At 54.3% G+C, this 113,361-nt stretch carries 114 protein-coding genes and 3 pseudogenes (1 of these 117 only partly in view); 67 read left to right on the forward strand and 50 right to left on the reverse strand.

All coding sequences use genetic code 11. The annotated features are described in order from the left end of the window. The 8 genes and pseudogenes from RBH20_RS20075 to RBH20_RS20110 form a co-directional block, all read right to left on the reverse strand. A pseudogene (locus RBH20_RS20075) lies at positions 1–276 on the reverse strand (relaxase); the annotation flags it as partial. Beyond that, complete coding sequence (locus RBH20_RS20080; RefSeq protein WP_306712032.1) at positions 273–746, reverse strand: hypothetical protein; 474 nt, start codon at positions 744–746, stop codon at positions 273–275. The pseudogene RBH20_RS20075 and the gene RBH20_RS20080, both read right to left, overlap by 4 nt. Beyond that, positions 743–1,120, reverse strand: a complete 378-nt coding sequence (locus RBH20_RS20085) for a hypothetical protein (RefSeq protein ID WP_306712034.1) — start codon at positions 1,118–1,120, stop codon at positions 743–745. Before RBH20_RS20085 ends, RBH20_RS20080 begins: the two co-directional genes overlap by 4 nt. Further along, positions 1,113–4,379, reverse strand: coding sequence for a VirB4 family type IV secretion system protein (locus RBH20_RS20090; protein WP_306712036.1), 3,267 nt, complete (start codon positions 4,377–4,379; stop codon positions 1,113–1,115). Before RBH20_RS20090 ends, RBH20_RS20085 begins: the two co-directional genes overlap by 8 nt. After that, a complete protein-coding gene (locus RBH20_RS20095) occupies positions 4,379–6,058 on the reverse strand; it encodes a hypothetical protein (protein ID WP_306712038.1) in 1,680 nt (559 codons plus the stop codon). The genes RBH20_RS20090 and RBH20_RS20095 overlap by 1 nt, the downstream gene beginning before the upstream one ends. 2 nt (positions 6,059–6,060) lie before the next feature. Beyond that, positions 6,061–6,897 carry a hypothetical protein gene (locus RBH20_RS20100; RefSeq protein WP_306712040.1) on the reverse strand — a complete coding sequence of 279 codons (837 nt, stop codon included), beginning with the start codon at positions 6,895–6,897 and terminating at the stop codon, positions 6,061–6,063. Then, a complete protein-coding gene (locus RBH20_RS20105) occupies positions 6,894–8,981 on the reverse strand; it encodes a hypothetical protein (protein ID WP_306712042.1) in 2,088 nt (695 codons plus the stop codon). The genes RBH20_RS20100 and RBH20_RS20105 overlap by 4 nt, the downstream gene beginning before the upstream one ends. 7 nt (positions 8,982–8,988) lie before the next feature. Then, positions 8,989–9,444: a hypothetical protein gene (locus tag RBH20_RS20110; protein WP_306712044.1), complete on the reverse strand. Its 456-nt coding sequence runs from the start codon at positions 9,442–9,444 to the stop codon at positions 8,989–8,991. A gap of 1,047 nt (positions 9,445–10,491) precedes the next feature. Between RBH20_RS20110 and RBH20_RS20115 the strand changes: the two genes are divergently transcribed. Continuing rightward, positions 10,492–11,622: a hypothetical protein gene (locus tag RBH20_RS20115; RefSeq protein WP_306712045.1), complete on the forward strand. Its 1,131-nt coding sequence runs from the start codon at positions 10,492–10,494 to the stop codon at positions 11,620–11,622. A gap of 135 nt (positions 11,623–11,757) precedes the next feature. Here the strand turns inward: RBH20_RS20115 and RBH20_RS21430 are convergent, their stop codons facing one another. The 9 genes from RBH20_RS21430 to RBH20_RS20165 form a co-directional block, all read right to left on the reverse strand. Further along, the gene (locus tag RBH20_RS21430) at positions 11,758–12,291 is read right to left on the reverse strand and encodes a hypothetical protein (RefSeq protein WP_058997938.1); all 534 of its coding nucleotides are present in this window, start codon (positions 12,289–12,291) and stop codon (positions 11,758–11,760) included. A 542-nt stretch (positions 12,292–12,833) separates the two neighbouring features. Next, the gene (locus tag RBH20_RS20130; protein ID WP_306712047.1) at positions 12,834–13,157 is read right to left on the reverse strand and encodes a hypothetical protein; all 324 of its coding nucleotides are present in this window, start codon (positions 13,155–13,157) and stop codon (positions 12,834–12,836) included. Between the two features lie 23 nt (positions 13,158–13,180). After that, positions 13,181–14,404: an IS701 family transposase gene (locus tag RBH20_RS20135; protein ID WP_306712049.1), complete on the reverse strand. Its 1,224-nt coding sequence runs from the start codon at positions 14,402–14,404 to the stop codon at positions 13,181–13,183. A gap of 231 nt (positions 14,405–14,635) precedes the next feature. Further along, complete coding sequence (locus RBH20_RS20140; protein ID WP_306712051.1) at positions 14,636–16,393, reverse strand: site-specific DNA-methyltransferase; 1,758 nt, start codon at positions 16,391–16,393, stop codon at positions 14,636–14,638. A gap of 589 nt (positions 16,394–16,982) precedes the next feature. Continuing rightward, the gene (locus RBH20_RS20145; protein ID WP_306712053.1) at positions 16,983–18,998 is read right to left on the reverse strand and encodes a DNA gyrase C-terminal beta-propeller domain-containing protein; all 2,016 of its coding nucleotides are present in this window, start codon (positions 18,996–18,998) and stop codon (positions 16,983–16,985) included. Then, positions 18,991–19,470 carry a hypothetical protein gene (locus RBH20_RS20150; RefSeq protein WP_306712055.1) on the reverse strand — a complete coding sequence of 160 codons (480 nt, stop codon included), beginning with the start codon at positions 19,468–19,470 and terminating at the stop codon, positions 18,991–18,993. Before RBH20_RS20150 ends, RBH20_RS20145 begins: the two co-directional genes overlap by 8 nt. Before the next feature lie 211 nt (positions 19,471–19,681). Next, the gene (locus RBH20_RS20155) at positions 19,682–20,125 is read right to left on the reverse strand and encodes a hypothetical protein (protein ID WP_306712057.1); all 444 of its coding nucleotides are present in this window, start codon (positions 20,123–20,125) and stop codon (positions 19,682–19,684) included. Further along, on the reverse strand, positions 20,122–22,116 hold the full coding sequence (locus tag RBH20_RS20160) for an AAA family ATPase (RefSeq protein ID WP_306712058.1): 1,995 nt from the start codon (positions 22,114–22,116) through the stop codon (positions 20,122–20,124). The genes RBH20_RS20155 and RBH20_RS20160 overlap by 4 nt, the downstream gene beginning before the upstream one ends. 230 nt (positions 22,117–22,346) lie before the next feature. Next, a complete protein-coding gene (locus tag RBH20_RS20165; protein ID WP_306712059.1) occupies positions 22,347–24,368 on the reverse strand; it encodes a DEAD/DEAH box helicase family protein in 2,022 nt (673 codons plus the stop codon). 302 nt (positions 24,369–24,670) lie between these two features. On the opposite strand from RBH20_RS20165, the pseudogene RBH20_RS20170 reads away from it, so the two are divergent. The 11 genes and pseudogenes from RBH20_RS20170 to RBH20_RS20215 form a co-directional block, all read left to right on the forward strand. Next, positions 24,671–24,967 (forward strand): annotated as a pseudogene (locus RBH20_RS20170) (IS5/IS1182 family transposase); the annotation flags it as partial. A gap of 353 nt (positions 24,968–25,320) precedes the next feature. Then, entirely contained in the window at positions 25,321–26,127 is an 807-nt protein-coding gene (locus tag RBH20_RS20175; RefSeq protein WP_306712061.1) for a recombinase family protein, read from the forward strand. 134 nt (positions 26,128–26,261) lie between these two features. Next, on the forward strand, positions 26,262–28,649 hold the full coding sequence (locus RBH20_RS20180) for a GAF domain-containing protein (RefSeq protein ID WP_306712063.1): 2,388 nt from the start codon (positions 26,262–26,264) through the stop codon (positions 28,647–28,649). Positions 28,650–28,809: 160 nt separating this feature from the next. After that, positions 28,810–29,169, forward strand: a complete 360-nt coding sequence (locus tag RBH20_RS20185) for a hypothetical protein (protein WP_306712065.1) — start codon at positions 28,810–28,812, stop codon at positions 29,167–29,169. 62 nt (positions 29,170–29,231) lie between these two features. Then, on the forward strand, positions 29,232–30,641 hold the full coding sequence (locus tag RBH20_RS20190; protein WP_306712067.1) for a DEAD/DEAH box helicase family protein: 1,410 nt from the start codon (positions 29,232–29,234) through the stop codon (positions 30,639–30,641). Then, a complete protein-coding gene (locus tag RBH20_RS20195) occupies positions 30,628–31,980 on the forward strand; it encodes a DUF790 family protein (protein ID WP_306712068.1) in 1,353 nt (450 codons plus the stop codon). Before RBH20_RS20190 ends, RBH20_RS20195 begins: the two co-directional genes overlap by 14 nt. Before the next feature lie 266 nt (positions 31,981–32,246). After that, positions 32,247–33,014, forward strand: coding sequence for a ParA family protein (locus RBH20_RS20200; RefSeq protein WP_121578399.1), 768 nt, complete (start codon positions 32,247–32,249; stop codon positions 33,012–33,014). After that, positions 33,011–33,403 carry a hypothetical protein gene (locus tag RBH20_RS20205; RefSeq protein ID WP_121578398.1) on the forward strand — a complete coding sequence of 131 codons (393 nt, stop codon included), beginning with the start codon at positions 33,011–33,013 and terminating at the stop codon, positions 33,401–33,403. Before RBH20_RS20200 ends, RBH20_RS20205 begins: the two co-directional genes overlap by 4 nt. A gap of 420 nt (positions 33,404–33,823) precedes the next feature. Further along, on the forward strand, positions 33,824–34,351 hold the full coding sequence (locus RBH20_RS20210; protein WP_121578397.1) for a helix-turn-helix domain-containing protein: 528 nt from the start codon (positions 33,824–33,826) through the stop codon (positions 34,349–34,351). Continuing rightward, positions 34,352–34,798 carry a hypothetical protein gene (locus tag RBH20_RS21435; protein WP_121578396.1) on the forward strand — a complete coding sequence of 149 codons (447 nt, stop codon included), beginning with the start codon at positions 34,352–34,354 and terminating at the stop codon, positions 34,796–34,798. Positions 34,799–35,001: 203 nt separating this feature from the next. Further along, positions 35,002–35,205: a hypothetical protein gene (locus RBH20_RS20215; RefSeq protein ID WP_121578395.1), complete on the forward strand. Its 204-nt coding sequence runs from the start codon at positions 35,002–35,004 to the stop codon at positions 35,203–35,205. A 2-nt stretch (positions 35,206–35,207) separates the two neighbouring features. Here the strand turns inward: RBH20_RS20215 and RBH20_RS20220 are convergent, their stop codons facing one another. Beyond that, the gene (locus RBH20_RS20220) at positions 35,208–35,921 is read right to left on the reverse strand and encodes an RPA family protein (RefSeq protein ID WP_121578394.1); all 714 of its coding nucleotides are present in this window, start codon (positions 35,919–35,921) and stop codon (positions 35,208–35,210) included. A 21-nt stretch (positions 35,922–35,942) separates the two neighbouring features. Further along, entirely contained in the window at positions 35,943–36,881 is a 939-nt protein-coding gene (locus tag RBH20_RS20225; RefSeq protein ID WP_121578393.1) for a replication factor A, read from the reverse strand. Between the two features lie 207 nt (positions 36,882–37,088). On the opposite strand from RBH20_RS20225, the gene RBH20_RS20230 reads away from it, so the two are divergent. The 6 genes from RBH20_RS20230 to RBH20_RS20255 all read left to right on the forward strand — a co-directional run bounded on the left by RBH20_RS20230 (position 37,089) and on the right by RBH20_RS20255 (position 42,000). Then, positions 37,089–38,126, forward strand: coding sequence for a hypothetical protein (locus RBH20_RS20230; protein ID WP_121578392.1), 1,038 nt, complete (start codon positions 37,089–37,091; stop codon positions 38,124–38,126). A 52-nt stretch (positions 38,127–38,178) separates the two neighbouring features. After that, entirely contained in the window at positions 38,179–39,051 is an 873-nt protein-coding gene (locus RBH20_RS20235) for a hypothetical protein (RefSeq protein ID WP_306712075.1), read from the forward strand. Between the two features lie 121 nt (positions 39,052–39,172). Beyond that, complete coding sequence (locus tag RBH20_RS20240; protein WP_306712077.1) at positions 39,173–39,436, forward strand: hypothetical protein; 264 nt, start codon at positions 39,173–39,175, stop codon at positions 39,434–39,436. A 130-nt stretch (positions 39,437–39,566) separates the two neighbouring features. Next, positions 39,567–40,115 carry a hypothetical protein gene (locus tag RBH20_RS20245; RefSeq protein ID WP_306712079.1) on the forward strand — a complete coding sequence of 183 codons (549 nt, stop codon included), beginning with the start codon at positions 39,567–39,569 and terminating at the stop codon, positions 40,113–40,115. A gap of 97 nt (positions 40,116–40,212) precedes the next feature. Beyond that, positions 40,213–41,172 carry an ArdC-like ssDNA-binding domain-containing protein gene (locus tag RBH20_RS20250; protein WP_306712081.1) on the forward strand — a complete coding sequence of 320 codons (960 nt, stop codon included), beginning with the start codon at positions 40,213–40,215 and terminating at the stop codon, positions 41,170–41,172. Positions 41,173–41,247: 75 nt separating this feature from the next. Next, entirely contained in the window at positions 41,248–42,000 is a 753-nt protein-coding gene (locus tag RBH20_RS20255; RefSeq protein ID WP_306712083.1) for a hypothetical protein, read from the forward strand. Here the strand turns inward: RBH20_RS20255 and RBH20_RS20260 are convergent. Next, the gene (locus RBH20_RS20260) at positions 41,965–42,849 is read right to left on the reverse strand and encodes an HNH endonuclease (protein WP_151147835.1); all 885 of its coding nucleotides are present in this window, start codon (positions 42,847–42,849) and stop codon (positions 41,965–41,967) included. The two genes, RBH20_RS20255 and RBH20_RS20260, sit on opposite strands and share 36 nt — an antisense overlap. Before the next feature lie 100 nt (positions 42,850–42,949). On the opposite strand from RBH20_RS20260, the gene RBH20_RS20265 reads away from it, so the two are divergent. From RBH20_RS20265 to RBH20_RS20305, 9 genes are all read left to right on the forward strand, one after another. Next, positions 42,950–43,891: a DUF6610 family protein gene (locus tag RBH20_RS20265; protein WP_306712088.1), complete on the forward strand. Its 942-nt coding sequence runs from the start codon at positions 42,950–42,952 to the stop codon at positions 43,889–43,891. A 102-nt stretch (positions 43,892–43,993) separates the two neighbouring features. After that, positions 43,994–44,794: a DUF6884 domain-containing protein gene (locus RBH20_RS20270; protein WP_306712286.1), complete on the forward strand. Its 801-nt coding sequence runs from the start codon at positions 43,994–43,996 to the stop codon at positions 44,792–44,794. Continuing rightward, complete coding sequence (locus RBH20_RS20275; protein WP_306712090.1) at positions 44,787–45,449, forward strand: hypothetical protein; 663 nt, start codon at positions 44,787–44,789, stop codon at positions 45,447–45,449. Before RBH20_RS20270 ends, RBH20_RS20275 begins: the two co-directional genes overlap by 8 nt. A gap of 679 nt (positions 45,450–46,128) precedes the next feature. After that, a complete protein-coding gene (locus RBH20_RS20280; RefSeq protein WP_008313598.1) occupies positions 46,129–47,349 on the forward strand; it encodes an orc1/cdc6 family replication initiation protein in 1,221 nt (406 codons plus the stop codon). Between the two features lie 183 nt (positions 47,350–47,532). Further along, positions 47,533–48,213 (forward strand): hypothetical protein, encoded by a 681-nt coding sequence (locus RBH20_RS20285; RefSeq protein ID WP_306712095.1) that lies wholly within the window; start codon positions 47,533–47,535, stop codon positions 48,211–48,213. 35 nt (positions 48,214–48,248) lie between these two features. Beyond that, positions 48,249–48,713: a hypothetical protein gene (locus tag RBH20_RS20290; protein ID WP_306712097.1), complete on the forward strand. Its 465-nt coding sequence runs from the start codon at positions 48,249–48,251 to the stop codon at positions 48,711–48,713. A gap of 38 nt (positions 48,714–48,751) precedes the next feature. After that, positions 48,752–49,519, forward strand: coding sequence for a hypothetical protein (locus RBH20_RS20295; protein ID WP_306712099.1), 768 nt, complete (start codon positions 48,752–48,754; stop codon positions 49,517–49,519). Next, positions 49,516–50,043, forward strand: a complete 528-nt coding sequence (locus tag RBH20_RS20300; protein WP_306712101.1) for a hypothetical protein — start codon at positions 49,516–49,518, stop codon at positions 50,041–50,043. The genes RBH20_RS20295 and RBH20_RS20300 overlap by 4 nt, the downstream gene beginning before the upstream one ends. 215 nt (positions 50,044–50,258) lie before the next feature. After that, on the forward strand, positions 50,259–53,201 hold the full coding sequence (locus tag RBH20_RS20305) for a PQQ-binding-like beta-propeller repeat protein (protein ID WP_306712103.1): 2,943 nt from the start codon (positions 50,259–50,261) through the stop codon (positions 53,199–53,201). A 121-nt stretch (positions 53,202–53,322) separates the two neighbouring features. Here RBH20_RS20305 and RBH20_RS20310 read toward each other — a convergent pair. From RBH20_RS20310 to RBH20_RS20320, 3 genes are all read right to left on the reverse strand, one after another. Beyond that, positions 53,323–54,323, reverse strand: a protein-coding gene (locus tag RBH20_RS20310; protein WP_306712105.1) for an IS630 family transposase whose coding sequence is annotated in 2 segments (ribosomal slippage) — positions 53,323–53,831 and positions 53,831–54,323 — 1,002 coding nt in all. Because the reading frame shifts where the segments join, the coding sequence is not laid out codon by codon here. Positions 54,324–54,355: 32 nt separating this feature from the next. Then, complete coding sequence (locus RBH20_RS20315; RefSeq protein ID WP_306712107.1) at positions 54,356–55,336, reverse strand: IS1595 family transposase; 981 nt, start codon at positions 55,334–55,336, stop codon at positions 54,356–54,358. A gap of 188 nt (positions 55,337–55,524) precedes the next feature. Continuing rightward, the gene (locus RBH20_RS20320; protein WP_306712109.1) at positions 55,525–56,886 is read right to left on the reverse strand and encodes a PQQ-binding-like beta-propeller repeat protein; all 1,362 of its coding nucleotides are present in this window, start codon (positions 56,884–56,886) and stop codon (positions 55,525–55,527) included. 573 nt (positions 56,887–57,459) lie between these two features. Between RBH20_RS20320 and RBH20_RS20325 the strand changes: the two genes are divergently transcribed. The 11 genes from RBH20_RS20325 to RBH20_RS20375 all read left to right on the forward strand — a co-directional run bounded on the left by RBH20_RS20325 (position 57,460) and on the right by RBH20_RS20375 (position 65,746). Continuing rightward, entirely contained in the window at positions 57,460–57,750 is a 291-nt protein-coding gene (locus RBH20_RS20325) for a hypothetical protein (RefSeq protein WP_306712110.1), read from the forward strand. Continuing rightward, entirely contained in the window at positions 57,747–58,061 is a 315-nt protein-coding gene (locus RBH20_RS20330) for a hypothetical protein (RefSeq protein WP_306712111.1), read from the forward strand. The genes RBH20_RS20325 and RBH20_RS20330 overlap by 4 nt, the downstream gene beginning before the upstream one ends. Continuing rightward, on the forward strand, positions 58,052–58,258 hold the full coding sequence (locus RBH20_RS20335) for a hypothetical protein (RefSeq protein WP_306712112.1): 207 nt from the start codon (positions 58,052–58,054) through the stop codon (positions 58,256–58,258). Before RBH20_RS20330 ends, RBH20_RS20335 begins: the two co-directional genes overlap by 10 nt. Next, the gene (locus RBH20_RS20340; RefSeq protein ID WP_306712113.1) at positions 58,255–58,494 is read left to right on the forward strand and encodes a hypothetical protein; all 240 of its coding nucleotides are present in this window, start codon (positions 58,255–58,257) and stop codon (positions 58,492–58,494) included. The genes RBH20_RS20335 and RBH20_RS20340 overlap by 4 nt, the downstream gene beginning before the upstream one ends. Before the next feature lie 58 nt (positions 58,495–58,552). Then, positions 58,553–58,918, forward strand: a complete 366-nt coding sequence (locus RBH20_RS20345) for a hypothetical protein (RefSeq protein ID WP_306712114.1) — start codon at positions 58,553–58,555, stop codon at positions 58,916–58,918. A 233-nt stretch (positions 58,919–59,151) separates the two neighbouring features. Further along, positions 59,152–59,355: a hypothetical protein gene (locus tag RBH20_RS20350; RefSeq protein ID WP_306712115.1), complete on the forward strand. Its 204-nt coding sequence runs from the start codon at positions 59,152–59,154 to the stop codon at positions 59,353–59,355. A gap of 347 nt (positions 59,356–59,702) precedes the next feature. After that, positions 59,703–60,050: a hypothetical protein gene (locus RBH20_RS20355; protein WP_306712116.1), complete on the forward strand. Its 348-nt coding sequence runs from the start codon at positions 59,703–59,705 to the stop codon at positions 60,048–60,050. 239 nt (positions 60,051–60,289) lie between these two features. Next, the gene (locus RBH20_RS20360; RefSeq protein ID WP_306712118.1) at positions 60,290–60,997 is read left to right on the forward strand and encodes a metallophosphoesterase family protein; all 708 of its coding nucleotides are present in this window, start codon (positions 60,290–60,292) and stop codon (positions 60,995–60,997) included. A 1-nt stretch (position 60,998) separates the two neighbouring features. Continuing rightward, a complete protein-coding gene (gene ppk1 / locus RBH20_RS20365) occupies positions 60,999–63,500 on the forward strand; it encodes a polyphosphate kinase 1 (RefSeq protein WP_306712120.1) in 2,502 nt (833 codons plus the stop codon). A 451-nt stretch (positions 63,501–63,951) separates the two neighbouring features. Further along, positions 63,952–64,671 carry a metallophosphoesterase family protein gene (locus tag RBH20_RS20370; RefSeq protein ID WP_306712122.1) on the forward strand — a complete coding sequence of 240 codons (720 nt, stop codon included), beginning with the start codon at positions 63,952–63,954 and terminating at the stop codon, positions 64,669–64,671. A gap of 166 nt (positions 64,672–64,837) precedes the next feature. Then, entirely contained in the window at positions 64,838–65,746 is a 909-nt protein-coding gene (locus tag RBH20_RS20375; protein ID WP_306712124.1) for a CHAD domain-containing protein, read from the forward strand. A gap of 279 nt (positions 65,747–66,025) precedes the next feature. On the opposite strand, the gene RBH20_RS20380 is transcribed toward RBH20_RS20375, so the two are convergent. After that, a complete protein-coding gene (locus RBH20_RS20380; protein ID WP_306712126.1) occupies positions 66,026–68,362 on the reverse strand; it encodes a methyl-accepting chemotaxis protein in 2,337 nt (778 codons plus the stop codon). A 244-nt stretch (positions 68,363–68,606) separates the two neighbouring features. On the opposite strand from RBH20_RS20380, the pseudogene RBH20_RS20385 reads away from it, so the two are divergent. Beyond that, positions 68,607–68,879, forward strand: a pseudogene (locus RBH20_RS20385) (IS5/IS1182 family transposase); the annotation flags it as partial. Between the two features lie 283 nt (positions 68,880–69,162). Here RBH20_RS20385 and RBH20_RS20390 read toward each other — a convergent pair. Continuing rightward, positions 69,163–70,209 carry a PAS domain-containing sensor histidine kinase gene (locus RBH20_RS20390; RefSeq protein ID WP_306712127.1) on the reverse strand — a complete coding sequence of 349 codons (1,047 nt, stop codon included), beginning with the start codon at positions 70,207–70,209 and terminating at the stop codon, positions 69,163–69,165. A 171-nt stretch (positions 70,210–70,380) separates the two neighbouring features. Between RBH20_RS20390 and RBH20_RS20395 the strand changes: the two genes are divergently transcribed. The 5 genes from RBH20_RS20395 to RBH20_RS20415 all read left to right on the forward strand — a co-directional run bounded on the left by RBH20_RS20395 (position 70,381) and on the right by RBH20_RS20415 (position 73,145). Further along, on the forward strand, positions 70,381–71,067 hold the full coding sequence (locus RBH20_RS20395; RefSeq protein ID WP_306712129.1) for a hypothetical protein: 687 nt from the start codon (positions 70,381–70,383) through the stop codon (positions 71,065–71,067). Between the two features lie 57 nt (positions 71,068–71,124). Further along, positions 71,125–72,024 (forward strand): transcription initiation factor IIB family protein, encoded by a 900-nt coding sequence (locus tag RBH20_RS20400; protein WP_306712131.1) that lies wholly within the window; start codon positions 71,125–71,127, stop codon positions 72,022–72,024. A 75-nt stretch (positions 72,025–72,099) separates the two neighbouring features. Beyond that, positions 72,100–72,486 (forward strand): hypothetical protein, encoded by a 387-nt coding sequence (locus tag RBH20_RS20405; protein WP_306712133.1) that lies wholly within the window; start codon positions 72,100–72,102, stop codon positions 72,484–72,486. Positions 72,487–72,571: 85 nt separating this feature from the next. Beyond that, positions 72,572–72,868 carry a ribbon-helix-helix domain-containing protein gene (locus RBH20_RS20410; protein WP_306712134.1) on the forward strand — a complete coding sequence of 99 codons (297 nt, stop codon included), beginning with the start codon at positions 72,572–72,574 and terminating at the stop codon, positions 72,866–72,868. Continuing rightward, entirely contained in the window at positions 72,858–73,145 is a 288-nt protein-coding gene (locus RBH20_RS20415) for a type II toxin-antitoxin system RelE/ParE family toxin (RefSeq protein ID WP_004966184.1), read from the forward strand. Before RBH20_RS20410 ends, RBH20_RS20415 begins: the two co-directional genes overlap by 11 nt. Here the strand turns inward: RBH20_RS20415 and RBH20_RS20420 are convergent. Continuing rightward, the gene (locus tag RBH20_RS20420) at positions 73,124–73,513 is read right to left on the reverse strand and encodes a hypothetical protein (protein ID WP_306712139.1); all 390 of its coding nucleotides are present in this window, start codon (positions 73,511–73,513) and stop codon (positions 73,124–73,126) included. The genes RBH20_RS20415 and RBH20_RS20420 overlap by 22 nt on opposite strands. 106 nt (positions 73,514–73,619) lie before the next feature. On the opposite strand from RBH20_RS20420, the gene RBH20_RS20425 reads away from it, so the two are divergent. The 7 genes from RBH20_RS20425 (at position 73,620) to RBH20_RS20455 (ending at position 78,414) form a co-directional block, all read left to right on the forward strand. Beyond that, a complete protein-coding gene (locus RBH20_RS20425) occupies positions 73,620–74,060 on the forward strand; it encodes a hypothetical protein (protein ID WP_306712141.1) in 441 nt (146 codons plus the stop codon). 131 nt (positions 74,061–74,191) lie between these two features. Beyond that, on the forward strand, positions 74,192–74,473 hold the full coding sequence (locus RBH20_RS20430; RefSeq protein ID WP_050007921.1) for a ribbon-helix-helix domain-containing protein: 282 nt from the start codon (positions 74,192–74,194) through the stop codon (positions 74,471–74,473). After that, the gene (locus tag RBH20_RS20435) at positions 74,466–74,750 is read left to right on the forward strand and encodes a type II toxin-antitoxin system RelE/ParE family toxin (protein WP_050007922.1); all 285 of its coding nucleotides are present in this window, start codon (positions 74,466–74,468) and stop codon (positions 74,748–74,750) included. Before RBH20_RS20430 ends, RBH20_RS20435 begins: the two co-directional genes overlap by 8 nt. Positions 74,751–74,865: 115 nt before the next feature. Continuing rightward, positions 74,866–75,690, forward strand: a complete 825-nt coding sequence (locus RBH20_RS20440; RefSeq protein ID WP_306712147.1) for an N-6 DNA methylase — start codon at positions 74,866–74,868, stop codon at positions 75,688–75,690. Between the two features lie 63 nt (positions 75,691–75,753). Further along, positions 75,754–76,017, forward strand: a complete 264-nt coding sequence (locus tag RBH20_RS20445) for a hypothetical protein (RefSeq protein WP_151147787.1) — start codon at positions 75,754–75,756, stop codon at positions 76,015–76,017. A gap of 127 nt (positions 76,018–76,144) precedes the next feature. Continuing rightward, complete coding sequence (locus RBH20_RS20450; RefSeq protein ID WP_008313475.1) at positions 76,145–76,432, forward strand: PadR family transcriptional regulator; 288 nt, start codon at positions 76,145–76,147, stop codon at positions 76,430–76,432. A gap of 785 nt (positions 76,433–77,217) precedes the next feature. Next, a complete protein-coding gene (locus tag RBH20_RS20455) occupies positions 77,218–78,414 on the forward strand; it encodes a Cdc6/Cdc18 family protein (RefSeq protein ID WP_004966346.1) in 1,197 nt (398 codons plus the stop codon). A gap of 145 nt (positions 78,415–78,559) precedes the next feature. Here the strand turns inward: RBH20_RS20455 and RBH20_RS20460 are convergent, their stop codons facing one another. Further along, complete coding sequence (locus RBH20_RS20460; RefSeq protein ID WP_306712156.1) at positions 78,560–79,582, reverse strand: tyrosine-type recombinase/integrase; 1,023 nt, start codon at positions 79,580–79,582, stop codon at positions 78,560–78,562. A gap of 353 nt (positions 79,583–79,935) precedes the next feature. On the opposite strand from RBH20_RS20460, the gene RBH20_RS20465 reads away from it, so the two are divergent. After that, positions 79,936–81,675 (forward strand): transposase, encoded by a 1,740-nt coding sequence (locus RBH20_RS20465; protein ID WP_306712288.1) that lies wholly within the window; start codon positions 79,936–79,938, stop codon positions 81,673–81,675. Between the two features lie 390 nt (positions 81,676–82,065). On the opposite strand, the gene RBH20_RS20470 is transcribed toward RBH20_RS20465, so the two are convergent. The 3 genes from RBH20_RS20470 to RBH20_RS20480 form a co-directional block, all read right to left on the reverse strand. Next, the gene (locus RBH20_RS20470; protein WP_306712158.1) at positions 82,066–83,742 is read right to left on the reverse strand and encodes a transposase; all 1,677 of its coding nucleotides are present in this window, start codon (positions 83,740–83,742) and stop codon (positions 82,066–82,068) included. A 131-nt stretch (positions 83,743–83,873) separates the two neighbouring features. Next, complete coding sequence (locus RBH20_RS20475; protein ID WP_306712160.1) at positions 83,874–84,584, reverse strand: hypothetical protein; 711 nt, start codon at positions 84,582–84,584, stop codon at positions 83,874–83,876. Positions 84,585–84,752: 168 nt separating this feature from the next. Next, positions 84,753–85,268, reverse strand: coding sequence for a hypothetical protein (locus RBH20_RS20480; protein ID WP_306712162.1), 516 nt, complete (start codon positions 85,266–85,268; stop codon positions 84,753–84,755). A gap of 307 nt (positions 85,269–85,575) precedes the next feature. On the opposite strand from RBH20_RS20480, the gene RBH20_RS20485 reads away from it, so the two are divergent. From RBH20_RS20485 to RBH20_RS20500, 4 genes are read left to right on the forward strand one after another with little or no spacing between them, the layout of a single operon-like run. Next, complete coding sequence (locus RBH20_RS20485) at positions 85,576–85,926, forward strand: hypothetical protein (RefSeq protein ID WP_306712164.1); 351 nt, start codon at positions 85,576–85,578, stop codon at positions 85,924–85,926. A 5-nt stretch (positions 85,927–85,931) separates the two neighbouring features. Next, positions 85,932–86,801, forward strand: coding sequence for an FAD:protein FMN transferase (locus RBH20_RS20490; RefSeq protein WP_306712166.1), 870 nt, complete (start codon positions 85,932–85,934; stop codon positions 86,799–86,801). Next, positions 86,785–87,072 (forward strand): hypothetical protein, encoded by a 288-nt coding sequence (locus RBH20_RS20495; RefSeq protein ID WP_306712169.1) that lies wholly within the window; start codon positions 86,785–86,787, stop codon positions 87,070–87,072. The genes RBH20_RS20490 and RBH20_RS20495 overlap by 17 nt, the downstream gene beginning before the upstream one ends. Next, the gene (locus RBH20_RS20500) at positions 87,072–87,614 is read left to right on the forward strand and encodes a hypothetical protein (protein ID WP_306712171.1); all 543 of its coding nucleotides are present in this window, start codon (positions 87,072–87,074) and stop codon (positions 87,612–87,614) included. Before RBH20_RS20495 ends, RBH20_RS20500 begins: the two co-directional genes overlap by 1 nt. On the opposite strand, the gene RBH20_RS20505 is transcribed toward RBH20_RS20500, so the two are convergent. From RBH20_RS20505 to phnG, 14 genes are all read right to left on the reverse strand, one after another. Next, positions 87,611–88,132, reverse strand: a complete 522-nt coding sequence (locus RBH20_RS20505; RefSeq protein ID WP_306712173.1) for a metalloregulator ArsR/SmtB family transcription factor — start codon at positions 88,130–88,132, stop codon at positions 87,611–87,613. The two genes, RBH20_RS20500 and RBH20_RS20505, sit on opposite strands and share 4 nt — an antisense overlap. A 3-nt stretch (positions 88,133–88,135) precedes the next feature. Continuing rightward, positions 88,136–88,423 (reverse strand): hypothetical protein, encoded by a 288-nt coding sequence (locus RBH20_RS20510; RefSeq protein WP_306712175.1) that lies wholly within the window; start codon positions 88,421–88,423, stop codon positions 88,136–88,138. Positions 88,424–88,760: 337 nt separating this feature from the next. Then, complete coding sequence (locus RBH20_RS20515) at positions 88,761–90,437, reverse strand: transposase (RefSeq protein WP_306712177.1); 1,677 nt, start codon at positions 90,435–90,437, stop codon at positions 88,761–88,763. A gap of 174 nt (positions 90,438–90,611) precedes the next feature. Further along, the gene (locus RBH20_RS20520; protein WP_306712179.1) at positions 90,612–91,184 is read right to left on the reverse strand and encodes an MFS transporter; all 573 of its coding nucleotides are present in this window, start codon (positions 91,182–91,184) and stop codon (positions 90,612–90,614) included. Positions 91,185–91,587: 403 nt separating this feature from the next. Continuing rightward, on the reverse strand, positions 91,588–92,403 hold the full coding sequence (locus RBH20_RS20525) for an IS5 family transposase (protein WP_306712181.1): 816 nt from the start codon (positions 92,401–92,403) through the stop codon (positions 91,588–91,590). Between the two features lie 16 nt (positions 92,404–92,419). Next, complete coding sequence (locus RBH20_RS20530; protein WP_306712183.1) at positions 92,420–92,923, reverse strand: MFS transporter; 504 nt, start codon at positions 92,921–92,923, stop codon at positions 92,420–92,422. A gap of 150 nt (positions 92,924–93,073) precedes the next feature. Further along, positions 93,074–93,850, reverse strand: a complete 777-nt coding sequence (locus RBH20_RS20535) for a sugar phosphate isomerase/epimerase (protein WP_306712185.1) — start codon at positions 93,848–93,850, stop codon at positions 93,074–93,076. Then, positions 93,847–95,013, reverse strand: coding sequence for an alpha-D-ribose 1-methylphosphonate 5-triphosphate diphosphatase (locus tag RBH20_RS20540; protein ID WP_306712187.1), 1,167 nt, complete (start codon positions 95,011–95,013; stop codon positions 93,847–93,849). Before RBH20_RS20540 ends, RBH20_RS20535 begins: the two co-directional genes overlap by 4 nt. Continuing rightward, positions 95,010–95,738 carry a phosphonate C-P lyase system protein PhnL gene (gene phnL / locus RBH20_RS20545; protein ID WP_306712189.1) on the reverse strand — a complete coding sequence of 243 codons (729 nt, stop codon included), beginning with the start codon at positions 95,736–95,738 and terminating at the stop codon, positions 95,010–95,012. Before phnL ends, RBH20_RS20540 begins: the two co-directional genes overlap by 4 nt. 3 nt (positions 95,739–95,741) lie before the next feature. Further along, a complete protein-coding gene (locus RBH20_RS20550; protein ID WP_306712191.1) occupies positions 95,742–96,572 on the reverse strand; it encodes an ATP-binding cassette domain-containing protein in 831 nt (276 codons plus the stop codon). Then, positions 96,569–97,576 (reverse strand): alpha-D-ribose 1-methylphosphonate 5-phosphate C-P-lyase PhnJ, encoded by a 1,008-nt coding sequence (locus RBH20_RS20555; RefSeq protein ID WP_306712194.1) that lies wholly within the window; start codon positions 97,574–97,576, stop codon positions 96,569–96,571. The genes RBH20_RS20550 and RBH20_RS20555 overlap by 4 nt, the downstream gene beginning before the upstream one ends. Beyond that, on the reverse strand, positions 97,569–98,699 hold the full coding sequence (locus RBH20_RS20560; protein ID WP_306712196.1) for a carbon-phosphorus lyase complex subunit PhnI: 1,131 nt from the start codon (positions 98,697–98,699) through the stop codon (positions 97,569–97,571). Before RBH20_RS20560 ends, RBH20_RS20555 begins: the two co-directional genes overlap by 8 nt. Position 98,700: 1 nt before the next feature. Next, positions 98,701–99,252, reverse strand: a complete 552-nt coding sequence (gene phnH / locus RBH20_RS20565) for a phosphonate C-P lyase system protein PhnH (RefSeq protein ID WP_306712198.1) — start codon at positions 99,250–99,252, stop codon at positions 98,701–98,703. Continuing rightward, complete coding sequence (phnG, locus tag RBH20_RS20570) at positions 99,249–99,692, reverse strand: phosphonate C-P lyase system protein PhnG (RefSeq protein ID WP_306712200.1); 444 nt, start codon at positions 99,690–99,692, stop codon at positions 99,249–99,251. The genes phnH and phnG overlap by 4 nt, the downstream gene beginning before the upstream one ends. 276 nt (positions 99,693–99,968) lie before the next feature. On the opposite strand from phnG, the gene RBH20_RS20575 reads away from it, so the two are divergent. The 3 genes from RBH20_RS20575 to phnE are packed head-to-tail and all read left to right on the forward strand — an operon-like array spanning position 99,969 to position 102,781. After that, the gene (locus RBH20_RS20575; protein WP_306712202.1) at positions 99,969–101,030 is read left to right on the forward strand and encodes a phosphate/phosphite/phosphonate ABC transporter substrate-binding protein; all 1,062 of its coding nucleotides are present in this window, start codon (positions 99,969–99,971) and stop codon (positions 101,028–101,030) included. A 9-nt stretch (positions 101,031–101,039) separates the two neighbouring features. Beyond that, entirely contained in the window at positions 101,040–101,819 is a 780-nt protein-coding gene (gene phnC, locus RBH20_RS20580) for a phosphonate ABC transporter ATP-binding protein (protein ID WP_306712204.1), read from the forward strand. Further along, positions 101,816–102,781 carry a phosphonate ABC transporter, permease protein PhnE gene (phnE, locus tag RBH20_RS20585; protein WP_306712205.1) on the forward strand — a complete coding sequence of 322 codons (966 nt, stop codon included), beginning with the start codon at positions 101,816–101,818 and terminating at the stop codon, positions 102,779–102,781. The genes phnC and phnE overlap by 4 nt, the downstream gene beginning before the upstream one ends. Here phnE and RBH20_RS20590 read toward each other — a convergent pair. Next, complete coding sequence (locus tag RBH20_RS20590; RefSeq protein ID WP_306712207.1) at positions 102,778–103,647, reverse strand: PhoU family transcriptional regulator; 870 nt, start codon at positions 103,645–103,647, stop codon at positions 102,778–102,780. The genes phnE and RBH20_RS20590 overlap by 4 nt on opposite strands. Positions 103,648–103,850: 203 nt before the next feature. On the opposite strand from RBH20_RS20590, the gene RBH20_RS20595 reads away from it, so the two are divergent. Continuing rightward, complete coding sequence (locus tag RBH20_RS20595; RefSeq protein ID WP_306712209.1) at positions 103,851–104,873, forward strand: phosphate uptake regulator PhoU; 1,023 nt, start codon at positions 103,851–103,853, stop codon at positions 104,871–104,873. Positions 104,874–105,405: 532 nt separating this feature from the next. On the opposite strand, the gene RBH20_RS20605 is transcribed toward RBH20_RS20595, so the two are convergent. Beyond that, on the reverse strand, positions 105,406–107,112 hold the full coding sequence (locus RBH20_RS20605; protein ID WP_306712211.1) for a transposase: 1,707 nt from the start codon (positions 107,110–107,112) through the stop codon (positions 105,406–105,408). 89 nt (positions 107,113–107,201) lie between these two features. Then, positions 107,202–107,795, reverse strand: coding sequence for a hypothetical protein (locus RBH20_RS20610; RefSeq protein WP_306712213.1), 594 nt, complete (start codon positions 107,793–107,795; stop codon positions 107,202–107,204). A gap of 416 nt (positions 107,796–108,211) precedes the next feature. Between RBH20_RS20610 and RBH20_RS20615 the strand changes: the two genes are divergently transcribed. Genes RBH20_RS20615 through RBH20_RS20630 form a run of 4 tightly spaced genes read left to right on the forward strand, consistent with a single transcriptional unit; the run spans position 108,212 to position 110,247 of the window. Further along, complete coding sequence (locus RBH20_RS20615; RefSeq protein WP_306712215.1) at positions 108,212–108,559, forward strand: hypothetical protein; 348 nt, start codon at positions 108,212–108,214, stop codon at positions 108,557–108,559. Positions 108,560–108,564: 5 nt separating this feature from the next. Further along, complete coding sequence (locus RBH20_RS20620; RefSeq protein WP_306712217.1) at positions 108,565–109,434, forward strand: FAD:protein FMN transferase; 870 nt, start codon at positions 108,565–108,567, stop codon at positions 109,432–109,434. Continuing rightward, a complete protein-coding gene (locus RBH20_RS20625; protein ID WP_306712219.1) occupies positions 109,418–109,705 on the forward strand; it encodes a thrombospondin type 3 repeat-containing protein in 288 nt (95 codons plus the stop codon). Before RBH20_RS20620 ends, RBH20_RS20625 begins: the two co-directional genes overlap by 17 nt. Next, on the forward strand, positions 109,705–110,247 hold the full coding sequence (locus RBH20_RS20630; RefSeq protein WP_306712221.1) for a hypothetical protein: 543 nt from the start codon (positions 109,705–109,707) through the stop codon (positions 110,245–110,247). The genes RBH20_RS20625 and RBH20_RS20630 overlap by 1 nt, the downstream gene beginning before the upstream one ends. Here RBH20_RS20630 and RBH20_RS20635 read toward each other — a convergent pair. Continuing rightward, complete coding sequence (locus tag RBH20_RS20635; RefSeq protein ID WP_306712223.1) at positions 110,244–110,765, reverse strand: metalloregulator ArsR/SmtB family transcription factor; 522 nt, start codon at positions 110,763–110,765, stop codon at positions 110,244–110,246. The genes RBH20_RS20630 and RBH20_RS20635 overlap by 4 nt on opposite strands. Positions 110,766–110,768: 3 nt before the next feature. After that, positions 110,769–111,056 (reverse strand): hypothetical protein, encoded by a 288-nt coding sequence (locus RBH20_RS20640; RefSeq protein WP_306712225.1) that lies wholly within the window; start codon positions 111,054–111,056, stop codon positions 110,769–110,771. 323 nt (positions 111,057–111,379) lie between these two features. Here RBH20_RS20640 and RBH20_RS20645 point away from each other — a divergent pair, with 323 nt between their 5' ends. Both RBH20_RS20645 and RBH20_RS20650 read left to right on the forward strand, forming a co-directional pair. Next, positions 111,380–112,252: a ParA family protein gene (locus tag RBH20_RS20645; protein ID WP_306712227.1), complete on the forward strand. Its 873-nt coding sequence runs from the start codon at positions 111,380–111,382 to the stop codon at positions 112,250–112,252. Then, on the forward strand, positions 112,249–112,644 hold the full coding sequence (locus tag RBH20_RS20650; protein WP_080510005.1) for a hypothetical protein: 396 nt from the start codon (positions 112,249–112,251) through the stop codon (positions 112,642–112,644). The genes RBH20_RS20645 and RBH20_RS20650 overlap by 4 nt, the downstream gene beginning before the upstream one ends. Before the next feature lie 188 nt (positions 112,645–112,832). Here RBH20_RS20650 and RBH20_RS20655 read toward each other — a convergent pair whose 3' ends face one another. After that, positions 112,833–113,159, reverse strand: a complete 327-nt coding sequence (locus RBH20_RS20655; protein WP_306712230.1) for a PadR family transcriptional regulator — start codon at positions 113,157–113,159, stop codon at positions 112,833–112,835. Between the two features lie 120 nt (positions 113,160–113,279). Between RBH20_RS20655 and RBH20_RS20660 the strand changes: the two genes are divergently transcribed. Continuing rightward, positions 113,280–113,361 carry the 5' end (the start) of a hypothetical protein gene (locus RBH20_RS20660; protein ID WP_306712232.1) on the forward strand. The gene runs 197 nt beyond the window's last position, so 82 of the gene's 279 nt are visible here — the first part of the coding sequence; its start codon is at positions 113,280–113,282; its stop codon lies off the right edge, out of view.

A 113,361-nucleotide genomic window follows, 5' to 3' on the forward strand; every position in this document is an offset into this window, starting at 1 on the left:
CTGCTGTGTAAACTCACTGTTCATGAAGTCCCGAGTGTTGGCACGGACTTCTTCTGGCGAATATTGTCCCGTTGGGTCTGGCGAGACGATCATGTGCCGCTGGAATCCGAACTCACGGCTCTTGTCGACAAACCGATTCACCTCTGAGTTAGACAGTTCTCGCCCGGCGGGGTTTCGGAGGTCGACCGTCGCGCCGACGTCCTGTTCGCGATCACGCTGAATGTAATCGACGAGGTTCCCTGCACCACCCTCCTGATAATCTGTTTTCAGCATCATGCACTCTCACCTGCCGATTCAGCAGCGGCCGAGGCATCTGACTCAGGGTTGCTTTCCTCGTCTGGTGTTTGCGATTCTATGTCTGGATCTCTCCCAACATGCTCGCCGGCAAATTTCAGCGCAAGCCGTCGCTGTTCAGCTGAGTAGTCATCTTGAAGCAGTTTCCAGATCGCGATAGTGTATGCCGTCCGGACTTTTTGGACGGTTTTTACCTCCTCCATTGTTCCAGACTCAAATTCTTCTAACAGCTCGGTCACCTCGCGTTTTGCCTCCTCCAGCAGAGCTTCGATTTTTGTGTTAGTGCTGTACCGCTGATACTGACTCTCTCCAGTCTCCCACTCGACGTAATCCTCGATAACCTCGTGTCCATACTCGGAGGTGGATGTCCCCGCGGCGTCAGCCAGCTGGTCAAACAATTTTTTGTTCTCTTCGGTCGTGTAAATCTGGAGTAGAGTGCGTCTCTCAGTCATTCCTGACCCTCCTTGTTTCGGATGGTTTCAACCTCTTCCTCTAGTTTATCTGTCGCTTCCTCCATCGCAGTAGCGCGCTTGTCTGCCGGGTACTCAGAGGCTATTAAATCCCACAGAGCGACCGAGTAGAACAGTTCCTGCTCCGTGTCAACGTTTGTTGCTTCCTCAACGTCTTCGACGACGGCATCAGCGATGTAGTCCAGTTCCGATCCAAGATTTAATTCCCCCGCACGCTGTTCCTGTAGTTCACGAGATATACGCTGTTCCGTCGCTTTCAGAATGTACTCTGAAACCCCTTCTCCCGCTTTGTTAGCCTGCTTCACGATCTCTTTTCGCTGCTCTGTACTCAGCCGAATTGTAACTTTGTCACTCATTTGAATTCTCCGTAGTGTCAAACTCCGCATCAGTCTCTGCCTCGATACCACCGTCAGCGACAACTGCTTCTGGCTGTGTCTGGTCAAGTGCTACAGACACCACGTCCACTAATTCCTCTTCGCTGAGTCCGTTGAGGACGTGTTCAGCCTTCTCCGGGGACAATCCACGATTCGCTAGCTCTTGCTCGACTGCTTTGGAATGGACGAACTCTTCGAAATCAGCAGCGCGGGAGTCGACCTCGTGAGCAACAACGTCGAGCGTATCTTCCGCGTCAGCGTCGAGGTCAATGATCTGCTTCTCTTCCCACGACGTCTTGATCGTCAGCGGGTAGTCTCCGTGTTCGTCGACGCGAACCAGTGCTTGCGAGTAGCCCTGACCGTCACCCAGTGACTCCTTGCCGGCTTCGGCGTGCTGGATGTAGGACTGCTGTTCGTCCGTCAGTCCAGCGCTTGTTGCCGTCTCGTCGCCTAGCTCTGGCTCGCGGTGATGTACTTTGATCGGGCACATTCCCGCGATTTCCTCAGCGGCTCCCTTGTCCTCGAACTCCGACAGTGTCTGAGACAGCATCACTAGCCGCAGTCCGGCGTGGCGCTGGTGGCGAGCAATCTGGTTCAGCGACTCCAAGTTCGCGTCGTCGTTGAACAGGTAGTGAGCTTCGTCGATGATGATCTCGACCTTCTGCTGCATATTCTTGGCCTGCTGGTACAGTGTCGACAACAGCAGTTGCATGATGAACGACTGCTTGCCGAGGCCACTACCAGAGCCTTCGACCTGCTGGAGATCCAGATAGACGGCCTTGCTGCTGTCGTCGATCAGCCGCAGGTCCGACTCTTTCGAGAGGTTACCGAAGGTACTCCCCGGGCGGAACGGATGCAGCGCAATCGAGAGTTCGTTTGCGTACTGCTGGATTTTCTGCTGGGAAGATTCCGTCGTCGCTCCCGGGAACATTCCCGGCTCTTCCTGGAGGCGGTCAACGACTTCGAGGAAGTCGCTCAGGTCCGGCGAGTTCTCCGGCGTATGTGTCGATGGGTCCGCTGGGTCGATATCCGATTCAGTGAATATCTTGTCGATCAGGAACGTGATCAGGCCGCTGTGCATCTCCAGATCGACATCGCGAGATTGGAGGAAGTTCTCGATCACTCCGTACACTTCGTCTTTCTTCGCTGAGACGGGCTGCATATCCGGGGATTGTTCGAGCACATGCTGAGGCGTCGGATGCATCTCACACGGGTTCAGCGGCGTCTCACCGCTGATCGTGATGGTCTTTGCATCCAGCATCTTGGCGCTGCCGTGCATATCCCCGACCGGGTCGATGTAGATCTGCTTGACGTCCGACCGCTTTTTCAGCATCCGCATCGCCCGAGCCTGCGTGCCGTGGGTCTTTCCGCCGCCGGGCATCCCAGTGACCAGCTCCGAGTGACCGGTTTCCAGTTCCCACGGGTCGATCAACAGCGAGGAATCGTTGTGGCCGTGCAGTCCGTACTCGATGCCGTCCTCCATCCGCAGGTAGTTCGACGAGAACGGGAACAGCGACCCGAGTGCTTCCCCGGTCATTGAGGAGAGTCGGTTTTGTCCGAGTTCGTTGGCCCCGATGGGCGAGACAGTCACCAGTCCTGCTTCCTGCCGGCGGGTCGTTCGCTTGACCCCGCAGTTCGACGGTGAGTCTCGCAGGAGCGTTTCGAGCCGGTTCGTTTGCTTCCGGAGGTCTTCTTCGGTCTCCGCAGTCAGCCGGATGAACGCTCCGACACGGAACAGCGACGTGTGATTGCGACGGACCATCTGCCGGATGTACTTCGCTTGGTTGACCTCCTGTTCGATATCTTCCGCTTCCAGCTCTCCTTTGTCGTTCTGTAGCATCTTCAGCGAGGAAATCCACTCTTTCATGACCGACACTGCTGTATCAGCGTCGTATGGGTCGATGTGGATTGAGACGTCGACGGCAAGGTCCGTATCCAGCAGTAGTTGCTCTAGCATTCCACTGGTCGGATGCTCGGGATACGTCTCGATCCAGAAGCACCGGGTGTACGTCTCTTGGTCGATGAGGGCGTGGTCGGCTTCCCATTCGATATCCGTCGGCGCGACCAGTGACCGATGGTTCTCTCCCGGTCTATGCAACTGGGAGACGAAGTCGGTCTCGTCGACCTCGTAGTCGGTCCCACCGACGTCGTCGGTGTCCATGCCCTCCGCAGCGTCGTGGGCTGTGGCACCCTTGCCGTGCTTGATGAGTTCCCGAGCGGAGTACGTCACCGGGGAGACGGAGGCCGCCTCTTCGTACTCCCGCTCGGTCCGGGTTTCACAGGCCCAGTAGTCCTCAGTCAAGTGCGCCAGCTCATGCGGGCTGACCGACCGACTACGACACCGGAACATATTGTTGACTGCTCTGTCGACGGTTTCGAGCCGGTCGTGGAGTTTCTTCGCCTTGAACTCCTCTCGCTCGGCGTCAGTGAGCGTGTCACTGTCGAATCGAGTGAACAGCCGCCCAATGACCGGTATCCCAGTCAGGTAATCCGCGATGGAGTCGCTGTTCATCTGGAGATCATGGATATCGTCGTCAGTGACCCAAACGACGATGTAGTACTTGCGCTGAAGCTCAGTCTCAGTCTCAACGTTGCCGCTGTCGTCGATGTAGCGGTTGACGAACTCCATCAGGACGCCCCGGAAGATCGAATGGCTCTCCGCGTCGGGGTCGTCGAGCCGGTCGACGTGTGCCTGTATGTGGGACTCGTTGTCGACCTCGGCCGTCGTGACGTGGAGTTTCGCCCGGCCAGTCAGCGATTCAGACAGGCGTGTGAGCGATGTGACGGCTTTCTCCCATTTCTCGTCATCTTGTAGCGACATATTGGCGGGCTCGACTTCGACCGCGCCGACGTACGCTCCGTCGACGCGCTCAATGCCGTGGGGCATAACCCGCTCTAATCGCGTGACCTGCCGAGTATCCTGATTCCCTTGGCCGTGAGTGTACTGACGCTTTTTGACGAGCCAGAACAGTTTGACCCGCAGCCACTCGGTCAGGCGATAGTGATCTGGCCGGACTTTGTGCAGGATGTAGAGGAACACTTCCACAACCGCTGTGAGGGCCAACGTGGGGAAGAACAGCGCTGCTGGCACGAACGGCATCCCCATCGCGATGAGGAAGCCAAACGGCGGGATGAGGAACAGGATGAGTTCCCCGAGTGTGTAGTCGCCCCAGAAGTTGGTCGAATCTCCGAGCGATTCGTGGATGATGTTCGTATTGTATTCTTCTTCTGAGTCAGCCATTAGTCATCATCCTCCTTGTGCGGCAAGCCGTCGCGGTACACATCCGGCCCTAATATATCGTCATCAGTTGCAAACACATCCCTGAGCGAGTCGTACGACTCGGACTCATCGGACTCCGTGGTCTCGGTATCGTTCTCGTCGAAGTCATCGTCGGAGAACGGCGGATCAACCTCAGACTCGTAGACCCTGGTATCGCCAGAGTTGATCTGTGTTTGGCGCTCCATCTTGGTTTGGCGCTCCATCTTCGTCTGGCGTTCACTAATCGGAGTGTCGTCACTCTCGGAGTCGCCGGACGAGCCAGACGAGCCGGACGAACCACCGTTGGTGAATCGGCTGTTGAGGGGACTTCCACCGGACCCGCTCCCGCCGCCAGAGGGTGGTGAGCCACCAGACCCGCTGCTGCCACTGCCGCCACCAGAAGGCGGAGCGGAACCGCCTGACCCACCGGAGCCACCGCCGCCGGAACCATTGTTGCCGCCACCTCCGGAGCCGTTGGGACTACTGCCGCCACCGGAGCCGGTGGGGCCGCCGCTAGAACCCCTCTTCATGCCAGCGGGGTTGGCTGCCATCTGGCGGTGGACCATTTGGGCACCCGTAGCAGCACTGCCGACACGTCCTTTTGCAGCGCCTGAGGCAGCTCGAATCGTGCCACCAGTCGCCATTGCTGCACCGGGGCCACCGACCGCGCCAGCGCCGGCCGTCGCCGCTGCACCACCAGCCGCCGCACCGATCTTGAGTGGCTTTTTGCCACCGGCGAGTGCCTGTTCGCTGACTTGGATTGCTACGCGGCTACTGCGCTGGATGAGGACCTTCTGGGATTTTGCCGCCAAGTACAGCGTCACGAGGCTGATAAACAGCGATAACTTAGAGGGAAGTCCCCAGTTTGTCGCTTCAAAGCTCATGCGGATCAAGATTGCAGGCGGAATGCCCGCAGCGAGGACTCCGGGATACGCGCCGGCGACCTGTTTCGCCAGCCCCGAGAAGCGATTCAGCGGCCAGACCTCGACCGCCCAGAACGTCGCGACCAGTGGCATCGACAGGGTCAGCAGGAAGACCAGCAGCCACCGAGTGATGAAGATGAACGCCGCCTTGAGGTAAACGTACAGTCCAACGATCATCAGAACGACGAATATCCCAAGGCTGAGTTCCGCAATTTCCTGGACTGAGCCAATTAGTGCGGCGATCTCTTCTTTCGACTGACCGGAGCGGTAAGTCGCCTCACCGATAGCGTCGAAGAATTGCGTCCCTAGTGAGGCCACTGGGAGCCAGAAGAACAGCGAAAGGAAGGCAACTCCGAGGCGACGTAGGAGTTTCTTCCGGATAACAGGGTTCATTGACCCGTACCTGAGCCCAATCATCGCCAGAACAGAAAGCTGGATGCCGAGCGCTAACCCAACGATTCCATCGAAGTAGATGCCTGAGATTAGCGAGTTCCACGGAGCATTGCTCGCAGACTCAAATGCAATGTCGACAGGGGCTGCTGAATTCGGTCCTTCAGGGGCAGGTGTCCCAACCATTGGATCGATAAGTTTCTCTAGAAACCCGTCGAGATAATCAACGATGTCCGATTTGAGTTGATCAAGGAAGCCACTGATACCAGCTGTAATTGCCGACGAGAGTTCTGCAACCACCCTCTCGGCAATCTCCTTTACGATTTCCCCAGCAATTTCCGTCTGCATTGCTATGTCTCTGTCTCCGCTGGGGTTGCAGTGATTTCTTCTGGCTCACCGGCCAGAGATCGTTTGCAGCCGCTTGTGTCGTCATATCTGATGGGCAGGCTGACTGTAACTGAGTCGCTCCAGAGAAAATTGACAGTCAGTGCTTGATCGATCTCAACTATTTCACCACTCTCATCAACTCTCCTACAATTACCTCCATGGTCTTCAAGAAGGAAATCAAATTTAACCACAGCGGTTTCGCTGGGCTTCACTGGAACGAAGCGATTGCTTTTCTCCTCACCATTCAGTAGTGTCTGAGATGCTGCATCTGTGCGTTTCCCCACGTTCCGCACAACCATCGCCAAGCTACCATCGACGAAGTCTGGATGTTCAGCCCCAGGGATAACCTCCTCAAACTCAAACGTAGTGCCCAGTTCGAGTGGGAGTTTGGTTTCGACGTCGTCACCACGGAGATAGAGCGTGTGCTGTCCCCGAGGCAGCGGTTCGTACGAGTCCTCGCCCTCTGTTAGCGAAAGGCGTGTCCGGGTTTCACCGGGGCTGAAATAGTCGCTGACGAACTCCCGACCGGACTCTGTGATGATGCTGACCGATGAGGGCTCGATCTCATCGGTCACAGCCACGTCCAGAGCCAACTGGCGGCCGTTCTCGACAATCTCAATCGACGTCTCTTCGATGTAGTCGGACTGCTCTTCTGGCGGGCCGGCGCTTCCGTCACCTCCGTCACTGCTATCAGACAGCCCGCCACTGCAGCCTGCAAGCGCGGCAAGACCCCCGCTAAGGAGTCCAAGCACTGTTCTGCGGTCGATACTGCTATTTCGTGGTATAGTCTTGTGTGTCATGAATTATACCAACCAACAAATTTGCCTCTCGTCCAGACGTCGTAGCCATACAGCGCCAGCACAGCCGGCAACACCGTCAGGAGCGTCACTACAGCGAGGTCGATGAACTCCGCAAGGTCTGGAAGATTCACTTCGTAGGCGACCCGCTCTTGGGTGTCTCGTACCGGGACAGCACGCCCCTGCTCCCACCAGATCTGAGTCGGGCGATACGTGACTATCGCCGAGGAGACTTCGCCCTGGTCGACGGTGACCGTAATCTCATCATCGCCAGCGAGTGACTGTTTGACCCGGGACTGCCCCGTTGCGACAGTAACGTTCCCTGCCGCAATCGGGAAGCCAGCCGTCGGTTCGACCCGGACCAGCAGGTCCGTCGAGTTGTCGGTCGAGTTGACGACCTCGGAGGTGATGTTGACCTCGCGGATTGGCGTCGGGTTCGTCGAGTCCGCTGGCTGTTCGATGCTGTGCCCACGGACGAGTCCGTTGATCTCGAAGTTCTCCGTCCGGAGTTGTTCCGCACTCCGAATCGTGAACCGATCCGCCGTCGTGAACGTCTCCGAACGGTTGATCCGAATCTCCGGCGGGAGCGTCGTCCTGTTGGTCGCGTTAGCGGTCGTGTTCGCCGTCGTGTTCACAGTCGCATTCGTCGGATACGTCGCTTCGAGCGATGGGACGAACCGCCAGCCGTCGGAACTCTCATTTTGGACGCGGTTGACCGTGACTGCCGGACCTTCCGTCGTCCGGACAGCGTGGGTTTCGAGTGGTCGTACTGGGGTCGTCGTGTTTTCCGACCAGTTTTTCCAGCCGGGCGGTGAGCGGGTATAGAACCGCCACTTGCTCTGGACCTCGTATCCCCCGTCGAACTGGACGCTCTGCCAGCTGCCGGGGATTACAGTCCCGATCCGATAGTCGTCGGTCGTGGCCCCTCTGCCGTTCGGGACGACGCCGGGCTCGACGACCATCTCCCGCTCGGACAGGTTCTCTACCCGGACCGTCCGTGAGTCTGTGACCGTCAGCTCGTACTCGTCAATCTCGTCATCGCCAATCTCCGAGAGATTCGTCGAGATCGTCGTGACCAACTGGAGTTCTGTGGTCCCGTTGATCTCCGTGTAGTTGAGCGTGGGCTGGGCGGCAGTGCTGTTGTCCATCGCAGTGCCGTTGGCGTACAGCGTCGTGTTCGTCGACGTGTTCAGGACTCGGAAGTCGTCCTCGAAGAACTCCGAGATGAATACTCGATAGTCGTGGATGGCACGAACGGTTCCGTTCGGACGGACCAGACGCTCCGTGGCTGACTTTTGATGGACGACCGTCGACGGCTCGATGCTGAAGAACGCGACGTAGGCGTCACGAATCCAGATGCCAGAGCGAGTATCCGTGACGTTCACTGGATACGAGGCGTTCTCGATGCCAGTCCGGAACGAGTCGTGTTCGGGCCGGTTCCACAGCGTTGTGTTCGATGGCTCGCGAGACACCATATCTCCCGTGCAAGAGGGCAGGACGGCCAGCGTACCGTTCTCAGCCCCGGCCCGGTCGGCTCGTGTGAGATTCGGATGATCGGGGTCGCCAGACCACAGCGCACGGAAGAACGTGTGGTTGTGGTTGTAGGAGCGGTTCGGAGGCACGACGCCTGCCGTCGCGTTGTCCCCGACAGAGGCATTGGCCGGCGGGTTCGAGGTGTTCTCGTAGCACGAGACTTTCGCGCTGAGGTTCTGCCTTGCTCCGAGTTCGACGGACCTGTTCACACCTGTCTGGTTCGCTGTTGACCCTCGGTCGATGGACTCGGTGCCTTCGGTTCCGTTGGCTGTTGTCCTGTTGCCTGCTGTCTCGTTGCCTGCTGGGTCTTGGACGCTGGATTCGTTGTTGTCAGTGCGATTCGTCTGTGTTCCCTCCCTACTGGAGCCATTCGGTGCGGTGGCGTTTTGTTGGAGTACCCCCACGCCACCGTGACTCGCGTCAGTGAGGGATTGTGCCGTCCCCCGCTCAATCTGAGCTGGGTTGCCACCAGCGGACGCCGGCCCCGCAGCTGCGGCTGTCGAGAGCAGCGAGCAAAGGGCCGCGATCATCAGCAGTGAGCGGAGTGGTGGCATCGTATCTTCAGAATGGGGTCACGCAGTCCGAGAAGCCGAAGCCGACGTTGTCCCCGAACTTCGTGATGAGTTCTGGAGCCACGATTGCCAGGACGACGACGCCGAGGCCGACCAGCGAGAGGATGAGGTCCCGGCGAGCCTCGTTTTGCTGGTTCGGGTTGCCAGAGGCCCGCATGTACGACAGGCCACTGCGACCGACGAACACCATCGTCGCTGGCAGGCCAAGACCAGCCAGTGCGCCAAAGACGACGTTGACGCCGTCCTCGACAGCAGTGTCACAGTAGATGTTCCCGACGTCGGTCTGGCCCATCGCCGAGCCAGCAAATAGCGTGAGGAGCAGCAGTAACTGCGTTGTCTGTCGCACGCCGGGCGTGAGCCACGCGTCAGCGAATCGCCGCTTTGCGTGCGTGTAGAGTGTTGGTTGTGTGGTCGATGCGTTCGATGCGTTGGTTTGAGTTGACATGGATGTCTCTGTTTTTGCGGTCTTGCTTGTCCACCGATTCCCCACCGGTAATCCGCTACGGATTCTATGTTGGTTTTCTTATACTATTGTTGAATTCTGTCTTGAATACGCCAGCAAATTATGACAGTGGGATTAACTAAAATCTTGTCTATCAACTTAACCTTGATCCTCTATAATACTAAGTATTATAGAGGATACTACGGACCCGTTCTGTTGCTTGATTTTTAATGTAGCACCGAGGGTGCAATCAGACCTCATATTCGGTGTCTTATCACTTATCTTATGCAGTACAAATCTAGACAATATAGACTATATAGTTGGTAAGTAAATCGAAAGTAGTACCACTTTGCTGACATGATAAGGTATATACGTCTAGTCTAGAAATTTATGTTTAAGATAAGACCTGCACCGCTGACAGCCGCAACGGACACAGGCATCCCTCAACCGGATGGGGTCAACGGATGTCTGACGCTCCTAGCGGTTTTAAGTCACCGGATGTGCAAGTCGCAGGACAGAGAAGACACTACGAGAAAGCAACTTGCCTGAGAACGGACCGGCGTTCCCAGCTCGAACCCGTTGGCGCGGGAATCGCTGGGAACGACCACGCTGTCTGTACCGGTTCCTTCTCGGCAGAATGGCTTAAGCGTTACCCACCAGCAACAGGTATCCCCAGCCATATCTGCCGCCGTCGAGAGGCGGAGGGTGCTCACTAACCAGGATGGATATGAAGCACCACGAACGAGAGCGTAGCCAGAGAGGCATACAGTCAGAACCGTTCACGAACGACCGCCGCACGCAGAATTTTATTTTTTTGCTGCGCGGCAGAATGGAGTGTCCCCCGGGGGTCCCCTGGACCCCCGAAGGCGGCCGTCAGGCCGTCTACCCGCACTGCGGTCCGTCGGCAGACGCAACCGCAGGCGGGGTGGGGGTCTGCACCCCCACCCCACCCACACACCAAGAAGGTGTGTGTGGTGTGGGTGTGAACCCCCCCGCACACACCAAGATGGTGTGTGGGTGCGGGTCCGCCCTTCGGGAGGTGGAGTCCTGATGCGGGACACCTCGAAACTAGACTGGATGGTTCCCGTAGATGAGTGGGACCAGTTCCGTCGCCACGTTGAATCCCAATTCGGGGTTGCTGAGGGCTATCTGGGCCGTGAAGCCGAACTCGCGATGAAGCAATACATCGACGCGGACGGCTATGCTCGCGTTGAAACGCTCGTTGACCGACTCGTCTCAGCCGCCGGCCGCTCTCCGGACCACGCCAGCGAAAAAATAAAATCTGATCTGTCGTCTCAGGAACCGACCCGTATCGGAATCCGCGTCGGGACGATACTCAAAGAGGAGTTTTGTGCATACGTCGACGAACACACGGACTACAACTACGGCGTCGCCCTCGCACGCGCACTGAACGTCTATCGCGATGGCGGGCGATCTCGCCGCGTAGAAGACAAACTCGACCGCGTCGTCGACGACGCCGAATCCATGCTGGGCGAACTCAACGACGACTCCGATAAGAGTCTCAACAGCGTCCAGCGCAAGACCATCGCCATCTGCCACGATGTCGGCGAGTCGTTCACCGATGCGGTCCTGAACGAGAGCATCCACAACATCGCCGCCGAGGGACCGAAAGCATCTGACCCAACGCTGGAGAAGTACCGTGACCTCGTGATCGACCGCCTCGACTACGAACGCCACCCGCACACCGAGGAGCTGTGGATCTCTCGCGACCAGGCCGAGGAGATCGCCCCCGACGAAACGCCCGCTGAGTGCCGCCGCTCGGTTGACCTACTGGATACTGACGAGATGAAGCGCCGTCTCATCTACACCGTTGGACGTCGGGCACTGGCGACGTCCTCAAAGGACGTGACGCTCCCTGAGCGAGAACTACGTCAGGAGGTGTTCGACGACGAGATTTCGAGACCAACGATGCATGAAGTGATGCAAGCAGCCGCTGAGCACTTCGGAATCGGGACCGGCAAACCAGACAGACAACAGGTGCTGCGCCTGAATCTGACCGAACTCGAAATCGACCATCCGGACATGGCTCGGACGATTCGACACTTCGCGAACGCCGACGGCGACTCGAAGCTTGCTGACAGCGGCGAGACGACGCTGGGCTCCTATGGTGGCGGCCAGCAGCCGTCGGCACTGACTGATGGAGGGACTGTCGCTGACTGACTCCCCACACTGAACCGCTCTCAGCACGCCCGCGGGCACGCCATTGTGCCGGCTGTTAGCTTCAGCTATGCCGTTCGACGGCTACCGGGAGATGAAAGCTTCTGACAACACCGTCAGATAGCTCGTCAAAGTACCTCAAGTCGTTCGAAGGTAGTCGGTGCGTGGCTCATACACCTCTCCCTTCTGCTTGAGCTTGTCAATCTCGTGTTTGGCTTCCGACTTATCCATTCCAATCCTTCTGGCATCTCGAATCACCTGCTGGACCGGTGCTCCTGCATCGAATCGATCCTCTATATCTGCAATTATCCCCTTAACGTTCTGAATCCGCTCACGCTGAGATGACTCTTCTCCAACGATATCGTCTCCAATAATGAACTGCTGTGGATGGGGCGAACCGACACCGACATCATCGCCGACAACGTCACTGACGGTCTCCATTGTTGCATCGTCATACAGGCTAACTACCAACCGCGCACCTTCCCTGTCTGCTTCTGCATCAACATTGACCTTTACTGAATCTGGCAACTCTTCCGCGAGTGTAGCTTCCAGCTCTTCCTCAGCCTGATAACTCAGTTCTTTAGCTCGGCGCTCGTGCTCAGAGCTGGTCTGCAGGTGGTCGGCGGCCTCTTCGACAAGCTCAACAGCAGAATGGGAATCGTCGTCCGACATATTCGCATAAAAATCCGCTTAGAACTTGATAATTTGCAAACCGAAGTTACCAGCTACCAGTAATTAAGTCTATCAACCGGACACGCTCTTCAGTAAACTGGCGGAACCAGGAGCATTAGCGCGATAATCACGACCAACTTCCTACTCGGCTCTGCGCGTTTATATACACTCGTCAGAACCCTCAGAATGGAGGAAGAGATGGTCTATCTCTTCCATTAGTCCGTGGAGATCACGGTTCGGCTACTCACGCACCTACGCGAACATATTGTAGAACGTCTCCTTGAGGCTGTGCTCAAGTTGCGCTCAGTAATCTATTATTAGAACACTCTTACAACTGGAAGCAAGTTGGCTATAATTGGATTGGTCTAGATAAACTGATGACTGATGACTGATAGCACGCAGGTAGTTCTCATCCACAAACCCGTCCGGGAAGTCAGACTGGACACTTATTTTCCGCTGGAAGAGCACCGTATTCAAGGGCAATTGAATGTCTCCGCCGGTAGCCTACGGGGGACTACAAGGAATCACCAAGCAGGAAGTGTTTATTCGAAAACCGATGAGTCAATCGTTTCAGAACTTACAATACTTGATTGGTGGTTATTTGCTCTAGGTTTAGATTTAACAGTGAGGACGCCAATCGGCATTCGACCTTCTAATGCCACGATCTGGCCATCCATCTCTAGAAGTTTTTCTCTATCTTTGACGCGGTGTTTTTTATCGTCACCAATTACCCTCGCCCACAGTAAATCAAAATGTTTGTGATCTAATAGAGATTTGATTATTGTTGGCTTCGCGCTGAAAATCTCGAATTCCTTGTCTTGACCATACATTGTAATAGTCGTCTCTTTCTCGTCCCCACTGAGCATAGGGTCTCTGTCAACCCTGTCACTCAGCTTTGCACGTTAGCGTCAGCAGTTGAGTGAACGAAGAGGTGGTCGATCTCTTCCATGAGGTCATCAACGCCTCGGTCATCGTTGTCTCGAACCCACGAGAGGAGGTTGTAGACGGCTTCTTTCAGGGAGTGTTCGAGGTTCGCTCGAAGCGATGACGCTTTCGAGCGAACCGTTCCCAAGGCGCTCGAGTCAGGATCAAGACGAACGAGACTGTAGGCGGCCATCAGAAGGTGCCAGTGCCGACTGGCACCTTCGTCTGTCTGCATCTCGCAGTCTCCCAAGCCGAGATCCTGCTTCGAGTCCTCGAAGAATGTCTCGATGCGCCACCGCATCCCGTAGGAGCGAATCACGTGCTCGGTCGGTGCGTCGATTTTGTTCGTGGCGAGGTACTTGACCGGATTCTCTTCGTCTTCATCGGTTTCCTTCTCGGCGATAACCAGCTTCACGTCTCCCAGTTGGGAGACGGGAAGCTTCTTCGTCCAGATATGGTAGGTGTCGTCCTCAATATCGCGCTCAACCGTGTCGATGCGCTTTGCCAGCGCATCGACGCGGAGCTCTTCACCGGTGTAAGTTACCTTGCGATTGCTCCGGAGCGGGCCGATCCAGTCCTTGCCGTAGGATTCGATGTGGTCAGGAAGGCCAGAATCGTGAGCGAACCACGAGTCGAAGAGGTAGGTGTCCGCAGGCACACCTACCTCTTCTTCGAGTTCCGTGACAATCTCACGGGCGAGATCGTACTTCGTATCGTGGTCGTCGTCTTCGTCGTCTTGTTTTTCGTAGAGGCGGAAGGTGAGGGGGTAGGCGGTTTTGTCGTCAGCGTAGAAGGCGTAGATGAGGTCTTGGCCCCAGACAGTGTCATTTTCGGCGTGATCGTAGAACTGGCCGACGCCGGGGACTTCGTCCCCGGCTTTCTCGGTGATCGTGTCGTCAAGGATGATGTAGCCATCCTTCGACCAGCGCGTTTCACCGTGTTTCTGAAGTTCTTCGAGACGTTCGTGGTTGAACTGTTGTTCGTCCCAGTCGTACTCGGTGAGGAACTTGTTGAGAGCTCGTTTTCCGCTGGCTGGAATAACTTCACGTGCGATACCCGCCACGGTCTTGTTGCTGGCCGCAACAAGACCTGTGGCGTAGGTTTTCGCGTGACGTCGTTGTGCCGGTGACAGCGAGTCAAACTCGTCGAACACGCGCGTACACGAAAGGAAGTCCGTGATCGGCATCATCCGTCTTTGCCACCGCCTACGTCACGCTACCACTTCAACGTGCAAAGCTGAGCCTGTCACTTAATTCCACGATGTATCACCAAGGCCCAATATATCATGCCATAATATGAATTTGGTGGTCTAATAACAACTCACTGATTGATTCTTGATCAAAGTTCGATCATTTGCATTGTTGAATGATTTTTCCCTAGTTTGTGGTTAGGTCGAAATAAAGTGCCATTCAGAATGCCGTCACGAGTCCTCCCAATGCGAAACGTCAAGATCAGCGCCGAATGCATCGTAGCCTAGTTCCTTGGCTACTGTAAGCGTGGTTCCGGATCCCGCAAAGGGATCAAAAACCCGCCCTGGAACAGGCTCACAATCGCAACTACAAGAGGACCAACCCACAGTTTGTCTTTGCGGAAAAGTAAATTCACGAAAGTACCCGCCAAGGACCTCTTTCGCCGCCTCAGCGTATTCTTCGATTGTTTCGTCGTTATTTCCTGCCCCATCTTGGAATTCCATCGCCTTCCCAGCATCAGAAATACCGACAGCCTGGATCGCCCGTAGATGCGTGGAATTCAAATCCGATTCAAAGAATTTCTTTATAGCACGTTGGGCCTGGTCCCGCCTTGGGCTGAGCTTATAATACTCATACTTTATTAAATGTTCCACAAGTTCGGCTTCAGAGGTTTCATTCATTAACCCACGCATATCTTTATTAGTCTGTCGACGATGCGGCGTATTGCATTTATCACAGACCGCAGGCGGGCAGCCTAGTGCAATCGCTCGCTGGACAAGCTCTCTCGGGAATGGTGCAAGGTGTCCACCAGTATTCCGGTCATGCGCTATCTCCCACACGTCTGTCGGGTTTGATCCAGTATCATAGATGTCGATGTATCCCTCGCGGTCATAGAAATAGTCATCATTTTGTACAAGATGGAAAATCCTTTCATGTCGACTAGTTAATCTATCATCCACCGGTGAAGGAACACCATTTGGCTTTGTCCAAGTGATTTCATTTCGAATGGTCCAACCACGCTTCTGCGACTCTTGGGCGAAAAGTCCAGGAACTCCCTGAAGTGACTTATTCTTAAACGTGTCTCCAATATTGAAAAACACGGATCCAGTAGGACGGAGAAAAACTTTCCATCGTTCTAATGCGTCAACAAGATTCGATACATAATCTTCGACTGCTGTTTCCTGCCCAAGTTCTATTTTTTCCCCTTCATCGGTGAAGTACTTCCGCTTCTTCCAGTATGGAGGGGACGTCAGGATCAAGTCGATACTGCTTTCATCAAGGGGAATTGGATCAGCACGCTCATGGTTGGGTGAATCAGAACCTTCGGGAACTATATACCGTGCATCGGCTTCATACACCTCCGCTGTTCGGTCTTCGGGGTCCCACATATCACTCCCCTGGAATCTACGCATTGTTTCAGTAGGTGGGGGACCAATTTCGTGCTCACGAAAAAATGCTTGAAGCGTCGTATCGATGGTTTCCAGTTTGCCTTCATCGTTCAGCAGTCGGTCCCTGATTGCAAGGTCGATTGGTTTGGGATCGTCATCTAAATCGAACTCTGGAAGAACAATTGAAGATAAATGTTCTCTGTAACTCACTTCATAGGGGAATCCAACACTCTCCTGATCCAGGTATTTTCCCAGAATTTCTGCCATTCCGGTGGCTGACCAATAATCCACCTCTCGTAGTTCGTAGTGCTTCGCAAGTTCATCATAGAGGGCGTGGGCTAATGCAGCATTTTCCATCAGGTATGTCTCTAATCTTAACACATCCTGGTTTTGTTTCGCAAGTGCGCCCCCGTCACTACTGACATCAGAATCTTGCTGGAACTGGTCAATTATTGATCCAGTATATTGGACAAATAGGTTTTCATTAAGAACGAGAGGATCAAGATGTTCCGTTAGAGTACCAGCAAACTCCTCAACCGACTCGTCAAATAAATAAAAATCTTGAAAACTTGATGGTAGGGAATACTCCTCATCAGCCATTGAGTACACTCGGGTAACCATACCACTTGAAAATTCCGACCGAGGGCCCTACAAGGATTTCCTGCAATTACCGCTTAATTGGAAGAAGTAACTGTCTTAGTATACGTTGCAAATAATTCAGTCATACTCCGAAATTCAAACTGCGCACTGTAATGCAGCCCACATTCCGCACCTCTAACCTGCTCCCCGATCAATTTTCCGTCTGTCGATTATGACAAATAATATTTGAAATTAAAAACTAACAACTGGATATGTTATATATGATGAATGAAAACGCTAAGATGGCCATAAACGACCGCAGTCGGTGTGTTCACGCCGATCTGGCTTAGCTTGGAATTACGGTTGATGTGGACAGACCGCCTGTTGAGTCGCTCATTTGCGGAATGACAATCAAAGTATGATTTCGCAAAACCGCAAGACGGAAAAATGGTGCAGTTGAGATTGAGGGGTGCGGAATATGGGATGCAGGAAGTATAACAGCAATTATTTAGAACTGTTATCGCCCGTATTTTCGATCGGTTCCGTTATCACCAGTGAGTTTTTATAAGTGTTTTCCGGAACTTCCCAAGTGCAGTTTGGGCCGTGGAGATTACGATTTCTGTAATGCTTGTACAGTGCTTGCTTCTATCACCCTATCACCTTGGTCAACATCAATCAAGATGACCCCTTTCGTGTTTCGTCCAACAGAAGAGATATCGTCGACAGGAGTGTGGATCAACTGGCCATTCTGGGTGATAATACCGACAGAATCGCTGTCTTCCACACGCTCGATTGCCATGAGAGGACCATTCCGGTCGCCTGTGTCAATATCAATCAAACCTCGCCCATATCTGGTCTGTTTGCGATACTCTCTAATTGGGGTGCGCTTGCCGTAGCCATTCCTCGTTACAGAGAGTAATTGAGCATTGGACGGATCTGAAACAACCACCATCCCTATAACCGAATCATCATCATCCAACTCGATCGACTTAATCCCCCGTGCGGATCTTCCCATGTCTCTAACTTCCTCCTCATCAAATCGTATCGCTTGGCCATTTTCAGTGGCTACGATTAAGTCAGCATCCCCCTCAGTCCAAGCAACGTCTCGAACTTCATCACTATCTTCCAACTTAGCTGCTACAATACCAGTACTAAGAATATTTTCAAATTCTGAGGTCCTCACCCGCTTCACGAATCCATGTTTCGTTACCATGGTGAGATAGTCGTGATCGGTCAGAGATATCATTGAGAGAACAGATTGGACCTGTTCGTCCTCGTCAAGTGAAACAAGATCGGAGAATTGTTGCCCTGTCTCAATTCGGTCTTGTTTTGGCATTTCGTGAGCACCGATTTCGTATACTTTTCCAGCACTGGTAAATAACAAGAGCAGATCTCTGGGATTTGCTACGAAAAGTGTGTCAATATCAGCATTCTCTTCTTCGTCATGGGCGCGCAAACCTTTCCCCCCTCTGTTCTGCAAATCGAATTCCGTAACAGGAGTTCGTTTGATCGTTCCTGCATCAGTTTGAATATAGAAATGGGGCTCCGAAGAAATAATGCCATGTCCAGAGAGTGCGCCAACAAGGGCTTCCAACCCATCTTTGGAAAACGAACCATGATCAGACTCAGTTGTCTTGACCCCTTCTATGGCCCTGTCCAGTTGAGCCCGTATTTCCTGTTTAGAATCAATCTCCTCAGAGAAGTCAGTCGGAATCAAGTCGCAGAGTATTCTCATTTCCTCTAAGCTAAATTGCCCAGGACTGTTTTCAGAATGAGTAATATCGGCAGCTTGTTCAGATATTTGCTCACGGAGGTTTTGTTTTTTCTCTTTTACAGTGATAACGCCCGTCTCTCCATGGCATGGCTTACACGGTTCTAAGAGAATTGGTTTCTCCTCACTGGAACTATACTTTTGATTGCTAAGATCCTGCCCGCAAAAGGTGCGATCCAGCTTCTGATACTTCCGATGATAGATGTTATTCTCGAACCGAATATATTCTATTCCAAGATCTGAACTAGCCTTCGGGATATCTTCGCTGTCCGGTTCTGGGACAGAAGCCTCAGAAGCCGATTTAATTTTATCAGACGAGTTGCCCTGTTGTTTTGTAGTTATTTGTTGTTTATCACTCTCGGCAGATGACGCCTCAAGTTCGGGCTGTGGAGCAATATATTCGCGTATAGAAGAATATTCATCATACTCACCGTCTTCATGCAAAATACGCAGAGTAGTGCCACTGGCATAATCCTGAACGACTTGCATACATCGTCCACAAATCTCGACCCCTCCCTCTGATTCAACAAGTAGTATATTCGTTATCGGCGATCGAGATTCAGCATACGCTTTCCAAACCGCCAATTCAAGCGCGTGAACATCATGAGATTGTCCTTTTTGCAAGAATTGTCCAGAAGCTAATTCGTGACTGTTTGTCCCGACTGCTACTGCGTATTCTTGATTAGATTCAATCGAACTAGCCAGCTCTTCCAACTCTTCCCAGTGATCCTCACCGGATTCTGCTTGCTTCGTGTTCTCTGGTAGATCCAACTGCTCTGCGGTTAGATGGCGGACCTTTTCTTTGGATCTGTGCTTATTATCGATCGAGAGCGACGGGATATCCCAATCAGTCATATTTATCAAAGGAATCTTTAGTGATATTCGAGTCACCGGTCTTATATAGGTGGGTGAAGTCCCTCCCGCCAAGTTCGTATCCAAACTCCTCTACGAAGGCTTCTACAACCGTGAAAGCGGAAGGATCGTCCGAAGTAAATGCATAATCACGGAATAAGAAAGCCGCGAGTGATTCAACAGGGATTTTTGACCCATCAGCCAATTCATGTCGGGCAAGTTTCCAATGTTCATCTGTTAAGGCCCATTTTGAATTATGACCCGACTGCTCAATCTCTGCAATCTTTAGTAGAGGGGATGTTGACCTCACTGAGGAAGGAGCGTATGTCCCTGCAACATTTTGATTGAACCACATGAGATCGATTGAGTCGGTCTCAGATTCATCGAAGGGAACAAAATAGGGTGTATCAGATTCGTCTCGTTTGATCCTAAAATAGTCATCAAAAAACTCATTGTACGGAAAGTTCAGATTCACAGTCCGCCCTTTTACCGCAGACTGCTGTTGTAGACAGAGATAGCCCGGGAACAACCGGTGAATCTGATGGCTAATAAGTCGATGTACACAATCTCGAACAGTGGTAGGATTCAGCGTGTACATGACTACGAGTCAGAGAACGGAACTAGGCAGCGCTCAATCTCACAGTTGTAGCCTGGTCTACTTCTACAACCTGTGAACTTATTTCGAATCATTGCTCTTCCCATTCTTCTTTGATTTCTAATGTCAATTCACTCAATGGATCCTCATCTTTTGGACCAAAGACTCGGTTATATACTTCCTCGACACCAGCATTCGCATACTCTTCTGCGATACGATAGACTGACCGTTGATCACGGAGAACCTGGGGATTGCGCTCCTCTTCTACAGCTACTGCCTCTATAATTGCTTGCTGGGTATCAGAAAGTCGAGAACGGCCAAAAAATGCGAGCTCATCATTTGTGGTTTGGCGCATTGCATATTTGCGCCCATACCCTACACAGAAGACGAAAATCTCGTGATTTTCAGCCTGGTATAGTGGCGAATTCTCGGATTCTTGGAGTTCCGTGAACATATCATGTTGTTCACGCTCTATATGGATGTCACGGCGCGGCTCAGTAGATTCATAGTCACTTTCCGTCTTAGTATTACTCATCGTTCAACCACCTCCGTAACACCAGCCTGGTAGTCTAAATGGTATTCATTAGCCACTTCATCCGCGATAAATGCACGAACATCCTCACTGTATTCGACGTCCGTCATCAGGAAGGTTACCTGAGTGTCCTCCAGATAGTCTGGAACATTTTGAGCAATCAGCTTTTTTGGCTCGCTTGAAATACGTCCCAATGGGGTATCGATAATGATTGGTGCGCTAAAACCCGATATCTTGGAGAGTGCTGTCATGAATGAGAGCGCAAGCACCTGACGTTCTCCAGCAGCCAAGGATCCCAAATTCTTCCGTCCATCGGCATCATATAATTTCACTTCGTATTTATCAGTCAAAACAATCTCATAATCGTCATCTTTCCAAATTAGGTCGTTGTAATACTGCTCCAGTCTCTCTTCAGTTTGTGAACGAACTTGACCTAAAATGTCTTCCTTAATGTCATTGATTTCATCCGATGCATCACTGATAAACAAGCTCTTTTCCACTAATTTTTGATTTTCTTTCTTTTGTTTAGCAGCCTCACGCCATTCCTCCCGGCGGTCGTCTATGACCTGTTCTTGAGACTCAATTTTGCCATTCAATTCTCCCAACTCTTGATTCATTTCATCAATCCTTTCGGAAATTCGTTGGCGTTGTTTTTCCAATTCAACTGCTTTTTCGTTATCTATTGTGTCTATGTCCTCGAGCTGACTTGCGATCCGAAATAGCTCTGACTCTTTTTCGTCAATCCAATCTTGTGTTTCATTGAGCTCTTTCTTATCTTCAAGCAGCTCGTTTACATACGATTCTCCTTGTGAGAGTGCCCGTTGGATTCGAAGTTTCCCAGAGATCTCGGAGTGGCCATTCGATCGAATCTCATCTTCGATACTCGTGATTTCCGCATGTGCGTCTGTACCTTCTGTGAGATCAGCCCCACAAATACAGCGCTCCTGTGAGAGAAGTCCCTCAATTAGCTCCTCACTCACTCCTTGTAAACCGTCATCTGAGGCTTCATATTCTTCTATTGCCTCAATCGCGTAGGAAATTGCGTCTGAGTTGAAAGATACTGCTCCAGCTTGAGCCAAACTACTACCGACATTTGCCCTATTCTGAGTCAGCTGGTCCTCTTTTTCCTCAACTTTTCCCTCAAGATATTCACGTCGTTGTTGCTTTTCTCGGACATCATCATCCCCACTACCAGAGAGAGAGTCATTGATAGATTGAATTTTACTCTTTGCCTCACCTATATCTTCTTTTAGGGTTTTCCGTTCGCTTTCTAATCGCTCAAGTTCCTGTTCAGCTTTTTCTTTTCGATCTTCCAAATTTGCGACATCCTCACCACTACTGGAAGTTTCTTTTTCGTAATCACGTTTGACTTCCTCAAGATGATCATCGGCCTCGTTCAATAGCTCAACATGTGAAACATCAAGGACCGCCTCTTTGACTCGGTCCGCATATCCTTCTTCAAAAAATTCGTCGAGTTGCTCACCGTCAAAAAGGAAGTATTGATGGACTCGAGTCGGGAGAATTTCATGAAGAATGTTTTCAGGTTCGGCAATTGGCTCCCAGTCATTACCACCGAATCGTTGCCGAAGTGTGAGTTCGCCCAGTGAATTTGTGTACTCAGGTTCGCCATCTGGCCCAACCGACGACTGCTTGACTGTCGTGAACGTTCGGCGAAACGCATATTTTGGTTTATCTTTCCCAAGCCTGATTTCTACGTATCCTTCCGCTGATTCCCCCGGATCTAAGGATTCAAGCTTGCGTTTAGAGATATACGGATCAGTTTCTAGTTCCGCTCCACCTCTTGAATCCGTATGAGCTTCCTCCCGGTAGAAGCACAAGGTTATAGCATTCAAAATATTCGACTTTCCAGCACCGTTTTGTCCTTCTATTACATTGATATTTTTTTCAGACGTCACCTCAAGGGGTATTTCCGTTTTGTCTTTGTACTGACGATAGTCTTTCAGGATCAGCTCAAAAATCTGTATGTTATTCATTAGTATCGGAGGCATCTACGTTGCTGTGATCATCAACTAGTGATTTGTACTCTTCCGTATATTCTCCGCGAGGGTCATCTAGGATGTTGCGTTCATGTCGAAGTACACTCTCCAGAAATGATCTCATATCCTCATCCTCGACCTCACTTAGCCGTTCCATAATAAGAGAATGTACCTCCGAGTCGTGCATGTTGTTGGTTATTATATTGCTACGTAATAATGTTCTAGTATCAGATTCCGTACGAAATCCGAAGATCCTCCAGCTTGTTCCGGGCCGAGTGCTCATTGTTAGCCGTTGAAGCGAACTCCTCAAACCTACGAATCTCCTTCTTCAGTATATTCTTCTCGGATTTCTTGATTTCTTCATCGGGGTTCTTTGTTGGGACAACTAGTAGGTCATATATTGTCGCATGATCTTTCCCTTCTGCCTGGCGTAGCACCCGACCACGCCGTTGGACAAACTGCATCGGGTTCCCACTGTTAGACATCAGAATTGCAGTCCTTGTTTCAGGCACGTCTACCCCTTCGTCTAAACATTTCATGGCCACGAGTGCCTGCCATTCACCCTTCCCAAAACGCTCTAAGAGTTCATCTCGAAGGTCATTATCTTCTTCATATGTGAACTTATGATGGATAACCCCATACTCATTCAGGATTTCCCCGACTGTATCTATTTGGTCAGGATTAGTGTAAACCAGAAGGTTCCTGACATCGGTCATGGAATCAAGGATATTCCGCAACGCATCGTACTTTCTAATTGCTGACTTTACGATAGAAGCACGCTGAGATTGCAATATCTGCTCAACTTCATCAGAAACCTCATCATCTCCGTGTGCGGCCGCTACCTTTCCCGTCATAGTTCGGTACTCCTCTAGTTCGTCTTCATCCATCTCAACAATTATCGGATGATATTCATACGGTGTGAGATATTCTGGAATCGCCTCTTCTAATGTATACTCGAAGGTAACCCCGCCAAAATAATCTATCAAAAAGTTCGTCCCTTCTTCATCATAATGTCGCTCAGGCGTTGCAGACAGGCCAATACGGGCGTTATACGATTCTAATAATCCTTGTTGTTGATGCTCAGAACCTAAGCCATGAACTTCATCTGCTATGAGGATTACATCCTCTGTCAACCCATCAATCTTCTTGCGGAAGGCCTCGCTAGATAAAGTCTTGTGTGTGGTAATTAGACATTCATACTCGGTGATTTCGAGTTTTATATCTGAAACAATCCTCGAGAGATCTTGCTTCCAGTCCCGGTTCTCTGAGCCATAGATATATTTGGGAGAGTCCAATCCAAATATTTCCATTTCTTCGTCCCATTGCCGAGCCAAATGATTCTGTGGGACAGCTATTATACACAATAGCGGAGATTCTACAGTGTCAATGTATTCTATGAGAGCAGCAAGTGCCGTGAACGTTTTACCGGTCCCAGTTGCCATCTGGAATAGCCCCTGGCAATCGTTAACAAACCATGCATCCACTGCGTCTTGCTGATACTCTCTAAGTTGTATGTTCATATCCTGATCCGGAGCTGATTGCGGTGGACTATATGGCCGATTTTCCGTATCCCGCAATTCTGCGATATCATTGGCTATGCTTTCGGGGATCGAATAGATCTCTATGTTCTCATCTTTGCCATTCCATAGCCGCTCAAACCGCTGTTCCTGTTGATCTACACCCGCCTGTTCACGATCACTGATCCAATCACAATCGATTGTATATGCTTCGTAATTCTGTAGAGATTGTTGGCTATCATTCTGTGATCCATGGAATGCAACTCGATTTTTATTCTTATCATACATGACTCCAAACTTATCATGAAAATCACCGGATAGCTTATTTGAAGGAACTGCTAATTTGATTTCTAAAAGCCCATCTGCGATCATCCAGGCAACAGCATTTCTGGTATCATATTCCAATTCATATCGGAGGTTTGAGATCGTTTTATCCAGGGATTCCTCAAATAGATGCTCACGTTTGGCTTTGTCCCCGCTTTTAAAGGCTTCCCAATCCTCTTTCTGTAATTTCGGACTTACGATCCACTCTACGGTACCGTCATTCTCAGCGAGTTCGGCAATCCCCCGAGCTGCAGATCTAACCCAATTTGAGGTGAAATACCCTACTCCACGGCGGTAGCGAATTGACCGTGATAACAAGGGGTCATAGAATTCGTCGATGAAATCGGTGGTAGATGTATCAATTACCCGAGGAAGATTGAGTTCAGTAAACGACCCAGATTCAGACATCTCTTTACTGTACTATATTTAGGTTCGTACATAAAACCTGAGCAGGCGTGGTATTTGCGGTCTGGTCTGTGAGATTCAGTTGGCCTGCTTGTTTGCGTAAGTGACGGTTTTCTGTCGTTCTGGAAAACAATCCAATCGCGGTCTCTTACTTTCAGTTTCACTCAGGACCCGTGGTTGACCCCCTTTACACCGTACCGGCTCTGTTGAAATCCTCAGAGATTTACACGTGTGCCCGGAAGTGTGACCGAATGCAGGCTCTCCCGAAGTCACGATAACTCCAGTTTGTCGAACAAGCGGTTCACTTGGCCCGGCGAACTCTCCCTCGCTACTCCTCAAAGTGCTCAAAACGACACTACATGTTACACCAGCACATCGTATTGCTCTGTCCCAAGGTGCGAAAGAATACCACGTACCGGACGCTTCTTGACGAACTTATTGAGATGCCTCAGATTCGGAGCGCTATCGACCTTGAGGAACTTCCGACGCCTTCGACGTTATGTAAGATGTTCAATCGACTCGATATGGCGGTTTGGCGTATCCTGCTCAATCTCTCGGTCGCCCTCCGTCCGACGAACAGTGTCGTCGGCATCGACGCCTCCGTGTTGACCTCGACGATGCCGAGCTCAATCAGCTGCCGAAACATCCCGCAGAACGCTGGCTGAGCTGAAGACATATCGCCAAATTAGCGCCGGCCCAGTGTAACGTTACGGTCTTTCCGCAGCTTTGCATAAGAGCGGCGGGAGATAGTGTCACATACGCTGCGGCGTTCGACCAGAAACGAAAACGAGTAGCACACCACAAGACTGTGCTGAACTCTCCCTCTGTATGCCTCAGACAATATTGTCAGTAGTTGAGAATATCAATAGGGCCGGAAAATAGCAGAAAGTTAGTGCTTTCTACTGATCCGCAAAAAGGTGGGTAGTTTAAATATTCAGCCCCCGCCGCAGGAAGTATGTCTGAAATCGGGATCTACGCCCGTGTCTCAACAACAGACCAAGACCCACAACGACAGCTTGACGAACTGCGTGCATTCGCTCAAGACACATACGATGACCCAGAGGTTCACGAATATGCAGACATCATCAGCGGGACCGAGACTGATCGCGGAGACGAGTACCAACGACTCCGCGGAGATATCGAAGCCGGGCATCTTGACACTATCATCGTCCACGAACTCTCACGACTGTCTCGACTCGGTGCCGGTGAAATCCACAAATTCCTCGAATTCTGTCTCAGTCATGAAACTGGCATTCAGGACCTGGAGGTTGGCCTCGAAATCAGCCTTGAGGATGATCTTGTCGATAGGGCGGTGAGCCAGCTTATTGCCGGTGTAATGGGTGACCTCGCACGCGTAGAGCACAAACAGAAGCTCCGTCGGATTCAGTCCGGTATTGACGCCGCGAAAGACGCTGGCCGATGGACCGGACGGCCGCCCACTGGATTCGACGTCGAAGACGGCTATCTCCGTGTTAATACCAACGAGTTCCTGACCGTTCGACGAGCGCTCGAGCGCGTCGAGCAAGGCTACACCTATCCCGAAGCGGCTGATGGAACCCCAGTCGCTGAGTCAACGCTCCGGTCTCTCCACGATGACCGTCGTGACCTCTACTTCCATGGTGAGGCTGCTGATGACCGACTCCAAGCCGCTGTACAACAACTGGAGCCACTTGAGGAACCTGACATCCCCAGTGAGACAACCATTCCAGAGCAAGAGATCCGCACTATCGTTCGCGACGAGATTCGCCGCCATCAGCAATAGGCATCAGACCGATAGCAGACAGTCCCACGCATCCGCTAATTTAACCACTGAATGGTGTCGTGTTGACATCATATATTTTCGTTTCAAGCTACATCTGAAGCAACATTCTAGTAGCTTGCAGCCATTTTGGCCCTATGGATGATGTTGTTCAGGTGTTATACGTTGAGCGAGACTTGGAGTTCGCACGTAAAACAGCTGAACAGCTTGAACAGGTGAACAATCAGCTAGAGGTCACAACTGTTCTCGGATCGGCCTCTGCATTCCAGGCGCTCAGTAATGATGGATACGACTGCATCGTCTCAGAGTATCGACTCTCGAACAGTACGGGACTTGAACTTTTTGACCAGATTCAGCGTAACTACCCTACTCTCCCATTCATTCTGTTCACTGAGCACGGGAGTGAGTCAATTGCCGGTGAGGCCGTCACTGCAGGTGTCTCTGATTATCTTCAGAAGGCAAAAACTGACCCCCAATCTGAACTGCTAGCAGATAGTATCAGTAACGTCGTCACAGCTAACGAAACTGTGATTGAGGCAACGCGAGAGCGTCGCCGGTTCGAACAGGTCCTGAAGACCGTCCCGAGTTGTGTAGTTCAACTTAATCGGGACGGTCAATTTATTTTTGCGAACGACAGAGCTGAGACAGTCCTCGGGTTAAAACAATCAGAACTAGAAGAGCGCGCGTATAACGATCCTGAATGGGATATCAAAGATCTTGACGGGAACCCGATCCCTGATCACGAATTACCATTCGCGCGTGTCCTATATGATGGTGAACAAGTTCAGGACCGACATACAATCAGGTGGCCCGATGGGAGGAAGCGTGTACTCGCTGTGAACGGTGCACCAGTCATGAATGAGGGGTCTGTGGAGAGTGTCGTTTGCTCGCTCACAGATATCACCGATCGTCATCGACGCGAGCGCCGTCTTGAGAAGCTTCACGAAGCGACTCATGACTTGTACGATGCCAAAACGAAACAAGAAGTCGCGCAGATCACCAGCGACACAGCAGACGCTATTCTTGATTTCGAGGTGAATGGTGTCCACTTCTATGATGAACAGGCAGGTGGGCTAAAACCCGTAGCTGTGTCAGACCGAACACAGCGTGTTACCGATGAGTTAGTGACTTTTGATCACGGGATTGCTTGGGAAACGTTTCAGTCTGGTGAGATCAGACAATACGACGACATCCACACCGCTGATAATCTGTACAATCCTGAGACGGAGTTCCGAAGCGGATTGTATCTCCCGCTTGGGGCATACGGTATTCTCCTTGCGAATTCAACCCAGCGTGGCGATTTCGATGATACTGATGTCTCGTTAGGGCAACTCCTTGCGGAAAATGCAAAGAGTGCGCTTGATCGTGTCGAACGAGAGCGGCGGCTTGCGCTTCTCCAAGAGCGAACAAGTGCTCTAATGCAAACTACGACCACGGCTAAGACGGTTGATCTTACTGTTGATGCCGCAGCCGAGATTCTTGGAACGAGTCTCTCTGGGTTTATTCAGGAAGACGAGCGCGAAGAAGTCTTACGCCCCCTCTCTACGACTGACGCACTCGCAGCGGAATTTAGCACGTACGATGGCTTCACATATGGTACAGATGGTGACCCCATCAGTAGCTTTCTGTGGGATGTGTACGATTCAGGCACACCAGAATATGTGGGCGACGCGAGCGACCACCCAGCGCTCCCATCAGATACCCCAGCCCGCAGTGCGTTGTTGTATCCACTGGAGTCGTACGGACTCCTCGTGTTCGCAGCTAAAACGCCAGACGCGTTTGACAGGACAGATAAGCGGTTTGGCTGGATTCTTGCTTCGACTCTTGAGACAGCGTTAGAGCGTGTCGCCCGAGAAAAACTCCTCCGTGACCGGACACAGAAGCTTACGAGACAGAACCAGCAGCTTGAGGAGTTCGCACAGACTGTCACACATGATCTCCGGAATCCACTGCAGGTTTTACGAGGGACACTTGATGGCGTTCGCAAAACGACTGATGTCAACCATCTTGACCGGGGCTATAGGGCACTTGACCGGATGGAGACACTCATTGATGATGTGCTCATGCTCGCCCAAGAGGGACAACTAATCGACGACACAGAGATAGTTTCGCTTGCATCACTCGCTGATGACTGCTGGGACGTTCTGGAGACCGCTGATGCTGAACTGATGATAAATGACGATATGGAGTTTGAGGCTGACTCAGGACGCGTCCGCCAACTTCTTGAGAATCTCTTTGCCAATGCAGTGACTCACGCTGGTACAGACGTGACAGTCACAGTTGGTACACTTACAAATGGATTCTTCGTTAGCGACGACGGACCGGGAATTGATCCAGTAGAACGTGACCAGATTTTCACTGACGGCTATACAAGCACAAGAAGCGGTACCGGATTCGGACTCTCAATCGTCAAGCAGATTGCTGACGCCCATGACTGGGATGCAACCATAGCAGAGAGCCCCAGTGGCGGAGCACAGATTGAGTTTACTGGTCTCGATGTGGCGTCGACCCAGACAGACAATTAAAATGCCTCTCCCGCGTTCTGCAAGTCGCGTATCTTTTGATAACATGCTTCTTATTAGGCCTATCCAACTCAATTTCGTCAGGACGGCGGTCTGTTGTCATTACTTGTCCTAGCACCAACTGGGGCGTAATGTTTGTGTCACAGAATGACGACAATCACGTATGGCCGAGACATATGCTCTCAGCATCCACGTCGAATCCTACGAGTTCAGCGGAGAATTCTATCTGGTTGGCGACAGATACGACACAGGTGGAGAAGTGCTGAAACACGTGGCAACCGCTCATATCTTGGCGATGAACCAACGCCCACACGCCGCCGAGTACCTGCTTGAGACGCTTCAAGAGGGCGAGAACGTGAGCAAGTCCGAGTACGAGCAGGCAGAACCAGACGTCTCCTGTGGACTCCACTTCGATGTTGACCACCAGCAGTTTCGATTCTGGGTCGGCGACTACTCCGTCGACATTGGACGACAGCCGACAAAGAGCGACCTTCGCTCAATCGCTGACGACATCCCAATGTAGTCCTCCCTATTGGTGTGCTACCCCAGCAAGGACAAGTATCCAACCTACATAGAGAGAGGTGAATGCGTCTCTCATTCGATGATGGCACGCTTTTGCTTGAAGACGCGCCTGAGGCTGTGCCGTATGCCGAATGGGATGACCGCGTCGGCGAGCATCGGGCGCAGGCACAGCACTATCGTCCTATCCGAAAGTGGGCAACCGAGTCCGATGGACAAGTGACCCTCGAAGAATCCACAGCGACTGTCGATGAGATAGAGGACGACGCTCGTGCCTACTCAGACTTCTATCTCACACCGTCTGTCGCTATCGAACCACGGGAGTACCAGCAAGACGCTCTCTCGGCGTGGCAGGACAATGGCCGACAGGGGAGTGTTATTCTTCCAACAGGGAGCGGGAAAACGTTCCTCGCTGTCCAAGCTATTGCGGATGCAGGCGTGAGTACGCTCGTGGTTGTGCCAACCATCGACCTGATGAACCAGTGGCACGCGACTCTCACCAACGCTTTCGGTGACCAGCTCCCAGACGGTGTGGGCGTTCTCGGTGGTGGCAGCCATAATATAGCGGACATCACGGTGACAACCTACGACTCTGCCTACCGCTATATCAACGAGTATGGCGATCAGTTCGGGCTTCTCGTTGTAGACGAGGTACACCACCTACCAGCGCCGACATATCAGCAGATCCCCGAGATGACGATTGCACCGTATCGACTCGGACTCACAGCTACGTACGAGCGTGCCGATGGAGCACACGAAGAATTGGAGGACTTGCTTGGAACGGTTGTCTATCGGGAAGCGGTTGATGAACTTGCTGGGGAGTATCTCAGCGAATACGAGACCATTCATCTCCAAGTCGAACTCACAGACGAGGAACGGACAACGTACGACGAGGAGTACCAGATATACCGTGACTACGTGGACAGCCACGATTTCGAGCTCTGGAAGGAGAACGGATATCAGGAGTTCCTCAAACGCACGTCGTATGACCCGCAGGGACGACGGGCGCTTATTGCCAAGCAACGGGCGGAAAACATCGCCCGTACTGCTGAAAAGAAACTGGATACCCTTGACAATCTCCTGAAGCGACACTACAACGACCGAACCATCATCTTCACAGCCAACAATGAGTTCGCGTACGAGATCTCCCAAGAGTTTGTCGTCCCCTGTATCACACACCAAACTGAGACCGACGAACGCACAGAGATCTTGGAGCGGTTTCGGACGGGCGAGTACTCGATGTTGGCTACGTCACAGGTACTGGACGAAGGTATTGACGTTCCCTCTGCAAACGTGGGTATCATTCTCTCTGGAAGTGCCTCAAAACGGCAGTATGCGCAACGGCTAGGTCGGATTCTCCGACCGACGGACGACAGGCAACCCGCCCGTCTCTACGAGATTATTGCTGAAGACACGGTGGAAACATATGTTTCTGAGCAGCGACGACAGGGGGTGGCAGCGAATGCTGACAGCTAATCTTGCACGCTCACGGACACATGAGGATACTATCACGCCGCTGTTCATTGACGCCAGCGAGCAGCAGTATCGGGAGACAGCCGAGGAACTCATTCAGATTTTTGAGGCCCATCTCGGTGAACCGAAAGGTGATCTGGAGGACACTATTGACCAACTCACCATCGCAGATACGGACTACAAAGTCGTCCAAGGACTGGCGAAACTGCTGAAAGATGAGTGTGAGTTCGAGACGGTTGCTCCAGTTGAGCCACATGAGATTCGTCAGCGATTGTTCGAGAAGGCAAATGAGTCGTATCCGATTGTTCGCCAGCCCACGCTCGGTGAGGACACGCAGAAGTTAGAAGTGTACAGTTCCGTTGCTGATGCGCTGGGTATCACACTCGAAGAGTGCCACCAGGGGATGTACGCCGACTTGGAGGAACACAAACGACTTGTTCGGTTTGGACACCGTGTTTCCGATGAATGCCAAGATGCGGCGGAGTCCTCAACCACGACTCAACTGACGGGTGATAGTGAGGAATCATATGCAGCGGATACAATTACGCCTGACTGGCTTCTCACCCGCTATAATCTCGCGTTAGCACAGGCTGTCCTCTACGATGCTACCGAGATGCGGGTGCGAGTCTGGGACTCGTTTGCGACGGTATTCAGTTACGTGAAGTTGTTCGGGTTGATGCACCGTATCTATCCAATCGACAGCAACGGCAATCGCGTGGGGAGTACCGATGCAGCAGACGGATACGAAGCTATCTTAGACGGGGCAGCGTCTCTCTTTTCGAAATCACGGAAGTATGGGATACGGATGGCGAACTTTTTGCCCGCACTGCCGTTATGTGATCGGTGGGAGATGGAGGCCGACATTCTGGATGATGGGGGTGGATCGACGACTCAAACGCTTTCATTTGCGCTTGATGACACTGACGACCTGTCTTCACACTACGCTGCGCAGAGCGACTTCGACTCTGATGTGGAACGGACACTTGCACAGAAGTGGGAGCGCGCGAACACGGATTGGGAACTCATACAAGAGGATGACGTGCTGGACTTAGGTGCGGAGGTTATGCTCCCAGACTTCGCCATCGAACATTCAGACGGCCGGCGAGTTATATTCGAGATCGTTGGCTTCTGGACACCAGAGTACCTTGCTGAGAAGTTGGCGAAGATACGCGAGGCAAACCGAGATAATCTCATTGTCGCTGTGTCTGAGCGATTAGACTGTTCGTCTGCGGATTTCGACGGGATGGACGACCGCGTGCTATGGTTCAAATCGGGGATTCACGTCTATGATGTCGTGGAGTTGGCTGAGGAATATGCCATTGAGGCTTTCTCGGCTGAGTAGGTCGGTCTGTCTCGCTTTTCCGCGCTTCCTTGCAGGTTCTTCAACGAGTTCCCGTATAGCCGCCACACTGAGAGCGCCTAAACGGCATTCTCGGCGATTTGTTTGCTTTGGCGTGCAGTGCCTCTCGGAGATCACGTCACACTCAGGGACGGTGCGTGCGTCCGCTTTCTGGAACCCATACGTCGAAGCTCGTGATTCCATGGTCCCTGTCCTATGTCTGACGTAGTTATTTGAACTCACAGACTTCACAGAACGATAGGAACGACATGACGAAACGAATCGGAATCACGAACCAGAAAGGGGGCGTGTCGAAAACGACGAACACGATCAACGTTGCCGGCGGGCTCGCCGATCGCGGCCTGGATGTCCTGGCCATCGACATGGACCCACAGGGGTATCTCACCCACCGTCTCGGTTTCAAAGAGGCGTACAAGGCTGACTCACCGAACTTCGCAGACGCTTTGAACTCGCCGTCTGACTACGATATCCGGAACCTCGTCGTCATACACGACGAATACGACTTGCTCCCCGCAAACATCGATATGTTCCACTTGGAGCAGGAACTCATCGGCTCCGGAATGCGCCCCAGGCTCCGACTCAGCGACGTTCTCGAGAGTGTCGATGATTGGGACGTCATGGTCATCGACTCCCCACCAAGTCTCGGACCGCTGAACGACAACGTTGTCCTCGCTGCGGAGAATCTTCTCGTCCCGGTCGAAGCCGACGAATCCAGTCAGCTGGCGCTGACGCACTTGCTCCGCCAACTCGATACTCTCGAAGACAACTATGGAGCCGCAATCGACATCCTCGGAGTCATCGTTTCGAACGTCAGCTACCCACTAGATAACGAGCAGCAATCCAGCATTGACTGGTACGAGGACCGGTTCGAAGGTCGTGTACCGGTATGGATCATCCGTTCCCGAGCAGCCCTGAAGCGTGCGGTAAAGAGCGGTGGGTCAGTGTTCGCTGACGACGCCGAAGATGTCGATATGGCGGCTGTGTATACCGAGATTGCTGAAGAGGTGGCGCCATGAGCGGCGACGATCTCGACGATCGTCTGTCGAGGCGCTTCGATGCTGACGGTGACGGAGACGACAATGAGTCACTGAACGATACGAAATCACAGACCGACATGAGTTCAAGTACTTCACAGAACGCACAGAAGAACAAGAAAGCACAGAACATCAAGAAAGAATGGAACGTGAGGAGCTTCTACTTAGATGATGACCTCGACGATGAGGTCACGACCACGTTCAAGCGCCTTGATCTTGCACTCTCGGAAAGCAAATCTGATGTGGATCTAAAGAAGACTCGGCACTTCTACCCGCTCCTCGTCGAGCTCGGGTTGGAGCAGGTGGACGAAATGGACGTTGAGGACATCGCGCAGCGATTGGAGGGCCACAATACTGATGGAATCGAGTGAACGCGATTCTGCAACCGGCATCTCCCTATCCCGACCCCAGGGTAGCACATAGAAAGTCACCCTTATAACTCGGCTTTGCACGTTATCGCCTTGGGATCACGATATCGAAGGGGCGCAAGAAGTGTTCTACAGGCGGAACAGGCCGAGTGTCTTGGGCCTTGTCCCCGAGGTACTTCACGCGAGATTCACAAAACAACTCATCAGGAGCGAGAAGCCATTGGGGTGGTCAACCGGGCCCCAACGGTGTTTGATCCCTGCACTACACATAATATTTTTGATGATTCAGACTGTGTCGGTCAGTATAGCGTGCCTACTGCTTGACCAACTCACCGTTCTTATGATTCCAGAGTCCCCAGAGGAGAAACGCATATATTTGATTTTTCGAAAAGATATATTGCGCTTCATATCCTATCAATACTTATGACGGAGTTTGATCCGGCACCGGAGTCAAAAGCCACCGAACCACGGTGGCAGCAGGGGGAGGATACGTTCAGTCGTGTCTACGATGTCGCTATGGGGATTACTTCACCCACCCCCGCTGCCGAGATTGCAGACGTTGCAGATTGTTCTCCGAACGCTGCGAAAAAGCATCTTGATCGACTGGCCAAAATGGGCATTATCAGCGTGAACCGTGACGGCCGACCCGTGCAGTACGAACGCAACGAGGGGTATCTAGAATGGCAAGATGCCAGCCGGATTGCCGACGAACTGACTGTCAAAGAGATCATCAACCGAGTCAGTGAGCTTGAAGAAGATCGGGCCGACTATGAAGATGAATTTGGCGCTACCGATCCAACTGCTGTGAACGTCTACGACCACGGCAGCCACGAGGCTATTCATGACCGGATGACTGCAGTCAGTGAGTGGCGCAGTGTCATTCGGGATATTCGACTGTACGAACTCGCCCGTCAGCTCGCAGAGAACGATGGGCACCTAATCTCGGCATAGATGGGGCCAGACCCAACTACTCCGAATTCAGGGTCGCCTGGTCCACCCGACCGACAGACGCTACAACTCCTGGCCCGGCATCTTCGAACTGAGACACTCATTTTCGAGACGAAATTCGACCCCGACAGCTACGAACCTCGCCTGCTTCACGCCTTAGTCGACGTGGGACAGTATCCTGAGACCGTTGTAGCGGCTCGACTCGATATTCGCTGGTTCACGACCGGAGATTTCTCGTTCCACTACGTTGAAACATACGAGGATGATAGCCGATGGGAGTGTCGCTGGGATTGTCATCCCAATCCACACAATGCACGGCTGCACTTCCATGAACCACCAACCGCAGTGGAAGCCACCGACTTGTCACTGTCATCACGCCATCCGCTAGATGTCTACTCTACGGTTCTTGATGCTATTGAGGGACGTATCCAAACGCTCTGGGAGAATTGAGCAGCTTGCACATCTACTGAGCAGTCGTTTCATCCATCTCTATGAGTAACAAACCGCTTTCGCAACGATTGCTACCGATACATCTAATCAGAGGTGACTGCTACTATCTCCGAAGTCAATGCATAGGTAGCCAGCGAGTGAAATTGTATTAATCACATATGAGGCGTAATCGACCACCTGGATCGTTAGGAGCTGTCTATGATATGCTGTACGAGGAAATCGAGCCCGGAGACAGCATCGGGGTTGATGCCGCCGTGATCAAAGTGCGTGAGACAGAGCGCTCAGTCGGTACCGCCGAGCACGTAGTTGAACGACTGGTTGACCGGGGCTACCTGTACAAGGTTGACGGACAGCTGTATATTACCGAACACCGGGATGGCTCCCAAGACCCGGAAAGCGAGCAGTAACCTTACGAGTCGAGGTCAGTCGTATCGAAGTCGCCGATGTCGCCACCCGACTGTGACGGACTGTCCTCGTCTGTTGAGACCTCTGTGGTACTGCCGGACGCATCCTCTGCTGTGGATGGTGTCACGCCACCGGCTTGATCCTGCGAAGTCGGGGCAGTTTCGGCGTCGTCGGTGAGTTCCTCAAGCGCTTGGATAACGGTTTGTCGGTACTGGTCAGGATCGGTGTCATACTCTTCGCGAGCCATAGCAGCGTACTCGTTGGTGTCGTCCTCGAAGCGTTCGAGCCGCTCCAGAGTTCGCTTCGCTGTTTCTGTCACCCACCGATTGCGGGTGTCTGCATCAACAACGGTCAGGTGCTCTGGTCGGAGCGAGACGTTGGTGTCGCCGTCGTCGGTTTCATAGGTTCGGGGCTTGCCAACAAGCGCGACGAAGACGGGCGGGTCAACCTCTCGTAGCATGGCGGCTGCTTCGGGTTGGTACTGGCCAGCATAGGTGAAGAACGTCCCTGTGGGCCCGACAATTCGGCCCTGCCAGTACTCATCATCGCTGCCGACATCGTCGGTTTCGGTCAGGGTGCCGACGACAAACACGCGGTTTGCTTTCGCGCCTGTCGGCAGCAGGGCATAGACGGGCGCGCGGTCATCGTCTGACTCCCGGAAGGTATAGCCTGCATCGTTGAATTCCCCAGCGAAGGCTCGCTGTGCGAGTTCACGCATCGGGGCTTGTCCTTGGCTCATCTAGATCGACCTCGCAGTGATGAGGAGTTGTTCTGGATCATGCATCTCGGCGAGTTGCTCGAACTCGTTGACGAGCAAATACCGGCCCAGTTCAGGGCCTTGGACGCGATAGTAGTGCCCAAGCGTCACCTCACGTATCTCGTCGGCGACGACGCTTGTATCCAAAGCGTCCATGGCCATTTCTTGGGCTTGTGACAACGTGATGTCGGCGACCTGCTCAGTCGCCTCTTTGTCGAAGATGACCTCTTGGACTGTATCGCCATTGTCAATCACACCTTTGATTCGGAGGTCGAACTCGCCTTCGCCCTCGCCGTGTTCACTGCATCGCCCGTTTTGGAGGACACGCGTGCAGTCGTCTTCTGGACAGCGTTTGATCAGCCCGCTGCCTGACTGGATATCGACGAGTGCACCCTCAGCATCGGTGGTGTCGTCGCCGACTTCGATATCTTGGTCGAGTGCTTCGATGGTCGTGGTGCGATTGAGTTTGACCGAGTACTGGCCCTGATACTCATCGGTGACAACATTTCCAAGGTCATAGACTTGGCCCTCGGTGAGTGCTTCGAGGTCAGACTTGGCCCATTTGGTGAACTTGATGGTTCCAGTTTCGTCACCGAGGAGGCCAACTTGTGCAATCGAGTCACTGCGGGGCTCCCAGAGATCAGTGACTTTGGCGGTAATGTCGACCCACTGTTCGGCTTCGGTAATTTCCTCGAGATCGACTTGTTGGTTGCCGTCCTCGCTGCTAACTTCGTCGCGGTCAACATCGCTGTCAGAAAGATAGGTACTCACGACACTACGTCGAGCTTCGTCGAGTGGGACTCTGTAGTCATCGACAAGTGTGGTGAGCCGTTCCTCGATGTCGTCGAGGGAGGCATCGACTGACTCGGGTAACTGGTCGTGTATGTCTTGGGCTTCTTGCTGTATATCAGAGTTGCTCATAGTGTTCTCCGTCTCGTTTGCGATGGGAGACGGCTGGCGGTACGCTTGGGGTGGTCTAAAACCCATGCAAATCGTGGCGAAAGTGAAATTGTCCCACTCCGCCCGAAGCGCTTCAATCACTGGACGTCGGTGGGCTGGCTCACAGTGTGGACCGTCTGGTCTCCGATCCGTTTGAAAAATTTTTGTGTTCCTCTGTCGGGTGAGAGGATGACTGACCTTTCACTCGGTACGTTCGGAGACGGAGACAGCGCCGACAAAGACCTCGATCCAGATGCCGCAAGCATCGCCCGATGTGCGACGACGTGTCGCGCTCCTGATCGTGACGACGGCAGTTGGGCATCTCCAGATGAGGACTGGGGGCTGACAACGCAGCGGCCGGCGTCGTCGATCAACACGTCGGCTGGTCGAGCAACCAAACAGCAAACCCGGTGGGTCGTCGGCGGGGACATCGGAGACTACGTTGAACAGTACGCAACTGGTGACCTCCTGCAAATCCCAAACACGTACGGCGAGTTCGACTCCATTGACACCCGAGTCACATTCGTCGACGGGCTCGCTGACAGCTACGGGTACGGCATTGACGCCCAAGCACTCGAAAAGGCATTGCGGGTCCTCACTGGCGGTGGCCGATACACTGCGTCGAGATACACGGCAATCCCGTGCGGGAAGCAGCCGTGGATTCTGACGGGGCCAGAAGGGACGCTCTTGTGCAGCTGTATGCCCGTCGAACGGCCGGAGAATCCATACACAAGGGAGCTTCGGACGCCAGAGACGACCCTGCAGATTGAGGAGCAGAACCAAACAGTCCGCACGGGAGCCGCTGAGTTTGCCCACCTGCTGTCCGACGCTCTCGGTGTCGATATCGAGGGCGTAGAGCACGCAACAGTACGCGGGCAAACCCAGCACTCGTTCGTCGGCGAGGAGGACAAGTTCCCGATCAAGGCTAGTGACTTAGCACAACTGCATGGGTTGACGAGCGATCCATCTGTCATCCAAGGAGGAGTCAGCCGTGGAGTCCAGCCCCCCAGCGGTGGCGACTCAATCTCGGTTGAGTGGGACGGGCCGGAGCATCCGGTTGGATATCTCGACGAGGGAGACGTGATCGCCGGCTACGAGTTTGCGTGGGAACGGCCCGAAGAGTCGCTGGAAGACGTTGCGGTGGTTCGCGAGTACCGGGTCACACAGAACTACTCGCGCTGGACGGTTGATTACAATACCCATCGCCTTGCGTCGGTGGTCCCATAGCGCCGCCAACGGCATATTTTGTGAGCCCTCCGGCAAGTGGAGGGTAATCCAGATGTCACAATCCACAGCGACCAGTAGCACCGAAGCAGCAACCACCGACGCCGAAACGAGCGTGCCAGAGACGGCGACAGACAGTGACGCAGAAATCGACACTGCGGACCTCCTGTCGCTCGATGCCCCGCAGCATCTTCGGATCAGCGGCGAGGTCCAACTGTTTGAGCAGATTTTCGCGGCGGCTGGCACGGTCACAGACAAGACACGGATAGGAATTACAGAGTCGGGAATCGCCATCCGGGCGGCCGATCAGCAGGGGCACGCGATGGTCGACCTGCGTGTTTCTGGGAGTTCGTTCACCTCTTTCGATGCAGGGAGGGGAACGTTGGGGGTGGACGTCGGACGAGTTCGCGATGCACTCTCGGTCGGCGATGCAGGCGACCTTGCACAGTTCGCACTCGATGCAGCGAATAGCACACTGGAAATCAACATCGACGGGATAACGCGCACTATTGATCTCGAGGCGGTTGAATCGCTCCGCTACCCTGTCGAGATGCCGGATATCAACATCCCGGCAACCGTCCACCTGAGTCCAGACGATATCTCGCTCGGTCTCGACGCAGCCGATATGCTTGCCGACCGGTTTGACCTCTCTGTTGACTCAGAAACCAGAGAAGTGCGGTTTGCCGCAGACGGCGACACTGACAGCATGACCTACCGGTGGGACGACACCGATCTCATCGCCTTCGAGCCTGCGGATGTCGCAGTGAAACTGGATTCGTCGCTGGTCAAATCAGCGAATGCTGGCCTGCCAGACGGCACGAATCGGGTTCTACATATCGGAAACGGGGTGCCGCTCGTGCTGAAATCGGAGTTCCCCGACGCCGATGGAGCGATGCAGTTCGTGATAGCACCGAAGCTCCCGAACTGATTCGGTTCCCCGTGGTTTTGCGGAAACGGTGGTGTGTCCTAACCAACAGCGACTCCCATACTTCTCCATTGTTGGTTAGCGCTATTTTTGTGTCTCCCCGGTCGGGTGAGGGATTTCCTTCATGGACCCGACCGAAACAGTTCCAGACTACGAGCGCTTCGAGCGCGAACAGATCGCACAGGACCGCGACCGCCGGCGTCTCGATACCGTCGAGATCGACGAGCCACGAGGGCGTGAGGTCGTTACCAGTCTACTCAATGAGGGTGTGGTCGAACCCGTCCCAGAACAAAACGTCTTGCAGCACGTTCCGTCCGGGCAGTGTTTTGACTCCGACATGGCGCTGGTGTACTTCCACAAGGGCTGGGAGGCTAGAGGCGAGGAGTAGCCAACTCGCAGACTAACCAACACAGTACCCCACATTCCACTCGGTGTTGGTTAGCCTCAGGACCTCTTCTCTGACGCGGCGTATGGGCGCGTCCCGAGAGTTGATACCCCATCGGAATTTCCCCAAGCGTATGGACCGCACTGACTGGCCGACACCCGGGCCGAACGAGCCTGTCCCGGCATGGGACGAGTACCGACAGCTGCGCGAGGCTGTCCACGACTATCTGGATCACGAGCCAGAGGACCCAAGGTGGGATGACATCTGGCGGGCGCTCGGCGCGATCATGGGCGAATACCAGCGAGATGCATTCGCGCAAGCCTTCGACCTCGATGAGCCTGCCGAGACAGCCTGTATCCGGCGTCTTATCACGGGCGACGACGAGTGCCCCCACTCGCCGCTTGACGCCGACAGCGACCCGAAGGGACCGCCTCACAGCCCGCCAGCAGACGACCACTCGACGCTCTGGCTTGACGATGGCGAGCCGGCGTTGTACTCGATGCACGTCTACCCCGGCAACATCGAGCGATTGGATTCCACAGAGCCGCCCCACAATCTCTGGTTCGACGTCTTCGAGTTTGCCGCCGAGTGGGGACTAGAGGTCTCGATTCTCGCAAAGTCGTGGTACAACCTTGGCTCGGCTATCCACGTCGTCTTCTATCCGCCGGAGCGGTACAGATAGCCAGCTCACCTCGCTCTCGCTCAGTCAGCCAGTCGATTTTGTGACCCCCAGTGGAGGTGCGGGGGCGTGCCCGAGAGCGCGTCTCGAAGATAGACCGATGTCAACGATACAGTCAGACACGCCAGAGCAGTCCAGCCAGCAGACCACTTGCACCTTCGACGATTCGGACTCCCGGGACGAGGAGATGCGCGACCAACTCGATGCGTGGGTCGAGGACCTCGCCGACCTCACGAACGAAGCGCAGACCAGTGAGCAGTTCCAGCAGTGGCTCGATGTGCAGAGCAAGTTCCACGACTATTCAGCACGGAACACGCTACTCATTAAGCTTCAGTGTCCCGAGGCAACGCGAGTCGCCGGGTACAATACGTGGCAAGACGAGTTCGACCGCTACGTCCAGCAAGGCGAGGATGCCATCTGGATCTGGGCCCCCATTATCACGAAGAAGTGCCCCGAATGTGGGAACTCGCCGTCATATCACGAGAACACAGATTGCGAATACGATGAAACCAACCCCGAGCAGTGGCGTCGGGGACTGGTCGGGTTCCGGCCAACGTCGGTGTTCGATATCTCCCAGACCGAGGGCGAACCGCTTCCCGAACTGGAGACAGAAGCTCACGGCGACCCGGATGGACTTGTCGAGGACCTCTTGGACGCCACCGACGAGGTCGGCGTCGACGCAAGAATCGTCACTCCGGAAGAGTGGGAGCATGGGTCTGCACGGGGCGTTTGCGAGCGTCGGAACGTCATGACCACGAATCCGATGGTCGAAGCGGTCGACCGAGACAATCGGGCCGCCCTCGCGAGTACACTGATTCACGAGTTCGCCCATGCAGAGCTTCACTTCAATGTCGAGGATGAGGCGGAGCGGTCGAAACGCGAGGTCGAAGCCGAGGCAGTCGCCTACGTGGTCAGTCGTCACTTCGGGCTGGACCCAGAGAACTCGGCGTTCTACCTCGCGGCGTGGGACGGCGACGCACCAGAGACGCTTCGGGACCGGTTGGACCGTATCTCGTCGACTGCGGCGGATCTGATCGACGCCGTCGAAGGTGCCAGCTGAGCAGTCGGTCGTGCTTTTCCAGACGTGCTTGAGAGGAGTGTTTTGTGACTCCCCTGGTGGGCGAGGGAGTCGAATATGCGTTCACAAGCAGCGTCGGGTAGCAGTCCTGTCGGACAGTTTCTGAGTGTCTTAGCTGACTTGCGTGACCAGATCGGAGGGCCGTACTACCTCGGAGACGTGACCGGGCGGTTGGAGTGGCCCGACCGAGGAGTGTACTTTTTCTTCTCGCCAGCAAGCGACCTCAGACAGATGCCCTCCACAAAGTGGCGACTCTCACGGATCGGCACCGTCGGCGTCAGTACCGGTTCGTCGAACACGCTCTGGAACCGGCTCAGGCAACATCGTGGGAACGTTCGCGGGAAGTACGCCGGCGGTGGCAACCATCGTGGTTCGATTTTTCGCTTGCACGTCGGACGGGCGCTAATCGAGAAGCACGGCTGGCACGACGAGTATCCTCACTGGGGCGAACCGAATCCCGACGCCGAGACGACTGCTGTTCGCGAGCAGGAACACGAACTTGAACAGCGCGTGTCGGAGTACATCCGGGATCTGCCGTTTCTCTGGGTTGACGTTCCGGGCAAGCCCGGCCCAGAGTGTGACAGAGCCGAGATTGAGTCAAATACCATCGCGATGGTGTCGCATCATCGTCGATCCGCAGGACCATCGGACCTCGATTGGCTTGGATACCACTCGCCGAAATCTGAGGTGTATCAGTCTGGGCTGTGGAACGTGCGGCACGTCTCCGACTCGTTCGATCCGTCGGTCGTGGACCAGTTATCAGAGTATATTTCGTCAACGGAAGCGCTGGACCACCAGTCGCGGATCTGAAGGAAGGTTCCGCAGCGAGAACTCAGTGCGCTCGGTTATGAGTCCGTAGGCAATCCCAGCCAGTGGCGCAACCACGGGAATCCACGCCAACGGAGACATGAGCAGTTCCGTCGAGATAGACTCCCAGACGGCAGCGTACATCAAAACAACGCAGACGGATGCAATGGCTGTCGACAGCCGCCACCGGACTCCCGCTACGAGCCCGGCCAGTGGGAGGCCATAGAACGCTACATCACCCGCAAGCGAGGACAGGAAATAGGAGATACCAAACGCACAGAAGTATGTCAGAAACATCGCTGTGCCTCCTACCGACGCAACGAATAGCCGTCGCCATCCAACACGCTCGTCGGTGTCGTCCTGGTCGGACTGCTCGTCGCTGTCCTCGGTCGTCGTGGTGACTGCAAGAGGACTCCTCGACTGTGTCTCGACGTGGCTGGCTTCCAGCCGGGAGACACCACGAGACTGCCCGTTGCCCTCCGTTTCGCCCTCGACCTCCTCAGTGATCGGGACTTCGCTCTGCAACGCAAGCACTCTGTGGGAGTCTGCTTCTGGACTGCTTGCTGGCTCTTGGTTCGCTGACGCTGGCAGGTTCAGGCGTCCCGTCTGCTTGATGTCTTCTTCGCAGGTAGAACACACTGTCAGCAGGTTCGTGGTCTTGTTTGTCCCGCCGTTCTCGGCGGGGATTCGTCGCACGACTTCCAAATCCTCCGCAGGGAACCGCGTCCCGCAGTTGGTGCAAGTGTTGTTGTCCAACTGCTTCCGGAAGACGATCCGGTACGCCCAGTCTGGTGGGTACTCGCCCCGGTAGCTGTCAGGGTCGTCGTACTGCGATTCGATACCTTCCTTCATTCTGATAGACACTTCCGCTCGTCTCCGTATTTAAGCCGCGGGGTCGTTTTGTGCCGCGCCTGCCAGCTGGGCGCGCCGGTCGGTGCGCTCGGTGTTTTCCATGTCTTCTGAGGCGCGACACTCTTGGTCAGCGGCGGCTGTCGGCGATGCACAGCAGGCTGAGTACATTGGGTTCCTTCACCGGGAGCCGTTCGTAATCGATGCTTACCGGCTTGGATTCGCCGTCGGCGTTCGCGAGGACTACACCTACCAGTCCTCGCTACGGAACGTCGACGTCCCGATTGAGATTCTAGACAACGACTTTCGGAATCCAGATTTGGACCGGTACATTGAGCGCTTCGAGCAGTACGAGCCATCGGTCGGGATGCTTGGCGACGCATACGACCGGCAGGAAGCGCGACGGTATAACCAAGCCGCACGGGAGCTGAAACGGAAGTTTCCGGGGACAGAGGTTATCATCGTCCCGAAGTGCCGCGACACAATCGACGTGATCGACGAGGATATGATCTTGGGCTACCCGATGGGCTACTCCGACCAGACCGCCGACGAGTACACGGATATTGTGGACTGGCGAGGGCGGCGCGTGCATCTGCTGGGGGCAAGTCCGACAAAGCAGTATCCGGTGATCGAGGAGCTAACACAGCCGCGTGTGACTGGGGAGGAGCCAGCCGATATCGTTGGCGTCGACTGGAACGGGATTCATCTGGCGGCGCTTCACGGCGAGTATTTTTCGCCACACGGCTACGCGAGTGCGGACCACCTCTCGATACGGGAGACGGTTCAACAGAGCTTGCGGCACATCCGGTCATACTGGAAATCGCGGGGTGTGTGGCCGACCGTGGAGACAGACCGGACCCCGCTAACAGCGGAACCGATGGACCCCGTCTGGGCTGCTGACGGTTCGAGAGCAACTGTAAATGGTCTTGAGGATGCGATTGTCGTCGAGTATGAGAACGGACAGACGCTCGCGTACCGGAGCCAACACGAGCGAGACAGAGTAGAGTACCGGGCAGGACTCACTCCCAGTGAAGTTCACGGCTAGAGCCGAACGTGTCGTCTCAGAGAGTTTTGTGACTCCCTGGTGGGGTGAGGGAAACAGAGGACTACCACTCAGACTGAGCGAACTCGTGGCCGCTTCGTACTCATCGGATGCGGCGATGCGAAAACCGACGATCCAGCTGAGGCTCGCAACCTCTACACATCGTCATATTTCGCAGTCAAGCGAACGTATGCTGAGGCGGCTGTCCAGTGGGCTCGAACCGCTGACCGGCGGGCGAACACTTGGGCGGTTCTCTCTGCAGAACACGGGATCTTGATGCCTCGGCAGACGGTCGCCCCGTACGATACGACCATCGAGGACCTGCGCGGTGAACCCATCGAGGGAGAAGCCAATTATCGGCTGCCGTCAGGAGACCGAGTTGAGAGCCGACTAGATCAGTGGGCGCTCCGTGTCCACTCATCGCTGGGCGATTGGCTCCGGCGGCCATACGCTACCGATCAACAGGAGTCCCCCTGTCGGGAGCTGGTCGTTCTGGCCGGCAGCGACTACGTCGACGCGCTGCGTGAGCGCGACATCTTCGACGGCCGACCAACTGCGATTCGGACTGGCCGGGAGACCTACACTGCTCTTCCCCCGAAAGCGACAGTTCGCTTCCCCTTCCAGGAGCGTGACTTCGACGGGATGTTCGACCAGATGGACTGGCTTTCAGACCGGGCCGAAGAACTCTCGTCAGCAGCGGGTCCAGCCCGACGATCAGAACTCTCGGCCTTTGACGGGGGCTTCGAGCGCGATTCTGCTACGTGGCAAACAGACCACAGTGGCGTCGACGTCGAGGGGACTGAGCAAGCTGGACTGGATGCATTCGAGAACGTCCCCGAACGGTTCCTTGCCACGAGACAAACGATTCTTGCGACCGACGGCGGGGAAGGAGAACAGGATGGATAGCGTGCAAACCCGCGATATTGAGCGTGCAGCGGATATCCAAGTTGATACGCCGCTTGATCGCGAGATAATTCGGACGACGGGGACAGGATTTTTGACTGTCTGTTCCGACGATTATTGCTCTTGGCAGGGACTGTTCCCAACCAGAGAGATGGCAGCCGAAGCAGTCGAGACCCACATTGAGCGAGCCCGGCGGTCTCCGGATTATAAGTACCACTTCGGCCAGCAAAACCCGTACGTCGTGGAGCTAATCGACGATTCCACAGCACGGATCTGCCCGAACCAAGAGCTAGATCCACTTGAGCCGTGGAACTCCCATCGCGACGGACAGCGACTTTCCCGGTCGGAAGCCACTCGAACACCGCTCGGGGAACAGTTGCATCGCGGGGATCTTATTGACTGCCACGGGCCTGGTGACGCGATGGTGCTACAAATCTCGCAAACTCGAGTGTTTGGCTTGCCGGCGTTCAGTATCGTGTATGTCTCGCCAGACAGTGGGCCCAACAAGGATGGCAGCTACAGCAAGGATGACTACCGATATCTGAACAATTACGTGGCCCGCGACGGCGAAGCAGTGAGTGTCCCGATGTCCGATCGGCTGTCGTTCCGTGGACAAACTAACGCTCAGAGCGACCTGAAACGGTGGTCATCGTCTTAACAGTCGTTGCGAATACGGCAGTCTTATTCACGAGATTGTGACAGAGCTTTCGGTCAATACAGCCCAAGAATTAAACGTCAAGTTTAGCGGCAGACACACCAAGTTTGGAGTCGAGACCTGGGAGGAAATCACGAGCAGACCCCTAATGGGGAATTTTACACACACACACCAGATTTGGAGTCGAGATATCTCAATATGAGTGTGCTTGAGTCCCGCGCTTACGGAAGCTGTACTTACTGTGCTGTCTCATCTTTCCCTTCCTTTCAAATTCTAGTTAGACTAGACTAGAAGGAGACACCAGATTTGGAGTCCAGCCACATCCGTAAACATACTTCGAGAGCTTGTCCCCAGCCTCTCGCGTTTCTGGACTCCAAATCCGGTGTGTGTGTTGACCGCTTCTTACCCAACTCCTAGAATAGACTTCAGATATGGACACCCAGTATCGACTCTTATCCAATCTTCCACAGAGATGTCTCATCAACAGCAGAATCTGAGGACCTTTTGACTGCATTTTGATGGCATATGATACAACCACCCAGTACACTCCAAATCCAGTGTGTTCCGATAGATTTGGAGTCAATTGAATATCCAATAGAATTAGTGATGAGGAGCTAAAACTACCATCTTCACTCCAAACTAGGTCCATAGGTTTTTGTGCCATCAATAAGATATGCGAGATATGCCAGATGCAGGGGACCAAGGGGGCGACCCCCTTTTCGACGCTCCTGTCGTGGAGCATCGGAACGAGATTTTCAAGAACCGAGACCTCGTCGACACGGATCACGTCCCTGACGCCGACCGCATTATAGGCCGTGACGAACAAATTGAACAGGTAGCTCACGAGATTGGGGCTCTTGTTGTTGGTGAACCGGCCAGCTCGGTGCTGATCTTCGGAAAAACGGGAACAGGAAAGTCGCTTGTCGCTAAACATGTAATGGGCAGAGTCGAAGCAGAGGCTGACCGTCGTGGTGTCAGTGTTGGAACTGCCTATATAAACTGTTCACAAACTGACGGTCCTGCCCGAGTCCCGCGCAATATTGGCCGTCGCATCAACCCTCCTGAAAGCGGCGTCAAATTCCCGTCCCGCGGTATTTCGACTGATGAATACTATGAGCGGCTATGGTCGATCCTTAACCAGCACTACGATGGTGTTGCCATTACGCTCGACGAAGTCGACAGACTTCGCGATGATTCCCCACTGATGATTCTTTCTCGGGCTCGAGAAAATGGTTCAATAGATATACCCATTAGTATCGTGGCAATCTCGAACAAGATCGACTACCGGAATCAGATGAACGAGCGGACAAAAAGTTCGTTCGGCCATCGAGAGTACGTGTTTGACCCATACGATGCCAACCAATTACGGGAGATTCTTAGGAACCGATCAGACGCCTTCCACGAAGGGGTGATTGAGGAGGGAGTCATCCCCCGGGTGGCTGCTCTCGCTGCGAAAGAACATGGCGACGCCCGAAAGGGTATTGAACTGTTGTTTTCACTCGGCAAATACGCCATACGAAACGGTTATGATACTATCTCAGAAGAAGATGTTCCAAAAGTACGCGAGATGGCTGAAGCTGAACGGCTTCGCGACCTTATTACGGGCTTGCCAGCCCATTCCCAGCATGTTATCGGAGCACTCGCAGCGCTTACAATTAGTAATTCTGATGAAGGGTGGTTCCGGACCTCGCAGGTATTAGATGCATACAAAAAACTCTGCAATGAGCACGCTGTCGATCCAGTCACCCATGAGCGTGTAAGACAACTTTTGGAGGAACTGTCATTTCTTGAAATCACCGAGTCACGGAACCAACACCAAGGGAGCAAAGGACAATTTAACGAGCACACGCTCAATAAACCCCCGGAGATTATCAAGCAAATCTATAGAGAGACAGCACCGTGAGCGACTGTGGCTGAAGCTCTTGGGTATCCTCAATAAGCACGCTCACTGACCGGTTGTTTCAGCCAGTTGGATGAACAAAGAGGCCGTATTCACAACCCTTAACCAACAGCCAGTTAGTATCATCGCTTCTGTTGGTTAAACCCTTGAGCTGAGTGATTTTCTGTTCCTCTGGCGGGTGAGAGGATGACGGAAACTGATCCGACTCAGACGCAGGACGGACAGCCAGACCAGCAAGCCGGCTTCGACTTCAGCAAGCCCGGACAGGAGCACGAGATTGAGGTGTCGTACTCGTGGGGGTATGTCGACACCATCTACATGGACGATGACGGTGAACTCGTCCGCTCACAGGATACCGACGGCTACTATCGCAACGACGAATCGTTCGAGTGCACCTGTGGGGAGACATTCGGTTGCGAGAGCAAAGCAAAATCCCACATCCGAAGCGAGGGCTTCCAAGGCCCGCCGGTGCCGGTCGCCGGCCATCCAGAAGCATTGCGCTGGGACAACGAGCCGATGACCGACTTCGGGGGGAATGTGGAATTCATTCCAGATGTAACGAACACCGCCGCCAAAGTTGTCGAGGGGGCTGACTACCTGATCGCAACAGCCCGGACGACACTGACGCCACCAGCGGATCATGAGTTCGACAGCTGGGAGCCACTGCAATCTGGCCGCTTGGCGAATCATCGCGGCGACCCACTGTTCTCGGCACGGCTCTTGTCGAAGGCTATCGCGACGCTTTCACCCGGACATCAGTACGTTCCAGACCGCTACACCATCTACTTCCGGGGGCACACAGCACTGTACTTGGAGGGGCCGAGGGGCGGCGTCATCATTGCTGAACGACTCCCCGGCCTCGACTGAGACGACGGTTTTCTGTTCCTCTGGTGGCTGAGAGGATGAGGGAACGAACCTCCGAAGCCCGTGATGGATCAGCCACGAACAGCAACGAATCGCCCACTGACGAGCAACCAATTCCAGTCGTCAAGCCACCATCGGCGTTTGTCTGGCAAGATGAAGTGGTCCCCGCGCTCGATGGGGCTATCACCGTTCGCCCGGAATCTGCCCGGTATTCGATAGCTGCAAAGGTCGTCGACGGTGCTGAGTATCTTGTTGCAACAGCCCGAGAAACGTTCACTCCACCAGCTGACTACCAGTTCCAGTCGTGGGACGTACTCCAGTCTGGTCGCCTTGCCCGCCGGTCAGGCGACCCACAGTTCCCGCCAGCCGACGTGAGCCGTGCAATCGCAACGCTTGCGAAGCATCCTGCGTACCAGCCCGAGCGGTTCACGATCTTCTACCGAGGGTGCGAACCAGTGTATATCGAAGGTCCAGACGCCGGCATTGTGATCATCCCGTGGTGACTCGATAGCAGTTTTGTGGTCCTCTGGCGGGTGAGAGGATGTCCACACACTCAGCATCGACGCGAACACAGTCGTTCCAGCATCGCCCGCCAGCAGACACAGAGGAGTGTTCCTGTCCGATACACGCCGATGGCGACCCGTTCACCGCACCTCTCGGGATTCGCTTTGCCGATCACGTCGCCGTCGAACCAATCGACAGAGAGACCGCGGCCGCCGTCTACGAGGCCCACCACTCCTACATGGGGTCACTGCCATCGGTCAACCTCGCTCACCACGGGCTGTACTTTCAGGACTCGCTAGTCGGGGCTATCACGTACCGGTATCCACTGATCTCGAAGAAGCGAATCCGGTACGGCGTCGACGGCCAGCTCTGTCCCGAGCCTGTCGAGATCGACAGTCTTCCAGTGGAGATTCGAGCGACTGCCCGCCAGGTGCTTCCGTCGGCGGACACGCCAGTCGTTGACAGCGAAGTGGTATCCGGCGACTCACTCGTCGAGGCTGCGCGGATTTGCATGGGCGTTCGGATGCCGAACCTCGCGTCGGCAGCGCTGGCACGCTCACAGGAGCGATTCTTGCAGGCTGACGACCGTAACACTCGCTTCTTGTTGACGTGGGTGCGCTCGGACTACGACGGCGCGATGGTTCGGGCGCTGCAAGACAAGGGCTGGACCTGTACGGGCTATCGTGAACCAGGGCAGGCAAGCAACCGCGAGGATAAGCCGATTCGTGAGCGCTACAAGTGGCGCTTTCTCTGTCCCGTAGATACTGCTCGCGAGCAGTCAACACTTGCACGGTGGTCTCGGTGACCGACGTCCAGCCCGAGGCAGTGGCTAAGTGCTGTCGGTTCTGTGGAGTGAGGGCCGATATCTCCGGCGAGGCGTACACCTACGTCCGGTGGCCCGACGAGGTCAACCGAGAAGACGGCGTGTTCCGGTTCACGATTTGCCGGGAGTGTGCGCTTCAGGACCGCGACAACGTCGAACAGGCCGCTTCGCTCTTCCACGAGGCAGATCGAGACTATCTGCTTACCTGCGATGTCTGTGGCGCTGTTGGCTGCCAGTCTGCCAGTACTCGTCGTCCAGCAGCGGAGACGTATCGACTCGCGAGCGTTATCTCCTGGTCGGTGAGTATCAACGGCTTCGACGGGGCAACGCACTCTTGTAGTGAATGTAGTCCTATCATCACGCTCGACTGTGTGAAACGCCCTGACCGGACATACGACGACGGAGTGCCCCATCTGGTTGAACTACCGTTTGACTCAGGTGGGAAGACAGCAGACGATGCTCCGGCAGACAGTACACAGGTCGAGATCGGCGGGTGGACTGGGTAGCCGGCGGTAGTTCCACGAAACTGATGGGTCTGCTCCGCTAATGAGCAGTACAGAGGATAGATGCAGCATCCGGTAGTCGTTTGTTACAGATGTTCCGAAGTGAGATAACTGGTAGGCGTGTTTTGAATCGAACCCAGCCGGAGCATTCATTATAATGTGTTTTTTGTCCAAACACACCACCTATTTATTTAGCTTTAGTTTTTAATTAGTTTCATATGAAACAGTCACGCCGCCAGTTACTCAAAGGATCATTTGCACTGGGTGGTATCTCAATCCTTCCTGGGTGTAACTTCGGGACTAGTGAGTCATCATCTAATGAGTCACTGAACGCGACCCATATTGCTATCGAACCCCGAAATAAAACGTTGGAAGTCTGGATTACGTTCACTGAAGCCATCCAGTCTCGCATTGAGTCAGCGGGGATCTCCGCTACAGACCTTGTGTCGTTCTCCCAGACCCCTGACAAAAAGACAGTTGAGAGCATCGACAATGACGTGGATGGAGGAAAACAACTACATATCCGCGCAAAGGGTGTCGTGACGACCACCACGGAACCAAAGCCTGGAGTCGACCGGACTAATGTATCGACTGAAGAAGATGTAATCCGAAAGGTCCCGATCGTGGAAATGCAGTTAGCGAAAGTCATAGAACCAGAGAAAAAAACAGATTGGGAGTCTATATTCTCAGTTTCTGTAGAAGAGACTGCGAAAAAAACCGGGATTTACAGTGACAATTCGGAAACGGATGCTTTTATTTTCCCATTCCAGAAGACTTGCACGCGGATTCTGAACAGCACATCGGAGTATTCTGGTTTAAATTTGAACCCTGGTCGTGGGTTCAAGAAAATATGGTCAGATGGGTATAACCCATCGGAATTTCCGGATTACAATGTTGCAGCACCAGACCGTGGCACTCCAAGACTCGAATTCTACAATAACCGGCCGTTTATCCCGATGCAAAACCTTGTAGAGTCAAAACGAGAGCTTCTTGAACATGTCTACCGATTGTTTGGGCAACAAGACGTTGAAGAGGCATCTGCGGCCGCATGGAAAGAAACGAGAGAACTGGTGGGGACCACATTACGTGCCACGGCGAGCATCGCAGCGCCGGTTGACGTCCAGAGTGCTCGAGAGGAAGGGACAGAAGTCACTGCAGCGTTGCTGTTTGGCAAAACAGTAGCGCAGAATGTGTGGGCGCTGAATACCGTCGAATCCCTCTTGACGACGCACAGAGCCCTGACGGAGGCAGGTGATGAATGGATTGATGCACTGATGCAAACAGTTGCGAATATCACTGGCGATCTGGCAACTACGCAACTCGAGTCTAATCTTTCGGAGCTAGAAACACTCCAGCAGTTTGAGTCCGAGACTATCCTACCCGCGGTCACACTCTTTGAACCAGCGGTTGGTACTCGCACGGACGCTCACAGAGTGTATGACAAGCATCTCGATGCAGAGCGAATGCTTCTCTACAATCTCATCGATGCACTCGCTGAGAGCTGGGCCGAGGCAACCGGCAGTGAAACGCTACCGAACGTCTATTCTCGAAGGTTGCTGTACACATTCAACAGCGACTCCAACCAGGATATGAATGGTGACTTCGTTGACGTGACCGCTGGCCGCGCGAAATTACATGGCAAAGTTGCAAGAGATGTAGATATTGGATCACTCGAACCAGCGGAGTTTATCGAAAACGGCGCCGTTGCGACCGATCATTCCCGGCTCATACCAGAACAGATTGGTTATAACCAAGAATTTCAGGAGGGTGAAAATGAAGGTCCGTACTATGATGGTGTGAATACGCTCACGCCTGTTGGTCAAGTGTATCGCGAGCTTCTCAAAAGCAACATTACTGGTATTGGAGATAATGAGTTTTTGAAAGACGCCAAGTTCCTGCTACACGTCCTCTCGACAATTGACATGATCCTGAAGATTTCGCGTCTACAACAAAGTGCACTGCAGGCTACGACAAATCTGTACTCGGCAGAAACCTACGATTGTCGGATCCCTGTGTCGCATGGATATACCCAAGCTATGCACGATGCACAGAATACGGGCCACAACCAGGAGACCGCTTCACCCGTCAGGGCATCAATGAAGCCGTCCGTGAAATGGCACGATAATGGAAGAGATGATGCAGGTGGCGTATCGTTTCATGGATCTATAAACGACACTGTACTATTCAACGAAACACTGTTCGTCGCAACTAAGAATCAGGTGTTATCGTACGGTGCTTGCAACGGTAGTGGGCCAGAAACAATCCTTGAGGATCTGGATTTGCCAACGTTCGAGACAATCGAGACGCTCGCAATTGATACTGGAATTCTGTACGTCGGTGGAAAGGCTTTGCAGAGTGAAGGCGATAAGAGTGGACTAGTCGTCGCGTACGATGTCGTCAATCAGGATCCGTATACAAACACGTCGCAGTATATCGGCGATCGTGTGGAAACCATAACACTCTACGACGATTCCGTGTACGTATTCTGCAGTGGCAACGAACAGGTGGATTATCGCTCTGGTGAGTTCGCTCGGTATTCCCGGTCGTTGTCGGAGCAATGGCGACTATCGAACAAGGTCGGTAGCGTTGATGATAGACTGACAGAACCACCGGCGATCAACGAGCACGGAATTGTACTCAGTGGGTCGAATCGTCTCTATATGTTCACTCACCAAGGCAATCCCATCGGTGAGAATCCGCGAAGGGGCGGATTCATCAATGAGCCGGCAATTTTGAATGGCAGAGACGTGTTTCAGTTCGATGAGACTACTGTCCGACACTTCGACCTCGAAACGGGCGAAGAGTTCGTTGAAAATGTGTACGATGCGCTGCTATCTCCCGGCACATTGGTTGACGGAATTCTTCACATCGGGACTCGTGACGGGATCTTGGTGATTGATACGGCGGACATGTCAGATCTCACTCTTGAAATACCAGGAGACGTGTTCGCTGCTCCGATTGTCTCCAGAGCCAATATTTACGCGGTCACTGAGGACGGAGTCCTTCGGGCTTGGGACAGAGAGTCAAAAGAGGTAGAGTGGACAATGAAGGATACAATAGATATTCAGCATACGGGGACAGTAAAAATGATGCGATGCCCGTTCCTTGCTGGCGGAAAGTTCTACATCGCTCAGGGATACGACGTGTATGCACTTGAATGATGACTCACTCGTCATTGGGTTCCACACTACGGTATTCGTACTTTCAGGATTGTCACTGTATCATACCTTTAATATACTCGCTAAGACGCTCTTCGGTAGACTGGCGGAACTATAGTAAACGTTAGAAGTAGTTGCTCACTTTTGGGATTGAGAGATGGTCGAGAGCTGTATCAATCGCTGTCGTCAGCTCGTCGAGTGAGTCAAAGAAGCGGTTGCTGAGGGATGCTTGAAGCTGTCTCCAGCACTCTTCGACAGGATTCAGTTCCGGTGAATACGACGGTAACGTCACGAAGGCGAGGTCGTCACGGGCCGCTAGGTCCGTGACGGCCGACGCCTGGAAATATGGCGCTCCATCTAACACAACGATCAAGTTATCTTCGAATTCTTTGCATAATGCCAAAATGAAATGTTTTGCATGTTCGGCGGTGACGTACTCGGTGAATCGGGAGAAAAAGCGATCACCGTTCTCGGTGATCGCGCCCAACAGACACGTCCAATCGCGTTGGCCAGAGAGTTCGACGGAAGGCCGCGTGCCGCGAGGAAACCACGCGGCACGCGGCTCAACTTGGACGGATTTCTTCGTTTGGTCAATACAGACTACGGTGGCGTCCATCTCCCACCGCTTTTTTTGAGCTCGTCGTAGAACTCCTCTTTCTCGTTTTCATCGGATTCGGCGGCTGAACGGCGTGGTTTCTGATAGCTCAATCCCGCTTCTTTCAGCAACCGCCGACAACTCGGGATTGAATACTTGACACTGTACGTTTCTTCGAGATAGTCTTGAGCAAGCGCCGGCGTCCACGCCGGCGCGTCGATTTCAGCTTGTTCCGGCGGTTCGTGAACAGTCTCTTGGAAATGTTTTAGCTCTAAATCTGATAATTTTCTTTTTCTACCAGTTTTTTTATCATCAGTTACAGCTTGCTCAAGCGACTCGTCGGTGTCGAGTCGCTTGAGCCAGCTATAGATCGTTCTTCGACCAGTGTTGTGCCACTCAGCAAGTTCGGTCTGCGTAACGCCATTTTTGTAGGCGATTGCCGCTAACAACCGTTGTGTCGGCTTGTTTCCGTCCACGTTTTCGAGAGCGTCTTGAAGTTCCTTGACGGAGATCTCGTCAAGATGATCCATTAGATTACTCAACGCACTACGTGCGGAAAGTTCTAACGGCTACTATAGCGGAATACATTGACGGCGATGCAATCAACGAGACCGTGAATCGGTGCCCCAGTAAGGTTCAGTGACCGGAGGAAGCCGTAGGTCCGAGCGGCCTGTTCCAAGCCCTGCTTGGACAGGCCGCGGAACTTCGCCAACCACGGCTGGAGCAGTGACCAGAGACACTCCACCTGGTTTGTGTGGACGCCTTCGTCGGAGACGTACCGGTCGTCGTGGACAACGTATCGGTGATCGTGCTCCATGCCTCGGTATGCTGGCAATCCATCAGTCCAGACCTCTCCCAGCGGCTGGGAGAGGTCGTCTGCTTCCTCAATAACTGGCCCGAGATCATCTTCGTAGTCGCTTCCCTCTTGGGCTGAGACCACGCGAAGCACGTCACGGCAAGCCGCGACGAGCGTCATTTCGTCTCCCTGACCCCCTGTCCAGCGGGTGCGTCCGCCCTCGGGCGACCCGCCGCGGTCGAGTCCCTCCCGCGGCGGGTCTTGGCCTTTGAAGCCCGAACACACCTGCTGTGTTTCATCGACCTGTGTTGGCCCATCGACTGTCTGGGAGATGCGCTCCCAGACAGTCGGAAATTCCCGACAGAACGCGGTTTCAAACTCTCTGAGCTGGTCGTGAAGAGTCGTGTAACACGGTGAGAGGAGTTCAGCGATCTGGGTGATGCTGAGCAGCGTATCAGCATAGAGGATGAAGGCGATGAGGAACTCACCGGGAGTGAGTTCCGAATCGTAGAAAGGGGTGCCTCGTGTGTACGTGGTTTTCCAGTCACAGCGGCCACACCAGATACGGTCAGAGCCGTTGAGAGCATGGAGACTGTCTGCGCCACAGTTTGGACAACATCGTTCCTCCCAGGTCGTCTTGAGACGCCGCTCGACGATGGCGTCGAGCGGCTCGGGCCGAAATTCTATTACCCCAAGTTCCGAAAGTTCCGCTAGCCTCTGGCCGAAGGCAGGACGGTCCTCATGCATACCCGTTTTTGCCAAGCCAGAGGCACTAATACTCCTGGTTCCGCCAGTTTACTGAAGAGCGCGCTAAGAAGTATACACAAAGCGAGCATTCAGATCGTATATCGATCTTGTTGACCGCTTCCATCAGGTTCGTCTTCTGTGCAACCCCGAAATGGACTTGGTATCAGTTCGGATAAGAGCCGATCAAGTCAATCTGAATCAGTCGAGAGATGCCGGAGCTGGAGCCCCATGGTATAAAGCCCGCTAGTTGCTGGACGAATATGTACAGGCGCATCAACGAGGTTAGGTTGTCGATCGTCGGGAACGGTGTACAACTGCGTACGTGAGGCCTCCCCACTATCAGTCTCGATGTTATGGACACGGATCCCTTCGATCCCTCCTTGATCGGGGATCAGAAGATGCTCATCAGCGATTATTCCAGCATCCGGAGCGAAACTCTGTCTGGTGCTGTACTCCCACGTCTTCGAACCATCATCAACGGAGTACGCTATGGTGGTATCGTCAGCTACGACACAAACCTGCGACCCGTTTGTGAAGATGTCGGTTGCCTCAGGTTGAGGGAGAATATCTGGAACAGTCCAATTGAGGGTACCATCGCTGTCAAAGGCAAGCAGGCCCAGACCCGATTTCTCCGTCGTCCCCAACGTGGAGTTGTCGTATGCAGCTATGAGGACGAAAAGTTGATCGTCAACCATCGTCTGACCTTCGAACCCTTCCATCGAATTATCGGTCAGCCATGTTGTAGTGAACCCGAAATCCAATTCCCCATCAGCGGCGTTCCACGCCGCCACGCGCATCGGGTAGTCTTGAGAGTCATCGGTGGTATCGTATCCGATGAGAAAAATCTGTTCCCCAGCAGCGAGCAAATGCTCGGTGTAGTTACTCAAATCTTCGAGGTCTTGGTCTATTACCACTTCACCGGCAGCCATATCCACGACAGTCAGCTTGGTGTCGCCGTAGTCATCGTATGTGACAGCGTAGTACCCTTCTGCAGTAGTTTGTGTGGCGACTGGGTCTTCCCCAACATCGGTAAGTAGACTCTCACGCTCACCGGTATCGGCGTTCACAATCAAAATCCCCCCGTTATTCGTTGTGGCTGCGATTCGGTCGTCTGCGTAACCCAGGTTATCAATCGCGGGATTCTGTCCAGTCCAAATGACATCCCCATTTCCGTGGTAAGCAGCAATGATGTTCCGCTTGAGGACATAGATTCGGCTGCCACCGGTGATGACTTCTTCGGCGCCGTCTTCTGATTCTCCGACTCGGCTGACCCAGTTGCTGGTATACTCTTCACTACTGAACTCACAGGATGGAATATAGCGGTTGTTCTGGCCATTCCCGCCAGTACTAATCCAATCAAGCGGTTCGGCATCGGGTTCGGGTGTAGCAGTATCCTGACTTGCTTGCGACTCGCTGTGCTCGTCTCGAGCGTCTTCAATCTCTTTTGGGACTGTAGAAGTCGCATTCCCGTCCGATGATGAGCCACCACAACCAGCCAAACCCACCGCACCCGGTGCTGATATATATTTTAGGAACTTTCGTCGGTTCATATGACTAAAGAGTAATATCGAAATATAAAGATTTACTTCTGTCTATATTTTGCTGGTGGTGAAGAATGACAGACGATAGACGATTTTCATAGATTGATGATGAGGGAATAAGTGTAAAACATATTAAATTAAGATAACAAATATGCTTGTTGTGTCATATATCGGGAATCGGTATTGCAGTATATTGGTCGCTGTAGCAGACCTATATAATTGAGATCTCTGCATCATCACGAATATGCCATCAGATTATATGGTCTCAAAGTGTAACAAAGAAGTCGCCAATCGAGTAATTCGGATATACTTCGATGGGAGAGAAATCCCGATTAATCTTTGTGGGGAAAACTGTGTCAAATTAGAGACCCTTGACCAACCTAAATGATGGATACTGCATACGCGCTCTACATCTTGCACGGCTTTCAGAAAATATACGAAAGTTGTTAGGAGTCTCAGCGGTCAGTAGGCAGTCTTATTGAGCGGGTATTTCAGCCAGCACAGTAATCACAAAAATCCATCTACAGCGGCAGCAAGTCCCAATTTTGTGTGCCTCTGGCGGGTGAGAGGATGTCTCGAAATATGTCCTACCGTCGTTCGGAAGACCTGTCACAGCCACCCACCCCGAAGTTCGTCGAGTCCATCGCGACGACTGTTCGGGGGCAGTCCGGCAGCGCCGATGTTGAAGCGGTTGTCCTCCGTGCGGTGGCCCGGCGCTCAGAGAGTATCGACCTCCTGGACATACTCGAACTTCGCTCGCTCTTGGACGTCGACGACGAGCAGGCAGACACGATAGAGGAACAAGTTGCGACCATCATCAGCGTCATCGAAGCCGAACTCGCTGGTTGGGACCGGCAGGAGGTCGCTGCATGAACGCAGCAGGCACGGCCACGTTGGGCGATTTCGGCGCTGGTGGCCCACGCTCGGATGCGCTGATTGACACGCAGAGCGCGGCACAGGAGGCCGCTATCGGTAAGTGGGAATTTCTCGCCGTTGGCAACGATACGATCGGGTGGCACATCCCCGACACCGGAGCAACACTCCTGCTCAAAGGTGGCGACGCTGGCTGGACGCTCGAACGGGCGACCAAACTGGTCGGGACGCGACGGTCACTCGATGCCGGGCTGGAGCTTGCCAGCTCGTACATGGCGGATCGACCGGAGGGAGCGTCGGGATGGCGATGATTGAGCGCGAGCAGTGGCGTCGTGAGGAACGCCACCGACTTGCGGCAGCACTGGCACGCGCCCGGTTCTGGCAGTCGGTTGCGCCGCATAAAATCGGCTTCTGGGACGCCGTCGACGAGACGCTTCTAGCTCACTACCCGGGCTGTCGGTACAAACGCAGGACGACACTCGATGACTTCCGAGAGGAGGATTCATGAGCGACACTTCTGACCCAATTCTCGACAAACTCCCTCCAGAGCGGTTGCTGGACGCCGATCATCTCCAGCCAATCGTCGCCGGCATCAACTGTATGCACTCAATGGAGACGGTCAAGCGGTATCTCGCATACGAGAACAAGCACCAGAACCGGACGCCGATCCAGTCTCGCCTTCGAGAGCGGGCACGGGAAATCCGTCGCGATGAATCGGATGCTGAGGAGCAAGCCGTCGCATAATTTCTGTGCCCCAGCGGGGTGAGGGGCGTCCCACAGAGGACGTGCCGCCAAACCGACTATGTGTGAAAACAAGGCAGACGAGACGGCTGTACAGCAGTGCGACGACCTCGATATCGACCCTGATGCCGTGGATATCGGTGATGGACTGAAAACGACCGAGGGCACGTCTGCACTCGCCGTCGTCGGTGTTGACGCCGAAAACAAGCGCGTGAAGGTGTACTCCCCGTCCGGCGAGCTGACGGTCGATCGCTGGGTGAGCATGGACCTGTTCAGCGTCCACTCCCCGAACGAGGACATCCAAACCGACGCCGACCGCGAAGCGTGGCTGAACGAGACGCTGCCGAAGAAGGCTACGCATATCGACGGCAACGTGTACCCACTCAGGTATGCCATCGACGAGAACGGGAACGTAATCGCGGAATAATCGAGGAGTCGTACCACCCTCTCTTTCGCTCACTCTCACGGTCACGGTTCCCGAGCGCTTGCGCTCGGGGGACACGCTCCACCTTGGACCGGCAGGCCGGTCCGGCGGTCCCGCTTCTGGAGGCAGGTAAGGCTCATCGCGATGAATCGGATGGCCGGGAACGAGCCGCCGTGTATTTTCTGCGCCCCAACGGGGTGGCGGGCGTCCCACTGAGGGCGTGCCGCATACCGATTATGAGTGTAAACAAGACAGACAAGACGGCTGCACAGCAGTACGACAACTATCCCGATCCCGACGCCATCGTTCACTTTGGCGATGTCTCGGAGGAACTGGTCGAGTTGGTCGAGGAAACGGTGGAAACCTCCGACTTCCTGTCGACCTCTCGCGACGACCTGCCGGAAACGACGCTGCTCGTTGAGGCGGTCGAAAATGAGTGACGACCAGCTGTTCATCGTGGTTGAGGGTGTCGGGCCAGCAGATTTTCCTCAGTCACAGTGACTCGACCTCTTTGAAGTCGTCGTCGATACGTCTTACAGGCCTATACAGGAGAGGAAACGAGATTTCCGCCGGTATGCTGCCGATTCCGCTTAAGTACGGGTTGGAACCTCGAACGTCATGCTTGGCGGAAGTCCGATGGCTGGATTCCACGTCTTTCAGAGTCTGGAGGAGGTCAATCTCAGACAATTGTTTCGTAATATCATTATAATATTATTATCTATTTATACTTACCTTTTATGTGTAAGAAGAAAGATGTATATACGGCTATATTCATATACATATCAATATGACAGAGATAATTTTTGACGCCTCCTACCCGGGCGGCCGCGACCCGCCTGATCTCGGTGGGTTCGAGCACAAGGACGGTGAGTGGCGCTTGAGGCTTGATGGGTACGAGCGATTTATCCAGGATGTCACGGGAGTGGCGGTTGATGATAACATCTCGCCGCGGGAATTGAAAACCATACAAAGCCGGATTGAAGGCTGTGTTGCGACTTACAAGCGTAGTGGCGGATGCATGTGTGACGAGTTTGAGAGCTACGAGCACGTCGATTCGTTGGAGACCGTTCAGGAGCTATCCCGGTTCTTCAGAGTCCTCGTGGCGACCCGTATAGAGGACTCACTCCCCACGTGATGTTCGGGTTGGTTCATCCGGCAACCGAACAACGCGTTTCGACTCTCGTGGTAATGAGTTTCACTCTCCGTGTGGAGATCCATATAGCGAGCGCGACACGGAGAATTCAAACCTGTGAGGTGGGTTCGCCCGGTGGTTGACAACAGCGATACATACTACTATATACTCATCATATAACTGATTAAATACGCAATCCTGTACGTTCCGGTATCTGTAGTCGGATCACAATCAAACGTACCATGCCATCGAGGTTCACGCTCAACCCGACAATCGACGCCACACATCACCAGTTGGATAGCACTGACTGGGACAATATATACATCACCGGAGATGTCCACGGGTGCTACCAGGCGCTTTGTCGGTTACTCGATAGGCTCGATCCGAGCCCCGGTGACCTCGTCGTATTCGTCGGCGACCTCGTCATGAAAGGACCGGACAGCAAAGCCGTCCTCGATCTCGTCAGTAACACACCGAACTTCTATTCCGTTCGCGGAAACAACGAGCAGGAACTGATTGACGGCCGCGAATCGATCGATAGCCTCACAGAAACCGACCTGGCGTATCTCGAATCGCTTCCCGTCGTTATTTCCTGGGACGACGTCGTTGTGGTTCACGGTGGTATTGACCATCGGAAGCCGGTCGTCGAACACACACTTGATGAACTGTTGAACACTCGTTCGCTTGTCCCCAACGGGAGCTACGACCGCCCGTACTGGTTCGAAGCGCGTCAAGAGTTGCCGCGGGTGTTTTTTGGACACACCGTTCTTGCTGAGCCGTTCGATAGTGAATACGCGGTAGGGCTTGATACGGGCTGTGTGCACGGTGGCCAGTTGACAGCGTACGATTACCGAGCTGAGAAATTCATATCTGTCGAGCCAGCCGAGACGCACGTCCAGCGGCCGGCTGATAGCATCGCTGAACCACACGATCAACACTCACACCTCTAACATGGATACCGACTCGCCGCTCGATATCTCGCCGTATGAGCCGCCAAATGTTGATTTAGAGGATACAGACCTCTATCTGAATCGGGAACTCAGTATGCTCGCGTACCAGCGACGAGTGCTTCATGAGGCGCTGGATAACCGGAATCCGTTGCTCGAACGAGTCCGGTTTTTGTCCATATTCACACGTAATATCGACGAGTTCGTGATGAAGCGTATCGGAGGACTCAAACAGCAGATCGATGCAGGTATCGAAGGGACGACAGTTGATGGACGAACAGCTGTCGAGCAGTGGAAAGAAATCCACGACCAACTGCAGCCGATGCTGAAAAAACAGGCGAAGTGTTATCAAAAAAAGGTCCGTCCAGCGCTGGCCAACGAGGGCATTGAAGTAGTCGATTACGCCGAGTTGAGTGCAGCAGAACAGTCTCAGGTCCGGGACTACTTCGAGGAGTCGGTCAAACCGGCGCTGACACCATTATCTTTTGATCCGGCCCATCCGTTCCCGTTCATTTCGAACCGGTCGCTGTCCCTCGCCGTCCTCACGGAGCAGTCAAACGAGAATGAGCCGACGTTCACTCGGATCAAGATTCCGCCCAACAGGCCGCGGTTGATAGACGTCGACAGCGGGACGCGGTACGTGCTGGTTGAAGACGTTATCCGCAACAATCTTGACCTCCTGTTGCCGAACATCGAGATACTCGATACGGCACTGTTCCGCCTCACACGCAACGCCGAGGTGCACCGGAACGAGGAGGTCGCTGAGGACCTCATCGATATGATTGAGGATGTTCTCGAACAACGCCGGTTTGCCAGCGTTGTTCGGATGGAAATCGAACCCGACGCTGACAGTCGGATTCAGGAGACGCTGCAAGAGCAACTGAAGCTTGACGACCGTGAGATATACGCTCTGAATGCTCCAATCGATTATCGGGACTTCAAGACGCTGACTGATATAGACCGGCCGGAACTCAAGCGCGAGCCGTGGACGCCACAGCCACATCCACGGCTGGAGCAGGGCCAACAATCTCCATTCGACGAAGCAGAGCAAGAGACGACCAATCAAACTGTTTTCGACCACATCTACGACGATGACATCTTGCTCCATCATCCGTACCACGACTTCGACAGGACGGTCCAGCGGTTCTTGACCGAAGCAGCGAACGACCCTGACGTGCTGGCGGTGAAGGCAGCTATCTACAGAACTGCAAGCGACTCGCAGGTCATCGAGTCGCTCATCGAGGCCGCGGAGAACGGTAAACAGGTCGCGGTAATGGTCGAACTGAAAGCTCGCTTCGACGAGCAGAACAATCTTCAGTGGGTCCGACGTCTGGAGGAAAACGGCATCCACGTCGCGTACGGGACAATCGGATTGAAAACCCACACGAAAACTGCGCTCGTGGTCCGCGAGGAGGGTAACGATGTTAACCTGTACTCACACGTCGGGACTGGGAACTACCACTCTGAGACTGCAAAGGGGTACGTCGACCTTGGGCTGTTGACCGCCGACAGAGATATTGGGCAGGACTTGGTGACACTGTTTAATTCATTTACCGGGCCGGGTCTAGATAACCAGTTCCGGAAACTGTTGGTCGCGCCGGTGACGATGCGCCAGGAGTTTACCCGATACATTCGTCGCGAGGCCCAGCACGCACAGGCCGGGCGTCCGGCACGGATTGTGGCAAAAGTCAATGGCCTCGAAGACCCAGTAATAGTCGAAGAACTGTACCGGGCGGCAATGGCCGGGGTCGAGATCGACCTCATCGTCCGCGATATCTGTCGTCTCCGGCCCGGAATCGACGGTATTAGTGAGAATATCTCGGTTCACTCTGTTGTGGGTCGATTTCTTGAACACTCCCGCATCTTCTATTTCGAGAACGGTGCACAGGCGAACGACTCCGAAGAGACGGGTCCACAGGGCCATGGTGGGCAACCCGAATATTATATTGGCAGTGCTGATTGGATGACCCGGAATCTCGACAGCCGAGTTGAGGCAGTGACGCCCGTTGAGGACCCGGTGATTCGGCAACAGCTGAAATTCATTCTCGATCTCATACTCTCTGACAACCGTAAACGCTGGACGATGAATCCTGATGGGAGCTACGACCAGCAGTACCCTGCCGACAGCGAGAGGGTAGTCGATACGCAGTCAGTTCTGATGAGCGAGACGAGACGGGCAGCAACGGACGATGACATCACTACGGGTGTCGCGACGGATTTTCCTGTGGAGAGTAATATTCTTGTTCAGGCTAATACTGATGAGGGCGCCGCGGAGATATCCGAAGATCAAGACACTCAGTCAACTCTGAATCAGCAAACAAGCGATGGGGGGACGGTTACGGGGGATCCGCTTCATCGCCATCCAGAGAAGTGGTACCGGCCTGACAGCAACATCTACGAGTTTACTGTTCGAACCCCGGAGGGTGGTCGCCGTTACCTGAAGACGAGAGGGGGCGCTGAAGCGGCACTCCGGAGACTATATGGCAAAAAGACGGACGAAAACTGATCCAAACGGCCAGGAGGGACACCGCTACATACATAGAACACAATAGCCATCATAGCAGCGTATTTTTTCTGCAAACATTATTACCCCGTATGGTTGCACTGGGAGTACTCCAATGCCCCGTTTGTGAGAAAGTATGCTTTTATCAACAAAAGGCAACCACCACACGGGACCGGTTGAAAGAGTTAGCATCAGACCATCTCTCGTCTCATAGGCTTGATGAGAGTAAACAGGGCATCTATCGGGTCATGATGGCTGATAAAACTGGAGACATTCAACTAAGTGATGCCAACGACACCCCGACCAGAGAGTGGATACCACCGACGGATGGCCTCCCTCAGCAGGCACGAAGCGAACTATAACTACGCTAGTGAAGATGGAATATATATTCGACAATACCATTCTCTATCCCTATTAGAAATGCACTTGAAGTCCAATAGCTATCGTAATTACAATGACTCACTTGTTTTCTGAGACTGTCGCGGCACAAACCAAGCAAATCGACCCGGCCGCCTGGGACCAATTGTATATTATTGGCGATGTCCACGGCTGTCGCTCCACTCTTGAGCGTCTCTTGACAGAACTTGGGCCGACATCCGAAGACCTTGTTTTGTTTGTCGGTGATCTTGTACGGAAGGGCCCGGACAGTGCGGGAGTAGTCGATCTCGTCCGGTCGCGTCCGAATTTCTTGTCTGTCCGCGGCAATAACGAAGAAAAGCTCCTCCGGGGCGAGAAAGACCTTGCCACACTCGACGATGATGACCTAGAATATTTGGCATCGCTCCCAGTCGCCATTACTTGGGATGAGGGAATTGTCATCCACGGGGGCATTGACCCGTCCCGACCGCTGGCTGCACACTCGGCAACGGACCTCCAGAACATTGCCGAAGTAAACGACGGCTTCTGGTGGGAGTCCTATACCGGTTCTCGTCGGGTCTTTTTCGGCCACAAACCGTTAGCTGACCCAGTCGTTGGATCACACGCCCTGGGTCTTGACACCGGTTGTGTGTACGGCAATGTATTGACTGCATACGAGTACGCTGCAGACCGGTTAATCAGCGTTGCCCCCGAACAGACCTACGAGAACCGTGCAGAGCACAAGTGGGTCCACCCAACCGGGGCGACACCTGTCGGAGACAGTAGCCAGTCTACACCTGCGGTCTTTGCCGACTGAGACTGAGAAGGTATCATTCGACGCCGTTGAGTGACACTCTGCCGTTGAGCAGTTCGCCGCTCTTTCGTCTGCTTCCACATCTGGAATTATTTGAACAAGCAACAAGAAAAGCGGAACATGGTGTTTGGACGGAGCTTTTTATTTCCACAAAAAAGTCGTTCTTGATATGGAGTACACGCTGCAACCCGACGAACGAGTCTCTGAGGGTATCAAGCGAATAATCGATGGCAAGGTCGAACGGGGTATCGAACACATCGACGGCGATATGGATCGTCACGAGACCGTCCACGAGGTTCGGAAACGGTGCAAAGAGGTGCGTGCGGCGGTCAGGCTCGTTCGACCTGTCCTTCCGACCTACAGCGCTGAGAACGCCCATTATCGTGATGCCGGACGGCGTATCTCCGATATTCGGGACGCGCAAGCGGCCATCGAGACCTTTGACGACCACGTTCAGCCAATGGCGGCCGATCACGGATCACTGACTGATGAGACGTTGGCTGACCTTCGGGGGATCCTAGTCGACCGCCGTGAGCAAGTCGCGGCCGAGCAGGACCTCGACGCCCGACTGGCAGAAGTCCGAGCTGACCTCGTAGAAGGTCGAGAACGGGTGGATACGCTTCCCATCGCAACCGAGGGGTACGACGCGGTCGCCGGCGGGCTCAGAAAGTCGTACAAGCGCGCTCGGAATCGGATGGATGACGCCTACGATGACCCGGAGTTCGAGCGGTTTCACGAATGGCGCAAGCGGATCAAGTACCACCGATATCACTGTCGGTTGCTCCGCCGGGTGTGGGTGGGCCCGATGAAAGCTCGCCGTAACGAACTCAAGACCCTCTCGGACATCATCGGTGACGAAAATGACCTCGCGGAGTTCAGTATCATGATGCACGAGGAGGAACTGTTCGACGGGACGACGCGATCGACACTTGAAGAACTCATCACTGGCCGGCGCTCTGAATTACATCGCCAAGGGCGCGCACTCGGTGAACGGTTGTTTGCCGAGCATCCTGACGAACTCGTTGACCGGATTGGGAGCTATTGGGACGCGGCCCAGGAGTACGATCCTGATCCCTGATTCGGAGCCGACAATTGCCGATTACAGGCGGAACAGGATGATTTCTCGGGGTCGTCGGGAAATCTGAATTTCCACACTCACGGTATTCTGTTAGGAGCCATTCCGTCACATACTCATCGGTCAATACGGCCTCTTTTCGGCTGGATCGACGGCGGGCGACGCCGACCCGATGACGCCGGCCCCGGTTCCCACTGGCTCAGGGGACGTGAGGGGGACAGTTCCGACCAGCGACGGGGCGGTCGACGTGGACCGACTGCTCGACCGCTGGACGTTGATCGATCAGTCGTCCCCTGTTGACTCTGCTCCTGTGCGGTCCTCGACCGCCACCTCGAACACGTCAGCCCCGTTGTCGATAGTGAACGTTTCCAGCAACTGCCCGAGGTCGGTGGCACGGTCGGAGAGTTGCGCGACGGAGGATTCGACGTCGTCGACGGCCACGACCTGCTCAGTCGCCGCGTCGGCGACGGTGGCCGCTTCGACAGCCGTGTCGTCGCTAATGTCGCCAACTGTCTCGACCATCGAGACGACCTCCTGTGTCGACTCGGCCTGCTCATCGGTCGCACGGTCGATCTCTCGCATCCCGCTGGTCGCGTCCTCGATATCGCCGACGATGTTGTCGAACGCATTGAGGGCGTCGCTGACGGTCTCGGTTCCAGTGTCGACCTTCGACTGGGTGGCATGCATCTCGTCGACGGTGCGCTCGACCTGCTGACGCATCTCGTCGATAGCGGTTTCGATGTCAGCAGTCGCTGCCACCGTCTCGTCGGCGAGCGCCTTCACCTCGTCGGCGACGACGGCAAAACCGTCGCCATCGCCTCCGTTCTCGGCACGGGCGGCCTCGATGTTGGCGTTCAACGCAAGCATCGTCGTCTGGTCGGCGATATCGGTGATGAGGTTGGTGACGGACTCGATCTCTCCCATCAGCGCGTCCAGTTCTTCGACTTGTGCGACGGTCTCGTCGGTCGACCGCTCGATATCGTCGAGAGCCGTCGCCGCCCGCTTGGCGGCCGTTCGCCCGCTCTGTGACCGACTGAGGGCTTCATCAGCCCGATTCCTGACTGTGTCGGCGGCGGTAGACACCTCTTCGACGGTCGCCGAGAGGTCCTCCAGCTCCTTCCAGACGGTTTCGAGTTTCTCCGACTGTGTCTCTGCCCCGTCGGCCATCTCTGCGGCCGAGGATTTCACGCTGGTGCTGCGGTCCTGAACCGCGTCGACGTTCTCCGAGACCGTCTCGCTCGCGGTGTCGACGGCCTCGCTGAACGACCGGACCTCGCGGATGGTGTCTTCCCACTCGTCGAGCAGGTCGTTGTAGGCTGTTGCGATCCGGGCCATCGACTCGGCGTCCGTGTCGGACGACATCCGCGCCGTCAGGTCCCCATCGGCACAGGCGGCCATGACCTCGGCGTAGTCCTTGGCGCGGTTCTGGAGGCTCTCGCTGAGTTCCTCTGCGGCCTCACGAGCCGCTTCGGCCTCTCTTTTCGCCGATTCAGCCTCGTTTCTGGCGGATTCGGCATTTTCTCTGGCCGCCTCCGCGTCAGCGATTTGCTCGCGGAGCGACTGCCTCATCTCGTCGAAGGCGTCGAACAGCCGGCCGATCTCGTCGGACCGGGATGTTTCGAGCGTCACGTCGAGGCCACCGGCTCGCATCTCGTCGGCTGTCTCGGCGAGCTCCGAGAGGGCTGTCGCCGAGCGCCTGCTCATCGCGATGGTCACGCCGCCGAGGACCACCACTGCGGACACGAGCGTCAGGACAAGGCTGGTGGCGATCTGGTTCCGGAGGGCATAGGCGCTCGACGCCGGCACCTGCGTTACGACTGTCCACCGAACACTATCGAGGCTCGCGTACCCGTATACCGTCTCCGATGACTGGGTAAAGCCATTGGCACCCCCGTTCGTGACCGTAGTGGCGGTCTCCTCTGGCACGCTTTTACCGACGACGGCCGCGCCCTCCGATCCGAGAATCGTCGTCTCGCTGTCGGCCAGCGACCCGCGGAACGATTCGGTGCGGGCGGAGAGGTTCGCCTCGACGACGACGACGTGTTCTGTGTTCTGTGGTGCGGAGCTGACGAATGCCAGAACGCTATCGTTTGTCACCGGCGACCGGTAGGGCTCCGCCGGAACGACAACACTCCCCGGCGTGTCGGTCTCGTCGTCGATGGCTGTCATTTCCGACCCCCACGGAACGCCGAGGGATGCCAGTGTCTCCCCGCTGACGCCGCTTGCGGTGCTAGCTTCTACCGTGCCGTCGGAAGCTTGGACGTAGTGGACGGCCACGAACTCGGACGTGAGGTCGTCCGATTCGAGCAAGAGGTAGTCCCTGATGACGCCCGGTTGCCCGTTCTGGAACTCCTTGACCGACGAGAGCGTGCGGGTCTGCCGCCGGAAGCCGTCAACCCAGTTGTCGAGGCCGTCAGCCTGTAATTCGGCGGTCGAGACGACCTGTGCCTCTACGCGCTGGTCAAGCGTTCGCGTCGTATCAGTGTAGAACACCGCTCCGATTCCTCCGGCAACCAGGACCGCCACCAGCACCGCGGCCACGAACTTCCGGACGAAGCTCCCTCGCACAGCGGCCGGGACGAGGTGGGCGACTCGGGGACGGAAATCTCGGCTCACCATTCGTTCGGCGATTTCCAGTTATCGTACAAAAAACTACGAGATATATAGAAGTACTGACAAAGGTATATACGAACAATCTGGATAAATTCCGGCAATAGAACGTCTAATAGGCTGTCTCCAGAACCACCTGTCTGATAATCCGACATCGATATCCATCCGCCCATTATCAAGTTCAATATTTCAGTGTGATACGGCTCAATTGAATCTACAGACAGTGCCGGGACAGGTCGTTAGAATCACGAGTATGAAGCGGGAGAGTGATGTTATGTCCAGCACCCTCTTCCGCTTCATGAAGCAGGTGGCTTCACTCGCTCAAAAGCTTACTGACGCTGTGCTGATGGAACTGAGTGATCCAGTCGGCAACGGGTTTGCTGGCTGGAAGCACGCAGTCTTGGTCTATCTGCGTGAACGTATGAGCGCGGAATACAAGGAAATTATCGACTGGGCCGAAGAGATGGAGCGTGTTCGAGCGGTATTGAACCTTCAGCGCGTGGAGTTCCCCGCGCATTCGACGCTGTTTGACATCCTCCCAGCGTTAAACAGTAGTTGCCGAATCAGATTCACATCGAAGCAGCTAGGGCGGTGTTTGCTCCAGAATCGCAGCGAGTGTGACTCTTCTCCCAGCTGTGAGGCTCGGAGCCAGCGAGGGAACGCCGCCGGCGGGACGCCGCCAGGCTTCACACCGCATCCAAGCAGACGCTTCCTCTAACCTGATGTGATCGACTGAAGCTGAGTGAGCAAGAAAGAGTTGATCACTAGAACGCCTACGCCAGCGGCATACTTGCCGTCCACAGCGGTAGTTACTGGTCTGACGGACTTGCTTCTGGAGGGAAATAGAAAGAGACAGTATTACCGGAATTAGTCCGATCAAATGTAATTTCGCCACCAAGGGATTCGACACACCACTTCATTACAAACAGTCCAACCCCGGTGCCATGTGAAACATCCGTATTTTCTATCGATTCATCGAGCGCATTCAGCTCAATGTCTGGGATAGGAGGGCACGAATCACTGATACTGACTTCGACCCGACCGGTATTCGGTGATTCGCCAACAGTTATCGTGACTGATGGGGCTGTACTGTTGCTGTGGACGATGCCATTCTCAATAGCGTGCCTCAGTGCCTGATTGAATGCCGAATCAATACTGAACCACATCTCTGTCTGTTTCTCAACAGTGAGCTTCGCGGTGGGGTACTTATCAGATAATTTTTCAACAGTCTCCGTGACGGCATCGAAGGTATTCCTGCGGACCCGCTTGGTTTGGGCTGGCGTTGTCGCACGTTCGATCTCTCTCACAGAGTCCGTTATCCGATCGATGTCATTCGTCTTCTCTTCAATTTTCTCTGTATGTTTTCTGATGTGATCAGTATCAACCTCTGACTGTATTTGCTGTGCCCGCCCAGCGATGACAGTCAAGTCGTTTCGGAGGTTATGACGCATAATACGGGAGAGTAAGCTTACTCTGCGGCTAGTGTTTGTGTATTCGGTAATATCCCGTATCTCGGCGAGGGCGAACGGTTCCCCATCAATAATAAGTTGTGAGAGATCAATCTGGGTCCAGATTAGCCTCCCGTCTTGTCGTTTAATCCGCCACTTGAAACGCTGGGGCTGACCATCGATTGCCAGTTGGATCTGTTGAACGACATCGTCTCTGGAAAACGCATACGTATTTGCACTGTATGCTTCAACGCTCATCTTACGGAGAGCTTCCGTAGAGTACCCGAACATTGACTCCAGACTCTCGTTGGCATCAACGATCGTCCCCGACTCAGGGTCAAACAGTGCAATCCCGATACGGAGTTGTTCAAACTGCTTCGGGAGCCGAGTGGGTACCTGAGAGGCCATGGTTACCCATGTCTAATTAAGCGGTATCATTGTTCCTATGAAATATATATAGTCTGCACCGACCACTCTTGTCCGAGAAGAGAATCACGCTTTAACCAGCTCTAGTCACCGAATTTTCTGCGCCCCAGCGGGGTGAGGGGCGTCCCACAGAGGGCGTGCCGCCTGTCATTCATGGCTACTACAGAATCCCGTAGCGACGCCAGCAGCATCGACGAGAGCGAACTGGAGGAGGCTAACCCGAACAACCGGACCGTTCGGGCGCTGACCGAAGTCATGACCGTGTTAGACTCAATTGGTCGGGCACGAAACGCCGACGACCTCTTCCTGGTCAACTCTGGCTCCGGTTCAGAGTACCTTGTCGACACTCGAACAGGGAGTTGTGAGTGCAAGTGGAAGCAGTACAACCCCGACAAAGAGTGCAAGCACCAGAAGCGAGTCGCCTTCGCCACCGGCGAGCGACCTATCCCGCAGTGGGCTGACGACGACGCCCTAGACGACCAGTTCGGATTGCACGTCGACGGCGAACCCCGCAAAGCAGTCGCTGACGGCGGAGTCATGCAGGTTCGGTTCAACGACGGCGGCGTCACGGATCCCAAAGATGACCCCTTGGCCGTCACCTCCGAGGATGAACCACGCACGAAACGAGCGAAGCAGGAAGATATCGACGTTTCCTTCCTCGCAAAGCCCGGTCGATACGAGGTCCACTCAGCGTCGGATAGCCGGTACGAGGTGGATGTGCTTGAGGAGACGTGCAGTTGTCCCGATGTCGCCGAGCGATGCAAACACCGTCGCCGGGTCGAGATCGAGATCGAAGCCAAGCGAGTCCCTCGCCCGGATGGAAAACTGCCAGACGCCTAACCGGGGGCCGCAGTGTGTTTTCTGCCCCTCCGGTCAGGTGAGAGGATGTCTCGAAATATGTCTTCACAAACCGTCCAGACGGCGTTGTCTGCAGCTACGCCGGGTTGTCCCGAGTGTGGCGGCACGCTCGATACCAGCGGGCGAGAAACGCACTGTGAGAACTGTGGCCTGGTGACCGAGCAAGACCAGATCGACCGCAGGCCAGCATGGCGGACGTACGACAAGGAGGAACAGCAGCGGACGGGCGCACCCCGGACGGCCACTCGACATGATCGAGGCTTGTCGACGAACATCGGAAGCGTCGATAGTGCAGACATCTCTCCGAGACGGCGTCGACGGCTTGCTCGCCAGCGACGACTCCACGGCCGGTCGAAGTTCACCAGCAAGCGCGACCGGAATCTCGCTCACGGGCTCGGTGAAATCCGACGCATCGCGAGTGCGCTGTCTGAGAGCAAGGCGGTGAAAGAGCAGGCAGCCACGTTCTTCAGGGAAGCCCAAGACAAGGACCTCCTGATCGGACGGTCGATTGAGGGCGGTGCAGCGGCCGCTGTATACGCTGCCTGCCGATGCAACGGCCTCGTGACGATGGAGACGGTAGCCGACGTTGCCCGGTGTTCTGCATCGCATATCTGGAACTGCTACCGGACGTTCTTGGTGGAACTTGACCTCCCGATTCCAGTGTCGCTTCCGGTGGACTGGGTGGCACGGATTTGTTCAGACCTTCCATTCAACGTTTCCCCGGAGATTCGCCAGCGGGCGCTCGAACTTGCAGAGCAGGCGACCGAGTCCACTGAGGTCAACGGGCGACCAGACGGTATCGCAGCCGGCGCTCTGTATCTCGCCGGGAAAGAGTCAGACATCCGGCTCACGCAGGCGACGATCTGCGAGCCGCTGGATGTGCATATTACGACGGCCCGGCAGTGGTTCCAAGAGATCGAGGAGTATATCGTTGCGTGAGCGCTCGCGACCGTTGTTTTGCGTGCCCCGGCGAGGGTGCAGGGCGAGCCAGCAAGCACGTCCTGAGAGAGACATATGTCAGTTACTGATACTCCAGAATCGGCGGCACAGCACGACTCTTCAAGTGTTTTTGCGTCGGTCCCAGCGCCACGGTCGCCAACGAAAGTCGCATCGTTTGTCGAACGAGTCCTCGTCGAACTTCGCCACGAAGCGGTGGCTGCTCGGTACGTGACTGATCTAGACCAAGCCGGAGCGAAGACGATCTGGTGTCGGGTCGAGCACACGCCGTTGGACGTCGACGCAGAGTACGTCCAGATTCGAGACGATCCGCGGTTAGGCGTTGGCGTCGAGCCGTGTTCGCAGGCGACGGTTCGAGAACGACTGTGCCAGTGTCTTGACCACGACCGGACTGGGCGCGTCGACGTTCGGCCGCTGGCCGACGTTTCGATGGGCGATGGCTGATGAGACGATACCACTGCTCGACAGCGCAGCTGTACGTCTCAGAATAGGTGAAGAATTATACTACACCAGCGTATAGCATTCGTATATGTCTGATACAGACAGCGATACTGGAAACGGTGGTCCAGAGATGGTACAAATAAACCTCCGATTGAGCAAATCGTTTCTTGAAGACATCGATGCAACGTGGCAAGAAGAAGGATTCAACTCACGGAGTGAGTTCCTTCGCCACGTCGCTCGGGATGCAGTGAAGCACCCCGCATTTAGTCGGAGTGGGTGGAAACAGATTGCCGCGAGCGAGCACGATCTTCGGGCGGATAATGCTGAACTGGTTTCGCGTGAAGACGTCCGTGCGATGATGGATCAAGACGGTAATGACGAGTGACGCTGAGTGGACGTGGAAGTTCACTGAGCGTGCGACTGAGCAGTTTGGTGATCTCGATACGCACGTTCAGGATCGAATCGTTTCGAAACTAGACGAGGTTGTCGACTCAACATGGCGCGAGCCCAAGGACTTCCTAGAACCACTGACTGGCGGGCCGTTCTGGAAACTCCGCGTTGGAACGTACCGCCTTGCATGTGTGCTTGCACATGATGCCTCAGTGCTTGAAATCCACAGAATCGAACACCGGAGTGGTGCTTACACGGCTGACGACGACTGACCGTCGCTTGTTCGCTTTGGAAGGTCAAGATCACCGAGGGCAGCGTGCTGGCGAAGGACACAGAGATGTGGGCAGACGGTCGTCGCCTGGAAGACTTCGCAGCTGCACCAGCCAGCGTGGGTCCCGTTGGGATGCTCGGCCAGCGAGCAATTAACCGGACAGTCGTCGTCGACGGAGACAAGAAACAGGTCCGGACGACCACCCTCCGTTACGTCGACACTGGCATCGAGAGCAGCGTTCCACGTTGCTGACCGGTCGTCACGAATCCGCCGGAAGTCGAGATCACGGGTGCCGCTGGGCTGGCGGGATATCCACTGGTCTGGGGGCGAACACTCGCTAGTCGTGGTGGGGGACTCGGCTGTTTTCATGATGAGTCCTCGTACTAACACGTATATTCTCAAACAGCAAGAACGTTGCTATAGAGGCGATATAGAGCGTATTTTGTGTTTCTCTAGTGGCTGAGAGAATCCAACAATGAGTAGTGGATACCGACGAGGGAACACCGGGCCGAAAAAGTTGAAGTGGCGCTGGAAAGATGAGACTGACAATCGGTCGCTGCCCCAATCGTGGGCCGACAACGGTCGCACAGAATCTCCCGAGGAGAACGAAGTGCAGTTGTACGCAATCCAGTGCCGGGCTGGGCTCTTACTTGAGTGGCTGGTCAATACACGAACTGGAAAGCTACTCAGGGGCCCGCTGAGCGAGAAGCCGGGAATTCGTGTTCTGTACGTCACCGCTGGTGGTGAGTATGCAGTCCTGAAAGAGTCCGAAGCCCGCGAAATTGACGATAGTTGGAAGCCACCCAAGCAGTTCGCCAGTATCATCGCGAAGGACATAGAGGGGGCTGATCCTGTTCCAGACTCCAGCCAGGACTACTACCGACGCTTGGTCGAAGACCTATACGACCCGTCGTAGCTGTTGTGAATACGGGCTCTTCATCCGTGAAAGCAATTGAAACGACCGCTCAGTATGCGTGTAGACGTATCGATGTGTTCAGTATGAACCCGGCAAAATCATTAATAGTACTACTAACGTATTACGGACGTATGTCTGAAGCAACCACAGGAGGAGACGAGGAGGATAAAATCGTCACAGTGAATTTCAAAGCCACAGAGTCATTCCTCGACGAAATCGACAAGACGTGGCAAGGACGCGGTTTCAACAGCCGGAGCGAGTTTATTCGTTACACACTCCGAGATGCTGTCGAGTTCCCGACGTTCGACCGCGACGAACTTATCGCACTCCTCGCTGCTGAGGAAGAAAGTCGTGAAGGAAAAACGATGGACGCCGAAGAAGCGCGTGAGAGGTTTGGAACAAGCGATGAGTGATGACGAGTGGACGTGGGAACTCTCTTCCACGGCACAGGATGATCTTAACTCACTCTCACCAGAGGTACAGGACCGAATCCTCGATAAACTCACTGAGATCGTCACCTCGCCGTGGCGCGACCCGCCAGAGTACGGCGAACCACTTCAGAACAGCCCACACAAGAAAATTCGAATCGGACAGTTCCGTCTCTCCGTGACGTTTCGGCAAGAAGAACAGTTGCTTGTTGTCGCCAGGATCAAACGCCGTGGTGGCGCATATACGGCTGACGACGACTGAACAGGCTCTATATTCACTCGGTCCCTATCCTGACTCGATCACTTGGCAAATAGAACTCTCAAAGTGACGCTCTCCAGCAGGCCAGATTTTGTGACTCTCTGGTGGCCGAGAGAGCATGGCTTCGCCACAGATCGACGTCGACGAGATTGTTGCAACGCTTGAGCAAATACGCCAGCGCGGGCACAGCTCGCACACGGTCTTCAGAGACTGGGTCAACCTCATGCTGTTCGCACTGCAGGACCGAGACGATCCGTATCTAGAGATTGTCGACGACTATCGCGAGCGCGGCGACATGGATCACCCACACGGGCAGCGGTCGGTCGACCTCTTCGCTAAGGTGTTCGGCCAGCTCCAAGAACGGATGGCGGCTACCAACGCTGACGTTCTGGGTGCTGTCTACGAGGAATACGGGATGTCCAGCGATGCGTTCGGCCAGCACTTCACGCCCCACTCTGTTTGCGAGACAATGGCTGAAATCGCCGGCATCGGAGACGCGAGTGATATCGAGGACCGACAGACGGTCCTTGACCCGGCCTGTGGGAGCGGTCGGACGCTACTGGTCGCCGGTCGAAAGCAGCCAGACGCGCTGTTTGTCGGGCAAGACAAGGACCCACTGTGTGCCCGAATGACGGCGCTGAACTGCTGTTTCCTGAATCTGGATGCCTACGTTATCCAGGGCGACTCACTGACTGTCGAGTTCCAGCGAGCGTGGCAGACGTCGTACTCTTCGCTGGGTGGGAGCGTTCGCGAACTCGACGATGAGGGGGTGTCCGAACTTCACGAGTGGGTGACCGACGCCTTCGAGAACACGGTCGAGGCGGAGAACCAGCCCAGTCCAACGCAGGGGACAGACACGGGCGCGGAAGACCAAGCATCTCCTGTTGCGACGTCTGTCCCAAGTGAGCAGGCCAGTCTGGATGCGTTCGAGGGCAGCGATTGACGGCTGTTTTGTGTGCCCCAGTCGGGTGCGGGGCGTTCCAGTGAGAGCGTCCCGAGAAGACCCATGTCAAGTGAACCAGATGTAGAGCCAGACACGGCTCCAGACTCAGTCGAAAAGGTCGAACGAACGGACTTTGGATGCAGTATGGAAGCACGGTTGGATCGAGGCACTGACACTCGCGATCAAGACAGAGTGACCATCAAGTCGAAGGGTGAGACTGCTGCGGAGACGATTGCAGAGTTCTACAAGCTCTTGGAAGAGTACGAGCAGGAGATCGGTGGCCGGCTTCGGGATGTTCAGCCAGGGGAAGACGAGGCAGGCGAGTAAGACGGGGATTGACAACCATTTAACATCAGATTTCAGCCGCTTTCGAGACCGGTCCTAGCCATCAATGCGTCTGGATTTTGGTCAATTTCAGTAAACTTAATGGCGCAAAGTTGTTAGTTATCCTAAGATGTTTGACCTCACCGGTTTTCAGCGTGATTTACTGTACGTGGTGTGCGGTCTAGACGGCCCACATGGCCTCGCGATCAAAGAGGAGATGGAGGAATACTACGAGGGAGAAATCCATCACGGGAGGCTATACCCGAACCTTGACACACTTGTCGACAAAGGGCTCGTTGAGAAGGCACAAAAAGACAGACGGACCAACATCTACTCAATCACGCGACGTGGCGAACGAGAGATAGCTGCTCGAAACGAGTGGGAACAACAATACAGAGCGGGTGAGCCTTCTGGATGACTTCCGACTCTGAATGGCCACGCCGCAGTCAAGATTGAGAACGTGGTTCACGCGGTCGTCTCAAAATACGATGAACAGGGTTATAAGGGGTAATTTACAGAGTGTGGCACCAGATTGGAAGACTTTCCAGACGGCGAAATCATCCGCGGTGATCGCAAGGAGGAGAGGGTGTGTGACGTACTCTATGACACGCTAGTATTAGACTAGTCTGCAGTCGCACCCCTCGTTGCCGCTGTAAACAATCGAGAACAGTTGCCTGTCTCTTATTTTTATGCGAGGTCATGTTTGTACACCCCTCATTGCCGCTGTAAGTGAATAGGTAAAGCAGCCACAGCGTGTTACCATATCAAGTTGATAACTCCGCGTAGCCACTAAATTAGGACAGGCATCATCAGTTTTATTATGATCTATGCTGTTTGGTACCATACCACGCTTTAGCGTACTAAAATAACGACGCTTTAGCGTCGGTAGCGTGAAATACCGGTTTTCACCCCTTCTACACAGGATCTGTTCAAGCGCGTGTAGATAGCGTGTAAGTATGCTATCACTCATTATTGTGCCCGCTTTCATCTGGAAACTCATCTCAACTGTTACAGCGGCAACACGGGGTGTGGGAGTACTACTACCTTCTAAATTCATACAGTATTCTGGAGTAGAATATCACCAATAGATGAGGACTGAGCGACTGATATACGACTTTTCAAATATAGCATATCAATCTTACCTGTTTTACAGCGGCAAGGTGGTGGACAATATTAATATGAAGTCCATGAGATTGTGTTGGTATGAATGAGTCTGAGTCGTTCTTCGGCAATCCAGATCCAATCTTTGCTGACAAGGAACTCCTTAGAGTGAGCCACCTTCCGGAGAGTGACCGGATAATCGGACGCGACACTGAACTTCGAAAGCTCGCTAATGCTATCAAAGACGCCCAGCGGGGAGACACCCCGAACAACGTATTGGTTTACGGAAAAACGGGTACGGGCAAAAGCCTGTGTTCAAAGTATATAACTCGCGATCTCACTGAGGCGGCCGCCGACAACGGTGTCAAAATCGGCGTCGCATACGTGGACTGTTTCCAAGAATCAACTGAGACACAGACAGTCCGCACAATTGCTCAAGCACTCAATAGCCCAGAAGAGACAGAAATAACAGTTCCACATACTGGGGTGAGTACCTCGGACTATTACCGCCGTCTCTGGGATATTCTTGATGCACGGCTGGATGTTGGAATCATTATTCTTGACGAAATAGATAAATTAGAAGGTGACAACGTTCTAATGCAACTGTCACGCGCTGCCGAAGCAGGCAAGGTGACAGAAAGTACTCTTGGTGTGATTGGTATCAGTAACAAAATCCGTTACAAAGACTCTCTCAATGAACGAGTTAAATCAAGCCTGTCGGAACGAGACTTCGTTTTCCCACCGTATGATGCGAACCAGCTCCGTGAGATCCTCAAATCTCGTTCCGATGCTTTTCGTGAGGATGTTCTAGATGAAGATGTTATCCCGAAAGTAGCAGCACTCGCGGCGAAGGAACATGGAGACGCGCGCAAGGCAATCGATATCCTCCGATATGCAGGGGAGATTGCCGACGAACACGACGATGATACAGTAAAAATCGAATATGTTGATGAGGCGCATGACCGTGAAGAGCAGGCTAGACTTTCTGAGCTTATTGCCAAGCAGCCAGAACACTCAAAACACCTGTTACAGTCGCTTGCGTTACAAGTACAGGATACGTCAGGTGAGAACCCTCCAATCCCAACGAAAAGCGTCTATTCGGTGTATGAACGCCTTTGTGAGAGCAATGGGGTCGATCCACTGAAAGTGCGACGTGTTCGGGATCTACTCTCTGAACTTGCGTTTCTCTCGCTCGTTGAGCAGGAGCGCAAAGGGCGGGGAAAGGGCAAGGGTGCACACACAGTAAACCAACTTGTTGACGACCCTGAAGTTGTGATTAAAGCGTGCAAGTCAGCGTAAATCGCCCGAGGCCAAGCTCTATTCGCCTTGACCACGAGTGAAAATCGCGAATGTGACTGAACCCGTAATTGTGATCTGGGGTGACAGGCACGGATCGCACTCCAGAGCCCGAACTACTCAGCACCCTTTGCAATAGCTGTATCTTTCACTGCTTTCCAATGATATCGTTCGCTTCATCGCGTGTCCGCTTTGCGGCCTCCTGTGCGTAGCCTTTGTGGGTCGTCTCGATAGACTTGTGTCGGAGTACGTCTTGTGCCAGCTGTGGGTTCTCGCGATAGATCTCCCGCCCGAGGCCACGGCGGGCACCGTGTGGCTTCAGTGGCTCCTCGAACTCGTAGTCGGACCACTCGCAGAGTTTGGCGAGGATATCCCGAGCCGACTGCGTTGTGATCGACGGCGTCGGGTCCAGTGCCTTCGCCGCGTTGTCGAGTCTTGGGAAGACGGCCTCATTCTCGTCGGGCTCTCGGAGTTGCTTCCAGCGCCGGAGTGGACGGATAGCGTCATCGAGGATCGGCGCAGACTCGCGGGAACGGTTCTTGCCGAATACTTGCATTGTACCAGCCTCTAAATCGGCGTGACGCCACCGCAGGCCGTTCCGTTCTTCATCATCAGAGACGGCGACCAGTTCTGCACTACGCGCACCGGAGTAGGCGAGGAGGAAGACGAGTGCCTGGTCACGGTAGGCTGCCGTGCGGTCGACGTCGTCGCTTTCGCCGGCGTCGTCGACGCGGGCGGTCGCAGTAGCGCAGATAGCATCGCGGTCGCGTGCCGTCCAGTACTGCTGGTCTGTTTCAGTTTCGTCGGTTGGCAGCGGGCCTTCGGCGTGGTTGGTCTTGGCTGGGTTCGTCGGGATCAGGCCCTCGTAGACGGCCCATGTGAGAAACGAGCGGACGTAGGCGAAGTAGCGACGGGCAGTCTCTGGTGAGATATTGTCTCTGTCGTCGGCCCGGGCAAGGTCACGAGCGTACTGCCGACAAAGGTCGTCGTCGATATCCTCGGGACCGGAGATACCGTGCTGGTCCCGGGACCAAGCTGCAAACTTCCGCAGCACGCTCGCGACGTTCGTTCGGTAGCGCCCGGAGTCGATATCGACTAGTCGTTTCTCGATGGCTACTTCGAGGGCATCACCCCCGGGAGTAGCGTCGTATGCAGGCGGAAGACGATCCATGCTTCCCGTACAGCGGCGGTCCGGGTAAAACTGATGGTGCTTATTAGAGTAATACAAACCTAATCTACGAACCAGAATATCGACGTTTCAGACACTCTGTGTGTGAATATTCGGGCTTTCTGTGTCTGATAAAGTTTATGTGGCTATATCAATCTCGCTCAATTGGGGAGTCACGTTTTCGGGATCTCAAGTTCTACCAACCACTAGCTCACTGATATGTTATTTCGACGGCAGTACCGTAAGACGAGACAGCTATGAGTTCAACAGAGATCTGAACCAGTCGATTTGGCGACCAATGTGACGACTTGAAACCTCTCGGTGACGGGCTCAGAACTACGATGACTTCTGAGCAGATGTCGGCAGGTGACGACGACGCCCCCGCGCTCGCGGGGGCGATCGTCTATCACGCTGGGGAAGTCTGTGAAACCGTGGATCATCTCTGGCGTGTCCTCGGAGAGGTTTCGATTCCAGTTGACGGGCTTACCGACCACCGCCAGCAACACAAGGTCGCAAACGGCACCGAATCGATGGCTCGAGTGTATCTCTATCAGAAGATCTACGACCTCGCCCAGAGCGAGGTCGCAGATCGCCTCGAAAGCCGGCCATCACTCCTGAAGACACTTGATTTGGAGAAGGTACCGTCCCAGCAATCACTCTCGTACGTGTGGGAACAGTTTACCGAACAAACCAAACGGACGCTTAACACCGCAGCTACAGGTATCGCACAAGAAGCCGTTGACAGCGGCGTCGTGTTGGAAGCACGGGTTCCGATTATCCCAGGTGAAGACGATATCGAAGAGGACGGTGACGAACCGACCGCAACACGCGAGCACGTTCGAAAGCAGGGGAACAAAATTGTCGAGCTCGCCCGAAGGCATGCCTTCGGCGAGTTCGACTCTCACAGAGCCGATAACAGAGTCTACGAGGACGAACAGATCCTCGATCTGTTCGCCTCGGCATGCCTCACCCAAGGAAGCGCCCATTCGGAGGGTGAAGCTGGCTGGTTTCTCGACGAGAACGATGCCTGTGACGACTCTACGTTCCTCCGAGTGATCAAGCAGTTCGCAATGCCGGCTGATCAGGAAGTCACTGTCCCACTCCAAAACCAACAGATCGAGGATATCGTTGCGTTTACCGAGGTATTCCGAGAGTATCTCATGGACGCGTTCGACACCGCGACCGAGAATATCCTTCAGACGATTCGGTATGAAGATCCATTCGACGACCGCCACGTCGTGGCGGCCGTCGATTTCACCCACGTCCCCTACCACGTCTGGCCGTGGATCGACAAAGACGACCAGATCCCAAAGTCGACGTACCCGCCTATGGTGAGCGGGTACGTCGACGACGGTGAGTTGAAGCACGGCTACACGTTCGCGACGATCACAATCGTCGGGAACGATGTTCCGATCATTTTGGGGATTGAGGGCGTCAAGGAACACTCAGACTGGGAACCAACTGAGACGCCCGCTGACTCGAAAGCAGACGTCGTTGCGCGTCTGCTTTCGAGAGCCCAGCAGTACGTCGATCTGGACGAAGTTCTGCTGGACGGTGGCTTTTACGCTAGAAACGTCCGTGCAGAGATCAACAGTCGTGGACTGTTATATACGATGCCAGTGCCGAAATACGAGTCAGATTACGAGACGATCAAGCACATCAAGAGCAAAGATGGGGTAGACGCTGCTGTTAACCACGATGTCCCCGTCGGAATCGACGGTGATGTCGATCATACTGCAGAATATCTGTACGTTCCAGCCACCAGTGACGACGCTGACGGTGAGTACGCTGTATTTGTGACGAACCGCGATCACGTCGATCCCGACGAGATCGCTCATGTGACGAACAGCTACAGCCGTCGCTGGGATATCGAAAACCAGTACAAGTCGGTGAAAGCGTACCTCCCGAAGACCTCCTCAACCGACTACCGAGTGCGGTTGTTCAACTTCACGTTCGCAGCGTTACTGTACAATCTGTGGCGGCTCACCGACTTTCTGGTGAAAGTCGGCATAGAGGGAGAAATCAGGTCGCCGCCAGTCGTGACCGCCAGGACGTTCGTCCGGGCGGTCGGTAACTCTCTCCGGAAAGCCGGATAAGAGAGTGATTCAACACCTGTCGCTCGCCTGCGGCAAGCCGCAGGACTCTCGGTCTGAGCACGATATCGGTTGTGCTCTCCCAATCGGTCCGTGACTTCTCGCCAACCGGCGACCAATGCATAGCATCTCCGCGAGAACATCTCAAACTTCGTCTGATTCGACCGCTATTCGTTTGTAGACGCTCTATATCCCGAAAACGTGGGGAGTTGAGACTACAGTGGTTTTAGCGGAGCTGTGATGCGTGGTTTCGGGCGAACTTTCGAGGCGAAACTGCTTCGGATCTACTCTCGATAGTCTTCTCGTGTCGTACTACCAACTAGACCGGTGAATTTCCAAGATCCCCGACAGCGTTGCCACTCAGGAATCCGATTGCCCCGGACAGAGATCTCTCTATCCGATTCCGGTCTCCTTCTTCAGCAGCGTGAGCGTATTGTCGGCCGTCACAATGGGTGAGTGTTCGTACTCACCCGTCAACTCAACCTGCACGAGCAGATCGACAGCTCGCCAGATCGAGTACAACAGGCAAGCGAATGCGAAGTAGAAGAACCGTAGCCCGAAATTCTTCGACGTCGTCGCCGCCATGAACCGCTTTATCGATCTGTACCCGCTCTCGATTTCCCACCGATACCCGTACTCAGTAAGGTGCCCACTCCCGCAATTCGTCATGAACACCGAGTATTGCCGGTGGTCGTCGTGCTCGGAGTCCTCTTTCCGGCGGTAGATCAGCGTCGTCTCGTGCCACTCATTCTTTCCGAGATGGAGTTTCCGGTCGGTCTCGTAGCGGTCCTGACTCCGTTGGAGTAACCGCTTGGCTTGGGCTTTCTCGCTGGTCTGCATCCGCTTGGGAACGACGTAGGAGAGCCCGCGCTGGCTGATCATATCCAAGACGTGCTGGCTATCGAACTCCCTGTCCATCAGCACGTTATCGACGTGGACGAGCTCTTCAGCTGAATCTAGCAAATCATCGACAATTTCTAGTCGTGACTCGCCTTTCCGTACCGGGCGGGCATCGAGGACCAGCGGGACGGCGTTGCCGACTAACTGGACGGTCGCCCACTGGTAAGCATACTCGTCGGTCTTCTCCTTCGTCCCGATGATCTCATCCTCGTGGCCCGTGCGGTTACCTTTGAAAGGATCAGCTTCGGTAATGTCGATCGCGACGATTCCGGCTCGAAAGAACTGCTCTGTCTCCGCAACTTCGTTCAGGAGCTGAGTGATGGCCTGTCGGTACATCGCTCGCACTTGGTCAATCGAGAGGTCTCGAATCTGCTCCCGATGGGCATGCCCCAGCGGCGTCCGATCCCGAGTTGATTCGTAGACGAAACTACGAGCCCCTTCGTTCGCAGCCAGCCGTTCGCGAAGTCCGAGATATGTCTGCAGGCCCCAGTAGGCGTTCTCGTGGATCTCACACCCCTTGCCACGGTCCAGCGAGAACGCCGGGAAGACGACACGGCTGACGTGATCGCTGATCTTCGCTGCTTCTGCCAAAACAGTCTGGTCGTCCGGATCGGTCGCCTCAGACTCGTCATCATAGTACTGGAGCTTCCGTTCCGGGTTACGGGGAACCGCAACACTGGCGTTCTGTGCGTTGATGAGGATCGTCCGAGCCGTTCTCTCGACTGTCTCACGGAGGTCGGCACTGAAGCGCTTGTTCCAACTGCGCCAGAGTGTCGACTGGTCGGGAACGGAATCAAACCCGAGCGAGCGACGGGTTTCTGAGTGTTGCCGGAGATACTCGACGAGCGCGGTTTCGTGGCCCCAGCCGTGTATCTCTTTCAGCAGGAATGCCCTGAAGAGCTGTGGCATCTCGTATTGAGTCGAACCCGGGTACTGGTCGTGGGGACTGAACTCCACGTAGGACAGTGGATACTGACAGACGAACCCCTCAACTGAGTCGTGGGCGTTGTGTTCGAACCAGATCCCCGAGACGGTCCGGATATCCTCTGTGAGCGCTGTCAGTGAACTTTGGTCGTACAGTGGCGTCGAGTCGTAGGCCGGCCAATCAACGTGTGGGCGTTGAGCGATTCGTCGAAAGACATCACGGCGGGAAGTGTCACTCGGAACCACTAGAACTCCATGCCCCTGACTCGTGTACGGACTCCTCTCCACCGAAAGATGTGCGGCACTGTCCGAAACGGGCCAATTCAAACTTTACCGTCATTCCTCTACTATCAGGCTGAGTCGAGACCACGAAAAGGTCAGTCACCGATTGCGGTGATAATGTGGAGAACGAGGACGATAGCAGTGACAACAGTCAGCAAGACGTGTACTCGTCGCCATCGTGAAAAGAGAGTCTCTTTGGTGACGGTCAGCACACGGCCAACGACTGACGGTGTCTCGTCTCCTCGTCCACGCCGGACGACGTGTCGATGTAGATATCGACCGTACAGGCCACTCGCCACCTCTACACCGAGTAAGACAGCAACTGCGAGACCGAGGCCTTCCCACTCTTCGACAGCAATGAAGTGTGGCAGCGTTAGTGCCGTCCCGATGAGAACAATCCACTGGTGTGTCTGTAACTGATACCGACGGTATTGCACCGGCAGGAATCGCTTTCGCTTTGCAAGACTGTACCCGAGGACACCGACGACGAGAAAGACAACGCCGGCTTCAACCACACCGATGTACGGGGCCTCACTCACTTCGCCACCAAGGCCCCACCAATCTCCAATCAGACTAGCGCCTGTCTCATCTTCGTCCGAATCCTCTGCATCTTCACGTTCTTCTTCCTCACCATCCCATTCATCAACGTCCGCAACAGGGGAGAGTGACTGTTCTGTTGCGTCAAGGTTATTTACGACTCCATTTTCACCCGTCGCTGGCGATGCTTCCGTTTGAACAGCGCCGACTCCGCTAACGACCAGAATGAGCACAACGGCGAGACCGACTTGCGATAATCGATTATACATATCCAGCTGTGGGTACGGTATCAAAAAGTGTGTTCGCGTCCAGTCATCGAATCGTATGCGTCCACACAGTATTCTGGCATAATACGAAGGGCTCAACGCAGGTGCCCGGGACTACTGTGCCTGCAGACGGTTACTATACAATAGCGGATAGGTTTGATCCGGTATCAGCTAATCTTCGTCATCATCGTCGGACTGGTCGTCGGAGTCATCATCGTCGGACTGGTCGTCGGAGTCAGAGTCTGAATCAGGATCGCCGGCGTCATCCTCATCAGAGCTTTCGTCACCTTCGTTCTCGTTGGAGCTGTCGTCAGAAACCGCATCCTCTGAATCCGAATTGTCGTCGGTGTCGGTTTCGTTGAGATCGTCGGTGTCGGTTTCGTTGAGATCGTCGGTGTCGGTTTCGTTGAGATCGTCGATATCGATGGTCTCACTTGGGGTGTCGACAGTCAAGCTATCGGATGCACTATCATCCGAAAAGGGCGCTCCGAGCGAATCAAATAGCGATAGTCCGCTGAGTGACTCTATTCCCATCTCACTCGTCCACGTCGTAGTACTGTTCGTTTCCTGATCAGCATCTGCTGTTTGGTTCGCGGGCGCGGCGCTGACGGAACCAGTTGCTGCTGCGCCTGCACTCAATATGAGCAGGGTAGCGAGGGCGATACTGGCTATCTTATTGCGTGGCATCACAATCCCACATAGGTACCGTTTACAAAATAGCGTTCGCGTCCATCTATCGAATCGTCGTACAACCATCGAATCGTTTGCATGCACAGGATTAGACAGAGCACTGATTGCACCGGATGCCTAGTAACCGAGTGACATAGGTTCTCAGAACTTACTTCACGTCCTGAACAGATTCGATAGCTGTACGAACATTCGATGGTTGGACGCGAACGCCTTACTACGGCTGTCTCAACCCTCTATCTGCAATGGCAGAACGCAACGACCGACACGCCGAGGATAGTGGTTCGAAACTGAGAGGTAGCTAATCATGCGCGTTCCCGTCCCGAAGAACACACTCGTCGCCTTCACGCTCGTCGGTGCGCTTCTCACAGCCGGTGTTGCCGGGGCCCTTGCTATTCCCGGTGGGGGACTCGCGCAAGTTGGCGAGCAAGATGACTCACCCGGTTCAACGGCGTCGGATGCAGCACAACAGGCCGCTTCGGATGCGCCGACGCCAAATCAGGAGTTCACCCCAGCAGTCCAGACACAGTCGGGATACGAAGACGAAGAACACGAGGAGTATGAAGAGGACGACGAGGATGAAGAAGACGAAAATGAAGACGACGAGGAAGAATACGAAGAGGAACACGAGGACGAAGAACACGAAGAGGACGAGTGACCGAGATGATGGGATCGCTCGCATCGGTCTACGAACGGTTCGGGGACACCCAACGCGAGTTCGAGTGTTGTGACACGACGTTTCGGATTCAGGCGACGGGCGTTCGGGCCGAGGCTGGGACAACTGCGGCCCGAAAAACGGCTGAATCACTCGAAGCCCAGCTGAACGCCTTCGATGAGGCGAGTGCCGTCAGCCAGCTCAACCGTGAAGGAGAAGTCAGTAACGAACACGTTGCCCAAATCGTTCGCCGTGGAATCGAATACAACGACCGGACCGACGGGGTGTTCGATATTCATCAGGGCCGCGTCGAACACACCCTCAAAACATTCCTGCGCGGTGACAGCGAAACACCACCAACGGAGTTTGATACCGGAACTGTCCGAACCAGCGGGTCGCACGTCACGACCGACGTCGAACTCGACCTGAATGGCCTCGCCAAGGGATACATCGTGGATCGAACCGCCGAGACGCTCACGGGACTCGGCCGATGCGGGTTCGTCAGTGGTGGTGGGGATATGTCTCCACCGACGGGACCGGTCGCCATCGAGAGCCCATACGGTGACGACACACCGCTGAAGATCCTCGACACAGACTGGTATGTCGCAACATCCGGCGGATACCGACGGTCGCGAAACGGCACTGACCACGTCTACGATCCGACCACCGAATCGCTCGGCTCTCGCCATGAATCGGTCACCGTCGTGGCGCACCGAGACTGTATGGAAGCCGACGCCCTGGCGACGACCCTCGCGGCACTCCCACTTGCCAAGGCACGCGAATTAGCATCGGAATGGGAGGGTCTAGAGGCGCTCATCATCCACGATGGCGTCTTTCATACGACAGATGGCTTTGAGACACATGTCTTGGACACATAAGCAACGAATCACTGTCGTGGCGATGGTCGTCTTAGTGGTGGCTGTCCCTGCTCTTTGGCAGATCGGAGACGTGCGTGCCGCCCAAGCGACCGAACAAAAACAAAGCGACCTCGTCGACCAGACCGTTTCGACGAGACAGGCCCCAGCTGATTACGACGGGGATGGTATCAACGACTCCGCCGATAAGTGTCCGACACGACCGGAAAGGAAAAACGGGTTCCAGGACGCGGACGGCTGTCCCGATGTTGTCGAAACGACGGGGGCATCGTAATGTCACAACTCGTCTGGCTCCTCGACCGAGGTGCCGCACTCGTGACGTATCCGGCGTTGTATTTCGCGGTCCTCACGGGTATTCTCTATAACACCGAGTCGTTCGGCGTGCTCCACGAGGGTGCCCGACGTATCCATATTGAACTGTCCGTGTTCGCGATGATCGTCACGTTGCTACACGCGGGACTCGGTGTACTCGATGCATGGTTCGTCGTCACTGGACAGGTTCCGGCGCCGGCATACTCGATGCCGTACTTCCTCGGTGGCGTCATCGTGGGTGCGGGGGCACTGCTCATGCTCGTCGTCGCGGTGCTGGGATTTACTGACGCAAAACGCTTCCAGCGACCGTGGGGGCCACGCGTCGTCCACTCGTTCGCGTACGCTGGGTTCGCGTTCGGGACGATTCACGCGGCCGCAATCGGGACTGATCTGACTGGACTCGTCCGTCCCCTGCTGGGCCCCTCGGTGGCGTTTCTCGTGTACGTGCTCCTGTTGCGCCTGCTGGTGCTTCGAGGGCTCCCATCGAACGCGACCCCGAACTAGTAGCGGTCCCAGAGGCCCAGAATACGGTCGACGACTTTGTCCGTGAACGAGCGCCGGTAAATCGTATAGAGGTAGTTGACGCGATCGGGATCGCTGACCTCGTAGACGACACTTCGGCCGTCGCGCTCTTTCGTCACGAGTTCGGCTTCGGCGAGCTTCGAGAGGTGCCACGAGACGGTCGATTGGGCCTTGTCGATGCGGTCGCTCAGTTCGGTCGTCGAGAGCGGGCCGTCCGCGAGCAGGTGCGCGAGAATACGGCGACTGTACTCTCGTCGCAGCGCGTTCATCACTGCCTGATCGGCTTCGTCGAACTCGGTAGACGGATAGTACCGCGTGTACTTGCCGTCATCCGAGACATCGATCAGGCCCTCGTCAGCGAGCCACCGCAGCTGATACTGGAGCGTCCCCTGCGCGTACTCGAGATCGTCGAGGAGCGCGCGGAAATGAACGCCCGGCGTGTCGGCTATCCGCTGGTAGATCGTCCGCCGGGAGGCCAGTTCGAGGTTCGGATCCGACATTGCTCAGTCCCGCGTCAAAGCGATGAAGAATGCCAGGAGGCCAGCGAGAATTAGGATCGCACTCCCGTGTTCGAGTAATTCCAGGGTAGCGTTCGGGAAATACGGGAGCAACAGATACTCGAGAAACACGATGAGTCCGTAGACGGCGAACATCGCGTATCCGAGCGTGACGATCCGCATACGAACATCACGTTCCCGTCGCCACGCAAGGAAGCTAAGGACGCTGAGCCCTGCAGCGAGGACGAAGATGCCCAGACTGATGTACTGTTCGAGGATTTGAGCGAGTGGCATAGGTTACTGTCTGTACATACGGCCTGCGACGTGCTCGGCGATCGATACAACTCAACCGAGGGGGGTAGCGGGGAAAACAATTGGCGTTCAACCGTCGAATCTAATCCTATGCATTGAGAGGGCCGGTCTCAACTACTGTCTGCGTTTGGAAGTTGAGACTACGTGCGTTATAGAGGCGCTGTGATGCGCGATATTTGTGGATGTGGTTCGTTGGAACGCTCGCGAATCGCTTCACAGCTGCTTGTTCCTGCTATGATCACGACGAGGAACTGATCTCCTGAGTCGCCCGCCAGTGTCGCCACTGGGAAATCGCGTTCAATCGGAGTAAGGGGCTTCCCTAGCCGATTCCCGTCTCTTTCTTGAGCAACGTCAGCGTGTTATCTGCTGTCACAATGGGCGAATGTTCGTACTCACCAGTCAGTTCGACCTGGACGAGCAGATCGACTGCCCGCCAGATCGAGTACAGGAGACACGCGAATGCGAAGTAGAAGAACCGTAGCCCGAAATCCTTCGACGTCGTCGCGGCCATGAATCGCTTGATCGATTTGTAGCCACTCTCAATCTCCCACCGGTACCCGTACTCGGTGAGGTGTCCGCTGCCTCGATTCGCCATGAACACCGAGTACTGCCGGTGATCGTCATGCTCGGAGTTCTCTTTCCGACGATAGATTAGCGTCGTCTCGTGCCACTCGTTCTTCCCAAGATGGAGCTTCCGGTCGGTTTCGTATCTGTCCTGACCCCGTTGGAACAACCGCTTTGCTTGGGCTTTCTCGCTTGTCTGCATCCGCTTCGGAACCACGTACGAGAGCCCGCGCTGACTAATCATCTCCAACACGTGCTGGCTATCGAACTCCCGGTCCATCAGCACTTTATCGACGTGAACGAGGTCCTGGGCCGAGTCGAGGAGATCCTCGACGATTTCTTTCCGTGACTCACCCCGTCGGACTGGCCGCGCATCCAGTACGATGGGAACGGCGTTCCCGACCAGTTGGATCGTCGCCCACTGATAGGCGTACTCGTCGGTGTTCTCTTTCGTCCCAATTATTTCGTCCTCGTTGCCCGTTCTATCCCCGGTGAAAGGGTCGGCTTCGGTGATGTCGATGGCGACGATCCCTGCGCGGAAGAACTGCTCTGTCCCCGCGACTTCGGTCAGAAGCCGCTTGACAGTCTGCCGGTACATCTTCCTTATCTCCGCGATGGTAAGGTTACGAATCTGTTCTCGATGAGCGTGACCCAACGGCGTCCGGTCCCGATCCGATTCGTAAACAAAGCTTCGAGCACCCTCGTTGGCGGCCAGATTCTCACGGAGCCCTAGATACGTCTGTAAGCTCCAGTAGGCGTTCTCATGGATCTCGCAGCCCTCGCCACGGTTCAGTGAGAACGCGGGGAAGACGACGTGGCTGACATAGTCAGTAATTTCCTCAGCTTGTTTTAGGACTAATTGATCGTCGGGCTCTGAGTCCTCACGATCGTCGTCATGGTACTGAAGCTTTCGATCCGGTTCACGTGGAACCGCGACACCCGCATTCTGAGCTTTGATGAGAATCGTTTGAGCTGTGGTCTCGACGGTCTCTTGGAGATCAGCAGTGAAGCGGTGGTGCCAGCTCCGCCACAGTGTGGACTGGTTCGGAACCGATCCCAGGCCGATCTGTTCGCAGAGATTGGGGTGGTGGGTGAGGTATTCGACGAGGGTGGTCTCATGGTTCCAGCCGTGGCATTCTTTCAGCAGGAACAGCCGAAATAGCGTCTCCATTTTGTAGCTTGTCGACTCTGCGTAACGGTCGTGTGCATCGAACTGGACGTATGCCAGCGGCAATGCGCGAACGAATGGTTCGACGGTCTCGTGTTCATTCTGGTTGAACCACGCTTCTGCGACAACGCGGACGTCCGATTTCAGCGCTGGGAGGGATGACCGATCGAATAGTGGGGTAGAATCATACGTTGGCCAGTCGACGTAGGATTGCTGGGCGATCTGGCGGAAGACAGCATAACGAGTCTCACAGGTTGGTGCCACTACGAGACGCTAGACACGACACGGCCAAGAACTCCTTCTCTTCGACAGACAACCAAGGGAACATACTACAGATACCGTCCACATCCCAAAGTAATATAATCTCAACATTTTTATTTTCTGAATGCTTCTCCGTTACCATACCCTAGATCTCCCCGATTTTCTCATACCAGTTACTCAGCGGTTCCGCCTATAGGCAAGGATGGTAACCGATAGTAATCCAAACAACGCCCCAACAGCTAGCGTCGGAAACGCGAGGGCATATCCACTACGGTCAAGCGCGAAACCGAACACGACCGGAGAGACGACCGTAGTGGAAAACCCAGCCAAGGACTGGATAGAGAGGGCCTTTCCAACATGGTCGTCTGCAACGACCTCCGTTACGAGCGTTGATGTTGGGGCGCTATCCACAGAAATAATGAATCCATAGCACAAAGTCACTAAAATTAGTATCATAAACGGAAGCGACCCCAATCCCCCAAAACCCGCACTCAGCACAACACCGCCTCCAAGACCCACTGCGATGGTGCGAAGTCGTCCTATGCGGTCACTGAGCAACCCACCTGCAATATTACCGAATCCACCCATAATGATCGTCCCACCGACAACGAGGCCAGGAGCGATGGCTGACCCGACAGTTGCGAAGGCTGAAGACGTGATCAAAAAGGGTAATAACCAATTTCTGAGCCCGAACAGTTCCCAGTTGTGCCATGAGTAGGCGCTGACTGCGGCGAGGAAGTCGCGGTTCAAAAATAATGACCGGTCGAATATGACTGTATCAGACGATTTCCGGTCCGGATTGTCCCGTGTAAATCCCAAAATTAAGGGTGCAACAAATAACGCGCCAATGCTGGTGGCGGCGATGGCAAGTCGCCAGTTGACGGCCTCTGCGGCTACTGTTGCAAATACAAACGATAAACCACTACCCAGTTTGCTCCGTTGATCGCAAGACGGCTGCCGTATTGAGAAACTGATATGCTAAATTCTGCGCGTAGAAGCGTCAGCAATCCAGATTCTCAAACACATATTCCGCATGTTGAGAGAATCAAAGCCGTTTCGAACTATCAGAACTGTGTTATATTCTTGGGAGGTTCAGATAGATGACAGCGATACCTCTAAAACATACATTCGAAGAAGGAGCGGGCGGCGAGGCTCAGCTCGCCGCCCGCGATAGGTTGTGCACGATGCACTTACGAGTGAGCTCCCGGAACTGGCCGTGCCACGTTCGGGAGCGTAACCGTTCTCCGTCCTTCTTGAGCATGGAGAACGCTGTCTCACTCATTGTTCGCTGGTTGTACGTATCATCGTCAATTCGGGCGTTATGAGCCTTCTTTAGTCCATTGTGTTCTTTGTGTTTGATCACTGGCCGCGTATTTCCTTCGCGGCATTCGCCACGAAAATACCCCCACGAATAGTTCGCATCCGCCAGTAGCTCTTGCAGGTCATCGGCGTTGCGCCGATAGACCTGCAGCCCAATGTGGCCGTCCCATTTCCGTTTCGTGGTGAAATGGGCGTCTCTAATGGCTAATGTGTCCGTATCGACCAGTACGGTAGTCTTGATTTTCTGGAATGAAAAGTCGGCTCGGGTACGATAGTAGCAACTTGTCTGATCTCGCTGGAAGCCGCTGGCATCAATAGCTGCGGTTCCTGACCAGCCAGCCTGCTGCGCGCTTCGGCGCAGCAGGCTTCGAAGCTCTCGCATTGAAACATTCTGCTCCCATCGGCAGAGTGTCGTGTGGTCCGGCGTTTTCGATAGTTTGAGCTCTTCATGAAGTGGTTTGGAGTCGTGAAACCACGCCTCTGTCTCTCGAAAGCTCTTGTTGAGCTCTGTGTGCAGGAGAATGAGAGTGATCTGTACCCACTCAGCGAACCCGCTGTCGCCAGTCGGCGCAGCGGGTTCATCTGGATTGTCAACGTGCTCTTTGGCAAGATGCTTACACTGTCGTATGGTTGATCGCTTCGACCTCATATCGCCAGACAGCGCCCTATTCCTTACGAGTTTCACGAAAACCAAACGCAGAAGGACTGAAACTACCGTCAATTAGCGGTGCAACGAGGCAACCCAGTTCGAAGGTTCCAATATAGAGACCGAGTGCTCGACCTCTTGTGGATTCGGAGTACCAGCCACTGATGAATCGCATACCTGGAATGTAGACGCCTGCGATGAACACACCTGATACAAACCGCAGGATGGTACCGACAACAACGTCATCGGCCACTCCGGCGAACACGAGACTTGGTATTGCAGTTCCAACAGAACCGATTGCGATTACCCAGCGTGGTGAATACTGGTCGGAGAGCCATCCTGCTGGGACAATCGCAACGAGATAGCCAGCCTGGAAGGCAGCGAAGACGACTCCTGCTTCTGTACTGGAGAGTTCCCACTCCTCAACAACGAACGGGAGTACAGCCGAGTAATTGAACCACACGAGAACAGAAAGGAACAACGCGACGGACGTAACCACGAGAGCACGAGTAGAGTTCTGCATCAAGGACACCCAGGCCGGATCTCACTTGCAGACGTGAGCCCCAGCCCAACCGACGTGGACGAGCAGATGATTAAATCATAGACAGGCCACAGAGCCACTCGTAACGATGATTCCAACATTAATATGAGGAGAAGATTCTTAACGGGAGGTCTAATTGGTCGCGCCAGGACGGACACACTGAGCGATATCAGCCGTGTCTTTCATTTCGAATACAAATGTGTCAGCTGGGATAGCGTCCACGAGATGCTTATACTCCGTCAAGGGTTCGTGTGTGTCCTCGTTCCCATCGTTATCGTGCAGGTGACAAATGTGTATTCGGTCCCCGAACTGGTCTACGAACTCTTGCCAGTGTTCACCGTTCGCTTTCGCGTGCCCGATATCGAGAGTGACCTGGAGCGTTTCAGCTGAGACAGGGACCTCTGCAAGCGTCTTGGCGAGGGTCGTTGGCGTGGTCGTATAGCGATGTTTCGCATCGTTTCGAGGCTGATTCTCCAAGCAGAGTGGGACTCCGACGTCGTCAGCGTATTCGGCGCATTCGACTAGTGAGCGATGTGCATTTGCAGCCGCCTCTTGACGAACCCACTTTGGGTAGCGATGCGGAACCGAGCCGCCATGGAGGACAACTCCTTCGGCGTCTGCGGCAAGTGCATCGTCAAGCGTGTCTCGGACCTGATCGACGCTTGCTTCCCGGATAGCATCGTTGAAGCTGCCAATATTCCAGTCCCTGAACGGTGCGTGGTACGTCACAGAGATGTCGTACTGTTCGGCCAACTCGCCGACTGCGGCAGCCGACGGTGCGTCGGGGTGTCCTTCGAGATACTCACGCTTGAGTTCGATGTGGTTCAGACCTAATGAGGTGATTAGTTCGATGAACTCTTCGACCGACTCCTCGAACCGAACGTCCATTGCGGCCCCAAGTCGAGTCATTGCGTACCCTCCGCGTGGAAGACTGGGTCCCCGGCGACGAACGCACGGACCACTGTCGGCGTCGGTTCTTCGTCGACTACCACGAGATCAGCCCGGGCATCCTCGATAATCCGCCCTCTATCTGTCAGTCCAACGGCTTCGGCCGGATTCTTTGTGACGCGGGCGACTCGGGTCGGAAGCGGTTCTCCTGTGTCGACGAACGGCGCCGCCAGAAGCGACATCGGATAGTAATCCGCGACCAATGCGTCGACTGCGTCGGCGTCTATCGCATCTGCTGTTCGGAGGTTCCCCCACTGGCTCTCGCCACGGACGAGATTCGGTGCCCCCATTGTGACAGTCATCCCGAGGTCGTGGGCTCGCTGTGCTGTCTCGATCGTAATCGGGTACTCACTTATGTCGACACCGACATCGTCGAGGTGTTCGACCTCACCGGCATTTTCGTCGTCATGTGACGCTACGGGGATATTATGACGCGTGGCCGTCGAGACAATGTCGGTCACTCGGTCACGTATCGTCTCGACATTCGGCCGCTGACGCCGCTGAATTATGTTTTCTATCTCCTCAGCCGAGTGATCGCGTGAGCCCTGGTAGTACTGACGGAACGCCTCCTCGTCCTCGAACTGTCCTTTTCCTGGTACATGGCTCATCACCGAGACGAGGCTCACCGTTTCGTCATTGATGACAGCATTCACCGCGTCGACTGACTCCTCCTGTGTTACTTCACACCGAGCGTGGATTCGGTGATCGGCTATGAGGTCGTCGGAGTCTCGGACGGCAGCCGTAATTTCTGACGCTATTTCAGGTGACCGATCGGCCTCGTGATCGACCTCGAAGGAGATCGCGTGGAACTTCGTCGTGATTCCGGCTGCGACGTTCGCACGGTCACTTGCAGCCAAGGCGAGTCCCGTGTCCATACGTGCCCCTGACCGCGGATACAGTTCGGTTTCGATGTCGTCGCCGTGGAGGTCGATCAGTCCGGGGAGTACCAAACACCCTTCGGCGTCGATACGCTGATCTGCCTGACGGTCGACATCGCCGATGCCGGCGAGGCGGTCACCCTCAATTCGGATTGCTCCTTCGATGATATCAGTGGGCGTAACGATGCGTGCGTTTTTAATGACCCTCGTCGCGGTCGACATCTGATCGTCGTATTGGCTACTCATACTACCACCCCCTGATACTCGTCCACGTCTACGATGCGTTGTAGCTGTGCCTGGTCGACGACGACGACACGGTCTGCCACTGCCTCGACGACGTCAGCGTTGTGGAAGACACCGATAACGGTGGTGCCGTCATCAAGTGCGTCACGAAGGAGCTCGATCGCGGCTTCCCGGGTATCCGGGTCGAGGGCACTGGTCGGTTCATCGAGTAACAGGAGGTCTGGATCTGTGGCCAGCGCCTGCGCGAGATTTACTCGTTGTCGTTCGCCACCACTGAAGGTCGCAGGATACGCTTCCCACAGTTCCGACGGCAACTGTAACCGGGAGAGTAGCTCTTCTGCACGTTGACGGGCGGCGTCGGTGGCCATTCCCTGCTCACGGAGTGGACGAGCGACAACATCGACTGCCGGTACCCGAGGAATCTCTGTGAGGAACTGGGAAGTGTACCCGATGGCGTTCTCACGGAGTCGGAGAACCTCGCGCTCGTCACAGGTCGCCAGATCGACCTCATCGCCGCCGTTCTGATAGAGGATCGATCCACTCGACGGTTCGTAGGTTCGATAAATGCATTTTAGCAGTGACGACTTTCCGCTGCCGGATTCACCGACGACGGCGACGAACTCTCCATCGTCGACTGTGAATGAGATGTCGTCTAGACCGACGACTTGCTTATGGTCCAGAATGTGCATCTCGAAAGTCTTGCTCAGGTTCTCGATTGATAGTACCATTCTTTATATCACCGAATTGATCAGCATCTGCGTGTATTCGTGGTGTGGGTCTTCCATAATGCGGTCAGTGAGACCGGACTCAATGACGCGTCCGTGACGCATCACGAGCGTCCGATCGGCCAGTAACCGAACCACTTCGAGGTCGTGTGAGACGACGATCGCAGCCACATCTTGCTCGCGTTGGATACGTCGGAACGTATCTAGGACCTGTGCTTGGACACTCACGTCCAGCCCTGTCGTCGGCTCGTCGAGGACGACGAGTTCGGGATTGGTAGCGAGTGCACGAGCAATCTGGACACGCCGTTTCATCCCACCAGAGTAGGTGTGTGTCGGGTCGTCCATTCGGTCGACCGGAACTTCCGTTTCCTCGAACAATTCTCGGACACGGGTTCGGACATCTTCGTAATTACGCCATCCGGCAGCGAGGAGCTTCTCTGCGACGTTCCCACCGCCGGAAAACTCCAGTTGGAGCCCGTCACGAATGTGCTGGTGGACGAGACTAATGTGGTCGTTACGCAAGCGCTGTCGCGTCTGGTAGTCGGCCTGTAGCAGGTTTCCGTCGTACTGTTCGTACCGAAGGTCACCGTCGACGGTACCGTCCTCAGCGGGTTCGATCGCGAGCATTTCCGCGAGACTCGACTTGCCCGACCCTGACTCGCCGACGATACCGAGCACTTCGCCCATTTCGACGGTCAGATCGACATCGGCACAGGCGACGATGCTTCCGCATGTCGGACACTGGTTCGTCCCGGCTGCGTCACCGGTTCGACTGATACAGTCCGGACAACCGTCACCGTATCGTTTGGTCAAGCCGTCGGCTTCAAACAGATTCATGCGTCGTCACCTCCCGAATCGCCGGCCGCATCTGGTGTTCCAGGACCCCAGTCAACCCCGTCACTGTCGCACTGGTGGTCTTTGGTGAGATCGGGAGCATCCTGCCGTTTCAGGCAGAACGACGTATCGTTGCACGCATAGACGCGCTGGCCGTCGTCAGTCTCGACTTCGATCAAGAATGTGTCCGTCGATCCGCAGGCGTGACAGCGCGTTTCGGGGAACCGCTCAACCTGAAACTCGCGGTCCTCGAAGGCCAGCGGCTTGATGTCCGTGTGTGGTGGCACGGCGTAGATGCGGGCCTCACGGCCAGCAGCGAACACGAACAGGTTGTCTGCATCGTCCAGTTTGGGAACGTCCCAGCGCGGGATCGGCGACGGATCCATCAGATAGCGCCCGGCGACCATCACCGGGTACCGGGCTGCGATGTTGATTTCGCCGTATTCGACGACGTTTTCATAAAGATGCACCCACATCTTCCCGTAGTTCTTGTGGGCATGTCGACGCCGGTTGGCCGCGTCCGAGCCATCGACCTTTCTGAGAGCGTCCGTGATAGGCACCTGTAATACGAGAATCTGCTCGTCAGTCAGTACTTCCTCGGGGATGCGGTGGCGGGTCTGAATAACGTCTGCGTCTGTGGTATCGGTTGTTGTTTCTACATCTGCGGTGTTAGCGGCTAATCGGCGAATATTTGCCGCGTTGACCGACTCGTCGGAGCCCTGATCGATAACTTTGAACGTATCCTTGGGACCCAGAAGCGACAGTGATGCCTGAATACCCCCGGTACCCCAGCCGCGAGCTAGCGGCATCGGTCGCGATGCGTACGGTACTTGATGGCCCGGGAGTGCAATAGCTTTGAGAAGGGCACGCCGGACCTCGCGTTTCGTGTGTTCGTCCAGGTAGGCGTAGTTGTAGCCCTCCAGTCCGTCACCGTTAAGCGCTTCTAAAGCCGCATCAACCGAATTAACAGAAACTGTCCCGTCGGAAACAGCGTTGTTGTCAGTCATCGGCGTTCACCTCTGAGCTATCCGCGTCGGGTCTGCCTGATTCGGACCCGTTCTTGAGCCCCTTCCGGTCACGAATACCACGAATCCGATCGAGGATCGACTGGAACGTGACGTAGTGGGGGAGTTTGAGGTGTTCGATAAACCCGAAGGAATCCATTCCATCAATCGTGTCGAGGACGAACTCGGGGTCTTCAGCCGGCTCGTCCTCACCATCAAGTTGTATCGACGCGTCCAGAATAGTCATCGAGATTGCTTTGCGCTCGTTACGTCCAAACGTTAACCCGTAACCGAACGCGAACTGCGGATCGTCACGCTTTGCATACACCGGGACAACAGCCTCGCTTTCGCTCACCTCGACTTCGGTAACGGTCACTGAATCTCCAGTGTACGGATGGTCGATTGTCACCGGCAATCGGCCGACCTTGACTTCGGCGAGTGTCGGGTGAACCTGACCGTATCCTCGGAGCGCCGAATAGCCAAGTGCGGTAACGGCGCCGGTTTCACCGCGAGCAAGTTCTTGCAAGATGGTATCACGACTGGCCGGATGTGTCACGGACTCTCGTGTCGTGTCCGTTGGTGAAGATTCGTAGTCGCTATCCGGTTCGTGTACAAGCCCCTCATCACGGAGGAGGTCCATTACGTTCGTCAGCGTCTCGGGAGACTCCTCATCGATATCCCACTCATCCGTCGGATTCACGGATTTGTTGGTTTCAGATTCATCCGCAAGATCAAAATCGAGTAAGCGCTGTGTGTAGTCCTTTGTAGGACCGAGAATCTGTCCGCCCGGGACGTCTTTGTATGCAGGAGAGACCCGCCTGATCGCAAACATTTCGTCTGGATCCACCGGATCTGTTTCCCCCCAACGTTCCAAGGTTGAGCGGTACGCGCGCAACAAGAACGAAGCCTCGACAGTGTCACCCTGAGCCTGTTTCACCGCAAGGGCAGCGAGTCGCGGGGCGTAGAGACCGCTATCGCTCATGACCTGTGCGCTCAGACGCCCAAGCTGTCCCTCAATTTCATCCAAAGAGAGGACTTCACCAGTGGTGTTTAAACGCTGTTTTTCGAACAACTGCTCCGCACGATCGATGAGTTCTTCGCCGGCCTTGACGGCGACGTACCCCATCTCAAACCACCTCCATAGAGACAGACCGTGGTACTGCGACGATCTGGTCTCCGACGGTGAACACTACGTCGATACCGCGTGGATACGTCGACTGAGCTTGGTGAATCGAATCGAGTTCGGCGGCTGGTAGCCCAATGTGCACCGTCGTCGCATCTGAGACTCCCGGCCCTGACAGCGTAACGCTCGTCGAGCCGTTGGTATTACTGTTCGAAACCGACTCGACACGATATATTACTGTCGCCCCGTCACTGGGTTCAACGAGTGATCCACGGTCCAGCTCACCGACATCCCACGATGGCGCGCCGTGGGTGTGAACGATATCAGCATCTTCCGGTTGTGCGTCCTGCAGGCGGCCCTGCTCTGAAAGAGCCTTTTTTAGCGTACTATCTGGCGTGTAGGTTTTGACCTCGTGGTCAACGAGAGTCGCTACAACGGCATAGTCGGCCGGTTCATTCGGCGTCTGCTGGATCGTTCCAGGCCGACTCATCGCGTCACAAAGTGTTCGGAAGGTCTCACGTGTCCCGTGGACAGGATCGAGACCGAGTGATCTCATAATTCGTCCTCCATCGTCTCGAATTCGACCGCAGTATGACGGCTCTCATTCCACTCGTGTGTCTGTTCGGCTCGGCGGCTCTTGCCGACCGCTTCGAGCTTTTCCACTATTTTATCGCTCAACTCGTGGCGGGCCGCGACAGCAGCATCAACGATAGCCCCAGAAAGTGCGGCTCGTTCGGATTTCCCAGGCTGCATCGCAAAGCCGCGGTTCTGACTGAGCTTTACCTCCGCAGGAGTGACCACGACTTCGCCTAGGTTGAACGGGCGATGCTCAACAGGCTCACGTACCTGCTGCATAAGCAACTGTGGCTTCGGTTCCTGAAGGACCGTCATATTCGGATTCGGCTCGAGAATTTCATTCGCGAATCGAGCGAGTACGTCCTCATCACATGCAGCGATGAGCTCGAACCGATCCGAGCGGTCGTAGGCATCGTTCATACAAGCAACTTACAAAAGCCCCAACAATCCATTAAGCATTCTCTGAGTACTCTCTATTGGAATTTTCGAATGGAGGAAAAATGACCACCCCATGAAACAGAGTTTATAGAGCTATGTACGAAGGTTCAGGATACACATTCAAACCCAGATCAAAACGGATCGGTATCGAAAACAAGTCCTTCAGACGGTGATGGTAGCATAATTCGCTAACGGGGAAGGTCGCCTATACTCTACTCAGACAACGGTTATTGGGGAATCACCTAATCTTCAGTGTGTATGACCGCTAACCCAGAGGGATTCGATACCGAGCCAACATTCGATGTCAGCACTGAATCGACTGACCGTGCAGGATCGACAACTCGGCGAGGATTCATTGCTGGAGGTGTTGTAGCAATGGCCGGTGCTGCAGGGTGTCTTGGAAGCAGCCAAGGATCCGAAACAGACGGGGAAACTGTAACGTTTCTCCTCAAGCCCGTCGAGAACCCGCAGGACATGAAAGCCCAGTACGAGCCAGTAAAAAAACATCTCGAAGCGGAGATCGACGGTATTACAGTCGAAACGCCGGTATCTAATGGGTACTCCGGTGTCGAGCGGTCTCTAAAAAGTGGACGGGCTGAGTTATCGATTGGAGATATTGTTGCCTTTTCTTTCCCCGACCTCGTCGATGTTCTCGGAACGCAGTATCTCGCCGGAACATCATCGTTCTACTTCTCTATGCTCGTCACTAAACCAGAATACAATATTGAGAGCCTTACCGATCTCAGAGGAGCAGAAATTTCGTTCTGTGACGTCTTGTCAACGAGTGGATCTGTGTATCCGCTCTATGCACTCAAGGAAGCTGGACTTGATATCGGTGATGCGCCGACCGGAGATCCTGTCGATTTCAGTGGTACGTGGTCGAATCACGACCAATCGTTCAAGACCTTCATCGACAGAGAAAATATCAAAGCGAACGCCAACTACGGGAAACCCGCTTATCCTTACCTGACAGAAAGCCATCTCCAGGAGATCGGCGTGTTAGATCAAATTACTGAATACTCACCGTGGGCGGACAAGATCGGAACAAAAACTGATGAGCAGGAACTCGAAATCGCCTGGATCTCCGAGCGCGTTCCCTACGAGCCGGTAATCACGCGCGCTGATTGGGACTCTCCGAAACGTGAGGCAGTCGAACAGGCACTCATAGATATGACAGCCAGTGATCTTGAAGAATACCGATCGGGTGAAGACGTGTCACTGCCCATGACGGGGATCACCGACACGAGTATGGAAGACTACGAGGAAGTTCGAAAGCGAGTCACAGATCTTGGCGTTCTGGAAGCGAAAAAGGAAGAATAAGACTCAATTATGTTGAAGATATCAAATTTATCAAAGCGGTACGACGATACGACCGCATTAGAGGATGTTTCATTCGAAATAAACAACGATGAGTTCGTAGTTCTCCTCGGACCATCCGGCGCAGGAAAATCTACGCTTCTTCGTTGCTTGAATAACCTCACTACCCCTTCATCAGGCGAAATAACGATTGACGGGAAGACGCTAAACGACTCTCGGGCGGACGTCGGGATGGTATTTCAACAGCACAACCTCGTCGAGGATATGAGTGCTTTCAAAAACGCGCTAACGGGCGCGTTGCATGACACGCGGTTCGTCCGAAGTCTACTGGGGTGGTACGGAGAAGAGTCGAAGGCTGCCGCGCTAGAAGCCCTCCAAACAGTCGGACTTTTGGAAGAATCCCATCAGTCTGTTCAGAGCATGAGCGGTGGTCAACAGCAGCGAGTCGGGATCGCCCGCGCCCTCGTTCAGGAGCCCAGCCTCATGTTGGCCGACGAGCCAGTTGCGAGCCTTGATCCAGGAAGTGCAGAGGAGGTGATGGACTGTCTCCGCAGAGCTTCCCGGGAATGGAACACGCCGGTGATCGCAAGCCTGCATCAAATCAATATCGCCCAGGCGTTCGGAGACAGATTCATCGGCCTCCGCGAAGGTCAAGTAGTGTTCGATGGTGGTCCAAGTGAATTGACCACAGCGGTTCTTGATGATCTCTATCAAGGCGTTACAACAGTAACTGGCTCGCCGTCGACAACTCCGAACGACAGTGAGCAGCCCGTTACGGAGCTCAGAACATGAAAAAAGGGGTGTTCAAGCGGATTGGTCTCAATTCAGATGACTCCGCGAGGGGACGTAAACTGGCAGAACTCAAACGACGAACGTTTGTGAGTCGGATTAAAACAGTAACTATTCTTATATTCTTGGGATTCGGGCTGATGTTCGCGTACGATCAAGTCGGCTTCTCACTCCATGAGCTGGCAAAGTTTCTCCCCGACTTTCTGATTGCGATGGGAGACTATTTCCCAACCACAGCAGTATTCGGACTTCCAATCCTTGATTTCGGGCGGTACTGGTCATTCATCCAAGAGGAACAACTGTTCCGGGCAGCCATTGTTACGGTTTCCATCGCGTTTGCGGGTACGCTAATGGGAACGCCCGGCGCATTCCTACTGGGGGTGCTCGGAAGTGAGCGAGTAACACCGTTCCCGTTCAATTTCATCTTTCGGTCGGTTATGAGCATTATCCGATCTATCCCTGCATTGGTGTGGGCACTCATTTTCATCCCGCTTGGCGGGGTCTCACCGCTGACCGGGACGCTCGCGATCACCGTCGACACGATGGGATATCTCGGACGGTTGTTCACTGACGAACTCGAAGAAATCGATACAGGGGTAATAGAGGGAGTTGCAAGTACTGGAGCGAGTAAACCCCAAACTGTGATTTTCGGGATGATTAGCCAGGTCGCACGTCAGTATCTCGCTTGGTTTCTATTTATCCTCGAATTCAACGTGCGGGTGGCTGTCCAACTCGGCCTGATCGGGGCTGGTGGACTCGGGTACACCTTGCTCGTGCAGCGCCAGACGTTCAACTACACCAATATGATGGCGACTATCCTTGTTGTCATCGTCGTCGTTCTGAGCGTTGAAATAACGAGCACACGAATTAGGGCCCGCCTCCGGAAAGAAGAAGCCCCCGGCATAATTGAACTCATACTCGGGTTACCGGAGCGGTTAGCGAGAATGTCTCCCTCAAAAGATTAGAGTTCGACGTGACCGGGATCGAGTCCAGTATGAACCTGGACGGCGAGTTCACCGACGTTGACCCAGTGGTGAATGATCCGTTCCACCGTTCTGATTAAGACCACCAGATGTCCGTAGATATCGACATCAAACGCTGTCGCCAGTTCATACAATTCGGACATCTGACGGTGGATCTGTTTCTCGGTACTGTGTAGTGTTGATATCTGTGAGACATCGCCCTCGAAAAGAATTGTCTCAACGATATCAGAAATTTTCTCACCTGAGTCAAAAATATCGAGGAGCCGGGTTTTGACTGTTCCAGAAGGAGCGGCGTCTGCTTGGGAGATGACCTCTGAAATAAAGCTGGAACGGTCACCGACGATTTCGAGGTCCTTCGCGATTGATGCCAAATCTGCCGCTACCCGATTGCCTGGCCACTTAGTCGAGAGCGTGTACGATCTAAGTTCGCTTAGTACAGCGCCGTATCGTTCGTTTGTTACGGGCTCTAATTCCTCGGCTGTTCGCGGAGGATTGTCACCCAAAAAGGTAGTCTTTGCCGCTTGGTATTGTTTAAGAACGTTATCATAAAGCGATTGGAATAAATCAAGTATATGATTTCCATCGTCAGTCCCATCCAAAGTCTTGTTCTGCAGGGGTGATACAGCGTCTGCGGTCTTGTATACCGCATCGTTGTCGATGACGTAGGACTTCGTAATCACTCCTTCTGATTTGAGTTCCTGAAATATCTCTGATATATAATGGGTCGATAAATCCAGCTGGTCTGCAAGGTCCTCTTTGGTTTCAGGGGCGGTCGCGTCGATTGCTTCGATGACGTGTGAAACGGTCGCTTCTCTGCCAGTTGGCTGGTTCAATTGATGCCAAGACATCTCTGTTACCACAGATCCATCCAGTGAGTCTTAACGGTGGCCTGTGGAGAGTATAGAGACTATGTACAGCAGAAACCAATCTGGGACAAACACAGATAGTGCTCAATGGTAGGTATACCTAGGATACTATTAGAGAGATATGTACAGCACTATATTGGTGTTATAAGATTTTAAGGATAATTCCTAAAGAGTGTAGAGTATCTATGGAGACACGAAAGGTGCAGCTAACCGGCGGCACGACGTATACAGTCTCACTTCCAAAGCCATGGGCTTCTGAACACGGCATCGAGTCCGGGTCACTTTTGTACCTATATCCGAACGAGGATGGGTCCATTCTTATCGAACCTGAATCGTCTTCTGCAGGAGGTGCATACACAGCAACCGTCGATATTCAGTCATACAGCGAGGACGAACTGATTCAAGCAGTTTATGCGCTGTATCTCTGTGGATGCGATTCAATTACGCTCGTCGATTCAACAGGAGATGTGTCGGACCGAAAACAAACTATTCAGTCTTTCCTCCCACATCTCATCGGCTTCGAAGTTATGGAAGCAACAAACAAAAAATTGATTTTGGAGAATCTTACCAATGCTGAGAGTATCTCTGTTCGGAAGAGCGCACTACGCCTACGACTTATTGTACTCTCAATGCAAGAGGATGCACTCGTCGCTTTCGTTGAAAATGACCACAAGCTAGCTGAGCAGGTTATTGACCGTGATGACGAGGTTGATAAACTTCTTGCACTGGTAATGCGGCACTTCCAACGGTCCTTGGAGAGTCTGGACGAGATTGCACAACTCAATATGTCGCGTGCAGAACTCTTCGAGTACTATTACACCACACGGCAACTTGAACGCGTAGGCGATCACGCTGAAAAAATAGCTGAGTTAGTTATGAGCCAATCAGAACCGATTCCAGAAGAATTACGTGAAAAAATATGCCAGCTCGGGGAAGCATCTCGCAAAATAATAGAAGATTCATCAAACATCATTTTGTCTGATATTGATATCTCAAAAGCGTTCAAAATATTACAGGTTCGTGATGATGTTGTATCCGACATCACGCAGCTGGATCGCGAACTCTACGATCACGAGAATGCAAAAATCGCGCATCAGCTTGGTCTGATACTCGATAGTCTCAGAAGGAGTGCTGACTATGGGGCGAATATTGCTGAAGCAGCAATTCAAAATTCGGCCCGTACTGGCACGCTCCCGGACCAACGGTGAATGACATCGATTCCAGTATGATTTTTTTAACAGTCGATATCAAGTAGCATCGCTGGATTGGCAGCAGTAATTCGCTCGCGTCCGAGAACAAAACCATAAGTGTATACGCTCTGTTTCGTGGTCCTCGGAGTATTGATGGGCGAACTCGCGTAGTGCATCGCTCTTAATTCCCCGAACACACCAGTCTCGACAGCATCCTCGATGAGGAGATCCAAGCCGTCAGGGTAAAAACCAGTAATTCGTATCATAGTTCTATTCCAAACGACCACTCGATACTATTTGTGAACAACGCCAGATTCCGTATGCATTGAGAAAGCTAGTCTCAACTACTGCGCTCAATTGGGAAGTTGAGACTACGGCGGGTTTAGCGGGGCTGTAATGCGTTAATTTGGCCGATTCGGTCAGCGGAAACTGCCCCAGATGGCTCTCCAAGCGGCTGTTCTTATCACATAGACAACTATAGGGGCTAATTTTCGAGACTTCCAGCAGCGTAGCCACTCAGACGGCACGCTAATCCGAACAGAGTACCTCACTACCCGATTCCAGTTTCTTTCTTCAGCAGTGTCAGCGTATTGTCGGCTGTCACGATCGGCGAGTGCTCGTACTCCCCAGTCAATTCAACCTGGACGAGCAGATCGACTGCCCGCCAGATAGAGTACAGCAGACACGCGAACGCGAAGTAGAAGAACCGAAGCCCGAAATTCTTTGATGTAGTGGCAGCCATGAATCGCTTTATCGACCTGTAGCCACTCTCGATTTCCCACCTGTAGCCATACTCCGTGAGGTGGCCACTGGCCCCATTCGTCATGAACACCGAGTACTGCCGATGATCGTCGTGTTCAGAGTTCTCTTTGCGTCGGTAGACCAGCGTCGTCTCGTGCCACTCGTTCTTCCCGAGATGGAGTTTGCGGTCAGTCTCGTACCGGTCCTGGTCACGCTGAAGCAATCGCTTGGCCTGGGCCTTCTCGCTGGTCTGCATCCGCTTGGGAACGACGTACGAGAGTCCGCGCTGGCTGATCATCTCCAGAACGTGCTGGCTATCGAACTCCCGATCCATCAGCACGTTATCGACGTGAACGAGGTCCTCAGCCGAATCCAGCAAGTCCTCGACGATTTCCTTGCGTGACTCGCCTTTCCGCACGGGGCGAGCATCGATGACGAGTGGAACAGCGTTACCGACCAGCTGGACTGTCGCCCACTGGTAGGCGTATTCGTCGGTCTTCTCCTTCGTTCCGATGATCTCGTCCTCGTGGCCCGTACGGTCGCCCGTGAAGGAGTCAGCTTCGGTGATGTCGATTGCGATGACCCCCGCTCGAAAGAACTGCTCTGTCTCCGCAACTTCGTTCAGAAGCCGAGTGATGGCTTGCCGGTACATCTCTCGCATTTGGTCAATCGAGAGATCGCGAATCTGCTCGCGATGGGCGTGACCTAACGGCGTTCGCTCACGAGTCGACTCGTAGGTGAAACTACGAGCGCCCTCGTTCGCGGCGAGCCGCTCGCGAAGTCCGAGATACGTCTGTAAGTCCCAGTAGGCGTTCTCGTGTATCTCACAGCTGTCGCCACGGTCCAGCGAGAACGCCGGAAAGACGACACGGCTGACGTAGTCAGTGATCTTCGCTGCTTCTTCCAAAACGGTCTGTTCGTCCGGATCGGTCGCACTAGACTCGTCGTCGTGGTACTGGAGCTTCCGTTCCGGGTCACGAGGAATCGCAACACCGGCATTCTGTGCGTTGATGAGAATCGTCCGCGCCGTCCTCTCGACTGTCTCACGGAGGTCAGCACTGAATCGCTGGTTCCAACTGCGCCAGAGTGTCGACTGGTCGGGGACGGAGTCGAACCCGAGCGAGTGACGGGGTCCCGGGTGCTGCCGGAGATACTCGACGAGCGCGGTTTCGTGGCTCCAGCCGTGTATCTCTTTCAGCAGGAACGCCCTGAAGAGCTGTGGCATCTCGTATCGAGTCGGACCAGAGTACTGGTCGTGGGAATTGAACTCCACGTAGGATAGTGGATACTGACAGACGAACCCCTCGACCGAGTTGTGAGCGCTGTGTTCGAACCAGATCCCCGAGACGGTCCGGATATCCTCTGTGAGCGCTGTCAGTGAACTTTGGTCGTACAGTGGCGTCGAGTCGTAGGCCGGCCAATCGACGTGCGGGCGTTGAGCGATTCGTCGAAAGACATCACGACGGGAAGTGTCACTCGGGACCACTAGAACACCCTGCCTCTGACTCGTGTCCATCGAAAGATGTGCGGCACTGTCCGAAACGGGCTAATTCAAACTTTGCCGTCATTCCTCTACTATCAGGCTGAGTCGAGACCACGGGAAGGTCAGTCACCGATTGCGGTGATAATGTGGAGGACGAGGACGATAGCAGTAACAACAGTCAGCAAGACGTGTACTCGTCGCCATCCTGAAAAGAGAGTCTCTTTGGTGACGGTCAGCACACGGCCAACGACTGACGGTGTCTCATCTCCTCGTCCAAGCCGGACGACGTGTCGATGTAGATATCGACCGTACAGGCCACTCGCCACCTCTACACCGAGTAAGACAGCAACTCCGAGACCGAGGCCTTCCCACTCTTCGACAGCAATGAAGTGTGGCAGCGTTAGTGCCGTCCCGATGAGAACGACCCACTGGTGTGTTTGTAACTGATATCGACGGTATTGCACTGGCAGCAATCGCTTTCGCTTTACAATACTGTACCCGAGGACACCGAGGACGAGAAAGACAATGCCAGCTTCAACCACACCAATGTACGGGGCCTCACTCACTTCGCCACCAATGCCCCACCAATCTCCAATCAGACTAGCGCCTGTCTCATCTTCGTCCGAATCCTCTGCATCTTCACTTTCCTCACCATCCAATTCGTCCACGCCCGCAATAGGGGAAAGTGACTGTTCTGTTGCGTTGAGATTTTCCACAACTGCATGATCACCACCTACTGGTGATGCCCCTGCTTGAACAGTGCCGACTCCACTAACGACTAGCAGGAGTACAACGACCAGACTTGCTCGCTGTAAACGAGTCTGCATAGAAATACGTAGATACAACGCCGAAAAGTTCGTTCGCGTCCATCTATCGAATCCTCGTACAACCGCCGAATCATTCCGTACGCAGAGCAAACCGGGGATCGCCAGTAGTGCCAGCTGCTCGATAACGAAGTCACAGACATACTCAGAATCCACCTCGCGCTCTGAACCGATTCGATAGCTGTACGAAAATTCGATGGTTGGACGCGAACGCCTTACTAAGGCTGTCTCAACCCTCTATCTGCAATGGCAGAACGCAACGACCGACACATCGAAAATAGTGGTTCTGAACCGAGGGGTAGCTAATCATGCGCGTTCCCGTCCCGAAAAACAAACTCGTCGCCTTCACGCTCGTCGGTGCGCTCCTCACAGCTGGTGTCGCCGGATCCCTTGCGCTGCCCGGTGGCGGCCTCGCGCAGACTGGCGAGCAACCTAACTCACCAGATACGCCTGGGTCAGACGACTCACAACAGGTTACTGCGGATGCGCCGACGCCGAATCAGGAGTTTACCCCCGCAGTCCAGACACAGTCCGGATACGAGGACGAAGAACACGAGGAGTATGAAGAGGACGACGAGGATGAAGACGACGAGAAAGAATACGAAGAGGAACACGAGGACGAAGAACACGAGGAAGAACACGAAGAGGACGAGTGACCGAGATGATGGGATCGCTCGCATCGGTCTACGAACGGTTCGGGGACACCTACCGCGAGTTCGAGTGTTGTGACACGACGTTTCGGATTCAGGCGACGGGTGTTCGGGCCGAGGCTGGGGCAACTGCGGCTCGAAAAACGGCTGAATCACTCGAAGCCCAGCTGAACGCCTTCGATGCGGCGAGTGCCGTCAGTCAGCTCAACCGTGAAGGAGAAGTCAGGAACGAACACGTTGCCCGAATCGTTCGCCGTGGAATCGAATACAACGACCGGACCGGCGGGGTGTTCGATATTCACCAGGGCCGCGTCGAACACGACCTCAAGACGTTCCTGCGTGGTGACAGCGAAACACCACCAACGGAGTTTGATACCGGAACTGTCCAAACCCGCGGATCTCACATCACGACTGACGTCGAACTCGACCTCAATGGCCTTGCCAAAGGGTACATCGTTGATCGGGCCAGCGAGGCACTCGGCGGCGTCGGCCGACGTGGGTTCGTCAGTGGTGGCGGTGATATGTCCCCACCGACGGGACCTGTCGCCATCGAGAGCCCGTACGGTGACGACACACCGCTGAAGGTCCTCGACACGGACTGGTACGTCGCAACATCCGGCGGATACCGACGGTCGCGAAACGGTACTGACCACGTCTACGATCCGACCACCGAATCGCTCGGCTCCCGTCACGAGTCCGTCACCGTCGTGGCGCGCCGAGACTGTATGGAAGCCGACGCCCTGGCGACAACCCTCGCAGCACTCCCACTTGCCGAGGCACGCGAATTAGCATCAGAATGGGAGGGTCTGGAGGCACTCATCATCCACGACGGCGTCTTTCATCCAACAGAAGGGTTTGAGACACATGTCCTGGACACATAAGCAACGAATCACCGTCGTAGCAATCGTCGTCTTAGTGGTGGCTGTCCCTGCGCTCTGGCAGATCGGAGACGTGCGTGCCACCCAAGCGACCGAACAAAAACAAAGCGACCTCGCCGACCAGACCGTTTCGACGCGACAGGCCCCAGCCGATTACGATGGTGATGGTATCAACGACTCCGCGGATAAGTGTCCGACACGACCGGAAACGAAAAACGGGTTCCAGGACGCGGACGGCTGTCCCGATGTCGTCGAAACGACGGGGGCATCGTGATGTCACAGCTCATCTGGCTCCTCGACCGAGGTGCCGCACTCGTGACGTATCCGGCGTTGTATCTGGCAGTTCTCACGGGAATTCTCTACAACACGGAGTCGTTTGGAATGCTCCACGAGGCCGCTCAACGAATCCATATCGAACTGTCCGTGTTCGCGATGATCGTCACGTTGCTACACGCGGGACTCGGTGTCCTTGATGCGTGGTTCGTCGCCACCGGACAGGTTCCAGCGCCGGCATACTCGATGCCGTACTTTCTGGGCGGCATCGCCGTCGGTGCGGGGGCACTGCTTATGCTCGTCGTCGCGGTGCTTGGCTTTACTGATGCAAAACGCTTCCAGCGCCCCTGGGGCCCACGCGTCGTCCACTCATTCGCATATGCTGGGTTCGCCTTCGGGACAATTCACGCGGCCGCAATCGGGACTGATCTGACGGGACTCATCCGTCCTCTGCTGGGACCCTCAGTGGCGTTTCTCGTGTACGTGCTCCTGTTGCGTCTGTTGGTGCTTCGGGGGATTCCGCCGAACACGACCCCGGGTTAGTAGCTGTCCCAGAGGCCTAGGATACGGTCGACGACTTTGTCTGTGAACGAGCGCCGGTGAACCGTATAGAGGTACTCGACGCGATCGGGATCGCTGACCTCGTAGACGACACTCCGGCCGTCGCGTTCTTTCGTGACGAGGTCAGCCTCGGCGAGCTTCGAAAGATGCCACGAGACGGTCGATTGGGCCTTGTCGATTCGGTCGCTCAGTTCGGTCGTCGAGAGCGGACCGTCCGTGAGAAGATGTGCGAGGATGCGGCGACTGTATTCCCGGCGCAGCGCGTTCATCACTGTTCGATCGGCTTCGTCGAACTCGGCAGCCGGATAGTACCGCGTGTACTTGCCGTCGTCCGAGACGTCGATCAGGTCTTCATCGGCGAGCCACCTGAGCTGGTACTGGAGCGTCCCTTGTGCGTACTCAAGATCGTCAAGGAGCGCGCGAAAGTGAATCCCGGGCGTATCGGCTATCCGCTGGTAGATTTCCCGCCGAGAGGCCAATTCGAGATCCGGGTCCGACATTGCTCAGTCCCGCGTCAAAGCGACGAAAAACGCCAGGAGGCCACCGAGGATCAGGATTGCACTCCCGTGTTCGAGTAATTCCAGCGTAGCGTACGGGAAGTACGGGAGCAGCGGGTACTCGAGAAACACGATGAGTCCGTAGATAGCGAACATCGCGTACCCGAGCGTAACGATCCACATACGACGATCACGTTCCCGCCGCCATGCGAGGAAGCTGAGTACACTCAGGCCTGCAGCGAGGACGAAGATACCCAGACTGACGTATTGTTCGAGGAGTTGAGCGAGTGGCATACGTTGTACCTGTGCACACAGCCGGTGCGACGTGCTCGGCGATCGATACAATTCAATCGAAGGGGGTAGCGGGGAAAACGATTGGCGTTCAACCGTCGAATCCAATCTTATGCATTAAGACTACCAGTCTCAACTACTCCGCTCAAATTCTGTCCTTTGACAAACAACATAATTCTAGGACTCTAAGATAGGCCGGCTAGTTCGTGGGAATTCAGAGGTCTCAGCGGTTACGATAGCTCGGAGACGATTCCATGTCTGACTATATTTTATATAGCATGAACCTATAGGATATACCTATATGGTACAGTTACAGGGTGGTAATGATGTCTGAGACACGCCGTGCAGCACTATACCTCGATAAAGGAGGTACCGGAAAAACAACAAGTGCGGTTCATTTGGGCGCTGCACTCAATGACCTCGGTTATAGTGTGCTTGTAGTAGACTTAGCCGGGAAGCAGGGGGATTGCGCTGATGCACTCGGCATTCTCGGAGAGGTCCAGACTGACATTGAGAATGAGGACGACTTCCCAAATGTTGCGACAACGATGGGAAGTCGGTGGAGCGACGTAGCAGATATGGTCGGAGACGAGGAGGCTGTTGACCGACTGGTCTACCAGACTAACGCCGGCATCGATCTTATTCCGGCACACCCGGATCTTGATGGACTGGATGCAGACCTAGGCAACATTGATAACGTTGACGAACGGTATAATCGACTCCAAACATTCTTAGACGAGTTTGTGGAGCCAGTCAACCGGTGGGACGTAGTCCTACTGGATATGCCAGGACTCGCTAACAATATCACTTATAATGGCCTTTGGGCCGCTCAGAACGTTGTGACACCAGTCAGTATGGGTAGTTTCGAGCTTAAGCAAGCGCGCTCGCTTGAAGATGATCTTGAACAGATCCGCTCGAACTACGGGCAAGAAGTACGACTAAGAATGCTCATTCCGAATCTGTTTGACAGGCGGACTACGCTTCATGCTGACCTCTTGGAACGCTTCGAGAACGAGTTCGCGGATCTCGTGGCTCCAGAATTTGTCGTTGACTCACAGCAAATTCGGACCGTCACTGAAGCGGGTCAAACGTTGTTTGATCTCAATGAAGATAACCTTCTAAAGACTGGCAAAGATGCGCGTGATGCATTCCTTGCAAACGCTGAAGAACTGTACTACCGACTTGGAGAGAGCCAATGACAGATAACGATATTGATGAGAGATTAGATGAACTGCGAGAAGAGGAATCAACCGGAAACCGCTTAGATCGCGATGATCCCCAAAATCAGGCCTCTTTCGTTGATGTCCTTGTTGACGCGCTTGACTCAGCCGAAGCTGGGGACCTCTCTGAGACAGTTACTGCATATGACCCGACACTTGCAGCTGTCCTTCAGGCACTTGAGGAGGATGATCGAATGGACGATATATTTAATCAATTACGTGAGGCGTACGACGGAGAGTCAGGCCTCACAGACGAAAGCCGAAGCGCTATTATTCGACTAGCCGTCCGTGTAGGGCTTCAAGAGGGTACTGACGATGTCATGGATGACCTCAAGCAAGCCGTTGAAGATCGCCGGACAACCACCATCTAGTCCCTGTTAGTACAGCTGTAGCCAATGGAATTGTCCTATACCTAAACCCTATAGCAAAAACCTATAGTTTTAGCCTATAGCTTGAGACTCAGGGTTGAAGTCGTGTAACCGCTTCTTGAAAACTATCACTAACCTCGGTCACGTAACCAATTCTCTGGAAAATTCCGATCTACACTCTTTCAAGATCACTACACAGAAAGCTCGTCAATCGGAGCCAGATACTGATTTTCCCACTCTCGATGGCCTTGGAGGTCTCGCACGCCACGCCTTGTCAGTCGATACTTGTTTCCTCGTCCGTTCTTATCCATTTTCTTGATAAGCCCTTTCTCAGCCATTTCGTCCAGTTGCGGATACACACGTCCGACTGTGATCTCCTCGGCATAGTATTCCTGCAGTTCGGCGGTGAGTTCTGTCCCCATCGGATCGTCCATGCCTGCGATCACGACTAGCATATCACGTTTGAAACTATTCACATCGTACATCCTGTCAAACCAAACGCCACGTCCGAGAGTCATAATCTTATTTATTCGCACTCATCTGAACCCGCCTTGGTAGCCTCCTGAAGCGCTGTATCGACCCTTTACCTTACACACAATGTTGTTTTATGCAGCCCTCGCAGCCGGAGGCATCACACAATGTCCAATCCATCAGACGACGCATTGCTGACAGAACTCGCAACCTACCAGAACCGGAAGCTCCTACTCTGGCAGCTCGCAG

Origin of the sequence: Haloarcula sp. H-GB4, assembly GCF_030848575.1 — an archaeon.
Classification (GTDB): Archaea; Halobacteriota; Halobacteria; order Halobacteriales; family Haloarculaceae; genus Haloarcula.

What these genes read in the sequence shown, in the direction of transcription:
- RBH20_RS20330 (WP_306712111.1), top strand. Translation starts at nt 57,747, where the DNA reads ATGAACGCAGCAGGCACGGCCACGTTGGGCGATTTCGGCGCTGGTGGC.
- RBH20_RS20305 (WP_306712103.1), top strand. Translation starts at nt 50,259, where the DNA reads ATGAAACAGTCACGCCGCCAGTTACTCAAAGGATCATTTGCACTGGGT.
- RBH20_RS20095 (WP_306712038.1), bottom strand. Translation starts at nt 6,058, where the DNA reads ATGCAGACGGAAATTGCTGGGGAAATCGTAAAGGAGATTGCCGAGAGG.
- RBH20_RS21435 (WP_121578396.1), top strand. Translation starts at nt 34,352, where the DNA reads ATGGGGCCAGACCCAACTACTCCGAATTCAGGGTCGCCTGGTCCACCC.
- phnC (WP_306712204.1), top strand. Translation starts at nt 101,040, where the DNA reads ATGTTGAAGATATCAAATTTATCAAAGCGGTACGACGATACGACCGCA.
- RBH20_RS20555 (WP_306712194.1), bottom strand. Translation starts at nt 97,576, where the DNA reads ATGACTGACAACAACGCTGTTTCCGACGGGACAGTTTCTGTTAATTCG.
- RBH20_RS20175 (WP_306712061.1), top strand. Translation starts at nt 25,321, where the DNA reads ATGTCTGAAATCGGGATCTACGCCCGTGTCTCAACAACAGACCAAGAC.
- RBH20_RS20400 (WP_306712131.1), top strand. Translation starts at nt 71,125, where the DNA reads ATGTCTTCACAAACCGTCCAGACGGCGTTGTCTGCAGCTACGCCGGGT.
- RBH20_RS20355 (WP_306712116.1), top strand. Translation starts at nt 59,703, where the DNA reads ATGACAGAGATAATTTTTGACGCCTCCTACCCGGGCGGCCGCGACCCG.
- RBH20_RS21430 (WP_058997938.1), bottom strand. Translation starts at nt 12,291, where the DNA reads ATGTCGGACGACGATTCCCATTCTGCTGTTGAGCTTGTCGAAGAGGCC.
- RBH20_RS20550 (WP_306712191.1), bottom strand. Translation starts at nt 96,572, where the DNA reads ATGAATCTGTTTGAAGCCGACGGCTTGACCAAACGATACGGTGACGGT.
- RBH20_RS20595 (WP_306712209.1), top strand. Translation starts at nt 103,851, where the DNA reads ATGGAGACACGAAAGGTGCAGCTAACCGGCGGCACGACGTATACAGTC.
- RBH20_RS20105 (WP_306712042.1), bottom strand. Translation starts at nt 8,981, where the DNA reads ATGCCACCACTCCGCTCACTGCTGATGATCGCGGCCCTTTGCTCGCTG.
- RBH20_RS20225 (WP_121578393.1), bottom strand. Translation starts at nt 36,881, where the DNA reads ATGAGCAACTCTGATATACAGCAAGAAGCCCAAGACATACACGACCAG.
- RBH20_RS20315 (WP_306712107.1), bottom strand. Translation starts at nt 55,336, where the DNA reads ATGCATGAGGACCGTCCTGCCTTCGGCCAGAGGCTAGCGGAACTTTCG.
- RBH20_RS20110 (WP_306712044.1), bottom strand. Translation starts at nt 9,444, where the DNA reads ATGTCAACTCAAACCAACGCATCGAACGCATCGACCACACAACCAACA.
- RBH20_RS20255 (WP_306712083.1), top strand. Translation starts at nt 41,248, where the DNA reads ATGCGTTCACAAGCAGCGTCGGGTAGCAGTCCTGTCGGACAGTTTCTG.
- phnE (WP_306712205.1), top strand. Translation starts at nt 101,816, where the DNA reads ATGAAAAAAGGGGTGTTCAAGCGGATTGGTCTCAATTCAGATGACTCC.
- RBH20_RS20205 (WP_121578398.1), top strand. Translation starts at nt 33,011, where the DNA reads ATGAGCGGCGACGATCTCGACGATCGTCTGTCGAGGCGCTTCGATGCT.
- RBH20_RS20375 (WP_306712124.1), top strand. Translation starts at nt 64,838, where the DNA reads ATGGAGTACACGCTGCAACCCGACGAACGAGTCTCTGAGGGTATCAAG.
- RBH20_RS20360 (WP_306712118.1), top strand. Translation starts at nt 60,290, where the DNA reads ATGCCATCGAGGTTCACGCTCAACCCGACAATCGACGCCACACATCAC.
- RBH20_RS20620 (WP_306712217.1), top strand. Translation starts at nt 108,565, where the DNA reads ATGATGGGATCGCTCGCATCGGTCTACGAACGGTTCGGGGACACCTAC.
- RBH20_RS20540 (WP_306712187.1), bottom strand. Translation starts at nt 95,013, where the DNA reads ATGAGTAGCCAATACGACGATCAGATGTCGACCGCGACGAGGGTCATT.
- RBH20_RS20240 (WP_306712077.1), top strand. Translation starts at nt 39,173, where the DNA reads ATGGACCCGACCGAAACAGTTCCAGACTACGAGCGCTTCGAGCGCGAA.
- RBH20_RS20490 (WP_306712166.1), top strand. Translation starts at nt 85,932, where the DNA reads ATGATGGGATCGCTCGCATCGGTCTACGAACGGTTCGGGGACACCCAA.
- RBH20_RS20140 (WP_306712051.1), bottom strand. Translation starts at nt 16,393, where the DNA reads ATGGCTGATGAGGAGTATTCCCTACCATCAAGTTTTCAAGATTTTTAT.
- RBH20_RS20625 (WP_306712219.1), top strand. Translation starts at nt 109,418, where the DNA reads ATGTCCTGGACACATAAGCAACGAATCACCGTCGTAGCAATCGTCGTC.
- RBH20_RS20435 (WP_050007922.1), top strand. Translation starts at nt 74,466, where the DNA reads ATGAGTGATGACGAGTGGACGTGGGAACTCTCTTCCACGGCACAGGAT.
- RBH20_RS20235 (WP_306712075.1), top strand. Translation starts at nt 38,179, where the DNA reads ATGTCACAATCCACAGCGACCAGTAGCACCGAAGCAGCAACCACCGAC.
- RBH20_RS20475 (WP_306712160.1), bottom strand. Translation starts at nt 84,584, where the DNA reads ATGTATAATCGATTATCGCAAGTCGGTCTCGCCGTTGTGCTCATTCTG.
- RBH20_RS20115 (WP_306712045.1), top strand. Translation starts at nt 10,492, where the DNA reads ATGCGGGACACCTCGAAACTAGACTGGATGGTTCCCGTAGATGAGTGG.
- RBH20_RS20455 (WP_004966346.1), top strand. Translation starts at nt 77,218, where the DNA reads ATGAATGAGTCTGAGTCGTTCTTCGGCAATCCAGATCCAATCTTTGCT.
- RBH20_RS20190 (WP_306712067.1), top strand. Translation starts at nt 29,232, where the DNA reads ATGCGTCTCTCATTCGATGATGGCACGCTTTTGCTTGAAGACGCGCCT.
- RBH20_RS20460 (WP_306712156.1), bottom strand. Translation starts at nt 79,582, where the DNA reads ATGGATCGTCTTCCGCCTGCATACGACGCTACTCCCGGGGGTGATGCC.
- RBH20_RS20180 (WP_306712063.1), top strand. Translation starts at nt 26,262, where the DNA reads ATGGATGATGTTGTTCAGGTGTTATACGTTGAGCGAGACTTGGAGTTC.
- RBH20_RS20575 (WP_306712202.1), top strand. Translation starts at nt 99,969, where the DNA reads ATGACCGCTAACCCAGAGGGATTCGATACCGAGCCAACATTCGATGTC.
- RBH20_RS20155 (WP_306712057.1), bottom strand. Translation starts at nt 20,125, where the DNA reads ATGAGTAATACTAAGACGGAAAGTGACTATGAATCTACTGAGCCGCGC.
- RBH20_RS20500 (WP_306712171.1), top strand. Translation starts at nt 87,072, where the DNA reads ATGTCACAACTCGTCTGGCTCCTCGACCGAGGTGCCGCACTCGTGACG.
- RBH20_RS20245 (WP_306712079.1), top strand. Translation starts at nt 39,567, where the DNA reads ATGGACCGCACTGACTGGCCGACACCCGGGCCGAACGAGCCTGTCCCG.
- RBH20_RS20445 (WP_151147787.1), top strand. Translation starts at nt 75,754, where the DNA reads ATGTCAAGTGAACCAGATGTAGAGCCAGACACGGCTCCAGACTCAGTC.
- RBH20_RS20200 (WP_121578399.1), top strand. Translation starts at nt 32,247, where the DNA reads ATGACGAAACGAATCGGAATCACGAACCAGAAAGGGGGCGTGTCGAAA.
- phnL (WP_306712189.1), bottom strand. Translation starts at nt 95,738, where the DNA reads ATGGTACTATCAATCGAGAACCTGAGCAAGACTTTCGAGATGCACATT.
- RBH20_RS20465 (WP_306712288.1), top strand. Translation starts at nt 79,936, where the DNA reads ATGTCGGCAGGTGACGACGACGCCCCCGCGCTCGCGGGGGCGATCGTC.
- RBH20_RS20100 (WP_306712040.1), bottom strand. Translation starts at nt 6,897, where the DNA reads ATGACACACAAGACTATACCACGAAATAGCAGTATCGACCGCAGAACA.
- RBH20_RS20410 (WP_306712134.1), top strand. Translation starts at nt 72,572, where the DNA reads ATGTCTGATACAGACAGCGATACTGGAAACGGTGGTCCAGAGATGGTA.
- RBH20_RS20645 (WP_306712227.1), top strand. Translation starts at nt 111,380, where the DNA reads ATGTCTGAGACACGCCGTGCAGCACTATACCTCGATAAAGGAGGTACC.
- RBH20_RS20085 (WP_306712034.1), bottom strand. Translation starts at nt 1,120, where the DNA reads ATGAGTGACAAAGTTACAATTCGGCTGAGTACAGAGCAGCGAAAAGAG.
- RBH20_RS20130 (WP_306712047.1), bottom strand. Translation starts at nt 13,157, where the DNA reads ATGCTCAGTGGGGACGAGAAAGAGACGACTATTACAATGTATGGTCAA.
- RBH20_RS20590 (WP_306712207.1), bottom strand. Translation starts at nt 103,647, where the DNA reads ATGTCTTGGCATCAATTGAACCAGCCAACTGGCAGAGAAGCGACCGTT.
- RBH20_RS20325 (WP_306712110.1), top strand. Translation starts at nt 57,460, where the DNA reads ATGTCCTACCGTCGTTCGGAAGACCTGTCACAGCCACCCACCCCGAAG.
- RBH20_RS20505 (WP_306712173.1), bottom strand. Translation starts at nt 88,132, where the DNA reads ATGTCGGATCCGAACCTCGAACTGGCCTCCCGGCGGACGATCTACCAG.
- phnH (WP_306712198.1), bottom strand. Translation starts at nt 99,252, where the DNA reads ATGAGATCACTCGGTCTCGATCCTGTCCACGGGACACGTGAGACCTTC.
- RBH20_RS20370 (WP_306712122.1), top strand. Translation starts at nt 63,952, where the DNA reads ATGACTCACTTGTTTTCTGAGACTGTCGCGGCACAAACCAAGCAAATC.
- RBH20_RS20420 (WP_306712139.1), bottom strand. Translation starts at nt 73,513, where the DNA reads ATGAAAACAGCCGAGTCCCCCACCACGACTAGCGAGTGTTCGCCCCCA.
- RBH20_RS20480 (WP_306712162.1), bottom strand. Translation starts at nt 85,268, where the DNA reads ATGCCACGCAATAAGATAGCCAGTATCGCCCTCGCTACCCTGCTCATA.
- RBH20_RS20560 (WP_306712196.1), bottom strand. Translation starts at nt 98,699, where the DNA reads ATGGGGTACGTCGCCGTCAAGGCCGGCGAAGAACTCATCGATCGTGCG.
- RBH20_RS20220 (WP_121578394.1), bottom strand. Translation starts at nt 35,921, where the DNA reads ATGCGTGAACTCGCACAGCGAGCCTTCGCTGGGGAATTCAACGATGCA.
- RBH20_RS20250 (WP_306712081.1), top strand. Translation starts at nt 40,213, where the DNA reads ATGTCAACGATACAGTCAGACACGCCAGAGCAGTCCAGCCAGCAGACC.
- RBH20_RS20080 (WP_306712032.1), bottom strand. Translation starts at nt 746, where the DNA reads ATGACTGAGAGACGCACTCTACTCCAGATTTACACGACCGAAGAGAAC.
- RBH20_RS20335 (WP_306712112.1), top strand. Translation starts at nt 58,052, where the DNA reads ATGGCGATGATTGAGCGCGAGCAGTGGCGTCGTGAGGAACGCCACCGA.
- RBH20_RS20485 (WP_306712164.1), top strand. Translation starts at nt 85,576, where the DNA reads ATGCGCGTTCCCGTCCCGAAGAACACACTCGTCGCCTTCACGCTCGTC.
- RBH20_RS20280 (WP_008313598.1), top strand. Translation starts at nt 46,129, where the DNA reads ATGCCAGATGCAGGGGACCAAGGGGGCGACCCCCTTTTCGACGCTCCT.
- RBH20_RS20395 (WP_306712129.1), top strand. Translation starts at nt 70,381, where the DNA reads ATGGCTACTACAGAATCCCGTAGCGACGCCAGCAGCATCGACGAGAGC.
- RBH20_RS20260 (WP_151147835.1), bottom strand. Translation starts at nt 42,849, where the DNA reads ATGAAGGAAGGTATCGAATCGCAGTACGACGACCCTGACAGCTACCGG.
- ppk1 (WP_306712120.1), top strand. Translation starts at nt 60,999, where the DNA reads ATGGATACCGACTCGCCGCTCGATATCTCGCCGTATGAGCCGCCAAAT.
- RBH20_RS20425 (WP_306712141.1), top strand. Translation starts at nt 73,620, where the DNA reads ATGAGTAGTGGATACCGACGAGGGAACACCGGGCCGAAAAAGTTGAAG.
- RBH20_RS20605 (WP_306712211.1), bottom strand. Translation starts at nt 107,112, where the DNA reads ATGGACACGAGTCAGAGGCAGGGTGTTCTAGTGGTCCCGAGTGACACT.
- RBH20_RS20530 (WP_306712183.1), bottom strand. Translation starts at nt 92,923, where the DNA reads ATGCAGAACTCTACTCGTGCTCTCGTGGTTACGTCCGTCGCGTTGTTC.
- RBH20_RS20350 (WP_306712115.1), top strand. Translation starts at nt 59,152, where the DNA reads ATGAGTGTAAACAAGACAGACAAGACGGCTGCACAGCAGTACGACAAC.
- RBH20_RS20210 (WP_121578397.1), top strand. Translation starts at nt 33,824, where the DNA reads ATGACGGAGTTTGATCCGGCACCGGAGTCAAAAGCCACCGAACCACGG.
- RBH20_RS20655 (WP_306712230.1), bottom strand. Translation starts at nt 113,159, where the DNA reads ATGACTCTCGGACGTGGCGTTTGGTTTGACAGGATGTACGATGTGAAT.
- RBH20_RS20495 (WP_306712169.1), top strand. Translation starts at nt 86,785, where the DNA reads ATGTCTTGGACACATAAGCAACGAATCACTGTCGTGGCGATGGTCGTC.
- RBH20_RS20145 (WP_306712053.1), bottom strand. Translation starts at nt 18,998, where the DNA reads ATGACTGATTGGGATATCCCGTCGCTCTCGATCGATAATAAGCACAGA.
- RBH20_RS20345 (WP_306712114.1), top strand. Translation starts at nt 58,553, where the DNA reads ATGTGTGAAAACAAGGCAGACGAGACGGCTGTACAGCAGTGCGACGAC.
- RBH20_RS20635 (WP_306712223.1), bottom strand. Translation starts at nt 110,765, where the DNA reads ATGTCGGACCCGGATCTCGAATTGGCCTCTCGGCGGGAAATCTACCAG.
- RBH20_RS20525 (WP_306712181.1), bottom strand. Translation starts at nt 92,403, where the DNA reads ATGAGGTCGAAGCGATCAACCATACGACAGTGTAAGCATCTTGCCAAA.
- RBH20_RS20440 (WP_306712147.1), top strand. Translation starts at nt 74,866, where the DNA reads ATGGCTTCGCCACAGATCGACGTCGACGAGATTGTTGCAACGCTTGAG.
- RBH20_RS20320 (WP_306712109.1), bottom strand. Translation starts at nt 56,886, where the DNA reads ATGAACCGACGAAAGTTCCTAAAATATATATCAGCACCGGGTGCGGTG.
- RBH20_RS20215 (WP_121578395.1), top strand. Translation starts at nt 35,002, where the DNA reads ATGCTGTACGAGGAAATCGAGCCCGGAGACAGCATCGGGGTTGATGCC.
- RBH20_RS20380 (WP_306712126.1), bottom strand. Translation starts at nt 68,362, where the DNA reads ATGGTGAGCCGAGATTTCCGTCCCCGAGTCGCCCACCTCGTCCCGGCC.
- RBH20_RS20230 (WP_121578392.1), top strand. Translation starts at nt 37,089, where the DNA reads ATGACTGACCTTTCACTCGGTACGTTCGGAGACGGAGACAGCGCCGAC.
- RBH20_RS20390 (WP_306712127.1), bottom strand. Translation starts at nt 70,209, where the DNA reads ATGGCCTCTCAGGTACCCACTCGGCTCCCGAAGCAGTTTGAACAACTC.
- RBH20_RS20640 (WP_306712225.1), bottom strand. Translation starts at nt 111,056, where the DNA reads ATGCCACTCGCTCAACTCCTCGAACAATACGTCAGTCTGGGTATCTTC.
- RBH20_RS20450 (WP_008313475.1), top strand. Translation starts at nt 76,145, where the DNA reads ATGTTTGACCTCACCGGTTTTCAGCGTGATTTACTGTACGTGGTGTGC.
- RBH20_RS20135 (WP_306712049.1), bottom strand. Translation starts at nt 14,404, where the DNA reads ATGATGCCGATCACGGACTTCCTTTCGTGTACGCGCGTGTTCGACGAG.
- RBH20_RS20405 (WP_306712133.1), top strand. Translation starts at nt 72,100, where the DNA reads ATGTCAGTTACTGATACTCCAGAATCGGCGGCACAGCACGACTCTTCA.
- RBH20_RS20535 (WP_306712185.1), bottom strand. Translation starts at nt 93,850, where the DNA reads ATGACTCGACTTGGGGCCGCAATGGACGTTCGGTTCGAGGAGTCGGTC.
- RBH20_RS20165 (WP_306712059.1), bottom strand. Translation starts at nt 24,368, where the DNA reads ATGTCTGAATCTGGGTCGTTTACTGAACTCAATCTTCCTCGGGTAATT.
- RBH20_RS20290 (WP_306712097.1), top strand. Translation starts at nt 48,249, where the DNA reads ATGAGGGAACGAACCTCCGAAGCCCGTGATGGATCAGCCACGAACAGC.
- RBH20_RS20275 (WP_306712090.1), top strand. Translation starts at nt 44,787, where the DNA reads ATGGATAGCGTGCAAACCCGCGATATTGAGCGTGCAGCGGATATCCAA.
- RBH20_RS20650 (WP_080510005.1), top strand. Translation starts at nt 112,249, where the DNA reads ATGACAGATAACGATATTGATGAGAGATTAGATGAACTGCGAGAAGAG.
- RBH20_RS20615 (WP_306712215.1), top strand. Translation starts at nt 108,212, where the DNA reads ATGCGCGTTCCCGTCCCGAAAAACAAACTCGTCGCCTTCACGCTCGTC.
- RBH20_RS20630 (WP_306712221.1), top strand. Translation starts at nt 109,705, where the DNA reads ATGTCACAGCTCATCTGGCTCCTCGACCGAGGTGCCGCACTCGTGACG.
- RBH20_RS20340 (WP_306712113.1), top strand. Translation starts at nt 58,255, where the DNA reads ATGAGCGACACTTCTGACCCAATTCTCGACAAACTCCCTCCAGAGCGG.
- RBH20_RS20185 (WP_306712065.1), top strand. Translation starts at nt 28,810, where the DNA reads ATGGCCGAGACATATGCTCTCAGCATCCACGTCGAATCCTACGAGTTC.
- RBH20_RS20295 (WP_306712099.1), top strand. Translation starts at nt 48,752, where the DNA reads ATGTCCACACACTCAGCATCGACGCGAACACAGTCGTTCCAGCATCGC.
- RBH20_RS20090 (WP_306712036.1), bottom strand. Translation starts at nt 4,379, where the DNA reads ATGGCTGACTCAGAAGAAGAATACAATACGAACATCATCCACGAATCG.
- RBH20_RS20430 (WP_050007921.1), top strand. Translation starts at nt 74,192, where the DNA reads ATGTCTGAAGCAACCACAGGAGGAGACGAGGAGGATAAAATCGTCACA.
- RBH20_RS20160 (WP_306712058.1), bottom strand. Translation starts at nt 22,116, where the DNA reads ATGAATAACATACAGATTTTTGAGCTGATCCTGAAAGACTATCGTCAG.
- RBH20_RS20510 (WP_306712175.1), bottom strand. Translation starts at nt 88,423, where the DNA reads ATGCCACTCGCTCAAATCCTCGAACAGTACATCAGTCTGGGCATCTTC.
- phnG (WP_306712200.1), bottom strand. Translation starts at nt 99,692, where the DNA reads ATGAACGATGCCTACGACCGCTCGGATCGGTTCGAGCTCATCGCTGCA.
- RBH20_RS20415 (WP_004966184.1), top strand. Translation starts at nt 72,858, where the DNA reads ATGACGAGTGACGCTGAGTGGACGTGGAAGTTCACTGAGCGTGCGACT.
- RBH20_RS20285 (WP_306712095.1), top strand. Translation starts at nt 47,533, where the DNA reads ATGACGGAAACTGATCCGACTCAGACGCAGGACGGACAGCCAGACCAG.
- RBH20_RS20195 (WP_306712068.1), top strand. Translation starts at nt 30,628, where the DNA reads ATGCTGACAGCTAATCTTGCACGCTCACGGACACATGAGGATACTATC.
- RBH20_RS20265 (WP_306712088.1), top strand. Translation starts at nt 42,950, where the DNA reads ATGTCTTCTGAGGCGCGACACTCTTGGTCAGCGGCGGCTGTCGGCGAT.